Here is a 113,525-nt window from a genome sequence, read left to right as displayed (position 1 = left end):
GCTTCGGCAACTTGCGGCCAGTTCGCTGGGCCGAATCATCTTGGCGTACTCATGCGTTCCCCGTGGCAGCATGTTCAGCACATATTCAGCCCCTACGATGGCCAGCATGAAAGCCTTGGCATTGCGGTGGATGGTGGAGAAAAACACCCAGCCTCCCGGTTTCACGAGCTCTGAGCATGCCCTCACCACCGATCCTGGATCAGGTACGTGCTCGAGCATTTCCATGCATGTGACGACATCGAAGCTGGCAGGTTGCTCCTTGGCCAAGGCTTCCACGCTGATTTCCCGGTACTGGATATTGGTGGTCTGAGCTTCCAGCGCATGCAATTGCGCCACACGCAGGGCCTTGGAGGCCAGATCGATGCCCGTCACCTCTGCGCCCTTGCGGGCCATGGAGTCGGCCAGGATGCCGCCGCCACAGCCGACATCCAGAACGCGCTTGCCCGACAGGTCGCACTGCCCCTGGATCCAGTCAAGCCGCAAAGGATTGATCTGGTGCAAGGGACGGAATTCACTTTCAGGGTCCCACCAGCGATGGGCCAATTCGGAAAACTTGGCCAGTTCGGCCGGATCTGCATTGACGGTTTCACTCATGCCAGAGATTGTCCATGAAGGAAGGAAAATGGAGGATAAAACCCCCAGACGCAAAAAAGCCCCGTTGCCGGGGCTTTTTTGTGAAGCAATCCGAGGATTACTTGGAAGCGCGGGTACCGACCACTTCGATTTCCACGCGACGGTTCTTCGCACGGCCTTCGGCGGTCTTGTTGTCGGCGACGGGTTGCTTTTCGCCCTTGCCTTCGGTGTAGACGCGGTTCTTTTCGATGCCCTTGGACACCAGATAAGCCTTCACGGCTTCGGAACGGCGAACCGACAGCTTCTGGTTGTATGCATCAGAGCCCACGGAGTCGGTGTGACCCACGGCAATGATCACTTCCAGGTTGATGTCCTTGACCTTGGAAACCAGATCATCCAGCTTGGCCTTGCCTTCTGGCTTCAGCACCGACTTGTCGAAGTCGAAGAATGCGTCAGCGGCATAGGTCACCTTGGTAGCGACAGCAGGAGCTGGAGCTGGTGCGGGTGCTGGAGCGGCAGCGGGTGCTGGGGCGGCGGCTGGAGCAGCAGCGGCAGCTGGAGCGGGGGCGACGATCGCGCCATCGCAGCCAGGAGCAGCAGTGGCAGGCGTCCAGTTGGCATTGCGCCAGCAGTATTCGTTGGTGCCGTTCTTCCAGACCAGTTGGCCAGAAGCATCTCTCCAGTTGTCAACGGTTTGTGCGCCAGCGGCGGTTGCGAGCGCTGCAGAGGCAAACAACATCGCCACTTTGTTCAGTTTCTTCATGGTTCTCCTCTTGGGGAAAAAGCCGCAGCCGCGCTGCGAATCAGGACGCTTGGGGTGACCACCACCCGAAGCGTTCAAACGATTGTGCCATACGTAACAGGGCAAAAGCGGTGGAGGCTACCCAGGGCCCGTAGGACAAAACCGGAATTGCTTCGATATGTTGCGTGGTCGCTACACGGTCTTACCTCTAAAATGGTTCTCCTTCGCCGCCACCGCCGTCCCCAATGACCCAGTTTGCCAAAGAAACCCTGCCGATCAGCCTCGAAGAAGAGATGCGGCGCAGTTACCTCGATTACGCGATGAGCGTGATCGTGGGCCGGGCCCTGCCCGATGCGCGCGATGGGCTGAAGCCTGTACACCGCCGCGTACTTTTTGCGATGCACGAGCTCAACAACGACTGGAACCGGCCCTATAAAAAGTCGGCCCGTATCGTGGGAGACGTGATCGGCAAATACCACCCGCATGGTGATTCCGCCGTTTACGACACCATCGTGCGGATGGCGCAGGATTTTTCGCTGCGCCACATGCTGGTGGATGGCCAGGGCAATTTCGGGTCCGTGGACGGCGATAACGCTGCGGCAATGCGGTATACCGAAATCCGGCTGGCCAAGATCGCCCATGAAATGCTGGGCGACATCGACAAGGAAACCGTCGATTTCGGGCCCAATTACGACGGCAGCGAAAAGGAGCCGCTGGTATTGCCCAGCAAACTCCCCAATCTGCTGGTCAATGGCTCGGCCGGTATTGCCGTGGGCATGGCCACGAATATTCCGCCCCACAACCTCAACGAGGTGGTGGATGCCTGCCTGCACATGCTGCGCAACCCGGACGTGTCCATCGACGAGTTGATGGAGATCATTCCGGCGCCCGACTTCCCCACCGCCGGCATCATCTACGGCATCAATGGCGTGAAGGACGGCTACCGCACAGGGCGCGGGCGCGTGATCATGCGCGCCAAATGCCACTTCGAAGACATCGATCGCGGGCAGCGCCAGGCGATCATCGTGGACGAGCTGCCCTACCAGGTCAACAAGAAGACGCTACAGGAGCGCATGGCCGAGCTGGTGCACGAGAAGAAGATCGAGGGCATCAGCCACATCCAGGACGAATCCGACAAGTCGGGCATGCGCCTGGTGATCGAGCTCAAGCGCGGCGAAGTGCCCGAGGTGGTGCTCAACAACCTGTACAAGCAGACGCAGCTGCAGGACACCTTCGGCATGAACATGGTGGCGCTGATCGACGGCCAGCCCCGCCTGTGCAACCTGCGCGACCTGATCAGCGTCTTTCTGCAGCACCGCCGCGAGGTGGTCACCCGCCGCACGGTGTTCGAGCTGCGCAAGGCGCGCGACCGCGGCCACGTGCTCGAAGGCCTGGCCGTGGCCCTGGCCAACATCGACGACTTCATCGCCATCATCCGCAACGCGCCCACGCCGCCCGTGGCCAAGGCCGAGCTGATGGCCCGCCCCTGGGACAGCAAGCTGGTGCGCGAGATGCTCACCCGCACGCGCGCCGATGGCGGCGTGATCAACGCCGACGACTACCGCCCGGACGGCCTGGAGAAGGAATTCGGCATGGGCCAGGACGGCCTGTACCGCCTGTCGGAAACGCAGGCCCAGGAAATCCTGCAGATGCGCCTGCAGCGCCTCACGGGCCTGGAGCAGGACAAGATCGTGGCCGAGTACAAGGAAGTCATGGCGGTCATCGAAGACCTGCTGGACATCCTGGCCAAGCCCGAGCGCGTATCGGTCATCATCGGCGACGAACTCACTTCCATCAAGCAGGAATTCGGCCAGCACAAGCTGGGCGCACGCCGCAGCATCGTCGAATACAGCGCGCAGGACCTCTCCACCGAGGACCTGATCACCCCCACCGACATGGTGGTCACGCTCAGCCACACCGGCTATATCAAGAGCCAGCCCCTGTCCGAATACCGCGCCCAGAAGCGTGGCGGGCGCGGCAAGCAGGCCACGGCGACCAAGGAAGACGACTGGATCGACCAGCTCTTCATCGCCAACACGCACGACTACATCCTGTGCTTCTCCAACCGCGGCCGCCTGTACTGGCTCAAGGTCTGGGAAGTGCCGGCAGGCTCGCGCGGCTCGCGCGGCCGCCCCATCGTCAACATGTTCCCCCTGCAGGACGGAGAGAAGATCAACGTCGTGCTGCCGCTCACGGGCGACATGCGCACCTTCCCGGCGGACCGCTATGTCTTCATGGGCACCAGCATGGGCACCGTCAAGAAAACGGCGCTGGATGAATTCAGCAACCCGCGCAAGGGCGGCATCATCGCCGTGAACCTGGACGACGGCGACTATCTGATCGGCGCCGCCCTTACCGACGGCCAGCACGACGTGATGCTGTTCAGCGACGGCGGCAAGGCCGTGCGCTTCGACGAGAACGACGTGCGCCCCCTGGGCCGCCAGGCGCGCGGCGTGCGCGGCATGATGCTGGAAGACGGCCAGAGCGTGATCGCCATGCTGGTGGCCGAGGATGAGACGCAGAGCGTGCTCACCGCCACCGAAAACGGCTACGGCAAGCGCACCAGCATCACCGAATACACGCGCCACGGCCGGGGCACCAAGGGGATGATCGCCATCCAGCAGAGCGAGCGCAACGGCAAGGTCGTGGCCGCCACGCTGGTGCATGCCGACGACGAGATCATGCTGATCACCGACAAGGGCGTGCTGGTGCGCACCCGCGTCTCCGAGATCCGGGAACTGGGCCGCGCCACGCAGGGCGTGACGCTGATCGCTCTGGACGAAGGGTCCAAGCTCAGCGGCCTGCAGCGCATTGTCGAAAACGATGCCAACGTCGCAGATGCCGAGGCCGACGGCGAAGGCCATCCGGACAGCGCAGCCCCCACGGCCCCCGACACCCCGGAAACACCCGACGCCTGACCTCCCGGTGGATGCGGGGTCTGCGGGCCCCCTCCAGGAATGCTATTGAAAGTGAAGCTGCCAGCGCTTACGCCATAAGCGCCAGCAGCCTTTTTGACCAAGAAACATGATGCGCCCCTACAACTTCTCGGCCGGCCCGGCCGCCATACCCACCGAAGTCCTGGAGCAGGCCGCCGCCGAAATGCTGGACTGGCACGGCAGCGGCATGGGCGTGATGGAGATGAGCCATCGCGGCAAGGAGTTCCTGTCCATCTACGAACAGGCGGAAGCCGACCTGCGCGGGCTGCTGGCCGTGCCGGCGAACTTCAAGATCCTGTTCATGCAGGGCGGCGGCCTCGCCGAGAACGCCATCGTCCCGCTCAATCTCTCGCGCGCTGGCGTGGTCGATTTCGTGGTGACTGGCAGCTGGAGCCAGAAGTCGCAAAAGGAGGCGCGCAAGTACGCCAGTGAAGTCAACCTCGTCGCCAATGCCGAAGACACCGGGTTCACCACCCTGCCTGACCCTTCGACCTGGACGGTCAGCCGGGGGGCCAGCTACCTGCACCTCTGCAGCAACGAAACCATCAATGGCATCGAATTCCACCAGTTGCCCGACCTCAAGGCACTGGGCAGCGATGCCCCGCTGGTCATCGATTTCTCGTCGCACGTTGCCTCGCGCCCGGTGGACTGGTCGCGCGTCGGCCTGGCATTCGGCGGCGCGCAGAAGAACCTGGGGCCCGCCGGCCTCACGCTGGTCGTGGTGCGCGAAGACCTGCTCGGCCACGCCCTGCCCGCCTGCCCGAGCGCCTTCGACTACAAGACCGTGGCCGACAACCAGTCGATGTACAACACGCCACCGACCTGGGGCATCTACATCGCAGGCCTGACCTTCCAGTGGCTCAAGCGCCAGACCGAAGGCAGCCTGACCGGCGTGGCCGCCATGGAGCAGCGCAACATCGCCAAGGCCGACCTCCTCTACAGCGCCATCGACAGCTCGCAGTTGTATGTGAACAAGGTCGCCGCCAACTGCCGCTCGCGCATGAACATCCCGTTCTTCCTGCGCGACGAAAGCCGCAACGACGCCTTCCTGGCCGGGGCCAAGGAACGCGGCCTGCTGCAACTCAAGGGCCACAAGTCCGTGGGCGGCATGCGCGCCAGCGTCTACAACGCCATGCCATTGGCCGGCGTGCAGGCGCTGGTGGACTACATGCGAGAATTTGAACAAAAACACGCCTGAGAAGGCGCAAAACGAACCCGGCATGCCCGTACGCCCCACGAAAGCGCCCTCGGACACACCGGATTCCTTTGCACCTTCTGAACGCCGGTGGCACACCGGTTGACGAGCAGCCCCGCACAGACATCCCCATTCATGAACACTCCGCAAGCCTCACCCGACCTCGCCAGCCTGCGCGTGCAGATCGACTCCATCGACCAGCAACTGCTCACGCTGCTGAACCAGCGGGCGCTGGTGGCCGAGCAGGTGGGGGAAGTCAAGAAGCGCGAAGGCACGCCCTTCTTCCGCCCCGACCGCGTGGCGCAGGTCATCGAGAAGATCCAGACCGCCAACCCCGGCCCGCTCAAGGGCCCGCACGTGGCCGCCATCTGGCGCGAGATCATGTCGGCCTGCCTGGCGCTCGAATCGCCCCAGCGCGTGGCCGTGCTGGGCCCCGAAGGCACGTTCTGCGAGCAGGCGGCCATTGAATTCTTCGGCGGCGCGGCCGACCTGATGTACTGCGCCAACTTCGACGAGGTGTTCCACGCCACCGCGGCTGGCAGCGCCCAGTACGGCGTGGTGGGCGTGGAGAACTCCACCGAGGGCGTGGTGACCCGCTCGCTCGACCTGTTCCTGCACACCCCCACCCATGTGGTGGGCGAAGTGAGCCTGCTGGTGCGCCACAACCTGCTGCGCACCACGAACTCGCTCGATGGCATCGAGGTGGTGCTGGCGCATCCGCAGGCGCTGGCCCAATGCCAGGCCTGGCTGACCAAGCACCTGCCCCATGCCGAGCGCCGCCCCGTGTCGAGCAATGCCGAGGGCGCCCGGCTGGCCACCACCAACCCGGCCTGGGCCGGCCTGTCGAGCGAACGCGCGGCCCAGCAGTTCGGGCTGCACATCGTGGCCCACGCCATCCAGGACGACGCCTACAACCGCACGCGCTTTGCCATCATCTGCCTGCCGCACACCCTGCAGACGCCACCGCCCTCGGGCAAGGACTGCACCAGCCTGGTGGTCTCGGTGCCCAACCAGCCCGGCGCGGTGCACGACCTGCTGGTGCCGCTCAAGACCCATGGCGTGTCCATGACGCGCTTCGAGTCCCGCCCTGCCCGCACCGGCCAGTGGGAGTACTACTTCTACATCGACCTCGACGGCCATCCCGCCCAGCCCCATGTGGCACGGGCCCTGGAAGAACTGCGCAGCCTGTGCGCGTTCTACAAGGTCCTGGGCACTTACCCCGTGTCGTCCTGAGGAGCCACCGCCATGTTCGAACAATTGGGACTGATCGGCTGCGGACTCATGGGCGGCTCATTCGCCCTGGCCATGAAGAAGGCCGGCCTCGTCAAGCGCGTGGTGGGCTACAGCAAGTCGCCCTCCACCACCGACCGCGCACGCCAGCTGGGCGTGATCGATGTGGAGGCGCCCTCGGCCCTGCTCGCGGTGGCCGGCGCCGACATCGTGCTGCTGGCCGTGCCCGTGGCCGCCACCGAGGCCACGCTCAAGGCCATCAAACACCTCGTCACGCCCCAGATGCTGATCATGGACGTGGGCTCGACCAAGGCCGATGTGGTCCAGGCCGCACGCCGCGCCCTGCGCGACCAGGTGGGATCGTTCGTGCCGGCGCACCCGATCACGGGGCGCGAAGTGTCGGGCGTGGAACACGCCGAGGCCGACCTCTACAGTGGCCGCCAGGTCATCCTCACGCCCATCGAGCGCACGCTCACCGTACAGCTGCAAAGGGCCGACGACATCTGGACCGCGCTGGGTTGCCGCGTGACCAGCATGTCGCCCGAGTCGCATGACGCGGCCTTTGCCGCGGTCAGCCACCTGCCCCACGTGCTGGCCTTTGCGATGATGAACAGCATCACGGGCCAGTCGACCGGCGACGAATTCCTGTCGCTGGCGGGCCCGGGGTTCCGGGACTTCACCCGCATAGCGGCCAGCGATCCGAAGGTCTGGCGCGACATCCTGCTGTCCAACCGGGAAGAGCTGATCGCCCAGTCCAAGCTCTTCCAGCAGGCGCTGCACACCATCGAGCAGGCCATGGAAAAAGGTGACGCCCAGGCGCTGGAAGACATGCTGACGCTGGCCAGCGAGACCCGCGCGCACTGGCGCATGGGCGCGAAGAGAAAATAACCCCCCTGAGTCGCCTGCGGCGCCTTCCCCCAAGGGGGACGCCACCCGTGGCCTGGCAACGCCAGTTCCACGGTGGCACTGGCCTAGGACACGCCGGTGCACAGGCCATTGGCCTAACCGACAAAACACACCGATGTACAGCACCGCATTCCTCGACCTGCCTCCCCTGCAAACCGCGGCGGGCGAAGTCCACCTGCCCGGTTCCAAGAGCATCTCCAACCGGGTGCTGCTGCTGGCGGCTCTCAGCAACGGCACCACCACCGTGCACGACCTGCTGGCATCCGACGACACCCGCGTGATGCTCGACGCGCTGCGCCAGATCGGCTGCACCGTCGACGAGAACGGCAGCACCGTGCACATCACAGGCCTGGGCGGGCGGGTGCCCCAATCGCCCGCCAAGCTCTTCATGGGCAATGCCGGCACCGCCATGCGGCCCCTGACGGCTGCGCTGGCACTGCTGGGTGGCGAATTCGAGCTGTCCGGCGTCCCGCGCATGCACGAACGCCCCATCGGCGACCTGGTGGACGCGCTGCGCCAACTGGGCTGCCAGATCGACTACCTGGGCAATGACGGCTACCCGCCGCTGCGCATCGCCCATGCCAACGGCGTGCCTGCCCTGGCGCTGGCGGCGCCCATCCGCGTGCGCGGCGATGTGTCGAGCCAGTTCCTCACCGCCCTGCTCATGGCGTTGCCGCTAGCCGCCGGCGCGCAGGCCATCGTGATCGAGGTCATGGGCGAACTGATCTCCAGGCCCTACATCGCCATCACGCTGCAGCTGCTGGCGCGGTTCGGCATCGTGGTCGAACACCGGGACTGGCAGCGTTTCACCATCCCCGCCGGCAGCCGCTACCAGTCGCCGGGCAGCATCCACGTAGAGGCCGACGCCTCTTCTGCTAGCTATTTCATAGCACTTGGCGCAATCGCAGCAAGCGCCAATGGCCAAAAAAGCATCAAGATCCAGGGCGTGGGGCTGGATTCCATCCAGGGTGACATCCGCTTCGTGGAAGCCGCGCGCGCCATGGGCGCGGTGGTCACGGGCGGCCCCAACTGGCTGGAGATCCAGCGCGGCGCGTGGCCGCTCACGGCCATCGACCTGGACTGCAACCACATCCCCGATGCCGCCATGACGCTGGCCGTGATGGCGCTGTATGCCGAAGGCACCACCACCCTGCGCAACATCGCCAGCTGGCGCGTGAAGGAAACCGACCGCATCGCGGCGATGGCCACCGAGCTGCGCAAGCTCGGCGCCACAGTGGAAGAAGGTGCGGACTTCATCCGCGTCACGCCGCCGGCGCAGGTGCAGGCGTGGAAGGCCGCCAGCATCCACACCTATGACGATCACCGCGTGGCCATGTGCTTTTCACTGGCCGCCTTCAACCCGGCAAGCCTGCCCGTGCGCATCGAAGACCCCAAGTGCGTGGCCAAGACCTTCCCGGACTATTTCGAAGCCCTGTTCTCGGTCACGCAGGCAGCCACGGACCACATCCCGGTGATCTGCATCGACGGTCCCACCGCCTCGGGCAAGGGCACGGTGGCCGCTGCCGTCGCGCAGCGCCTGGGCTACCGCTTCCTGGACTCGGGGGCGATGTACCGCATCACGGCCCTGGCCGCCCTGCGTGCCGGCCTGGCCATCCAGCCGGAGGACGAGCCCCGCATTGCCGCCATGGCCCAGACGCTGCCCGTGCGCTTCGAGGGCGGCCGGGTGTGGCTGGGCAGCGACGACGTGACCGAAGCCATCCGCACCGAAGAGGCCGGCATGAACGCCTCCCGCGTCTCCGCCCTGCCCGCCGTGCGCGCGGCCCTGGTGGACCTGCAGCACAGCTTCCGGCGCCTGCCGGGCCTGGTGGCGGACGGCCGCGACATGGGCACTGTGATCTTCCCGGACGCCCCGCTCAAGGTGTATCTGACGGCCAGCGCCGCCTGCCGCGCCGAGCGCCGTTATAAACAGTTGATTTCAAAGGGTTTTTCAGCTAATATCGAAGACCTTCGCGCGGATCTGGAGGCACGCGACGCCCGGGACAGTTCCCGCAGCGTCGCACCCCTCAAGCCCGCGCAGGACGCTCTGGTCCTGGACAACTCCAACTTGACGATTGATGAAGCCGTCGAGCAGGTGTTGGCCTGGTGGCAGGAGCGTCAGCCCTTCGCAGCCTCTGCGCAGGGCTGACGGCGCGGGGCCCTGGCTAAAATCCGGGTCCCTCAGGCAAAGCCGAAAGGCCTTGCAACAGGCCCACGCAGCCCCTCTCGCGCGCCAGCGCACAGGCTGTGTGGATCGTTAACCTAACCCGCGGTTCTACCGCAAAAAACCACCGCAAGCAGCTATAAAAACAGTAGCAATGGTGCTACTGGAATCCTGTTTGTGGCAAGGAAACACATGTCCGAATCTTTTGCCGCCCTTTTTGAAGAATCCCTGCAGCGTACGGAAATGCGCCCAGGCGAAGTGATCACCGCTGAAGTCGTGCGCGTCGAGCACAACTTCGTCGTGGTCAACGCCGGCCTCAAGTCCGAAGCCTACGTGCCGCTGGAAGAGTTCAAGAACGACAAGGGCGAAGTCGAAGTCCAAGTGGGTGACTTCGTGTCGGTGGCCATTGGCTCCATCGAAAACGGCTACGGCGACACCATTCTGTCGCGCGACACCGCCAAGCGTCTGGCTTCCTGGATGAGCCTGGAAAAGGCCCTGGAATCCGGCGAATTCGTCACCGGCACCACGTCCGGCAAGGTCAAGGGCGGCCTGACTGTCCTGGTCAACGGCATCCGCGCGTTCCTGCCCGGTTCGCTGATCGATACGCGTCCGATCAAGGATCTGACGCCGTACGAAAACAAGACCATGGAATTCAAGGTCATCAAGCTCGACCGCAAGCGCAACAACGTGGTGCTGAGCCGCCGCGCCGTGGTGGAAGCCTCCATGGGCGAAGAGCGCGCCAAGCTGATGGAAACCCTGAAGGAAGGCTCCATCGTTCAAGGCGTGGTCAAGAACATCACCGAATACGGTGCGTTCGTGGACCTGGGCGGCATCGACGGCCTGCTGCACATCACCGACATGGCATGGCGCCGCGTGCGTCACCCATCGGAAGTGGTGACGGCTGGCCAGGAAATCACGGCCAAGATCCTGAAGTTCGACACCGAGAAGAACCGTGTCTCGCTGGGTCTGAAGCAAATGGGCGACGACCCATGGATGGGCGTGAACCGCCGCTACCCCCAAGGCACGCGCCTGTTCGGCAAGATCACGAACATCGCCGACTACGGCGCATTCGTGGAACTCGAACCCGGCATCGAAGGCCTGGTGCACGTCTCCGAAATGGACTGGACCAACAAGAACATCGCTCCCGCCAAGCTGGTTTCGCTGGGCGACGAAGTCGAAGTCATGGTCCTGGAAATCGACGAAGACAAGCGCCGCATCAGCCTGGGCATGAAGCAGTGCAAGGCCAACCCATGGCAGGAATTCGCACAGGACACCAAGCGCGGCGACCGCGTCAAGGGTCCGATCAAGTCGATCACCGACTTCGGCGTGTTCGTGGGCCTGGCTGCCGGCATCGACGGCCTGGTGCACCTGTCCGACCTCTCGTGGAACGAACCCGGCGAAGCCGCTGTTCGCAACTACAAGAAGGGCCAGGAAGTGGAAGCCATCGTGCTGGCCGTGGACGTGGACCGCGAGCGCATCTCGCTGGGCATCAAGCAACTCGACGGCGACCCATTCACGACCTTCGTGACCGTGAACGACAAGGGCCAGACGGTGACCGGCAAGGTCAAGACCGTGGACGCCCGTGGCGCTGAAATCGACCTCGGCGAAGACATCGTGGGCTACCTGCGCGCTTCGGAAATCTCCCGCGACCGCGTGGAAGATGCCCGCAACGTGCTCAAGGAAGGCGACGAAGTCACCGCTGTGGTGGTCAACGTGGATCGCAAGACCCGCAACATCCAGCTGTCGATCAAGCAGAAGGACATGGCCGACGAACAAGGCGCCATGGCCAACCTGAGCCAGCAATCGAGCCGCGAAAGCGCCGGCACGACCAGCCTGGGCGCCCTGCTGCGCGCCAAGCTGGACAACTCGGAAAAGTAAAGCGCTGACCCGTTAAACGGTCAGACAGCGGGCGCCTCGGCGCCCGCTCTTTTTTCAGCCAAGACTGCCTATGTCCCAAGATTCCATGACCCGCTCAGACCTCGTCGAAGAACTGGCCGCCCGTTTCGGCCAGCTGACACACCGCGATGCCGAATACGCCGTCAAGACCATTCTGGACGCCGTGGGCGAGGCCCTGGTGCGTGGGCACCGCATCGAGATCCGGGGCTTTGGCAGCTTCTCGGTGAACCACCGCCCTCCCCGCATGGGCCGCAATCCGCGCAGCGGCGAGGCCGTGGCCATCCCCGAAAAGCGCGTACCCCATTTCAAGCCCGGCAAGGCCCTGCGCGAAGCCGTGGACAAGCGCACCGCCGAAATGGAAGAAAACTCCGGCACGGCAAGCAACACATCCATTCAAAAATGATAGCTAGCAGCGCTTGATGAGCAAGCGCCAAAGGCCTTTTTGATCTGGATACCAGCCCTCCGGGAGCCCCGCCGCCCCGCATGCGCAAGCTCTTAGAATCGCCCCACCACTGGGGAGACCGATGAAATACCTCCTGTGGCTGCTCAAGGCAGCCATTTTTTTTACGCTGTTTGCCTTCGCGCTGAACAACCAGCAGGACGCCACCGTGCACTTCTTCTTTGGCACCCAATGGCGCGCACCCCTGGTGCTGGTGGTGCTGACCGCCTTCTCGGCAGGCCTGGCCGTCGGGGTGCTGGGCATGGTGCCGCGCTGGTGGAGGCACCGCGCCGCCGCGCGCCGCGCCCATGCCGCCGTGGCGTCCCCCGCGCCGGCATCGGCCCCCGCCGCCGCGGCCAGCACGGCCCCCCCTGCCCCGCCACCACCGCCCGACCTGCCCTCCGCCCATGGAATTTGACCTGACCTGGATTCTGCTGGGCCTGCCCGTGGCCTTCGTGCTGGGCTGGCTGGCATCGCGCTTCGACCTGCGCCAGCTGCGCGCCGAGAACCGCCGCGCGCCCAAGGCCTACTTCAAGGGCCTGAACTTCCTGCTCAACGAGCAGCAGGACCAGGCCATCGACGCCTTCATCGAGGCGGTGCAGAACGACCCCGACACCTCGGAGCTGCACTTTGCGCTGGGCAACCTGTTCCGCCGCCGGGGCGAATACGACCGTGCCGTGCGCGTGCACGAGCACCTGCTCTCGCGCGGCGACCTCTCCCGCACCGACCGCGAGCGTGCCCAGCACGCGCTGGCGCTCGACTTCCTCAAGGCCGGCCTGCTCGACCGCGCGGAAGAAGCCCTGCACCGCCTGGAGGGGACGCCCTTCGAGGCCCAGGCCCGCCTGGCGCTGCTGGCCATCTATGAACGTTCGCGCGACTGGCCCCATGCCGCCACCATCGCCCGCAAGATGCACGACGCCGATCAGGGCGACTTCAGCACCCGCCAGGCCCACTACCTGTGCGAGCAGGCCCTGGCGCTGAGCACCCAGGGGGACCTGCCCGGTGCCCAGGCCCTGCTGGAGCAGGCCGTGGCCGCCGCCCCGGAGGCCGCCCGCGCGCGCATCGAGCTGGCGCGCCTGCAGCGCCTCATGGGCCAGCCCGCCGCCGTGCTGGCCACCCTGAAAACACTGGGCGAGCGCAACCCCGCCGCCTTGCCCCTGGCCGCCGCGCTGCTCGCCGAAGCCGCCACCGCCACGGGGCGCACACCGGAAGCGCAGGCGCTGCTGCAGGCGCACTACGCGCAGGCACCGTCCCTGGACGTGCTCGAAAGCATCGTGGCCATGGAAGCCGCCGACGACGCCACGCGCGGCACGGCACGGCAGCGCTATGTGCAGCACCTGGACAAGGAACGCTCGCTCGTGGCCGCCGCCAAATGGCTGGCCGCCGAGAAGCTGGAGCACGAGGAGTTCCACCCCCAGATCCAGCGTGCGCTGGAGCATGCCGTCAAGCCGCTCACCCGCTACCGCTGCGCGGCCTGCGGGTTCGAGGCACGCCAGCATTTCTGGCAGTGCCCCGGCTGCCAGACCTGGGACAGCTATCCGGCGCGCCGCGTCGAGGAACTCTGAAAGCCGCCGGGCCAGGCCGCGCCACCCCCACCAGGAGACCATTCGCCATGCTGAAGAAACTGCTTGCCCTTTTCGCCGCGCTGTGTGCCGCCGCGGCATTCGCCGCCGTGGACGTGAACACCGCCACCGAGGCTGAACTCGACGGCATCAAGGGCATCGGTCCCGGCCTGTCAGGCCGGATCCTGGAAGAGCGCAGGAACGCGCCTTTCAAGGACTGGGGCGACTTCATCGGCCGTGTCGGCGGCGTGGGACCCAAGAGCGCGGTGAATTTCTCCAGGGAAGGCCTGACGGTCGGCGGCAAGAAATACAGCGCCGCAGCGGCCGCCAGGGCCGAAGCGAAAAACCACCACGGCAGCAGGAAACAAGCCGTGGACCGCAAGCCCCACGGGGGCACGGGGAACGATGCGGCGCCTCCTGCCGCCACGGCGCCAGGGCACGCTGCCGCCGCCAGCGCTAGCAAAAGCTAAGCACGCTCTTCAGGCTTCAGGCCCGCCTCGGCGGGCTTGTCTTTTTGTGCCCACCGGCTGCACAACGGCAAGGCCCGGGCAGGGGCTTTGGAGCGAACCCCTAAAATTGTTCGCGCATGCCCCTGATCACCCTCATTCTCCTTCCCTTCATCGGCAGCCTTCTGGCGGCCGTGCTGCCCGCCAATGCGCGCAACACCGAGTCCACGCTGGCGGGGCTGATCGCCGTGTTCTGCACCGTGCAGGTCGCGCTGTGTTTTCCCGAGATCGCCGACGGCGGCGTATTGCGGCAGGAGATCGAGTGGCTGCCCGCGCTGGGCCTGAACCTGGTCATCCGCATGGACGGTTTCGCGTGGATGTTCTGCATGCTGGTGCTGGGCGTGGGCAGCCTGGTGGTGCTGTATGCGCGCTACTACATGTCGGCGGCCGACCCGGTGCCGCGCTTTTTTGCGTTCTTCCTGGCGTTCATGGGTGCGATGGCGGGCGTGGTGCTGTCGGGCAACATCATCCAGATCGCGTTCTTCTGGGAGCTGACCAGCCTGTTCTCCTTCCTGCTGATCGGCTACTGGCACCACCGCAAGGATGCGCGGCGTGGGGCACGCATGGCGCTCACGGTCACGGGCACGGGCGGCCTGTGCATGCTGGCCGGCATGCTGGTGTTGGGCCACATCGTGGGCAGCTACGACCTCGACCACGTGCTGGCCGCCGGCGCACTGATCAAGGCGCACCCGCTGTACCTGACCGCGCTGGTGCTGATCCTGCTGGGTGCGCTGACCAAGAGCGCGCAGTTCCCGTTCCACTTCTGGCTGCCCCACGCCATGGCCGCGCCCACGCCTGTGTCGGCGTACCTGCACTCGGCCACCATGGTCAAGGCGGGCGTGTTCTTGCTGGCGCGGATGTGGCCCGCGCTCGCGGGCACCGAGGCATGGTTCTGGCTGGTGGGGGGGGCGGGCCTTTGCACGCTGCTGGTGGGTGGCTACGCGGCCATGTTCCAGAACGACCTCAAGGGCCTGCTGGCCTATTCGACCATCTCGCACCTCGGGCTCATCACCCTGCTGCTCGGCCTGAACAGCCCGCTGGCCGCCGTGGCCGCCGTGTTCCACATCATGAACCACGCCACCTTCAAGGCTTCGCTGTTCATGGCCGTGGGCATCGTGGACCATGAAAGTGGCACGCGCGACATCCGCCGCCTGTCGGGCCTGCGCACGATGATGCCCATCACCGCCACGCTGGCCATGGTGGCCAGCGCGGCGATGGCCGGCGTGCCGCTGCTCAACGGCTTCCTGTCCAAGGAGATGTTCTTTGCCGAAACGGTGTACGTGAACACCACGCCGATGCTGGAATGGCTGCTGCCCGTGGCCGCCACCGTGGCGGGCATGTTCAGCGTGGCGTATTCGCTGCGCTTCACGGTGGATGTGTTCTGGGGCCCGCCCGCCACCGACCTGCCGCGCCCACCCCACGAGCCGCCGCACTGGATGCGGGTGCCGGTGGAACTGCTCGTGCTGGCCTGCCTGGTGGTGGGCACGCTGCCTGCCTGGTCCGTGGGCGCCTACCTGGCCGCGGCCGCGCGGCCGGTGGTGGGGGGCGAGCTGCCCACCTACAGCCTGGCGGTCTGGCACGGGTTCAACACACCGTTCGTGATGAGCCTGGTGGCCCTGGGCGGGGGCATCGCGCTGTATGCCCTGCTGCGCTGGCAGCGCGAAAAAGGCGTGCTGGATGCGCCGCCGGTCATGCACCACATCAGCGGCCAGCGGCTGTTCGAAGGCACCCTGGCGGCCGTCACCCAGTGGGGCCGCCATGGCCGCCGGATGCTGGGCACCGGGCGGCTGCAGTGGCAGATGCTGTGGCTGGTGAGTGCCGCGCTGGTGGCCTGCGTGCTGCCCCTGTGGGCTCGTGGCCTGCCCATTGGCGACCGGGCGCAGCTGCCGCTGTCTCCGGCCTTCGCGCTGCTGTGGCTGCTGGGCGGGCTGTGCGCCATGGCGGCGGCCTGGCAGGCCAAGTACCACCGGCTGGCGGCACTCACGCTGCTGGGTGGCGCGGGGCTGTGCGTGTGCCTGACCTTCCTCTGGTTTTCAGCCCCCGACCTGGCGCTCACGCAGATCGTGGTGGAGGTCGTGACGACCATCCTCATCCTGCTGGGCCTGCGCTGGCTGCCGCGCCGCGACGAAGCCCTGCGCAAGCCCACGCTGGCCGAAGAGCGCCGCACCCAGCTGCGCCGCTACCGCGACATGGCGCTGGCGCTGACCACGGGTGCGGGCATGGCCCTGCTGTCGTTCGCGATGATGAGCCGGCCCTTCCCCGACAGCACCTCCACCTTCTTCCTGGAGCGCGCGCTCAGCGAAGGCGGGGGCACCAATGTCGTCAACGTGATGCTGGTGGACTTCCGGGGCTTCGACACCTTTGGCGAGATCGTGGTGCTGGGCATCGTGGCCCTGACGGTGTATGCGCTGCTGCGGCGCTTTCGGCCCGCGCGCGAGGTGATGGACCTGCCGCCCCAGCAGCGCGCGCTGCCCGCCGATGTTGACACCGACCTGTCCAACCCGCGCCAGACCGCCGACACCGCCGTGGGCTACCTCATGGTGCCCGCCGTGCTGGTGCGGCTGATGCTGCCGTTCGCGACCCTCGTGTCCATGTACCTGTTCATGCGCGGGCACAACGAGCCCGGCGGCGGTTTCGTGGCGGGGCTGGTGTTCTCGGTGGCGCTGCTGCTGCAGTACATCGTCTCGGGCACCTCGTGGGTCGAAGCCCACCTGCCCCTGTACCCGCGCCGCTGGATCGGCGTGGGCCTGCTGGCCGCGCTGGCCACCGGCCTGGGGGCCTGGGCCTGGGGCTACCCCTTCCTGACCAGCCACACGGCCCACCTGCACCTGCCCTGGGTGGGCGAGGTGCACGTGGCCAGCGCGCTGTTCTTCGACATCGGCGTGTTCACGCTGGTGGTGGGCTCGACCATGCTCATCCTCACCGGCATCGCCCACCAGTCGGTGCGCAGCCACCGCTACAACAACGCACGCACGGCCGATGAGGTTCAGGCCGCCGCGGCGACACAGGGAGAAGGCCCATGGAACTGATTCTGGCCCTGGCCATCGGCGTGCTCACCGGCTCGGGCGTGTGGCTGCTGCTGCGCCCCCGCACCTTCCAGATCATCATGGGCCTGTCGCTGCTGTCGTACGCCGTCAACCTCTTCATCTTCAGCATGGGCCGCCTGGGCCTGGCCATCGACAAGGAGCCCGTGCTGCAGCCCGGCCTGCCCCAGGACCTGGCCCACTACGCCGACCCCATGCCCCAGGCGCTCACGCTCACGGCCATCGTGATCGGCTTCGCCATGACCGCCCTCTTCCTCGTGGTGCTGCTGGCATCGCGCGGCATGGCGGGCACCGACCATGTGGACGGCACCAAGGGCAAAGACGTGCAGGAAATGCCATGATGAAGAACACCCCCCTGAGCGGCTTCGCCGCTTCCCCCCGCTCTCGCAGCGCTGTGCGCTGCGGGCAGGGGGACGCAGCCCTCGCGGCGGGGCGGCCCTGGCTCGGCTGCCCTGGCCTGAGGCGCGCCCTTTTCATGCGCAGCGCCATGGAGTCCTGACATGACATCCGTGCACCTCCTACTGGAGCGGCTGATGCCACACCTGATCCTCGCGCCCATCGCGCTGCCCCTGCTCACGGCCGGGCTCATGCTGCTGCTGCGCGAGGAGCGCCAGCGCACCAAGGTCACGCTCAACATCGCCTCGACCTTCCTGGGCCTGGTGGTGGCCGTGCTGCTGCTCGTGCAGGCCAAGGACCCCGCCCTTCACAACAGCCTGGCGGTGTACCTGCCGGGCAACTGGCCGGCGCCGTTCGGCATCGTGCTCGGCATCGACCGGCTCTCCGCCATGATGCTGGTGCTCGCCAGCACCGTGGCGCTGGCCACCGTGCTGTTCTCGGCGGCGCGCTGGCACCGCGCGGGGGTGCACTTCCACCCGCTGTTCCAGTTCCAGCTCATGGGGCTGGCGGGCGCGTTCCTCACGGCCGACCTGTTCAACCTGTTCGTGTTCTTCGAGATCATGCTGGCCGCGTCCTACGGCCTGCTGCTGCACGGCTCGGGCCGCCCGCGCGTGTCGGCGGGGCTGCACTACATCGCCATCAACCTGGCGGCCTCGTCGCTGTTCCTGATCGGCGTGTCCATGCTCTACGGCATCACCGGCACCCTGAACATGGCCGACCTGGCGCAAAACATCGCCGCCGTCGCGCCAGCGGACCGCGGCCTGCTGCACGCCGCTGCGGCGGTCCTCGCGGTGGCCTTTCTCATCAAGGCGGCGGTATGGCCCCTCAACTTCTGGCTGGTACCCGCCTACAGCGCGGCCACGGCCCCCGTGGGGGCGCTGTTCGCGCTGATGACCAAGGTGGGCGTGTACAGCCTGCTGCGGCTGTGGACACTGCTGTTTGGCGCCGAGGCCGGCGAATCGGCCCAGTTCGGCGGCCAGTGGCTCATCGGCGGCGGCATGCTCACGATGGCCTTCGGCGCCATCGGCATGCTGGGCTCGCAGCGCCTGGGGCACCTGGCGGGCTTCAGCGCCATCCTGTCGTCGGGCACGCTGCTGGCGGCGGTCGGCTTCGGGCAGAACCTGCTCACGGCCGGGCTGCTGTACTACCTGCTCAGCTCCACGCTGGCCGTGAGCGCGCTGTTCCTGCTGGCCGACCTGATCGACCGCTGGCGCAACGACGGCTCCAACCTCGCCCCCTACGAGCAGACCGACGACGCCCCGTTCCTGTCCGCCGACCTGGTGCCCACCGAAGGCATGAACCTCGACGACCAGGAGGAGGCACTCATCGGCCAGGTCATCCCTGCGGCGGCGGCGTTCCTGGGGCTGGCGTTCATGGCCTGCACGCTGATCATCGCGGGCCTGCCGCCCCTGCCGGGATTCGTGGGCAAGTTCGCCATGGTCCACGCGCTCTTCAATCCGCTGGGCCTGGGGGCATCCCACGGATTCCAACTGGGCGCCGCGGGCTGGATGCTGGTGGCGCTGCTGGTGGGGTCGGGCCTGCTCGCGCTGCTGGCGCTCACGCGCGCGGGCATCCGCCATTTCTGGGCGGCGCACGACCGCACATCCCCCAAGCTGCTGGTGCTGGAAGGCCTGCCCATCGCCCTGCTGCTGCTGGCCAGCGCGGCCCTGGTATGGCAGGCGGGGGCCGTGATGCGCTACACCCAGGCCACGGCCGACGCGCTGCATGCCCCGTCCACCTATGTGCGCGCCGTGATGACCGCCGCGCCGGTGCCCAACCCGCCCCACGCGGATGCGCCCGCACCCCAAGGAACCACGCCCCCATGAAGCCCCGCAACACCCCCGTACAGCGGCCCTTCAAGCGCCTGGTGCCCGCCCCCGTGCTCTCGCTGGCGCTGCTGGCGCTGTGGCTGCTGCTCAACCGCAGCCTGAGCGCGGGCCACATCGTGCTGGGCACGGTGCTCGCGCTGGCCATCCCGCTGCTCACGGCCGGGCTGCGCCCGTTGCCCGTGCGCATCCGCAAACCCGGTGCCGTGCTGCGCCTGGCATTCACGGTGGTGGCGGACACCACCCGCTCCAACCTGGCCGTGGCGCGCCTGCTGCTCGCGCCGGGCCGCCGGCGGCACCCCTCGGGCTTCGTGCACATTCCGCTGGACGTGCGCGACCCCAATGCCCTGGCCGTGCTGGCCACGATCGTCTGCATCACCCCCGGCACCGCCTGGGCCGAACTCTCGCTGGACCGCAGCATGCTGCTGCTGCACGTGCTGGAGCTGGACGACGCCGAAGCGATGGCCGCCAGCGTCAAGCAGCGCTACGAACGCCCCTTGATGGAGATCTTTGAATGACACCGATCCTGGATTGGGCCCTGCCCATCGCCCTGTTCATGCTGGCCCTGGCCATGGGCTGCGCGCTGATCCGCCTGCTCAAGGGCCCTTCCGCGCAGGACCGCGTGCTGGCGCTCGACTGCATGTACCTCAGCGGCATGCTGGTGATGCTGGTGCTGGGCCTGCTGTACGGCAGCAAGAACTATTTCGAGGCCGCCCTGCTGCTGGCGCTGTTCAGTTTTGTCGGCTCCATGGCCATGGCCAAGTTTTTGCTGCGTGGCGAGGTGATCGAATGACCGAAGCCGCCACCATCGCCGTTCTTCCGCTGTGGCTCGAAATCATCGTGGCCGTGCTGGTGCTGTCGGGTGCGGGGCTGGCGCTGCTGGGCTCCACCGGCCTGCTGCGCCTGCCCACGTTCTTCGAGCGTGTGCATGCGCCCGCCATCATCGCCACGCTGGGCTGCTGGCTGATCATGCATGGCACGGTGCTGTACTTCTCGGTGGCCGACCGCAGCCTGGCGCTGCATGCGCTGTTGATCGCCGTGTTCGTGGCGATCACGGTGCCGATCATGTCGATCTTCTTGATGCGCGCGGCGTTGTTCCGCGCGCGGCAGATGGGGCTGAATGTGCCGCCGAGCCTGAGCCAACCCAGGGCAGCACAGGAAACCGAAGACTCCTGAATTAATAGCTGCCAGCGCTTGATGGACAAGCGCCAGCGGCCATTTTCACCCCTATTTTTGGCCTGAAGATCCGAATCCGCCGCCGCCCGGCGTGTGGATTTCAAACACGTCGCCCGGTTGCATCTCGGCCTGGCCGATGTGGTCCAGCAGCTCCACCCGGCCATCGCTGCGCACCACCTTGTTGATGCCCACGGCACCCGGCTGGCCGCCCGCCATGCCAAATGCGCCATGGTGGCGGCCGTTCGACAGGATGCTGGCCGTCATGGGCTCCAGGAAACGCACGCGGCGAATGCCACCGTCACCGCCCTTCCACTGCCCGGCGCCGCCCGAGCCCTTGCGGATCTCGTAGCCCTCCAGCCGCACGGGGAAGCGGAACTCCAGCACCTCGGGGTCCGTCAGGCGCGAGTTGGTCATGTGGCACTGCACGACGCTGGTGCCTGCAAAACCACCCGCCAGTTGCCCGTTGGCATCCCACACGCCCCCCGCGCCGCTGCCGCCCGAGATCGTCTCGTAATACTGGTAGCGCGTGCTGCCAAAGGTGAAGTTGTTCATGGTGCACTGCCCCGCCGCCATCAGGCCCAGCGCGCCATACAGTGCGTTGGTGATGCAGGTGGAAGTCTCCACATTGCCCGCCACCACCGAGGCCGGCGGGTTGGGGTTGAGCATGCTGCCGGGCGGGATGATGACATTGAGCGGCTTCAGGCACCCCGCGTTGAGCGGAATGTCGTCATCCACCAGCGTGCGGAACACATACAACACCGCCGCCATGCACACCGCCGTGGGTGCATTGAAGTTGTTCGTCTGCTGCGCGCTGGTGCCGGTGAAGTCGATGGTGGCGCTGCGGTTCTTCGCGTCCACCTTCACGGCCACGCTGATCTGCGCGCCGTTGTCCAGGGGCAGCGTGAACGCACCATCCTTCAGGCGCGTGATGACACGGCGCACCGATTCCTCGGCGTTGTCCTGCACGTGGCGCATGTAGGCCAACACCACATCCAGGCCGAACTCGCCGACCATGCGGCGCAGCTCCTGCTGGCCCTTTTCGTTGGCCGCGATCTGCGCGCGCAAATCGGCCATGTTCTGCTGCGGGTTGCGGCTGGGGTATTCGCCGCTTTCGAGCAGAGCGACCATCTCCGCCTCGCGCAGCACGCCGCGCTCGACCAGCTTCACGTTGTTGATCTGCACGCCCTCTTCCTCGATGCGCGTGGAGAACGGCGGCATGGAGCCGGGGGTGGTGCCGCCCACATCGGCGTGGTGGCCCCGGCTGCCCACGTAGAACGTGGGCGCGGCCTCGTCGGCAAGGTAGACCGGCGTGATGACGGTGATGTCTGGCAAGTGCGTGCCACCGTGGTACGGGTCGTTGAGCACATACACATCACCCGGCTGCATCTTGCCCGCGTTCTCGCGGATCACCGTCTTGATGCTCTCACCCATCGAGCCCAGATGCACCGGCATGTGCGGCGCGTTGGCGATCAGGTTGCCCGCCGTGTCGAACAGCGCGCAACTGAAGTCCAGCCGCTCCTTGATGTTCACCGAATACGCCGTGTTCTGCAGCTGCAGCCCCATCTGCTCGGCGATGTTCATGAACAGGTTGTTGAACACTTCGAGCAGCACCGGGTCCACCGTGGTGCCCACCGCATGCTGCACGGCACGGGCCACGCGGCGGTCGAGCAGCAGATGGTCCAGCTCGGTCAGCCGGGCCTCCCAGCCGGGTTCGACGATGGTGGTGGCGTTTTTCTCGGCAATGATGGCCGGGCCGGGGATCACGTCGCCAGGGCGCAAGTCTTCGCGCACCACGAGCGCGGCGTCATGCCACGCGGCCACGCCGTCGATGCCGCCGGTGTACATGCGCACGGTGCTGCGGCGCGGCACGTCGCGCGCGGGCTGCAGCGTGTGGCGCGGCTCCACGGGCGCGTCGCCGGGCAGCACGGCCTCCACCGACACGGCCTCCACCACCAGGCCCTTGCCCTGCATGAGGAACGCAAAGCGCTGGCGGTAGGCGTTCTCGAACGCGGCGGTGATTTCGGCCAGCGAGCCCAACGGGACGATGAGCGCGGAGTCGCTGCCCTCGTAGCGCACGTGCACGCGGCGGTGCACCACGGCTGTGCCTGCACCCGCCTGCTGGCGCTCCAGCTCGGTGCGCGCGGTGGTGGCCAGTTGTTCCAGCGTGGCCTCAATGCCTGCCAGCGCCTCGGGCGCGAGCTTGGCCTCCACCGCCTGCTCGCGGATCACGTTCTGGTCCGCCAGGCCCATGCCGTAGGCACTGAGCACGCCCGCCAGCGGGTGCACGAACACCCGCGTCATGCCCAGGGCATCGGCCACCAGGCAGGCGTGCTGGCCGCCCGCGCCGCCAAAGCATTGCAGCGTGTAGCGCGTCACGTCGTAGCCGCGCGCCACGCTGATCTTCTTGATCGCGTTGGCCATCTGCTGCACGGCGATCTGGATGAAGCCGTGGGCGACATCCTCGGCCTTGCGCCCGGCCTGCGTGGCAAGGCCATCAAATTTCTGCACCACGGCATCGCCATCCAGCGCCTCGTTGGCGCCGTGGCCAAACACCTTCGGGAAATGCGCGGGCTGGATCTTGCCCACCATCACATTGGCGTCGGTGACGGCCAGCGGGCCGCCCCGGCGGTAGCTGGCGGGGCCGGGGTTGGCGCCCGCGCTCTGGGGGCCCACGCGAAAGCGCGCGCCGTCGAACCCCAGGATGGAACCGCCACCGGCGGCCACGGTGTGAATGCTCATCATCGGGGCGCGCATGCGCACGCCGGCCACCTGGGTCTCGAACTCGCGCTCGAACTCCCCCGCGTAGTGGCTCACGTCGGTGGAGGTGCCGCCCATGTCGAAGCCGATCACCTTGGCGTGCCCCGCCAGCCCGGCGGTGCGCGCCATGCCCACGATGCCGCCCGCGGGGCCACTCAGGATCGCGTCCTTGCCCTGGAACACCTGCGCATCGGTCAGCCCGCCCGACGATTGCATGAAGAACAGCTTGACGCCCGGCATCTCGCTGGCGACCTGCTCCACATAGCGGCGCAGGATGGGCGAGAGGTAGGCGTCCACCACGGTGGTGTCGCCCCGGCTCACGAACTTCATCATGGGGCTGGTGGCGTGCGAGGCGCTCACCTGCGTGAAGCCCACCTCGCGCGCGATGCGCGCGGCGGCCTCTTCGTGCGCGGTGTAGCGGTAGCCGTGCATGAACACGACGGCTGCGCTGCGCAGGCCCGCGTCATAGGCGGCCCACAGGCGTTCCTTGAGGTGCGCCTCATCCAGCGGCTCGATCACCTCGCCGCGCGCGCCCACGCGCTCCTGGGCCTCGACCACGCGCTCGTACAGCAGCTCGGGCAGCACGATGCGCCGGTCGAACAAACGCGGACGGTTCTGGTACGCGATGCGCAGCGCATCCTTGAAGCCCTTGGTGGTGATGAGCAGCGTGGGCTCGCCCTTGCGCTCCAGCAGCGCGTTGGTGGCCACCGTGGTACCCATCTTCACGCACTCCACCAGTGCGGGTGTCACCGGCTCGCCAGGTGCAAGGCCCAGCAGGTGGCGGATGCCCGCCACGGCGGCGTCCTTGTACTGCTCGGGGTTCTCGGACAGCAGCTTGTGCGTGACCAGGCTGCCGTCGGGCCGCTTGCCCACCACGTCGGTGAAGGTGCCCCCCCGGTCGATCCAGAACTGCCAGCGGGACATGTGGGAAGGTTGGTTGGACATCTTTTGCTATGTTATTGATAGCTTTTTGCGCTTGTACACCAAGCGCAGGAGCATTGTTGGATTGAAATACCGTGCGTGCCGCGGGTCACAGGGAGGCGGCCGAGCGCGCCGCCTGGTCGTACATGCCGGAAAGCACACGCAGCAACCGGGCCAGCTCGCCAATGTCGCGGTTGAGCGAATCGTCCGCCTGCAGCGCATCGATCAGGCAGCTCTCGCGGATCTCGCGGTAGCGCTGCACGTAGGCGCGGCCGGATTCGGTGGCGGCATAGGTCACTTCCTTGCCATTCTTCTGTGATGCGACGACCCCCAGGTTCTGCAGCTTCTTGAGCGCGTAGTTCACCAGGTGCGTGTCTTCCACGTTCATGATGAAGCAGATGTCGGCCAGGCGTTTGTCGCGCGCGCGGTGCGTCACGTGGTGCAGCACCACCACATCCAGCGGGGTCAGGTCCTTCAGGCCGGCAGCCGACATGCAATGCACCACCCAGCGGTGAAAGGCATTGCCCGCGACGATGAGCCCGAACTCGAACTCGCTCATCTCCGCGCTCTGCGCCGACACCAGGTGCGCGGACGACACGATCGGACCGGAATCGCCCTTGGCCTTGGCCCCTGGTTTCATGAACACCGCCTCCACAACAGTCGAATCTGGCACGGGATATGCATAGGCCATTGTAGGCAACTCGACAATGATTTGTTGGCAATTTGTCAGCGTTTAGGCAAAACACCTATGCCACGGCCGATTGCTTTCTATACAGTGGCTTACCCCCACGATCCACCTTGCGGAGCACTCCATGAAGCGTCGAATCTTCTCCACCACTGCCCTGGGAATGGCCCTGGCACTGGGCATGTCTGCCACCTCGGCCCAGGCCCAGGCCAAATGGGACCTTGCGGCCGCCTACCCGGTGAGCAACTTCCACACGGAGAACCTGATGCAGTTCGCCAAGGACGTGGACACCGCCACCGCCGGCAAGCTCAAGATCACCGTGCATGCCAACGCCTCGCTGTTCAAGGCCAACGAAATCAAGCGCGCCGTGCAGGGCGGCCAGGCGCCGGCGGGCGAAATCCTGCTGGGCAACTTCGAGAACGAAAACCCGCTGTACGGCGTGGACGGCATTCCCTTCCTGGCCACCTCGTATGCCGACTCCAAGCGCCTGTACGACGCGCAGAAGGCCTCGCTGGACAAGCTGCTGGGCACGCAGGGCATGAAGCTGCTGTATGCCGTGGCCTGGCCGCCACAAGGCATCTACTCCAAGAAGGAACTGGCCTCGGTGGCCGACCTGCGCGGCATCAAGTGGCGCGCCTACAGCCCCGCCACCGCCAAGATCGCCGAGCTGATCGGCGCGCAGCCCGTGACCATCCAGGCGGCGGAACTCTCGCAGGCCCTGGCCACGGGCGTGGTGGAAGCCACCATGACCTCCGGCTCCACGGGCTACGACAGCAAGATCTATGAAAGCATCAAGCTCTTTCACGACACCCAGGCCTGGCTGCCCAAGAACGCGGTCATCGTGAACAAGAAGGCCTTCGACGCGCTCGACAAGCCCAGCCAGGACGCCCTGCTCAAGGCCTCGGCCGAGGCCGAGACTCGCGGCTGGAAGGTCAGCGCCGAAAAGACCGAGTGGTACAAGAAGGCCCTCGCTGAAAAGGGCATGAAGATCGTCACCCCCGCGCCCAAGCTCATGGCCGACATGCGCCAGGTGGGCGAGATCATGCTGGCCGACTGGCTCAAGAAAGCCGGCCCGGAAGGCGAAGCGATCATCGCGGCCTACCGCAAGGGTGGCCCGGCCACGGCCGCTGCGGCCAAGAAGTAAGCCGTGACCATGCTGCGCCGCTGGCTCGACCGCATCTACCTCGCCGCCGGCGCACTGGGCGCGGCATTCATCGCGCTCATCTGCGTGCTCATGATCGCGCAGAGCATCATGCGCGAGCTGGGCCTGCGCACCGGTGCCATCAACGACATCGTGGCCTGGTTCTGCGCGGCTGCCGCGTTCCTGGCCATGGCGCATGCCTTCAAGCACGGCGACTTCGTGCGCGTGACGCTGCTGCTGGAAAAGCTGTCCCCGCGCCGCTGCCGCCAGCTCGAGGTGGTGTCGCTGGCCATCGGGTCCGTGGCCGTGGGCTACCTCATGTGGGCGGCCTGCAGCTACACCTACGAGAGCTGGGAGTTCAACGACATCTCCCAGGGCCTCCTGCCCATGCCGCTGTGGATTCCGCAGCTGAGCTTCGCGCTCGGCTCCATCCTGCTGTGGGTGGCCGTGGTCGATGAATTCATCATCGTGCTGCGCGGCGGCGTGCCGACCTTCGTGCGCGCCGTCGAAGAGCGCCATGCCAAGGGCGACTTTTCTTCTGATATCTAGAGAAGCCCCCCTGAGGCGCTGCGCGCCTTCCCCCGATGGGGATGCCACTGGTGGCCCGGCGAAGCCGGCTCCACGGTGGCACTGGCGTTTGGCAGCGCCGGTTTTTGCGGTGCGCTGGAAGCGCATTGCGGTGTGAGTACCGATAACAACAGGCTGCATCGGGCATAGCGCTCATCGGCCCAGAAAGTTCGATATGGATATCTTGATGGTGGGTGGCGTATTGCTGCTGCTCATGCTGGTGCTCCTGTCCGGCGGTGTGTGGATCGCCATGACCCTGGCGATCTGCGGCTGGGTCGGGCAGGCGTTCTTCACCTCCACGCAGCCGGCCAAGAATTTGTTCTCGGCGTTCTGGGAGAGCAACGCGAGCTGGGAGCTGGCGGCGCTGCCGCTGTTCATCTGGATGGGCGAGATCCTGTTTCGCACCAAGCTCTCCGAGGAGATGTTCGAGGGACTGCGCCCCTGGCTCAACCGCGTGCCCGGCCGGCTGATGCACACCACCATCCTGGGCTGCGGCATCTTCGGCTCGGTCTCGGGCTCGTCGGCGGCCACCTGCGCCACCATCAGCAAGGTGGCGCTGCCCGAGCTCATGAAGCGCGGCTACGACGAGAAGCTGGCGCTGGGCGCGCTGGCCACGGCCGGCACGCTGGGCATCCTGATCCCGCCCTCCATCACCATGGTGGTGTACGCCGTGGCCGCCGATGCCTCCATCATCCGCATCTTCCTGGCGGGCTTCCTGCCGGGCATCCTCCTGATGCTGCTGTTCTCGGGCTACATCGGCTGGTGGAGCCTGCGCAACCCCGACAAGGTGCCCGCCGCCGACCCGCCCTCCTCCCTGCGCGAGAAGATCCGCAAGTCGGGCAACCTGATCCCCGTGGGCGTGCTCATCGTGTTCATCGTGGCGGTGCTCGTCACGGGCTACGCCACCGCCACCGAGTGCGCGGCCTACGGCGTGGTGGGATCGCTGGGCCTGGCGCTGTGGAGCCGCTCGCTCACCTGGCAGAACTTCAAGGAAGGCCTGATGGGCACCACGCGCACCAGCTGCATGATCATGTTCATCCTGGCCGGCGCCGCCTTCCTCACCAAGACCATGGCCTTCACCGGCATTCCGCGCGAGCTGGCCCAATGGGTCAACGCCATGCACCTGTCGCCGTTCGCGCTCATCAGCGTGCTGGTGGTGGTCTACCTGGTGCTGGGCACCGCGCTCGACGGCATCAGCATGATCGTGCTCACCAGCGCCGTGGTGCTGCCCATGATCCAGCAGGCCGGCTTCGACCTGATCTGGTTCGGCATCTTCATCGTGCTGCTGGTGGAGATCGCCGAGGTCACGCCGCCCGTCGGTTTCAACCTCTTCGTGCTGCAGAACATGACCGGCAAGGACAGCAACACCATCGCGCGCGCCGCCATTCCTTTCTTCCTGTGCCTGGTGGTGTGCATCGCACTCATCACGATCTTCCCGCAGATCGTGACCATCCTTCCCGACCTGGTCATGGGCGTGGAGAAGTAGCCGCCCTCAGCCGGTCCACGCCGCCGCGCCCGGAAGGCTGCGGCGAGGCCGGCCCCGCCGCGGGGCGCAGGCCGTGAACGGCCGGCGTGGGCCACAATAGCGCCCGCATCCAATTTACGGGGAGTGATCGCACCATGCTCGCAGTCATGGCTATCTGCATCGGCGCCAGTCTGGGCGCGCTGGCGCGCTGGCGGCTGGGCATGTGGCTGAACACCGTGGGAGCGCTCATGCCCTGGGGCACGCTGGCCGCGAACCTCGTTGGGGGCTATCTGGTAGGCGTGTGCGTGGCCGTGTTCCAGGCCCTGCCCCAGCTGGACCCGGTGTGGCGGCTGGCCCTCGTCACAGGCTTTCTCGGCGGCCTCACCACGTTCTCCAGCTTTTCGGCCGAGGTCGTGGGCATGCTGCAGCAGCAGCGCTACCTGCTCGCGCTGGGCACCACCTCCGTGCACCTGCTCGGTTCGCTCACGCTGACCGTGCTGGGCATCCAAACTGCTACTCTTTTGCTAGCAGGGCGCGCCTGATCGTGCGTGATAATCGGGCACAACGGCCGCCAACCACCCCCCATTCAACCCACTGCCGACCCGCGCTCGCGCACCGGCCGGCCGCGTTTTCCTGATCTGCCATGGATGCCAACACCCAACTGAATGAACGCCGCCTGGCCGATGCCTGGGCGGAGCTGCAAAGCCACGCCGCCAACGGCAATCCGCTGCACGCCGACGCCTACCGGCTCGCGTTTGCAGACCCCGAATTCCTGTTCCGCCGCGAAACGCGCGGCATCCGCTTCCAGCTGGAGATGCTCAAGCCCGACCTCGGCCAGATCGAGCAGGGCATCGAGAACACCATCGTGGTCTACGGCAGCGCCCGTTTCGTCGCGCCCGACGAGGCCGCGTCCCAGCTGGCCGAAGCCGAGGCCAGCGGCGACGAAGTGCGCCTGCAGCGCGCGCACCAGGCCGTGCGCAACGCCCGCTACTACGACCTGGCCCGCCAGTTCGCTCGCATCGTCGCGGAACACAGCGAGCTGCAGCCGCCCGCCGACCGCATCTACATCTGCACCGGTGGCGGCCCCGGCATCATGGAGGCCGCCAACCGCGGCGCGCATGACGTGGGCGCGCTCAACGTGGGGCTGAACATAGCCCTGCCCCATGAGCAAAGCGGCAACCGCTTCATCTCGCCGACCCTGAGCTTCAAGTTCCACTACTTCGCGCTGCGCAAGATGCATTTCATGATGCGCGCCAAGGCCCTGGTGGCCTTCCCGGGCGGCTTCGGCACGCTGGACGAGCTGTTCGAGGTGCTCACGCTGGTGCAGACGAAAAAGGCCAAGCCCGTGCCCATCGTGCTGTTCGGCACGGACTACTGGAAGCGCCTGATCAACTTCGAGGTGCTGGTCGAACAGGGCACGATCTCGGCACAGGATCTGGGCCTGTTCCACTACACCGACGACCCGCAGGAAGCCTGGGGCCTGATCAAGTCGTTCTACCAGCTGTAGATCCGCGCTGCGTCGCGGCACGGTACGGCACCACCTGCCGGCGGCCGCGTGCGGGGGCGTGGCCTCCCGCCACGCTACTGCGGCCCGTGCGCTTTCTCCGGCTTCTCCCCGCCGATGCGCCACGCCAGCCGGGCGCCACCCAGCCCCGTCGCGCCCACGGCCCAGAACAGGCCGCTGACCCCGATCACCGCGCCGGCCGACCCGAACAGCAGCGGCATCAGCACGCTCGATGCATTGATGGCCATCAGCCGCAGGCCCAGCGCCTCGCCCTGGCGGTGCGATGGCGTGATCTGGTGCAGCAGGCTCATCACCATGGGCTGCCCGGTGCCCAGCGCAAAACCCAGCAGCACCGAGCACACCCCCATGGCGAATGCGCTGTCCAGCAGCGGATAGGCCCCGAACAGCACCGCCGTCACCAGCATGGCCCCCGCCATCACGCCGCGCTCGCGCAGGCGCTCGGCGACAAAGGGCATGAGCACGCGGATCACCGTGGCGGCGATCGCAAACGCGCCGAAGATGGTGCCGATCACCGCGGCCGACAGCCCACGCTCGTGCCCCAGCAGCGGCACCGCAAAAGCGTGCACGTCCCAGCATGAGGAGATCAGCCAGTTCACGATCAGCAGGCGGCGAAACGGCGGGTCGTTCAGCAGGTCCCACGCCCGCTGGGGCGGGCCGCCCGTGGCGGCGGCGACGCTGGGCAGTTCCTGCGTGCCGCGCACACACAACCAGCTGAGCAGCGGCAGCAGCGCAAGCAGCACGAAGGCCGCGCGGTAGCCCTCCAGGCTGCCCGCCGCGCCACCCGCGTGGTCGATGGCCAGGCCCGCGCAAAAAGGCCCGATGAAGTTGGACACCGCCGGGCCGATGGACAGCCAGCTGAACACCTGCTTGAGTTCGGTGGCGTCATGGACCGCGCGGCCGGCGTGGCGCTGCACCGCTATGGTGGCCAGGCCCGCCGCCGCACCGGTCATCAGCGCGGAGACACACAGCACGGGAAAGGTCGGAAACACCACCGCCAGCCCCGCGCCCACGCAGGCCACGGCCACCGAATAGCCCACGGGGCGCTTGAGGCCGCGGCGGTCCGCGTACCGGCCCGCGGGCAGGGCAAGGAACACCTGGGTGAGCGCGAACAGCGCCACCAGCAGCCCCACCGCCGCCGCGCTGTACCCTTCGCGCAGCGCCAGCAGCGGCGCGGCCAGGCGCATGCCGGCCATGCTGGCATGCACGCAGACCTGCCCTGCGATCAGACGGGCCAGTGCCCGGTTCACAGCGGGTCGTCCTCCGCGTCCAGTCCGGGCAGCGCCGCCGTGCCACCGCCCACGGGCAGCGGCAGGGTGGCGCCGGGGGGCGCCGGCAGGTCCTGCACATCACGCAGCTTGCGCTGGATGGCGCGGGTGCGCACCCCCACCTCGTCGAAACGCTTGGCCGCCGCGTCGATGGACTTCTTGGTGGCCTCCACCACGTCGCCAAACTTGGCGAATTCGGTCTTGACCATGCCCAGCAGGCTCCACACCTCGGACGAGCGTTTCTCGATGGCCAGTGTCTTGAAGCCCATCTGCAGGCTGTTGAGCATGGCGGCCAGGTTGGCGGGGCCGGTGATCATCACGCGGCAGTCGTTCTGGATGGCCTCGACCAGGCCGGGGCGGCGTATCACCTCGGCGAACAGGCCTTCGGTGGGCAGGTACAGCACGGCGAAGTCCGTGGTGTGCGGCGGCGAGACGTACTTGGCGAAGATCTTCTTGGCTTCGAGCTTGATCGAGGCCTCGAACGCGTTGCCGGCCGAGGCGATCAGCCCCTTGTCGGCCGCGTCCTGCGCGTCCATGAGCCGCTGGTACTGCTCCACGGGGTACTTGGAGTCGATGGGCAGCCACACCGGATGCTCGTCGCTCTTGCCCGGCAGGCGGATGGCGAACTCCACCAGCTCATCGCTGCCCGGCACGGTCTTGACGTTGCGCGCGAACTGGTCGGGCGTGAGCACGTTGTCGATGATGGCGCCCAGCTGCATTTCGCCCCAGGTGCCGCGCGACTTCACGTTGGTCATCACACGCTTCAAGTCCCCCACGCTGCCCGCCAGGGTCTGCATTTCGCCCAGGCCCTTGTGCACCTGTTCGAGCCGGTCGCTCACCAGCTTGAAGGATTCGCCCAGGCGCTGCTCCAGCGTGGCGTGGAGTTTTTCGTCCACCGTGCGGCGCATCTCCTCGAGCTTGGTGGAGTTGTCGGCCTGGATCGCGGCCAGCCGCTCGTTGAGCGCGTTGCGCAGCTGCTCCGCGTTTTGCTGGCTGCCCTGCACCAGCCCCGTGAGCTGCTGCGAGACCGCATCCTGCAGCACCGAGAACTGGTTCCTGATCTGGAAGCCATTGGCTTCCAGCTGGTCCTTGAGCGCGCTGGACATCGTGCCCAGCTGGGTCTGGATGTCGCCCTTGAGCGAATCGAGCGTGAGGCGCGTGGCCGCCTGCAGGGCCTCGAAGCGCTCCTGGATGCGCTTTTCGAACAGCGCGGCGCTTTCGCCCATCGCCTCGCGCGACTTGACGCTTTCGGCCGCCAGCGCGGCCGTGGTGGCCGTGAGTTCGGTGCGAAAGCCCACCAGGGTGGCCGACAGCTCGGTGCGCGCGGTGGCGGCATCGGCCTGGCCCTGCGCCAGATGGGCCAGCAGGGCCTTGCTGCTTTCTTCCAGCCGCCCGGCCACGGCATTCTGCAAGGCATCGAAACGCTGGGCCAGGGCCGCATCCTGCGCGGCCTGGCGCTGCTCCAGCCGCCCTTCGAACACGCCGAACGCCGCCAGCAGTTCAGCGCGGCCGTTGCGGGACTCGGCCACGGCCTGGGCCAGGCGCTCATCCACCGCGTGGCGCAGGGTCTCCAGCGTGGCCTGCGTGGTGTGCGTGAAGCCGCGCAGCTGCTGGCCCATGCCGTCCAGCGCGCCATCGTTCTTGGCCACGGCAATCTGCGTGGCCTGGGCGGTGTGTTCCAGCGCCTGCAGGCGGGCCAGCCACTCGGGCGGCAGATCGACGCGGGGGCGGCGAAGCATGAGCAGCACCAGCAAAACCAGCACGAGAGCCAGCGCGGCCAGCAGGATGAGGGTATCGGTAGTCAAGGCAGGAATACTATGTTTTTGATAGCTGCTTGCGAATATGAATAAAGCGCCAGCGGCCCTTTTTGCTTAAATTCTCGATGTCACTGCCGGCCACGCGGGCCGGGCACCGGCTGGTTCACCGGCGTGAGCGGCCCACGCCCCCCCAGGAAGGCGATCAGGTTGTCGGCCGCCAGGTTGGCCATGGCACGGCGCGTGGGCACGGTGGCGCTGGCAATGTGGGGCGTGAGCACCACGTTGGGCACGGTGAGCAGATCGGGGTGCACGCCGGGCTCGCCCTCGAACACATCGAGGCCCGCTGCCGCGATGCGGCCTTCCCGCAGCGCCGCGGCCAGCGCGGCATCGTCCACGATGCCGCCGCGCGCAATGTTGATGAGCGTGGCCGTGGGCTTCATGAGCGACAGCTCGGCGGCGCCGATGGTGTGGTGCGAGGCAGGCGTGTAAGGCACCACCAGCACCACATGGTCCGCGGTGCGCAGCAGATCTTCCTTGCCCAGGTAGCTGGCCTTGCATTCGGCCTCCAGCGCGGGCGGCAGGCGCGAGCGGTTGTGGTAGACCACCTTCATGCCAAAGCCGTGCGCGCCACGCCGGGCGATGCCCTGCCCGATGCGCCCCATGCCGATGATGCCCAGCGTGCTGCCGTGGATGTCGCTGCCGGCGAACATGTCGTAGCTCCACTTGGTCCACCGGCCGGCGCGCAGGTAATGCTCGCTCTCGGTCATGCGCCGGGCCGTGGCCATCAGCAGCGCGAAGCCGAAGTCGGCGGTGGTTTCGGTCAGCACGTCGGGCGTGTTGGTGCCCTGCACGCCGGCCGCCGTCATGGCGTCCACGTCGAAGTTGTTGTAGCCCACGGCCATGTTGGCCGCGATCCTCAGGCGCGGCGCGGCGGCCAGCAGGGCCGCGTCGATGCGCTGGCTGCCGGTGGTCAGCACGCCATCCTTGTCGGCCAGGCGCGCGGCCAGCTCGGCCGGGGTCCAGATCACGTCGTCCGGGTTGGCCTCGACCTCGAAGTGCGCGCGCAGGCGCCCCACGATGTCGGGGAAGATGGCGCGGGCGACCAGGATGCGGGGTTTGCTCATGAATCTTTAGTCTCCAATGTATCGATACGGTTGCCGTGCCTTGCAACTGGCGCGGCCCGCACCAGCGGCCACCGTGCAAGGGCCGCCCCGCTGCACTCTGGTGGCATCCCCCTTCCCATCACGCAGCGATGAGAGAAGGGGGAAGCGGCGCAGCCGCGCAGGGGGATGGTCACTACCGGAACCAGATGAAGGTCATGACAATGAACAGCGGCACCAGAATGCCGCCCGACCACAGCATGTAGCCGAAGAAGCTGGGCATCTTCACGCCCCGGTCTTCCGCGATGGCCTTGACCATGAGGTTGGGGGCATTGCCGATGTAGGTGTTGGCGCCCATGAACACGGCACCCGCGGAAATGGCGGCCAGGGTGGGTGCCAGCGTGGTCATCAGCACCGCCGCGTCGCCACCCGCCGTGTTGAAGAACACAAGGTAGGTGGGCGCATTGTCGAGGAACGAACTCAGCAGGCCGGTGGCCCAGAAATACATGGCCGGGTCGGGCGCGCCGTCCGGCCGGGTCACCGCCGAGATGATGGCGCCGAACGGTCCCTGGTTCCCCGCCTTGAGCATGGCGATGACCGGAATGATCGTGAGGAAGATGCCCGCGAACAGCTTGGCCACCTCCTGCATCGGCGCCCAGCCGAACTGGTTGTCGGCATGCACCTGCCGGGGGGTGAGCCACAGCGATGCGAGCGTCACCAGCACGAGCCCCGCATCGCGCACGATGCCCGGCAGCCCCACCAGGGTGCCCGCGACGTCGAACGCCACGCTCGACTTCCAGAAGCCGCTGAGCAGCACCAGCGCGACGACCGCGCCCAGCAAGGCGAAGTTGATCTTCCCGTCGAAGCCGATGGAGCGGCTGTCGGGCGTCGGGTCGGCGGGCAGCACCTCCTCGCGGCGTCGGCAGTACCAGGTGTCCAGCAGGAAGAATATCGCCAGCAGCGCACCGACCAGGAACAATGTTTCCGGAAAGATGTGGCCCACCGTCCAGAAGAAATCGACGCCCTTGAGAAAACCGAGGAACAGTGGCGGATCGCCCAGCGGGGTGAGCGAGCCCCCCGCGTTGGACACGATGAAGATGAAGAACACCACCACGTGCGCCACGTGCCGGCGGTTGTCGTTGGCGCGGATCAGCGGACGGATCAGCAGCATCGAGGCCCCCGTCGTGCCCATGAAGCTGGCCAGCAGCGCCCCGATCGCAAGCAGGGCGGTGTTGAGCCCCGGGCTGCCATGCAGGTTGCCGCGGATGTAGATGCCCCCCGCCACGGTGAACAGCGCCGTGAGCAGCACCACGAACGGGATGTACTCGGCCAGCAGCGCATGCACCAGGCTGGCCCCGGCCACGCCAGGGCCGAAGGCGATGGCGAACGGCAGCAGAAACGCCAGGCCCCACGCGGCCGCGACCTTGCCGAAATGGTGGTGCCAGAAAATGGGTGCCAGCAGCGGCATGAGCGCGATCGACAGCAGGATGCCCGCGAAGGGCACGCCCCACAGCACCGACAGGGTGCTGCCGTCCACATCCGCGGCCACGGCCAGGCCCGGCAACACGAGCAGGGTGATCAAGAGGCCCAGCGCGCGGGGCGCCGGCATCCGGGTGGCGCGGGCCATCATGCCACCGCGGGGATGTCGAACACCTGGCGCAGGTAGGCCAGGTATTTCTCGTCGTCGCACATGCCCTTGCCCGGCGTGTCGGACAGCTTGGCCACCGGCTGGTCGTTGCAGCGCGTCATCTTGATGACCACCTGCAAAGGCTCGTGTGCGGGCGGGCTGCCCAGGTCGTTGGTCAGGTTGGTGCCGATGCCGAACGCCAGCTGGCAGCGCCCCCGGAACTGCTGGTACAGCTCGATGGTGCGCGGAATGGTGAGCGCATCGCTGAAGATCAGCGTCTTGGTCAGGGGGTCCACCCGGTTCTTGCGGTAGTGGTCCAGGAGGCGCTCGCCCCAGGCGAACGGGTCGCCGCTGTCATGCCGCGCGCCGTCAAAGAGCTTGCAGAAGTACAGGTCGAAATCACGCAGGAAGGCACTCATGCCGTATACGTCGGACAGCGCGATGCCCAGGTCGCCGCGGTATTCCTTGGCCCACATCTCGAAGCCGAACACCTGGCTGTCGCGCAGGCGCGGCCCCAGGGCCTGGCAGGCCTGCAGGTATTCGTGCGCCATGGTTCCCAGCGGCGTCACGCCCAGCTTCATGGCATACAGCACGTTGCTGGTGCCCGCGAACTGGCCGGGGCCCGCGGGTGCGCCGGGGCGGCGGTCGCCCGTGCCCAGGCGGGCCACCAGCACCCGCAGCACCTCTTCGTGCCAGGCGCGGGAAAACCGCCGGCGCGTGCCGTAGTCGGCGATCTTGAGGTCCGACAGGCCCTCGCCCTGCAGCAGCGCGATCTTGGCATCCAGGCGCTTGCGGCCTTCCAGGAAGTCGGGCACCTTTTGCGTGTTGCGAAAGTAAACCTCGTTGACGATGGCCAGCACCGGGATCTCGAAGAGGATGGTGTGCAGCCAGGGCCCGCGGATGGAAATGTCGATCTCGCCGTTGTGCTGTGGCGTGACGGTGATGTACTTCTCGTTGAGCTTGAAGAGGCCCAGGAAGTCCACGAAGTCGCTCTTGATGAAGCGCATGGAACGCAGGTAGGCCAGTTCGGCATCCTGGAACTGCAGGCAACACAGCGAGCGGATCTCGTCGCGGATCTCATTGACGAACGGCGCCAGCTGCACGCCAGGGTTGCGGCACTTGAAGCGGTATTCGACCTGAGCCCCCGGAAACTGGTGCAGCACCACCTGCATCATGGTGAACTTGTACAGGTCGGTGTCGAGCAGGCTGGTGATGATCATGGACAGGGCAGGCCTCAGACCGCGGGCTGGTCAGCAAAGCCTCAAAGTGTAGGCCATCGGGGCATCCCGCACCGTGCAGGGACTCTGCCCCCGCGCCACGGGCATGCGACGCCATGCGCTGGGGAAAAAGGCCCTTCGCGCCCTTGGGAGAAGCGCGAGAAGCTAACGGATCAATAGCAGGCCCGCCAGTGCTCAGCCGGCCACCACCAGCTCTTGCAGGACCTTGCGCAGGGCCTCTGGCACCGGCACGGGCCGGCGGGTCTCGCGGTCCACATACACATGGATGAAATGGCCGGCCGCAGCGGTCAGCGGCTCGCCCTGGGCAAACAGGCCCACCTCATACCGCACGCTGGAGCCACCCAGCCGTGCCACCCGGATGCCGGCCTCGATCGTCTGCGGGAAGGCCAGTGGCGCGAAGTAGTTGCACTGGGTTTCAATGACCAGGCCTATGGTCTCGCCCGCATGGATATCGAGCACGCCTTGGTCGATCAGGTGGGCATTCACCGCCGTGTCGAACCAGCTGTAGTACACGACGTTGTTCACATGGCCGTACACGTCGTTGTCCGCCCAGCGCGTGGTGATGGGGCGAAAGGCCCGGTAGGCGCTGCGCGGCTGCGGGGACGGGCGGGCGGCCGGCGCGGACGCAGCGGCAGGGGTGGTGCTGGCGGCAGAAGTCATGGCCGCACATTCTGCCAGCGCTGGTGGTAGTGCCAGGCCACGCGCCAGGTGTTCAGCTGCGCCAGCACCGTGTCTTCCAGATTGCGGCCATAGCCCCCCGCCATCGCGAAAGCCAGGGGGATGCGGCGCTGCCACGCCCAGTCGAACACGCGCCGGTCGCGCGCCTCCAGGCCATCGTGGGTCACGGCCAGCCGCCCCAGGCGGTCTCCTTCGTGCGGATCGGCACCGGCCAGATAGAAAACGAGCTGGGGCGCGAACCGCTGCTCCAGGGTCTCGAGCGCCTGCTCCAGAGCCTGCAGGTAGTCGGGGTCGGCGCAGCCGTCGGGCAGTTCGACATCCAGGTCGCCGGGCTCCTTGCGGAACGGAAAATTGCGCGCCCCGTGCAGTGACAGCGTGAACACGCTGTGGTCGCCCCGGAAGATGTGCGCAGTGCCGTTGCCCTGGTGCACGTCGAGGTCGATCACCGCCACCCGCAGCGGGCGGGCCACGCGCCCCACGCCCTCCGTGCGCGCCCATTCCACCTGCATGAGCCGCGCGGCCACCGCCACGTCATTGAACACGCAGAAGCCGCTGCCCTTGTCCGCATACGCATGGTGCGTGCCCCCTGCGAGGTTGCCCGCAATGCCCTCGCGCAGCGCCACGCGGGCGGCGGCCACCGTCGCGCCCACGGACCGCCGTGCGCGCTCGGCCATGGCCTCGCTCCAGGGGAAGCCGATCTCGCGCTGGGCGGGAGGTGCCAGCGTGCCGTCGGCAATCGCATCGACGTACTCCGGCGTGTGGGCCAGCGCGAGCTCGCTGTCCGACGCGGGCATGGCCACCTGCAGCGACACGCCGGGCAGGTGCTGCGTGATGCGGTCGCGCAGCAGCCGGTACTTGGCCATCGGGAACCGGTGGCCCTCGGGAAGCGGCAGCACGAAATGGTCTGCGTAATAGGCATGCATGACGCGATTGTGGCAAGCGGCGGATTTCTGGGGCGCCGTCCCTAATTTGCTGCAGCGCAACAAAAACCCCTTGCAATACCACGCCAAGTGCCTAAAATTCATCCCATGCTGCACTGCAACATGACTCACTAGGTCAGGGCCAGCGCAGATGTCCGCGAACCACCTTGGCCCCCGGGCCCCATTTTTTAGGAGATATGACATGACGCTGACCGCTGAACAAATCCTGGCCTCGCACAAAGCCAACATCGAAACCCTGTTCGGTCTGACCACCAAGGCCTTCGAAGGCGTGGAAAAGCTGGTCGAACTGAACGTGACCGCTTCGCGCGCTGCCCTGTCGGAAGCCGCCAACCACACCCAGGCCGTCCTGGGCGTGAAGGACGCGCAAGAGCTGCTGGCCCTGCAAGCCGGCCTGTTCCAGCCACTGGCTGAGAAGACTGCCGCCTACAGCCGCCACCTGTACGACATCGCTTCGGGCACCGGCGCTGAATTCGGCAAGGCTTTCGAGAGCCAGGCCACCGACGCGCAAAAGGCATTCACCAACCTGGTGGACAGCGCCGCCAAAAACGCTCCCGCCGGTTCCGAAACCGCCGTGGCCGTGATGAAGAGCGCCGTCTCTGCCGCCAACAACGCTTTTGAATCGGTGCAGAAGGCCGTCAAGCAAGCGTCCGACGTGGCCGAAGCCAACTTCAACGCCGTGGCCAGCACCGCTGCCAACGCCGCCAAGACCGCTGCACCCCGCAAGCGCTAATGAGCCATCTGCGGTCTGGAGTGCAACCTCTAGGCCGCGTTCAGGGAATACCCTGATAATTCAACCACGCGCTGCGGAAGCCCTCCACAGCGCACCAGTTGTCTCCTTGGATCCTCTCGAAACCCCCGTTTCAGGGATCCTTTTAAAGCCCGGTTCATGACCGGGCTTTTTTTTGCCCGTGTCCTGGCAACACCCTTCCGGCTCTTGCGCTGAGTCAGGAATTCCCTCTGAATTCCTTGGCGCGCCCCAGACATTTATTAAGAATAATTCGCGTTTGTTTTATCATCGCCAGAGTTACAACCTTGAAAGACGCATCCATGTCGAAGACTGTGAAAGCCTTGTTGAGCGCGTGCACGCTGGCCGTTGCCGCCGGCGCCGTTTCCGCCCAGGACCAGGTGGTGAATCTCTACTCGGCCCGCCACTACTCCACCGACGAAGCGCTGTACAGCGGATTCACCAAGGCCACGGGCATCAAGATCAACCGCGTGGATGCGGACGACGCCGGCATCCTGGCACGCCTGAAGGCCGAAGGCACGGCATCGCCGGCGGACGTGATCCTGCTGGTGGATGCCGCCCGCCTCTACAAGGGGGAAGTCGACGGCCTGTTCCAGCCCATCCAGTCCAAGGTGCTCAGCGACGCCATTCCCGCCAATCTGCGCAGCGCGCCAGCGGCAGACGGGGGCATTTCCTGGTTCGGACTGTCCACGCGCGCACGCGTGATCGTCTACAGCAAGATCAAGGTGCAGAAGTCGGACGTCGACACCTATGAGGAGCTCGGCGACCCCAAGAACAAGGGCAAGCTGTGCATCCGCTCCGGCTCGCATCCCTACAACCTGAGCCTCTTCGGCGCCGTGACCGAACATCTGGGCGAACAGAAGGCGGAGGCCTGGCTCAAGGGCATGGTGGCCAACCTGGCGCGCCCTCCCAAGGGCGGGGACACCGACCAGATCAAGGCCGTGGCCGCGGGCGAATGCGATATCGCCGTCACCAACAGCTACTACCTCGCGCGCATGATGCGCTCGACCAAGCCCGAGGACGTGGCCGTGGTCAACAAGGTCGGCGTGGTGTTCCCCAACCAGGATTCCTGGGGCACGCACCTGAACATTGCCGGCGGCGCGGTGGCCAAGCACGCCAAGAACCAGGCCAACGCCATCAAGTTCCTCGAGTACCTGGTCAGCCCTGAAGCGCAGAACTACTTTGCCAACGGCAACAACGAATGGCCCGCCGCCAAGGGCGTCAGCATCGACAACCCCGCTCTCAAGGCCATGACCGGCGGTGCGCCCTTCAAGAGCGAGACCATTCCGATCAGCGCGGTGGGCGCCAACACGACCAAGGTGCAGCAGATGCTGGACCGCGTGGGCTTCCAGTAACCCGCCCGTGCGGCCCCGCGGCGCGGGGTTTGCGCCAGGCCCGGCCTCGCCGGGCTTTTTTTCGCCTGTCGGAAACCAGGCGGATGCGCCATAATTGACGTTTACGTTAACGTCACTCACTGGAGACAGAACATGGACATCAAAGGCAAGGTTTTCATCGTGACCGGCGGCGCGTCCGGCCTGGGCGAAGGCACGGCGCGCATGCTGGCCGCCCAGGGCGGCAAGGTGGTCATTGCCGACATGCAGGCGGAAAAAGGCGAGGCCGTGGCCAAGGACATTGGCGGTGCCTTCGTGAAGTGCGATGTGAGCAGCGAGGCCGACGGCCAGGCCGTGGTGGCGAAGGCCGTTTCGATGGGCAAGCTGATGGGCCTGGTGAATTGCGCGGGCATCGCACCCGCGGAAAAGACGGTCGGCAAGAACGGTGCGCACGCGCTGGCCGTCTTCAGCAAGACCGTCACCGTGAACCTGATCGGCAGCTTCAACATGATCCGCCTGGCCGCCGAGGCGATGTGCAAGAACGACCCCGAGCCCACGGGCGAGCGCGGCGCGCTGATCTCCACCGCCAGCGTGGCCGCCTACGACGGCCAGATCGGCCAGGCAGCCTATTCGGCCTCCAAGGGCGGCGTGGTTGGCATGACCCTGCCCATCGCGCGCGACCTGGCCCGCAACGGCATCCGCAACATGACGATTGCGCCCGGCATCTTCGGCACGCCCATGCTCTTTGGCATGCCCCAGGAGGTGCAGGATGCGCTCGCGGCCGGAGTGCCCTTCCCCAGCCGCCTGGGAACGCCGCAGGACTATGCCAAGCTCGTGCAGCACATTTTCGAGAACGACATGCTCAACGGCGAAGTGATCCGCCTGGACGGCGCGATCCGGCTCGCCCCCCGCTGATGCTATTCAATTTATAGCATCCAGCGCTTATTGCGAAAGCGCTGGAGCCATTTTTCCCCATGACTCCTGAGCCCTGGACTTGTCCGGGGCTTTTTCATGGAAGAACCAGGGCGGAGGCCGGGCGCTTCCCCCAGGCGTCACGGGGCGCGGCGGTGCGTCCGCCAGCCTAGGCCGCGTGCCGCTGCGGCGCCGGGCGCGGCGGCTGCGCGGCGGGCAGCACCGAATCCCCTGCACCCAGCGGCCGCTGCATCAAAACGGTGTCCAGCCAGCGGCCTTTCTTGAAGCCCACGGAGCGCAGTGCGCCAATGCGCTCGAACCCCATGCGGGCATGCAATGCCATCGAGCCGGCGTTGTCATCGCCCTGCCCCACCACCGCGAGCATCTGGCGCCACGGCCCCGCCTCGCAATGCCGGATGAGTTCGCCCAGCAGCGCAGCCCCGAGGCCTCTCCCTGAAAGATCGGGCGCCACGTACACCGAGTCCTCCACCGTGTGGCGGTAGGCCACCCGGGCCCGGTACGGCGCGGCGTAGGCAAACCCGGCCACCATGCCGTCCAGTTCCGCCACCAGATAGGGCAGGCCGGCAGCCACCACGGCAGCGCGCCGTGCGCGCAGTTCATCAACCGTCGGCGGTATTTCCTCGAAAGAAGCCAGCCCGTGCAGCACGTGGTGGGCGTACAGCGCCTGGATGGCGGACAGGTCGTTCTCGCTGGCGCCGCGCACCACGGGTGCGGCGCGCCCGGCGGCGGCGGCACGAGTCCGGTTCGGTGGCGCTGGCAGGGTGGATTTCAAGATGGGCAGGGGAATGGTCGTCGAGGTGTGCATGACCGACAGTGTGGCCAGCTTTCAGGCATAAAAGAAGCTTTCTCAAGTTATGCAAAGTATGAGAAATTCTTTGCCATGGAACGCATCAATCTCGACCAGCTTCACGGCTTTGCCACCGCCCTTGAACTCGGCAGCTTCTCTGCCGCGGCGCAGCGCCTGGACCTCACCCAACCGGCCGTGAGCCTGCAGGTGCGCCAGCTCGAAAAGCGCCTGGGCACGCCTTTGATCGAGCGCGTCGGCCGGGTGCTGCGCCCCACGGCGGCGGGTGCCGAGTTGCTGGCCCATGTGGGCCGCATCGATGCGGTGGTGGCCGAGGCCCTGGAGGCCGTCTCCCGCCATGCCGACAATGCCACCGGTCGCGTACGCCTGGGCACCGGCGCGACGGCCTGCATCTACCTGCTGCCACCGGTGCTGCGGTCGCTGCGGCAGTGCTTTCCCGGCCTCGACATCACCGTGCGCACCGGCAACACGGCCGACATTGTCCAGGCGGTGGAGGACAACACGCTGGACCTGGGACTGGTCACGCTGCCCGCCAGCGGGCGCATGCTGGAGGTGTCACCCCTGCTGGACGACCCGTTCGTCGCGATCGCCCCGCGAGGCACCGCGCTGCCGGCGCGGATTGGCGCCAAGGAACTGGCGCGGCATCCCGTGCTGCTGTACGAGCCCGGCGGCCACACCCGCCGGATCGCCGATGCCTGGTTCGCCCGGGCGGGGGTGGCACTGCAGCCGGCCATGTCGCTGGGCAGCGTGGAGGCGATCAAGGAGCTGGTCGCGGCCGGCCTGGGCTGCGCCGTGCTGCCGGGCATGGCCGTGCGGGACGGGCACCAGGGCAGCCTCGAAGTACGGCCGCTGTCGCCACCCCTGCGCCGCACATTGGCTGTCGTCATGCGCCGGGACAAGCGCCTGCACCGGGGCCTGCGCGAAACCGTGGCGGCCCTGCAGTCACTGGGATGAGGGAAGAGCAGGAGCCCGCCGCCATGCCGTCAATGCAGAGGTCGGCGGCGGTGATTCCCTGCCGCCGGAGCACAAGACCGATATCCGCCATGAAACCCACAAAACAACTGGAAATGGACAAAGAAAAACGGACTGCAGCAATCAGTACTGCAGTCCGTTAATTTTGGCCATGGCACAACCAGCGACGGGCTGTGCCATGTGAATCTGGCGGAGTGGACGGGACTCGAACCCGCGACCCCCGGCGTGACAGGCCGGTATTCTAACCAACTGAACTACCACTCCTGGCAGGCAGCTTTTCGCTTGCATCTCTCAATACAAGCCAAGCGCTACAACTTGGCGACCCTACGGGGATTCGAACCCCGGTACTCACCGTGAAAGGGTGATGTCCTAGGCCTCTAGACGATAGGGTCAAAACCTTGGAACTAACCGATAACAAGCCTTGGTGGAGGTAAACGGGATCGAACCGATGACCTCTTGCATGCCATGCAAGCGCTCTCCCAGCTGAGCTATACCCCCACGATTCTCTGGATGACACCAAAGAAAAACCCTTGCATATCAAAGACCTGCAAGGGTTTTTGACTGGCGGAGTGGACGGGACTCGAACCCGCGACCCCCGGCGTGACAGGCCGGTATTCTAACCAACTGAACTACCACTCCTGGCAGGCAGCTTTCGCTTGCATTTCATCAACACAAGCCAAGCGCTACAACTTGGCGACCCTACGGGGATTCGAACCCCGGTACTCACCGTGAAAGGGTGATGTCCTAGGCCTCTAGACGATAGGGTCAAAACCTTGGAACTAACCGACAACAAACTTTGGTGGAGGTAAACGGGATCGAACCGATGACCTCTTGCATGCCATGCAAGCGCTCTCCCAGCTGAGCTATACCCCCACTGAATGACTCGAAACACACTGTGTTTGTTGTCATCATCTGAGCCTTGAATTATAGACAGATTTTTAGCGGTTTCGCAAACGCGCTACAACTTTTTCACGTCCGACCAATTCCAGCACGGCATCGACCGACGGAGTGTGGGCCGTGCCCACGGTCAGAACCCGCGCAGGCATGGCCAGTTGCGGCATTTTCAGTCCCTGGCTGGCAAGCACCTGCTTGAATGCAGCGCTGATGGAAGCCTTGTCCCATTCGCAGGCGGCCAGCGCATCGGCCAGCGCATCGAGCGCCGGGGCAATGGCTTCGGTGACGTGCTGTGCGCGCTCGGCATCCACCGGGGTCACGTCACCGTAAAACACCTGGGCCCAGTTGGCGAGCGCCACCGTCGTGTCGCACCGGTCCTTGAACAGCGCGCAGATCCGCGCGAGCCGGCCGTCGGCCAGTGCCTGGGCCGCAATACCGCGCTGCTGCAACTGCGGCGCCACCAGGGCGGCCAGCGCATCGTCGGCCATGGCCTTCAGGTGCTGGGCGTTCACCCAGCGCAGCTTGGCCTCGTCGAACTGGGCTGCGCTGCGGCCCAGGTGGTCCAGGTTGAACCATTCCAGGAACTGCGCGCGGCTGAATATCTCGTCGTCGCCGTGGCTCCAGCCCAGGCGCGCCAGGTAGTTGACCATGGCGTCGGGCAGGTAGCCCTCATCGCGGTACTGCGTGACGGGCTTGGCGCCATTGCGCTTGCTCATCTTCTCGCCCTGCTCGTTCAGCACGGTGGGCAGGTGGGCATACACCGGCGGTTCCTTGCCCAGGGCGCGGAAGATGTTGATCTGGCGCGGCGTGTTGTTCACATGGTCGTCGCCACGGATCACGTGGGTGATCTCCATGTCGATATCGTCCACCACGACGCAGAAGTTATAGGTAGGCGTGCCGTCGGGGCGCGCAATCACCAGGTCGTCGAGCTCGTCGTTGCTGATCTCGATGCGGCCCTTGACCTTGTCGTCCCATGCCACCACGCCGCCTTGCGGGTTCTTGAAGCGCAGCACGGGCTGGACGCCTTGCGGCACGGGCGGCAGGGTCTTGCCGGCCTCGGGGCGCCAGGTGCCGTCATACCGGGGTTTTTCCTTGGCGGCCATCTGCTTCTCGCGCAAGGCATCCAGCTCGGCCACGCTCATGTAGCAGGAGTACACATGGCCCGCCGCCTGCAGGTCGGCCAGCACCGCCTTGTAGCGGTCCATGCGCTGCATCTGATAGAACGGCCCCTCGTCGTGGTCCAGGCCCAGCCAGCGCATGCCCTCGATGATCACATCCACGGCGGCCTGGCTGGAACGCTCGAGGTCGGTGTCTTCAATGCGCAGGATGAAATCCCCGCCCGTCGCCCGCGCGAAGGCCCAGGGATAAAGGGCCGAACGGATGTTGCCCAGGTGGATGAAGCCCGTCGGTGACGGGGCGAAGCGGGTGCGCACGCGGCCCGTGCTGGAAGCAATGGTGGATGTTTCAGTCATGTCAATAAGTTCTGGCCCCTCTCGGGGCCAGTTTCAAGATTCAGTCCGTCCGAAGGCAGGGGCGCCAGGCCGCGCCCCTGCCCCGGTACCCGGCAATTCAGGGCAGGGCACAAGGCGCCCTCCCCCCGTCACGCCTCCTGCGCGTTCGGAAGCGCCAGGCGGGAAGTATCCTCCTCGCCCTCTTCCATGCCCACGCGCCCCTCGTTCAGGCGGGCGATGTCGGCGGCGGTGATATCCCCCGTGACGTACACGCCGTCAAAGCACGATGCATCAAACCCCACGATGGACGCATTGAGCGAGCCCACGGCCTTCTTCATGCCATCCACATCCTGGTAGATCAGCGCATCGCAGCCGATGGCCTGGCGGATCTCTTCGACCGTGCGGCCGTGTGCCACGAGCTCGCTGCTGGTGGGCATGTCGATGCCGTACACGTTCGGGTAGCGCACCGGCGGGGCGGCGCTGGCCAGGTACACCTTGCGGGCGCCAGCGTCGCGCGCCATCTGCACGATTTCGCGGCTGGTGGTGCCGCGCACGATGGAATCATCCACCAGCAGCACATTGCGGCCCTTGAACTCGCTGGCGATCACATTGAGCTTCTGGCGCACGGACTTCTTGCGCACGCCCTGCCCCGGCATGATGAAGGTGCGGCCGACGTAGCGGTTCTTGACGAAACCTTCACGGTAGGGGATACCCAAAAGGTGCGCCAGCTGTGTGGCGCTCGGACGGCTCGACTCGGGGATCGGGATGATCACGTCGATCTCATTGGGCGGCACGGTGGACACCACGCGCTTGGCCAGCGCTTCGCCGAGGTTCAGGCGGGCCTGGTAGACCGAAATCCCGTCGAGCACCGAATCGGGACGCGCGAGGTACACGAACTCGAAGATGCACGGATTGAGCTGCGGGTTTTCCGCGCACTGGCTGGCATGCACCTTGCCATCGAGCGTGATGAAGATCGCCTCGCCAGGATCGATGTTGCGCTCGAACACATGCGAGGTGCCCTCCAGCGCCACCGACTCGCTGCCCACCATCACGGTGCCATCCTGGCTGCGCCCCATGGCCAGCGGGCGGATGCCATGCGGGTCACGAAAGGCCAGCAGGCCATGGCCGGCGATCAGCGCGATCACGGCGTAGGAGCCCTTGATGCGCTTGTGCACGGCTCGCACCGCCGTGAAGACGTCCTCGGGCTGCAGCGGCACGCCGCGGGTCGACCGCTCCAGCTCATGCGCGAACACGTTCAGCAGGACCTCGGAGTCGCTTTCGGTGTTCGTGTGCCGGTGGTCGGTCAGGAACAGTTCGGTGCGCAGCTCGCGGGCATTGGTCAGGTTGCCGTTGTGCACCAGCACGATGCCAAAGGGGGCGTTGACGTAGAACGGCTGGGCTTCTTCCTCGCTGTAGGCGTTGCCTGCGGTCGGATAGCGCACCTGGCCCAGGCCCACATTGCCCGGCAGCGCCCGCATGTTGCGGGTGCGAAACACATCGCGCACCATGCCCTTGGCCTTGTGCATGAAGAATTTGCGGCCCTGCTGGGTCACGATGCCCGCTGCGTCCTGGCCGCGGTGCTGCAGGAGCAGCAATGCGTCATAGATCAGCTGATTGACGGGCGCTGGACTGACGACGCCGACGATTCCACACATAGTTGTATTCCATCCGTTTGCGGGAACAGCCCCGCGGCAACCTCGCAGCAACAGCCTCTGGCCACTGCCGCATCGATATCAAGAAGGCAGATGCCTTCCAAATTCTTCCGGCAACGCCGGTTTCAAGCCCTTGAGCACTTCGGCCAGCAACGGTGCCCCCTGCGACTCCTGCCACCACGGCGCTTCTCGCAGGGGCGTGAGTCCGGCCACCACGGCCACCGCCAGCAGCAGCATCGCCCCCCGCAGCACCCCGAAAACGGCCCCCAGCGTGCGGTCCGCCGGACGCAGGCCGATGGAGTCCACCAGCTTCTTGATCAGCCAGGTCACGAACCCGCAGGCAAATACCGACGCGACAAACACCACCACGAAACCCGCCGCATAGCGCAGCGAGCCCGCCGATTCGCCCATGGGCAGCACCGCCGCCATGTCCTCGGCAAACCACTGCGCCACGAAGAACGACACCACCCACCCCAGCAGGGACAGCACCTCGAACACCAGACCGCGCCAGGCGCCAATCAGCATCGATGCCAGCAGCACCACCACGAAAATCCAGTCCAGGGCAGCCACGGATACGCTCAGCCTGCGCGCGCCTTACAGCGACAGCACGGACGCGGACAGATCAAGAGCCTTGATCCGGGCTGCCGCCTTGTCGGCTTCGGCACGGTCGGCGAACGGCCCCACGCGAACCCGCGTGCGTTTTCCGTCCTTGGTATCCACCACCTGGGTATAGGTTTTCATGCCGGCGCGCTCCACCTTGGTGCGCGCTTCCCGGGCCTTGTCCGCGTCCGCGAAGGCACCGACCTGCACGATGAACCGGTTTTCATCGGCCTTGGCGGCAGCACCCACGGATTCCGCCGGACGGCCTTCCAGCAAGGCACGGGCGCGCGCAGCGTCGTCCGGACGCGGTGCTGCGGGCTTGTGTTCAGGCACGGGTTTGGGCTCAGGCCTGGGTTCGGGCTTTGCTTCCGGCTTGGCAGGCGTGACCGCCGCGGCCGGCCTGGATGCCGCGGGGCGCGACCCCTGCACCAGTTCCTCGCCCTCCGTCAGGCCATTGCCGGCCACGTTGCCACGTGCGGGGGGGGCCGGACGCTGGGCAGGCGCCTCCGCAGTCGTGGGTGTCGCAGGCCTGGGCGCTGGCGCTTCGGCCACGGGCCCGGGCACCACCAGGGGAGCGACCTTGTTGCGGTCCGGAATTTCGATGGGAATGTCCACCGGAATCGGGCGGGGCTGCGTGTCGAACAGCATCGGAAATCCGATCACCCCGATCAGCACCAGGACGGCCGCGCCGATCAGCCGGTGGCGGGCACGCCGGCGCATCACTTCGATGCTCTCGGCCTGCGGGGTGCGCGGACGCTTGGACGGCTTTTCGGCCTGAGGTTGCTCACCGTGACCGGGCCACCGAAACTTGAAAAATGCCATGGAGTAACGACTCGTGCGGACCTTATGCGCCCAGATGTTTGGCGTGCAGGCGAGGTGTTCCATTGATCAGCACACCGCCCACCGTGTAAAACGAGCCAAAGACCACGATTCTATCAGCGGGGTCCGCCGCGGCGACTGCCGCCTGCAGGGCATCCATGGGGTCCGGGTGCAAGGTCGAGGTGACGTCGCGGCGCCCGCCCGCCACCATCTGCACGGCATTCCATTTCTGCTGCAGCACGGCGGCCGTCTCGGCCCGGGGCGTGGGCAGATTGGTGAAGTACCAGCGGTCGATCAGCGGCCCTACCTTGGCCAGCATGGGGGCCAGGTCCTTGTCGGCCATGGCCCCGAAGACCGCGTGGGTCGTGGGAAAGAAGCCCATGGCGTCCAGATTGGCCGTGAGCGCGGCCACGGAGTGCGGGTTGTGCGCCACGTCCAGCACCAGCGTGGGCTGGCCAGGCACGATCTGGAACCGTCCCGGCAACTCCACCATGGCCAGGCCATTGCGCACCGCCTGGGCCGTCACCGGCAGGCGTTCGCGCAGGGCTTCCAGCGCGGCCAGCACGCCCGAGGCATTGATCAGCTGGTTCGCGCCACGCAGCGATGGATAGGCCAGCCCCGCGTAGCGGCGACCCCGGCCGGCCCAGTTCCACTGCAGCTTGTCGCCCGAGAAATTGAAATCCTTGCCGAACCGCCACAGATCAGCCCCGATTTCGAGGGCGTGGTCGGCGATGCTCTGCGGCGCCATGGGGTCGCTCACGATCACCGGGCGCCCCGTGCGCATGATGCCGGCCTTTTCCCGGCCGATGCTCTCGCGGTCCGGCCCGAGGAACTCGGTGTGGTCGATGTCGATGCTGGTGATGACGGCGCAATCGGCATCAATGATGTTGGTGGCATCCAGCCGCCCCCCGAGGCCCACTTCAAGGATGGCCACATCCAGCCGGGAATGGCTCATCAGGCGCAGGATGGCCAGCGTGGTGAATTCGAAGTAAGTAAGGGAGACTTCATCGCCATTTTGGGTCCTGGCGCTTTCCACAGCTTCGAAATGCGCTATCAGGTCCGAAGCAGGAATGATCTCGCCATGCACACGGCACCGTTCCTCGAAATGCACGAGGTGGGGCGATGTGTACACCCCGGTGCGGTAGCCCGCCTGCAGGGCCACGGCTTCCAGCATGGCGCAGGTGGAGCCTTTTCCATTGGTGCCCGCCACGGTGACCACGGGGCAGTCGAACCGCAAGGCCATCCGGCGCGCCACTTCACGGACGCGGTCCAGGCCCATCTCGATATTGCGGGGGTGAAGCTGTTCGCAGTGGCGAAGCCAGCCTTCCAGGGTGTGGATTTTGGTATGCATACAGGGCGGGATTGTCGCCCAGGCCGCAATTGGCGGATGATGCGCGGCATGACAACCTCACACATCACCGTCTACGGCATTCCCAACTGCGACACCGTCAAGAAATCCCGCGCCTGGTTCACGGAACAGGGGCTGGACTACGCGTTCCATGATTTCAAGAAACAGGGCGTTCCCGCCGCCCGCCTCCCCGGCTGGATGTTGGCCGTCGGCTGGGAGAAGCTGGTCAATCGCCAGGGAACCACCTGGCGCAAGCTGGACTCGAACGTCCAGGCAGCCGTGCAAGGCGAAGACAGCGCCAGTGCCCTGATGCAGGCCCAGCCCAGCGTGATCAAGCGCCCGGTGGTCGAGTGGCAGCAGGGCGGCAAGACCCACATCTCGGTGGGTTTTGCCCCCGATCTGTGGCAAACCTGGATGGAACGGCCTGCGGCCGCGTGAATCAAGCGCACAGACCGGGGAAATTGCACAAATCTTTACGCAGATTTACGGCGACCAGGCCCTGGATTGACCTTGCCGGCCTAAACTTTTCCACAGTCTGGTGCGTTATGTACCGACCCGAAAGGAGTTTCTCCATGAAAAAGATCGTCATTTTTTCCGCCATGGCGGCCATCGCCACCATGGCCAGCGCGCAGGAGCAGGGCCGCGTGCTCTCCGCCACCCCCGTCGTGCAGCAGGTCGCCACGCCGCAGCAGGTGTGCGGCAATGAAACGGTGTACAGCGGCAACCGCACCAGCGGCGCTGGCGCCGTGATGGGCGCCATTGCCGGTGGCGCCGCCGGCAATGCCATCGGCAAAGGCAGCGGCCGTGCCGCCGCCACCGCCATCGGCGTGCTGGGCGGTGCCGTGCTGGGCAACCAGATCGAAGGCGGACAGCCCCAGTACCAGAACGTGCAGCGTTGCACCACCGAGACGTACTACGAAAATCGCACGGTCGGCTACGACGTGGTCTATGAGTACGCCGGGCGCCAGTACACCACCCGCACCCAGACGGATCCGGGCCGCTGGATTCCCTTGAGCGTGCAGCCCGCGGGCCAGACCTACTCCACGCAGCCCGACCCGTACGCTTCGCAAGGCGTGTACAGCCAGCCTGGCGTGGTGACCTCCACCTATCCCGCGCAACCGGTGTACCAGCAGCCCACCTATGTGACGCCGCCCGTCACCGTGATCGAATACGGCTACGACAGCCGCCCGTACTACCCGCACCACCGCAATCCCTACTGGCGCTGAGCCCCTGGCGCCAGCCATCGCAAAGAGCCCTTCGGGGCTCTTTTGCTTGGGCGATCTGCGGGCGGGGGGGTTTTTAGTGGGGCCCCGCCGGCCAGGCCGCCGCCCCCCTGCCCTAAAATCGCGGGTTTCCTCCAACCTTATCCAGCGCACCCATGACCACCGAAAAAATCGACGGCGTGTCCGTCACCACCCAGGCCAATGTGTACTTTGACGGCAAGTGCGTGAGCCACGGCATCACCTTCCCCGATGGCACGAAGAAGTCGGTGGGCGTGGTGCTGCCCGCGACACTCACTTTCAACACCGGCGCGCCGGAAATCATGGAATGCGTGGCGGGCTCGTGCGAGTACAAGCTGGCGGGCACCGACAACTGGGTGAAGTCCTCCGCTGGCGAGAAGTTCAGCGTGCCAGGCAACTCCAAGTTCGACATCCGCGTGACCGAGGCCTACCACTACATCTGCCATTTCGGCTGAACCGGCATTTCCATCGACAAGAACAACGGACGACCGCACATGGCCACCATTCTCCAAAACCTGCCCCTGGGGCAAAAAGTCGGCATCGCCTTCTCGGGCGGCCTGGACACCAGCGCAGCCCTGCACTGGATGAAGCTCAAGGGCGCCGTGCCCTACGCCTACACCGCCAACCTGGGCCAGCCCGACGAACCCGACTACGACGCCATCCCCCGCAAGGCGATGGAGTACGGCGCCGAGAAGGCCCGCCTGGTCGACTGCCGCACGCAGCTGGCCCACGAAGGCATCGCCGCGCTGCAGGCCGGCGCCTTCCACATCTCCACCGGTGGCCTGACCTACTTCAACACCACGCCGCTGGGCCGTGCCGTGACCGGCACCATGCTCGTGGCGGCGATGAAGGAAGACGACGTCAACATCTGGGGCGATGGCTCGACCTTCAAGGGCAACGACATCGAGCGCTTCTACCGCTACGGCCTGCTCACCAACCCCTCGCTCAAGATCTACAAGCCCTGGCTGGACCAGCTGTTCATCGACGAGCTGGGCGGCCGCGCCGAGATGTCGGCGTTCATGACCCAGGCCGGATTCGGCTACAAGATGAGCGCCGAGAAGGCCTACAGCACCGACAGCAACATGCTGGGCGCCACGCACGAGGCCAAGGACCTGGAGTTCCTGTCCAGCGGCATCCGCATCGTGAACCCCATCATGGGCGTCGCGTTCTGGAAGGACGAAGTGACCGTCAAAGCCGAGGAAGTCTCGGTGCGCTTTGAAGAAGGCCAGCCCGTGGCCCTCAACGGCGTGGAGTTCAACGACCCGGTGGAACTGATCCTCGAAGCCAACCGCATCGGCGGGCGCCACGGCCTGGGCATGAGCGACCAGATCGAGAACCGCATCATCGAAGCCAAGAGCCGCGGCATCTACGAGGCCCCGGGCCTGGCGCTGCTGCACATCGCCTACGAGCGCCTTGTGACCGGCATCCACAACGAAGACACCATCGAGCAGTACCGCATGAACGGCCTGAAGCTGGGCCGCCTGCTGTACCAGGGCCGCTGGTTCGACCCGCAGGCCATCATGCTGCGCGAGACCGCCCAGCGCTGGGTGGCGCGCGCCGTGACCGGCACCGTGACGCTGGAGCTGCGCCGTGGCAACGACTACTCGCTGCTCAACACCGAATCGCCCAACCTGACCTACGCACCCGAGCGCCTGTCGATGGAAAAGGTGGAAGACGCGCCGTTCAGCCCGCTGGACCGCATCGGCCAGCTGACCATGCGCAACCTGGACATCTCGGACACCCGCGACAAGCTGGGCGTGTACTCGCGCGCCGGCCTGCTGTCGCTGGGTGGCAATGCGGCACTGGCGCAGCTGGAAAACGACCGCAAGTGATGATGCTGGCAAGGGCGCGGGCGGCCGGGAACGCGCCCGCCCCCAGTACCCTGCCTAACAGGCACAAAAACATGCCCTGCCGCTGGACAGGCAAGCGCGATAAGCTATCAAATAAATAGCAAAGCCACCGATCAGGTGGCTTTTTTTTATGCGGCTCCGGCTGCCGGTGTTCTGGCGGACTCCGGGTGCCTGTGCAGAAGGCTATACCACCACGGGCTCGGGCTCCAGCCTGATGCCGAAGCGCTCGTACACGCTGGTCTGGATGGCCTTGGCCAGGGTCATCACCTCGCCGCCGGTCACGCTGTCGGCACCCCGCCCCCGGTTGACCAGCACGAGGGCCTGCTTTTCATACACGCCGGCCTTGCCGATGGACTTGCCCTTCCAGCCGCAGGCATCGATCAGCCAGCCCGCGGCCAGCTTGATGCTGCCGTCGGGCATGGGGTAGTGCACGATGCGCGGCTCGCGCGCGATGATGTCGGCGCACTGGTCCGGCGACACCGTGGGGTTCTTGAAGAAACTGCCCGCATTGCCCACCACGGCCGGATCGGGCAGCTTGGCGCGGCGGATGTCGCAGACCCAGCCGAAGATCTGCCGCGCCGTGGGATGCTCCACGCCCTCTTCCATGCGGCGGCGCTCCAGGTCGAGGTAGCCCAGCACCGGCTTCCAGGGCTTGGGCAGGCGAAAGCGCACATGGGTGATCACCGCCCGGCCCTCCAGGCCCATGCCGCGCGGCAACCCACCCGCATCCAGTGCCTCCGACGGCGCATGCTTGAACACCGAATCCCGGTAGCCAAAGCCGCACTGGGCGGCATCCAGCGTGAACGTCCGGCCCGTGGCCAGGTCCATCGCGTCCAGCGACTCGAAGCGGTCCTGCAGTTCCACGCCATACGCGCCGATGTTCTGCACGGGCGCAGCCCCCACGGTGCCCGGGATCAGCGCCAGATTCTCCAGGCCCGCGTAGCCCTGCTCCAGCGTCCAGGCCACGCAGTCGTGCCAGACCTCGCCCGCGCCCGCCTCCACGATCCAGGCCTTGGGCGTGTCCTCCACCAGGCGCAGGCCCTTGATCTCCATCTTGAGCACGACGGGTTTCACATCGCCCGTCAGGATGATGTTGCTGCCACCGCCCAGGACGAATTTGGGCGCCGCGGCCAGATCGGAATCGTTCAGCACGGCCAGCACATCGGCCGCCGAGCGCACGCGCACCAGGGTTTGGGCACGCGCAGCGATGCCAAAGGTGTTCCAGGGCTGCAAAGGGGCGTTTTTCTCGACTACCATTGGCCCGATTGTCGCACCGGGCCCTTCCGGCCCCCTGCGAATTGCACCGTTTCCCCTGAGATTGAGAGCCACCATGCCATCTTTTGACACCGTCTGCGAAGCCAACCTCGTCGAAGTGAAAAACGCGGTCGAGAACACCGCCAAGGAAATCGCCACCCGCTTCGACTTCAAGGGCACTTCGGCCAGCATCGAGATCAAGGACAAGGACATCACGCTGATCGGCGACGCCGACTTCCAGCTCACCCAGATCGAGGACGTGCTGCGCAACAAGCTCACCAAGCGCAACGTCGATGTGCGCTTTCTCGACCTGGGCGATGTCCAGAAAATGGGTGGCGACAAGGTCAAGCAGGTCATCAAGGTGCGCAACGGCATCGAGAGCGAGCTGGCCAAGAAGATCCAGAAGCTGCTCAAGGAGAGCAAGCTCAAGGTGCAGGGCGCCATCCAGGAAGACAAGGTGCGCGTGACCGGCGCCAAGCGCGACGACCTGCAGGCGGCCATGGCGCTCATCCGCAAGGACGTGACCGACGTGCCCCTGTCCTTCGACAACTTCCGCGACTGAGATGGAGCACCCCCTGAGTCGCTTCGCGCCTTCCCCCTCCAGGGGGACGACGCCCTCGCTGCGGGGCGGCCCTGGCTTGGCGTCCCTCACCTGGGCCGCGCCAGTTCCGAGGTACGGGGGAGGCGCACAGCGCCATCGACGAATGACGATCCACTCCTTTGCCCTGGCCGCGCTGGTTGCTCTGTGCTTGGCCCCGTCCTGGGCCCATGCGCAGGCGGTGGCGCTGGCGGGCATGCTGGGCAGCAAGGCCTTGCTGGTGGTGGATGCCAACCCACCCAAGGCGGTGGGTGCTGGGGATGAGTACCAGGGCGTCAAGGTCATTACCGTCACCAAAGAAGAAGCCACCATCGAAGTCAATGGCACGCGCCGCACCCTGCGGCTGGGCGAGGCCCCCGTGAGCGTGGGCAGCCGGGGAGGCAGCGGCAAGCGCATTGTGCTGATGGCCGACAGCCGCGGGCATTTCGTCAACAGCGGCACGATCAACGGCCGCGTGATGCAGTACATGGTCGACACGGGCGCCTCCACCGTGGCCATCGGGCGGCCCGACGCGGAACGGATGGGCTTGAACTACCAGAGCGGCCAGCCCGTGCGCATGAGCACCGCGAACGGAGTGGCGCAAGGGTGGCGCATGAAGCTCGACTCGGTGCGCATCGGCGACGTCGAGGTGTTCGGGGTCGAAGCCGTCATCACCTCGCAGGCCATGCCCTACGTGCTGCTGGGCAACAGCTTCCTGACCGAGTTCCAGATGACCCGCATCAACGACCAGATGGTGCTGGAAAAGCGCAACTGAGCCCCCGACGCGCACCGCCATGTCCGTCCACCATCACGCCGGCCACCACCACCACGCCGAAGGCGAATACGAGGACCTGCTGAGCCTGTGGGCGGACCTGGAGTCCGCGCTGTCGGTGCTGCTGTCCCGCCCGCTGCAGGTGCAGGACTTCGCCGCCAAGGTGCGCCAGTTCGATGGCTGGCTGCAAGACCTGGTGGCGCACGATATCGACGCCGCCCTGTACCTGATGTTCCAGCTGGCCTCCACGTCCACCGTGGGCTACAGCGCCTCCCACGCCCTGGTGTGCGGCACGCTATGCCACATCATGGCGCATGAACTGGAGCTGCCCGCGCGCGAGCGCGACAGCCTGGTGCGCGCGGCCTTGACCATGAACATCGGCATGACCGCCCTGCAGGACGAACTGGCCGAGCAGCGCGAGCGCCCCACCACGGCCCAGCAGGAGGCCATCAAGAGCCACCCGCTGGAAAGCCAGGCGCTGCTGGAGCGCCTGTTCATCAATGACGCGCTCTGGCTGGACGTGGTCGGGCAGCACCACGCCAGCATTGCCGACCGTGTGCCGCTGGCCCAGCAAGAGCCCGAAGACCGCCTCACCCGCGTCCTGAGCACCATTGACCGCTACGCGGCCATGATCAGCCCGCGCAAGTCGCGCGCAGGCCGCAGCGCGACCGATTCGGTGCGCGCCCTCGTGGGCCAGGAAGTGGACCAGCGCGATGAAGTGAGCTACACCCTGGTGCGCTCCATCGGGCTGTGCCCGCCAGGCACCTTCGTGAAGCTCGACAACGGCGAGACGGCCATCGTGCTGCGCCGCAGCGAAAAGGCCAACCACCCTTTGGTGGCAAGCCTGCTGGACCGCAGCGGCCACCACCACGCCCAGCCCAGCCTGTACCAGACAGCCAGCGGAAAACCCCGCATCCAGTCCGCGCTGGCCCGCTCCGCCGTGGGGCTGGAGCTCAACCACCGCACCATGGTGCGCCTGGGACTGTATGCGGCACAGCACAGCGCGGGGCTGCGGGGACTCATCACCGGGCCAGGGTCCCTCTGACTCCGATGAAAAACCGGGTGGGGCCATGCAAAAAAAAGGCGGCTCCCGGCCGCCTTGGTGCCCGGCAGCGGCCAGCGCCGCCCGGCCTCAGCGCTTGCCGGGTGCCGCCTCGGCTCCCGGCTTGGCCTTCTTGCTGCCCAGGCGCGACTCCTTGCCTTCGATGAGCCGCTGGATGTTCTCCTTGTGGCGCCATGCCAGCAGCACGCCCATCACGACGATGGACGCGGCAATCGTGCCTTCGGCGTACCACACCACGCCATCCACCAGCAGGTAGTACACCGGAGCGAATGCCGCGGCCACCAGCGAGGCAAGCGACGAATACCGGAAGAAGAAGGCGATGATGAGCCAGGTGACGGCCGTGGCCAGCCCCAGCCAGACGCTGATGCCCAGCAGCACGCCCAGCGCCGTGGCCACGCCCTTGCCGCCCTGGAAGCGGAAGAAAACCGGCCACAGGTGGCCCAGGAAGGCGGCCAGACCCACCATGGCCACGGTGCCGTCCTCCAGCCCGTAGGGGCGGCCGAACCACATCACCAGCGCCACGGGCAGCCAGCCCTTCAGGGCGTCGAGCAGCAGCGTCACGATGGCCGCGGCCTTGCTGCCCGACCGCAGCACATTGGTCGCCCCCGGATTCTTGCTGCCATAGGTGCGCGGGTCGCTCAGTCCCATCACGCGCGTCACGATGACGGCGAAAGAGAGCGAGCCCAGCAGGTAGGCGGCCACGGCGGCGAGAACGGGATAGACGGCGGTCAAAGCAACTCCTCGGTAATCGGATGGTTCAGCCCTTGGAGGCTGTTCAATGGCTATTCATGGGCTGTTTTTCCCGGCGGCCTATTCTGCCAGCGCGCAATGCACGGGCTTCGCCCCCAGCAGTTGCACACACACCTGCGGGTCCAACTGCACCAGAAAGCCCCTGCGCCCGCCGTTGATGGCGATGCGGGGCAAGGCGAGGATGGTCTCCTCGATGTACACCGGCATGGCGCGCCGTGTGCCGAACGGCGAAGTGCCACCCACCAGATAGCCACTGTGGCGGTTGGCCACCTCGGGGGCACAGGGCTCCACCGACTTGGCGCCGATCTGGCGTGCGAGGTTCTTGGTGGAGACCTTGCGGTTGCCGTGCATCAGCACCAGCAGCGGCTTGGCATCCTGGTCCTGCATGACCAGCGTCTTGACCACGGTGAAGGGGTCGAGCCCCAGCACCTCGGCGCTGTGCAATGCGCCTCCGTGCTCCAGATAGTCATAGGGGTGCTCGGTGAAAGCCACCTTGTTGGCCTTGAGCAACTGGGTGGCTTGGGTCTCGGAAACGTGTTCTTTCTTGGCCATGGTGCGGTGTGCGTAGGAAGCGAATGGTATCCAGTTGTGAACGCCCCTCGGCGGTCAGGGTGCGGCGGGCCGCATGGCCACCGCGGTCCTGCGCCGCCCCACCTTGCGCTTGCCGTACTGCTCGATGGCCGCCACCAGCGCCTGCGTGAACTGCTGCACCAGGGCCGACGGGACCCGCCCCTCGGCCGCCAGCACCTGCAGGCGCCGCTGCTGCAGCTGTGTTTCATCGAACGGCCTGGCCGCCAGCAGCCCGGCCTCCACCCAGCGCGCGGCCGTCAGATAGCTGGCCAGGGCCACGTCCTGGCCGCTGAGCAGCGGCAGCAGCGCCGAGGAAAAATTGCTCTCCACGGCAGGCACGTAGCGCAGGCCCTGCACCGCGCAGCTCAGGTCAAACAGCTGCCGCCCGGTGATGCTGCTGGCCCCCAGCAACAGCGGGTAGCGCACCACATCGGCCACCGACACGCTGCGCTGGCGCGCGAGCGGGTGCTGCGCCGGCATGATGGCGTAGATCGGTGCAATGGCCGAGTGCAGCAGCTGCAGCCCCTTCTCGGGAGCGACGCTGTATTTCAGCGCCAGGTCGACCTCGCCGCGCAGCGCCAGGGCCGACACCTCGTGCGGCACGGCCACCTGCAACTGCAGCTGCACCTGCGGGTGCGCCTGCCGGAAGGCCGACATCACCAGGGGCATGAAGGTGGCGGCGAAGCCCTCGGTGCAGGCCACGCGCACGCGCACCGCGCCTTGGGCCGACAGCCCCCGCAACTGCGCCATGAGCTCCACGGACTGCACGTCATGGGCGTTGGCATGCGCCAGCAGGCGGGTGCCCGCCTCGGTCAAGGCCATGCCGCGCGCCTGGCGCTCGAACAGCACCACCCCCAGGCTGTCCTCCAGCTTGCCAAGCTGGCGGCTCACGGCGGACGCGGCCACATGCAGACGCTGCGCCGCCTGGTTGACGGAGCCGGTGCGCGCCACTTCCAGAAAGTAGCGCAGGGGCAGGCTGAGCAGTGAAACGGGCATGGTGGGGCAATGAACAAAAAGAGAATGGTCAATTGCCAAATCTCTATCCATGGCAATGGTAAACCGGCGCCCATCTTGCATGGTTTAAGGCTCCAATTCACCCATGGCCGTGTGCCACAGCGGTGCCGCCTTCAAGGTGGCACCGCCTGCGCCACGGGCCCCACCTTCCGGAGTCCGCATGAAACGCCTTGTTCAAGCCTCTTTGCTGTCCGCCGCCCTGTCCTGCGCCGCCAGCCTCTCCCATGCCCAGGCGGCGGCGCCCGCCGATGCGTGGCCCCAGCGCCCGGTGCGCATGGTCGTGCCCTTTCCGCCCGGCGGCGGCACGGATGCCGTGGCCCGCGCACTGGGCCAGAAGCTGTCGGTGCGCCTGGGCAAGCCCGTGGTCATCGACAACAAGCCAGGGGCCTCCACCATCATCGGGACCGAGGCCGTGGTGCGGGCAGACCCCGACGGCTACACGCTGCTGGTGTCTGGCTCCACCAGCTACACGGTGAACCCGGCCCTGCGCAGCAAGCTGCCCTACGACCCCGCCAGGGATCTGGTGCCCGTGGCCACCGTGGCCCGCGCGCCCCTGGTGCTGGTGGTCAGCGCCACCGCGCCCTACAAGGACCTGAACGCGCTGATCGCCGCAGCCAAGGCCGCGCCCAAGGGCATTCACTACGCCACGTTCGGTTCCGGCTCGGGCCCGCACCTGGCGGGGGCGCTGCTGGAGCAGGCCGCGGGCATCAAGCTGCAGGACGTGCCCTACCGGGGCAGCAGCCAGTCGCTGATGGCCCTCATCGGCGGGGAAATCCAGCTCGGCATCGACACCGTGGCCGCCGCCGCGCCGCAGGTGAAGGCCGGCAAGCTGCGCGCGCTGGCGATTGCGGGCAAATCGCGCTCGAGCATGCTGCCCGGCGTGCCCACGGTGGAAGAACTGAAGCTGCCCGATGCGGTGTTCGACGCCTGGTATGCCATTGCCGCACCCGCCAGGACACCGGCGGCCATCATCAGGAAGCTGGTGGCTGACGTGGAGGCCGTGACCCGCGACAGCGGCATGCAGGAGCAGATGCGCGCCCAGGGCATGGAACCCGTGCACCTGGGGCCCGCGGCCACGCGCGCCGTGATCGACGACGAGATCGGCCGCTACCGTGCGCTGGCCCACCGCGCGCAGATCGTGGTGGAGTGAAGCTGACACAAGGAGAACACGATGAACCGAGAGCAACTGATCCAGAACGTCCAGCGCTACTTCGACGACGGCCGCTTTGCCGGCGACCTGCGCCGCCGCGTGGCCTGGCGCACCGAGAGCGACACCGGCAAGGTGCCGCCTGAACTGCGCACCTACCTCACCGACGAAATGGTGCCGTGGCTTGCGCCCCTGGGCTTCGAATGCCAGGTGCTGGACAATCCCTCGCCCCTGGGCGGGCCCTTCCTCATCGCCCGGCGCGTGGAAGACCCGGCCCTGCCGACCGTGCTGACCTACGGGCACGGCGACGTGGTCAATGGCCAGGAGAGCAACTGGCGCGAAGGCCTCTCGCCCTGGGAACTGACCATCGAGGGCGAGCGCTGGTATGGCCGTGGCACCGCCGACAACAAGGGCCAGCACACGGTGAGCCTGGCGGCCCTGGCCCACGCCATCGAGGCGCGCGGCGGCCGGCTGGGCTACAACGTGACCTTGATCATGGAGATGGGCGAAGAGGCCGGCTCGCCCGGCCTGGGCGCGTTCTGCGAGCAGCACAGCGACGCGCTGAAGGCCGACCTGTTCGTCGCCAGCGACGGCCCGCGCGTGAATGCGGGCCACCCCACCCTCTTCCTGGGCTCGCGCGGCGCGATCAACTTCTCGCTCACCGTGCGCAGCCGCGACAAGGCCTATCACTCGGGCAACTGGGGTGGCGTGCTGGCCAATCCGGCCACCGTGCTCACGCACGCGCTGGCCACGCTCGTCGATGCCAAAGGCCGCATCCTCGTCAAGGGCCTGCTGCCGCCCGCGGTGCCCGGCAAGCTGCGCACCGCCCTCAAGGATGTGGTGATCGGCGCAGGCGCCGACGACCCCGCGCTCACGCCCGGCTGGGGCGAGCCGGGCCTCACGCCGGCCGAGCAGTTGGTGGGCTGGAACACGCTCGAAGTGCTGGCCCTGGGCGCGGGCTCTCCCCAGCGCCCGGTCAATGCCATTCCGTCCGGTGCGGTGGCGCACTGCCAGCTGCGCTTCGTGGTGGGCACCGACTGGCGCAACGTCGAGCGCACGCTGCGCGAACACCTGGACGCCCGTGGCTTCACCGACGTGGCCATCGGCATGGGCATGGTGTGCGGCGCCACGCGGCTGGACCTGCACAACCCCTGGGTGGACTGGACGCTGGCATCGCTGCAGGCCAGCGCGGGCCAGCGCGCCACGCTGCTGCCCAACCTGGCGGGCTCGCTGCCCAACGACATCTTCGCCGACCAGCTGGGCCTGCCCACGTTGTGGGTGCCGCATTCGTACCCGGCCTGTGCCCAGCACGCGCCCAACGAGCATCTGCTGGCCTCCGTGGCGCGCGAAGGGCTGGCGGTGATGGCGGGCTTGTTCTGGGACCTGGGCGAGGCCCAAGGCGTGCCGTGGAAAGCCGGCGCGCTGAGCACACCAGAAGCCCCGGCGACGGCGTGAGCTACTGGCCGCGACCCATTGCGCGTGGCCTGAAAAACTGGCGCGGCCCCAGGCGAGAGACACCAGGCAAGGGCCGCCCCGCAGCGAGGGTGTCGTCCCCCTTCAAGGGGGAAGGCGCCGCAGGCGACTCAGGGGGAGCCCTTACAGTGCCGGGTCGCGCACTTCCCAGCGGATCGCGTCGATCGCCTGCAGCACCTCGGGCGGCAGCTGGGTGCCCCAGGCGTTCAGGTCTTCGTCGAGCTGCGCCACCGACGTGACGCCGATGATCGTGCTGGCCACCTGCCACTTGGTGTAGCAGAACGCCAGCGCCATCTGGGTGGGCGTGAGGCCGTTGTCGCGGGCCAGCTGGTTGTATCGGCGCGCGGCGGCCAGCGCCTCGGGGCGACCCCAGCGCTGCTTGCGCACGGATTCGTACGTGGCGATGCGCGCACCCTGCGGGGCACCCGGGCCGGTGAGGCCGCTGCCGTCGTACTTGCCCGTCAGCAGGCCAAAGCCCAGGGGCGAATACGCCAGCAGCCCGACATTCAAGCGATGGCAGGTTTCATCCAGGCCGTTTTCCCAGGTCCGGTTGATCAGGCAATACGGGTTCTGCACCGTGGCCACGCGCGGCAGGCCGTGCTGCTCGGCCAGGCGCACGAACTCGTGCACGCCATAGGGTGTTTCGTTCGACAGGCCGATGTGGCGCACCTTGCCGGCCTTGACCAGGCCCGCCAGCGCGTCGAGCTGCTCGCGGATGGGGTTCTGCGACGTTTCCTTGGCCGGGTCGTAGTACAGGTTGCCAAAGGCAGGCACGTGGCGCTCGGGCCAGTGGATCTGATAGAGATCGATCACGTCGGTCTGCAGGCGGCGCAGGCTGCCCTCGCACGACGCCACGATGTCGGCGGCGGCCATGCCCTTGCCTTCGCGCACCCAGGGCATCCCGCGCGAAGGACCCGCCACCTTGGTGGCCACCACCAGCTTCTGGCGCGCGCCGGGGTTCCGGGCAAACCAGTTGCCGATGATGGTTTCGGTGGCGCCAAAGGTCTCGGCCCTGGCGGGCACCGAGTACATCTCGGCCGTGTCGATGAAGTTCACGCCACGGTCGAGCGAGCGCGCCAGGATGGCGTGCGAATCGGCTTCACCCACCTGCTCGCCAAAGGTCATGGTGCCCAGACAGATGGGAGTGACCTGCAGATCGCTGGTGCCGAGTTGGATTTTTTGCATGGGAAGAAGGAGTACGGGCAAACGAAGGACTGCGCAGAATAATGGATTTCGCCGTGCTCTGCAGGCCGCCTCGCCATGCCCGAAGGCCCCTGCCCCGCCATCCCGCGCGAGCTGGCTGCCGCCCTTGCCGGCGGGGCGATCGAGGGCTCCGACCACAACACGCCCATCGGCAAGGACCGTCCGGGTCCACCCGCAAGTCCACCGCATCGCCGCTGAGCCACCAGCCGCGCAGGCGACACCGAGGGCGGCAAGCATCCGGCCGCCCCATTACCATCCGGGGGCACCCGCAGGCCCTGGGCTTTGCGGGACTTTCCTGCCGCCCCACTTCGCGCCGCCGCCCATGTACACCCCGCTCAAGCCCTCCCGCAGCAGCACGCTGCCCCTGCGCCACCTGAACTACCACGTCCGCCACTGGGGCCCCGAGGACAGCGCGCTGCCCACCCTCGTCCTGCTGCACGGCTGGATGGACGTGAGCGCGTCCTACCAGTTCACGGTGGACGCGCTGCGGCAGGAGCGCCGCATCATCGCGCCCGACTGGCGCGGCTTCGGCCTGACCTCCGCCGCCCAGGCCGACCACTACTTCTTTGCCGACTACCTGGCCGACCTGGACCTGCTGCTGGACCACTGTGCACCCGGCGAAGCCATCGACCTCGTGGGCCACAGCATGGGCGGCAACATCGCCATGATGTACGCGGGCGTGCGGCCCGAGCGCATCCGCCGCCTCGTCAACCTGGAGGGCTTCGGCATGCCCGCCTCGCGGCCCGAGCAGGCGCCCAGGCGCTATGCGCAGTGGATCGACGAGCTCAAGCAGCTGCGCAGCGGCGAACTGGCCCTCAAGACCTACGACAGCCAGGACGGCGTGGCCCGCCGCCTCATGAAGACCAACCCGCGCCTGTCCGAAGACAAGGCCCGGTGGCTGGCCGGCCACTGGGCCCGGCCCAACGCGCAGGGCCAATGGGAAATCCTGGGCGACCCGGCCCACAAGATCACCAGCGCGCAGCTCTACCGGCTGGACGAGGCGCTCGCGCTGTACGGCCGCATCTCCGCGCCCGTGCTGGCCGTGGAGGCCAGCGACGACAGCCTGGGCCAGTGGTGGAAAGGCAAGTACAGCCTGGAGGAATACCACCAGCGCCTGACCCATGTGCGCGATGTGCGCACCGCCGTCGTGCAGGACGCCGGGCACATGCTGCACCACGACCAGCCCGGGCAGGTGGCACAGCTCATCGAGCAGTTTCTCGCCCCCTCCTGAGCAGCCTTCAAGCAAAAATGGCCTCCAGCGCTTATCCATCAAGCGCTGGCAGCTATCATTTTTGAAAGACCCGGCATCCGATGGCGCCACCACGGGCCAAGGCGGCCCGGGCGGGCGGCCCGCCTGGGGGCTTTGCCGGGGCGCGGTGCCGTCCCATGAGAAAATCGCTGGTTATTCCACAGAACACACAGGACAAGAATCATGGACGCAGAACGCATCAACCTCATCGGCACCACCCTCGGCGACCTGGCCCTGCGCACGCAAGAGTTACGGAGGTATCTTTGACTTCGATGCCAAATTCGAACGCCTGCGCACGGTAAACGCGTCGCTGGAAGACCCTTCGGTCTGGAATGATCCCAAGAAGGCCCAGGAGCTGGGCAAGGAACAGAAGTCGCTGAACTCCGTCGTGCTCACGCTCGACAAGCTCACGCGCGAGCTGGCAGACAACACCGAGCTCTATGAAATGAGCAAGGAAGAAGGCGACGAACCCGGCCTCCTGACCATCGAGGCCGAGACGGCCAAGCTGCGCCCGCTCATCGAAGAGCTGGAGTTCCGCCGCATGTTCAGCAACGAGGCCGACCCGCTCAACTGCTTTGTGGACATCCAGGCCGGCGCCGGCGGCACCGAGGCCTGCGACTGGGCCAGCATGCTGCTGCGCCAGTACCTCAAGTACGCCGAGCGCAAGGGCTTCAAGACCACCGTCGAGGAAGAAACCCCGGGCGACGTGGCGGGCATCAAGAGCGCCACGATCAAGGTCGAGGGCGAATACGCCTACGGCCTGCTGCGCACCGAAACCGGCGTGCACCGACTGGTGCGCAAGAGCCCGTTCGACTCGTCGGGCGGCCGCCACACCAGCTTCGCCAGCCTGTTCGTCTACCCCGAGATCGATGACTCGATCCAGATCGACATCAATCCGGCCGACGTGCGCACCGACACCTACCGCGCCTCCGGCGCGGGTGGGCAGCACATCAACAAGACCGACTCGGCCGTGCGCCTCACGCACATCCCCACCGGGATCGTGGTGCAGTGCCAGGACGGCCGCAGCCAGCACGGCAACCGCGACATCGCGTGGCAGCGACTGCGCTCGCGCCTGTACGACCACGAGATGCGCAAGCGCCAGGAAGAACAGCAAAAGCTCGAGGACACCAAGACCGACGTGGGCTGGGGCCACCAGATCCGCAGCTACGTGCTGGACAACAGCCGCATCAAGGACCTGCGCACCAACGTCGAGATCTCGGCCACGCAGAAGGTGCTGGACGGCGATCTGGACGCGTTCATCGAAGCCAGCCTGAAGCAGGGCGTGTGATGCACGCCGAGGCCATCATCTTCGACATGGACGGCACCATGATCGACTCCATGCCCTGGCACGCCAAGGCCTGGGTCGAATTCACCCGGCGCCGCGGCATGGACATCGACGTGCCCGATCTCATGGCGCGCACCACGGGCCGCAACGGCACCGAGTGCATCCGCGAGTTGCTGGGCCGCGATGTGCCGCAGGATGAGGCCGACGCGCTCACCCGCGAGAAGGAAGACATCTACCGCGCGCTGTTCGGGCCCCGCTTCACCGAAGTGGCGGGCTTTCGCCGCTTTGCCGCGCAGCTCGGCGAACGCGGCCTGAAAGTGGCCGTGGGCACCGCCGGCGATATCCACAACGTGCAGTTCGCGATGACACGCCTGGGCCTGGAGCCCGCGCCCCTGGCCATCGTGCGCGGCGACGAAGGCCTGCCCGGCAAACCCCAGCCCGCGATCTTCCTGGAGGCGGCGCGCCGCATCGGCGCCAGCCCCGCACACTGCATCGTCTTCGAGGATGCGCCTTTCGGCATCGAAGCCGCGCGCCGCGCGGGCATGCGCGCCGTGGCGATCTGCAGCACGCACAGCGCGCAGGAACTGGCCGGACCCCACGTGCTGGCCGCCGTGCGCGACTACACCGAACTCATGAACACCGACTTTCTGGAGAGCCTCCATGTTGCAACTGCATAAAGCCGACGGAAGCGGAGAAGGCGCCGGCCCGGCCGTCGCCATCCGCCGCGAGGACTACACCGCGCCTGCCTACTGGATCGACAGCGTCGAGCTCACGTTCGACCTGGACCCCGCCAAGACCCGCGTGCTCAACCGCATGCTGCTGCGCCGCAACCCCGAGGTGGCCGAGCAGCCGCTCAAGCTCGACGGCGAGGACCTGAACCTGGCGCGCGTGCTGGTCAACGGCCAGGGCACCTCGTTCAAGATGGAGGGCTCGCGCCTGGTGCTGGAGAACCTGCCCACGGGCACGGACGCCTTCGCGCTCGAGATCTTCACCACCTGCTGCCCCGCCAAGAACACGCACCTGATGGGCCTGTACGTGAGCCAGGGCACGTTCTTCACGCAGTGCGAGGCCGAGGGCTTTCGCCGCATCACCTACTTCCTGGACCGCCCGGACGTGATGGCCAGCTACACCGTCACCCTGCGCGCCGACAAGGCCCAGTACCCGGTGCTGCTGTCCAACGGCAACCTGGTGGACAGCGGCGACCTGGAGGACGGCCGCCACTTCGCCAAGTGGGTGGACCCGCACAAGAAGCCCTGCTACCTGTTCGCCCTGGTGGCGGGCAAGCTGGTGGCCCGCGAGCAGAAGATCAAGAGCCGTTCGGGCACCGAGCACCTGCTGCAGGTGTACGTGCGCCCCGGCGACCTGGGCAAGACCGAACACGCCATGAATTCGCTGATGTACAGCGTGGCCTGGGACGAAGCCCGCTTCGGCCTGCCGCTGGACCTGGAGCGCTTCATGATCGTCGCCACCAGCGACTTCAACATGGGCGCCATGGAGAACAAGGGCCTGAACATCTTCAACACGAAGTACGTTCTGGCCAGCGAGGCCACGGCCACCGACACCGACTTCGCCAACATCGAAAGCGTGGTGGGCCACGAATACTTCCACAACTGGACCGGCAACCGCGTGACCTGCCGCGACTGGTTCCAGCTGAGCCTGAAGGAAGGCCTGACCGTCTTTCGCGACCAGGAATTCAGCCAGGACCTGGCGGGCAGCCCCTCGGCCCGCGCCGTCAAGCGCATCGAGGACGTGCGCGTGCTGCGCACCGCCCAGTTCCCCGAGGACGCGGGCCCCATGGCCCACCCGGTGCGCCCCGACAGCTACGTCGAGATCAACAACTTCTACACCGTCACCATCTACGAAAAGGGTGCCGAGGTGGTGCGCATGATGCACACCTTGGTGGGCCGCGACGGCTTCGCCAGGGGCATGAAGCTGTACTTCGAGCGCCACGACGGCCAGGCCGTGACCTGCGACGACTTCGCCCAGGCCATCGCCGATGCCAACCCCGCGAGCGACCTGGCACGCCTGCTGCCCCAGTTCAAGCGCTGGTACAGCCAGGCAGGCACGCCGCGCGTGCGGGCCACGGGCCGCTACGACGCCGCCACGCGCTGCTATGCGCTCACGCTGTCGCAAAGCTGCGCCCCCACGCCCGGCCAGCCCGCCAAGGAACCCTTCGTCATCCCCGTGGAGCTGGGCCTGCTCGGCGACAGCGGCGCCCCCCTGCCCCTTCACTTGGCGGGCGAAGGCGCCGCGCAGGCAGCCTCGCGCGTGGTGGTGCTGACCGAAGCCTCGCAGACGCTGACCTTCACGGACCTGGACAGCGAACCCGTGCCCTCGCTGCTGCGCAACTTCAGCGCGCCCGTGGTGCTGGACATCGACTACACCGATGCCCAGCTGCTCACCTTGCTGGCGCACGATGCCGACGCCTTCAACCGCTGGGAAGCGGGCCAGCGCCTGGCACTGCGCATTGCTATCAATGCAATAGCTGACAGCGCACAACAGACAAGCGCTGGGGGCCATTTTGATCACCAGATCCTGCCGGCCGCGTTTGTGGAAGCGATGCGCGCGGTGCTGCGCAACCCCCTGCTGGATGCAGCCTTCAAGGAACTCGTGCTCACCCTGCCGTCCGAGACCTACATCGCCGAGCAGCTCGATGTGGTGGACCCGCAGCGCATCCACGCCGTGCGCGAAGCCATGCGCGAACAGCTGGCCCTGTCGCTGCAGGCGGACTGGGAGTCGGCCTGGGAGCAGAACCAGGACACCGGCGGCTACAGCCCCGATCCTGTCTCTTCGGGCCGCCGCGCGCTCAGCGGGCTGGCGCTGCACATGCTGTGCATCGCCGCCCAGAAGACGGGCGATGTGGTCTGGCCCGGCAAGGCCTACCAGCGCTTCAAGGTGGCCAGCAACATGACGGACCGCTTCAACGCACTGACCGCCCTGGTGGCCAGCGGCAGTGAACTGGCGGCCCTTGCCCTGGCACGCTTCCATGCGCTGTTCAAGGACGAACCCCTGGTCATCGACAAGTGGTTCGCGCTGCAGGCCGGCGCGCCGGACCGTGGCGGCAACGTGCTGCCCGCCGTGCGCCAGCTCATGCAGCACCCTGACTTCAGCCTGAAGAACCCGAACCGCGCGCGCAGCGTGATCTTCAGCTACTGCAGCGCCAACCCCGGCGCCTTCCACCGCGCAGACGCGGCGGGCTACGTGTTCTGGAGCGACCGCGTGATCGAGCTGGACGCCATCAATCCCCAGGTGGCCGCACGCCTGGCCCGGGCCCTGGACCGCTGGAAGAAGCTCGCAGACCCCTGGCGCACCTCCGCGCGCGAAGCCATCGCCCGTGTTGCCGCCAGGCCCGCGCTCTCCAACGACGTGCGCGAGGTCGTGACCCGTGCACTCGCCGAATAAACCACGACCAAGAAAGGACTGACATGGCAAAAAGCATCAGCCTGACCCGCTACCTCGTTGAACAGCAACGTGTGGACGGCCTCATCCCCTCGCAACTGCGCCTGCTGCTGGAAGTGGTGGCCCGCGCCTGCAAGAGCATCAGCCACGCCGTGAACAAGGGCGCGCTGGGCGGCGTGCTGGGCACGGCCAGCAGCGAAAACGTGCAGGGCGAGATCCAGAAGAAACTCGACATCATCGCCAACGAGGTGCTGATCGAAGCCAACGAATGGGGCGGCCACCTGGCGGCCATGGCCTCGGAGGAAATGGACGGCATCTACCTGGTGCCCAACCGCTATCCGCAAGGCGAATACCTGCTGCTGTTCGATCCTCTCGATGGCTCCAGCAACATCGATGTGAACGTGAGCATCGGCACCATCTTCAGCGTGCTGAAAAAGCCCGATGGCGACCGTGGCGTGGAGGAAGGCGACTTCCTGCAACCCGGCACCCAGCAGGTGGCCGCGGGCTACTGCATCTACGGCCCGCAGACCACGCTGGTGCTCACCGTGGGCGACGGCGTGGCCATGTTCACGCTCGACCGCGAACAGGGCTCCTTCGTGCTGACCGAAGAAAACGTGCGCATTCCCGAGGACACCAAGGAATTCGCCATCAACATGAGCAACATGCGCCACTGGGACGAGCCCGTGAAGCGCTACATCGACGAATGCCTGCAGGGCAAGGACGGCCCGCGCGGCAAGGACTTCAACATGCGCTGGATCGCCAGCATGGTGGCGGATGTGCACCGCATCCTCACCCGCGGGGGCGTCTTCATGTACCCCTGGGACAAGCGCGAACCCAACAAACCCGGCAAGCTGCGCCTGATGTACGAGGCCAACCCCATGGGCTGGCTGGTGGAGCAGGCCGGCGGCGCCGCCACCAACGGCAAGCAGCGCATCCTGGACATCCAGCCCACCCAGCTGCACGAGCGCGTCAGCGTGATCCTGGGATCAAAAAATGAGGTGGAGCGCGTGACAGCCTACCATTCCACGCTATAATTTGAGGCTTACGCCGGTGTAGCTCAGTCGGTAGAGCAGCTCATTCGTAATGAGAAGGTCGGGTGTTCGATTCATCTCTCCGGCACCAAGTCAGCAAATAAAGCCCCGCTATTGGATAAATGGCGGGGCTTTATTTTTTGCGCATGCCGGGAGGGCCTGCTGCCCGGCAGCACCGCCCTTTCTGGCCGCTCAGCGCCCAAAAACACGCAACCCGGCCAGCAAGAGCACGGCCAGCGCCAGCACCAGCGTGGCGGTCTGCCAGAAAACGACCGGATTGCGCTCCACCAGCGGTGCCGCCCTGCGGCGCTGGAACCGCAGCCCTGGGGACTGCAGGTCGTGGATGAACTCCGACACCGCCTCCTGGCGCCTGGCCGGATCGGGGTGCAAAGCCTTCTGCAGCACGGCATCCAGCCAATCCGGCAGGTCGGCCCGCAAATGGCGGATCGGCACGTACCGCAGCCGTTTCACGTCACCCGCCGAGCGGATGCGCACCACCTGCAGGCCATACGGCAGCTGCCCGGACAGCATCTGGTAGGTGAGCACCGCCAGCGAGAACAGGTCGGAACGCGCGCTGCCCCCCATGCCCGCAAAATACTCCGGCGCGGTGTACTGCAAGGTGCCGGCAATGGATGAGCCCATGTCCAGGCCGTGCGCTTCCTCGGCCAGGCCAGCGACCAGCGTGGAGCCGAAGTCGATGATCCGGGCGGTTCCCGTGCGGTCAATCATCACGTTCTCCGGCCGCAGGTCCTGGTGCAGCATTTCCTTGCCATGGAAGGCCTGCAGTCCCTTCGCCACTTGCGCCACCAGGCTGCGCACCGCGTCGAGATCCGGGCGGGGATGGTCGATCATCCACTGCGCCAGGGTCTGGCCCTCCACGAATTCCATGGCCACGTAGACATGCTGGCGCGGCCGGTCGCTGGTGTGTGGCCGGAGCACATGGGGGCTATGAATACGCCGCGCCACCCACTCTTCCAGCAGGAAGCTGTTGAGATAGCCGGCGTCATCGCGCAACGCCGTCGATGGAGTCTTCAGCACCACCTGCTGCCCCGTCGCGCCGTCCACCGCGAGGTGCACGTGGCTGCGCGCGCTCGCGTGCAGTTCGCGCACCACGGTGTAGCCTTCGAAACGCATCCTGGGCGACAGCGGCGGCGCGAACGCGAGGCCTTCGCGCAGCGCATGCAGGCGGTGGGCTTCAGGATCGGGCAGCGCATCGATGCGCAGGATCTGCACGGTCATGTCGTCGTCGGCGCCGCGGGCCTGCGCACCCTCCACGATATCTTGCGCGGCCTGATCGAAGTCCCCGGGAAACCGTGCCAGAGCCGCATGCACTGCGGCTGCATCGAAATGCGTGTACGCACCGTCGGTGGCCAGCACGTAGAGGGCCCCCACATCGGCCGGCAGGCAGCAATAGTCGATCTCGACATGGGCACTCGTGCCAAGCGCGCGGCCCAGGAACGACTCGGCCGACGACAGGTGGACACGGTGGTCCTGCGTCAGCTGCTCGAGCGACTGCCCGTGAAGGCGATAGATGCGCGCATCCCCCACATGCAGCACATGGACATCGCGGCCTTTCAGGATCAGCGCGCTGAAGGTGGTCACATAGCCGCGGTCCTTGTCGAAACGCGCGTGGCTGCGCATGGTCTGCGCATGCAGCCACGCATTGGTGGCACTCAGAACGCGCTGGGCCGAGCGGCGCACCGACCAGGCGTCGGAGGTGGCGTAGTAGTCGTCCAGGAAACTGCGCACCGAGGCCGCGCTGGCCTCCTGGCTGACCGTGCTGGACCCTATGCCATCGGCCAGGGCGACGACGATCCCCTTGGAGCCGCGCAGCGGCTCGCCGGGCAACATGGCACCATGGAAGTCCTGGTTGACGCCCTTGCGCCCCGCCCGCGAGTGCTGGCCCAGCGTGACGCGCAGCCCGCCCGGATCCGTGCCGTGGCCCATCAGCGGTCCATGGCGCTGCACGCCACCGCCAGCCCATGCAACCGGCGCGGCCCACCCGCCAGCCGCCGCGCGGGGGTCGCCCCGCCGCGCTGGCGGCGTCCCCATGCCCGCAGCGCGCAGCGGCGAGGTCGCTCAGGGAGAAGCTCAGGCATGGTGGCGCTTGGGCGCGGTCTTGTAGTGCGTGGAATACAGCGTGGCACCGACGAAGGTCAGGCCTCCGACCAGATTGCCGAGCACCGTGGGAAGCTCGTTCCAGATCAGATAGTCCATCAGCGTGAACTTGCCGCCCAGCATCAGGCCGGTGGGAAACAGGAACATGTTGACGATGGAATGCTCGAAACCCATGTAGAAGAAGATCATGACCGGCATCCACATGCCGATGGCCTTGCCCGAGACCGTGGTGGACATCATCGCGGCGACCACGCCGGTGGAGACCATCCAGTTGCACATCACGGCACGCACGAACAGCGTGAGCATGCCGGCAGCGCCATGGGCGGCATAGCCCACCGTGCGGCCCTCGCCGATGTGGCCGAGCTTCTCGCCGACGGCATTGGGCGCCTCGCTGAAGCCGAAGGTGAAGATGATGGCCATGAACACCGCCACCGTCAGTGCGCCCGCGAAGTTGCCCACGAACACCAGGCCCCAGTTGCGCAGCACGCCTGCCCAGGTGGCACCTGGGCGCTTGTCGAACACCGCCAGCGGTGCGAGCGTGAACACGCCCGTCAGCAGGTCGAAACCCATCAGGTACAGCATGATGAAGCCCACGGGGAACAGCATGGCGCCGACCAGCGGGTTGCCGGTGTTGACCGTGACGGTCACGGCAAACGCGGCCGCCAGCGCCAGGATGGCGCCGGCCATGTAGGAGCGGATCAGCGTGTCGCGGGTGGACATCAGGAGCTTGGATTCACCGGAGTCGACCATCTTGGTCACGAACTCGGCAGGGGCAAGGTAGGCCATTGAATTTCCTTTGGGACGGGAGACTATTGACAGCGTCCCGGACGGCGGGCCGGCGGAACGCGCAAGGAGGAAAAAAGAAAACGGCGTCCGCTGCGCCGCCCTCCAGTCATCTGGAGGAGACGCAAGGGACGCCGTTATCCTTGGATGCGCGATTCCTTTGCCCGCGGAAGACCACGGACGGTGGGTTGGCAAGCCGCCTTTAGCCGACAACCACTTCTCTCCATGCAAGTTCCATACCCCTGATGGAATGGTGCATCGGAGCGTGGCCCGTCCCTCTCTGGCGCATGCGCGGCGACCATCGCAAGAAATGAGCCTCCACTCGGTGCGGCACCGGCACCACAGTGGGTCACCAGTGCCTGCCCGCCCCGTTGCGGGGCACCGCGACGCTATCTATGAGGACTTGGCGCCTGACAGCGCAGACTGCGCAAAGGCGAGATCGGGCAGGGACAGCGTGGCCTCCGCCACCTCGAGCAGCCGGCGGTTCTGGTCCATCGAGGTTTTCTGCAACACGCGGAAGGCGACTTCCTCGTTCATGCCCAGGCGGGCCATCAGCACCCCCTTGGCGCGCTCGATCACCTTGCGTTCGTTCAGCGTGCGGCGCGCCGCCTCCAGCTCGGCCTCCATGCTGGCCATGCGCGCCGACTGGGCCTGCAGCAGTTCCAGCAGCGAAGCCGATTCGGCCCCGTGCGTGCCGGCCGCCGCCTCCGGCACGGACGTGGGTGCAATCGCGATGTCGAAGAACCGGTCCACCGCGTGCGTGCGCTGCGGCGGGTTGTCGCGCAGGCCGCGCAGCAGGCCCCTGGAGTCCTGCAGGTCCTGCTGCGCTTCGAGGATGCGAGCCTCGCAGTCCTCGCGCAGACGCTGGACCAGTTCGACCTGCAGTTGCCACAGCGCGTTGATGCGCTCCGTGCACACGTCGAACCAGGCGTCGCTCAGGTTGCTGTCCAGGGCGGCGCCGGGGCGCACCACGCACAGCGTGCGCCGCAGCCGCTCCAGTTGGGCCATGCCGGGGGCAAGCTGCTGCTGCTCCCAGCGTCCACGCAGGGCCGGATCGGCAAACTCGGAAAACACGCGCAAGCTGCGCTCCTGCGCGTCGATGAGGTGCAGCACCCGCTGCTGGTGCGCGTCGCTGCCCTGGCCAGAGGCATAGAGCAGCGCGCCCATGGCGCGCTCCTGGCCCGCCTCTTCCTGCGCCTGCACCAGGTGCAGCAAAGCCACCAGCTGGCGCGATACGCTGGGCAGCCCCGCCGCATCGGCCACATGGAAGACCAGCTCGATCAGACCCGCGATCAGGTGGCTGAACGCAGCGATCGAGTCGTGTGCGGTCATCGCCTGCTTGTAAATCTGGCTGCGCAGCGCGGGCAGAGAATCAAGCCCCAGGAGGGCCCACGCCATGAGCGACAAGGCCTTGGCCGTCGCGCCCTGTTCGGGTTCCACATGCTGGGCAAATTCCTGGCGCAGTCGCGCCTCCAGTGGCAGCACCTCCTGGATGATCCGGCTGCGCATGTCGGCAAAACGCTGGGCATTGGACGCCAGGTAGGCGCCCGATGCGCCGCGCTCGCGCTGCAGACCTTCTATCAGCTGGCCGATCGTGTCCACCAGAACGGCCCGGCTTGCGAGGTGGCGCACCGCGTCGATCTCCAGCTGGCGCGAGCGCAGCACAAGGGTCGAAACGGTCAGGGACGCGGCCTGGTCGGGCATGCGGGAACTCCAGAAAATCAATACGAGGGAATGCTAACCCCAGAACCTGCCGCGCACCCGCCAAGCCTCCAGGGGCCTGCGCGGAACGCGGTGCAATGCACTTCCGCACAACCCGGCCCGAAGAGTTGCCGGGACACGGCCTCAAGAGACCTCAAGGGCAGGCCCTCAGGCCATTGCAATGCTGACGCGCCCACCCTCGGCGCGCACGCCGTGCGCCCGCACCGAATGCTCGGGCGCCTCCAGGCATTCGCCCGTGCGCAGGTCGAAATGGTTCTTGTACAGCGGCGAGGCGACGACGACGCGCTCGCCCAGGTTGCCGATCAGCCCGCGCGAGAGCACGCTGGCGCCCGACTTCGGGTCCACGTTGTCGATGGCGAAGAACTGGTCGCTGCCGGTGCGGAACACCGCCACATGGCGGTTGGCCACCAGGGCGCAGACGCCGGTGCTGGGCAGGATGTCGTCGACCGCGCAGATGTCGGTCCAGGCAAGGGGGTCGGTACTGTTCATGGGAAGTGCGCTCATGGGAGTTCTCCGTTATTGATTCATTGCGCTACAGGTTGCCCGCAGCGCGCGCAACTGGCGCAGCCGACACCAGTGCCCCACGCAAGGGCCGCCCCGCCGCGAAGGCGGCGTATCCAGCGCATGCGCTGGGGGCGTCCCCCTCCCGGACTCGCACAGCGCGTCGAGAGAAGGGTGAAGGCGCGAAGCGACTCAGGGGGTGCTTCATGTCAGGCGGCCTGGCGGATGGGGATGACGTTGGCGCCGCGCTCCTCCGCGCGGGCCGGGCGGATCTGGCCGCGCTCCTCGACGAAGAGCACGTTCTCGTCGGCCTTGTCGCTGTTCACGAACGAGCGGAAGCGCTTGCGCGTCTCGGGGTCGGTCACGGCGGTCTTCCATTCGCACTGGTAGGTATCGACCACGTTCTGCATCTGCGATTCGAGCTCGGCGCACAGACCCAGGCTGTCCTTTTGCAGCACGTCCTTGAGGTAGTCGAGGCCACCTTCGAGGTTCTCGCGCCAGGTGCTGGTGCGCTGCAGCCGGTCGGCCGTGCGCACGTAGAACATCAGCACCCGGTCGATCATGCGCACTAGGTCTTCCTTGGACAGGTCGGACGCGAACAGCTCGGCATGGCGCGGCTTCATGCCGCCGTTGCCGCAGATGTAGAGGTTCCAGCCCTTTTCGGTGGCGATGATGCCGATGTCCTTGCCCTGCGCCTCGGCGCATTCGCGCGTGCAGCCCGAGACGCCGAACTTGATCTTGTGCGGAGCACGCAGGCCCTTGTAGCGGTTCTCCAGCTCCACGGCCAGGCCCACGCTGTCGCCCACGCCATAGCGGCACCAGGTCGAGCCCACGCAGCTTTTGACCGTGCGCAGGGACTTGCCGTAGGCATGGCCGGACTCGAACCCGGCGGTGATCAGCTCCTCCCAGATCAACGGCAACTGCTCCAGCCGCGCACCGAACATGTCCACCCGCGCACCGCCGGTGACCTTGGTGTACAGGCCGTACTTTTTGGCCACCTGGCCCACGGCGATCAGGCCGTCGGGCGTGACCTCGCCACCGGGCATGCGCGGCACCACCGAGTAGGTGCCGTCCTTCTGGATGTTGCCCAGGTAGTAGTCATTGCTGTCCTGCAGGCCGGCCAGCTCCTTCTTGAGCACGAACTCGTTCCAGCACGAGGCGAACACGCTGGCCGCCACCGGCTTGCAGATGTCGCAGCCCATGCCCTTGCCGTGCTGGGCCAGCAGCTCGCCGAAGCTCCTGATGTTGCCCACGCGCACCAGGTGGTAGATCTCCTGGCGCGAGTACGCGAAGTGCTCGCAGATGTGGTTGTTCACGGCCATGCCACGGCGCGCCATCTCGGCCTTCATGACCTGGGTGACCAGGGGCACGCAGCCGCCGCAGGTGGCGCCGGCCTTGGTGCAGGCCTTCATCTCGGCGATGGTGCAGGCGCCATTGCCCACGGCTTCGCAAATGCCGGCCTTGGTGACGTTGTTGCACGAGCAGATCTGTGCCGTGTCGGGCAGGGTACCCACGCCCAGGCCGGGTTTGGCCTTGCCATCGCTGGACGGGAAGATCAGGAACTCGGGGTCCTCGGGCAGCGTGATGCCGTTCAGGGCCATCTGCAGCAGCGTGCCGTATTCGGTGGCGTCGCCAATCAGCACGGCGCCCAGCAGTTGCTTGCCGTCTTCGCTGATGACGATCTTCTTGTAGACCTGGCGGCGCTCGTCCACATACTGGCAGGTGCGGCTGTGGGGCGTTTTCGCATGGGCGTCGCCGATGCTGGCCACGTCCACGCCCATGAGCTTGAGCTTGGTGCTCATGTCGGCGCCGACGAAGGCGGCGTCGGTCTCGCCTGCGATGTGGCGGGCGGCCACACGGGCCATGTCGTAGCCGGGGGCTACCAGGCCGAAGGTCTGCTCGTTCCACGACGCGCATTCGCCGATGGCGTAGACGTCGTGGTCGCTGGTACGGCAGGCGCTGTCGATGGCCACGCCACCGCGCGGGCCGATGGCCAGCAGGCTCTGGCGGGCCAGTTCGTCGCGCGGGCGGATGCCGGCGGAGAAGACGATCATGTCGGTCTCCAGCCAGGTGCCGTCGGCAAACACCATGCGGTGGCGCGCACGGGCACCATCGGTGATCTCCTGGGTGTTGCGGCCGGTGTGCACCTGCACGCCCAGCTCCTCGATCTTGGCGCGCAGCACGCGGCCGCCGCCCTCGTCCACCTGCACGGCCATGAGGCGCGGGGCGAACTCGACCACATGGGTTTCCAGGCCCATGTCGCGCAGCGCCTTGGCGCATTCCAGACCCAGCAGACCACCGCCCACAACCACGCCGGTCTTGGATTTGGCGCCCGAGGCCTGCATGGCCTCCAGGTCTTCGATGGTGCGGTAGACGAAGCAGTGGTCGCGGTCGCGCCCCGGCACCTGGGGCACGAAGGGGTTGGAGCCAGTGGCCAGCACCAGCTTGTCATAGTGCAGCACCTCGCCGTCGACCGTGGTCACGGTGCGAATGCGGCGGTCCACCGATGCGGCCCGCGCCGCTAGGCGCAGGGTGAAGCCGGTGCGCTCGAAGAAGCCGGGCTCGACCAGGGAGAGTTGCTCGGCCGTGGTGCCGCTGAAGAAGGCGGAGAGGTGCACCCGGTCGTAGGCGGGGCGTGGCTCCTCGCACAGCACGGTGACCTCGACGCCGGTCATGCCGGTCTCGGCCAGGCTTTCGAGGAACTTGTGGCCGACCATGCCGTGGCCAATGAGAACGATTTTCATGCTAGTGATCCTGCAATGGACCGGGCCGCCCGGAGGGCAAGTGCAGGGATGCTGTGCATCGGCAGCCCCGAGGGAGGCAACCAGTGCACCTCACCCTCCGCAACGGCACGGGTGTGGATTGGAACGACCCCACGAGAGGCTCATAGCCTCGCTCGTCCGGGGGTTCCGCCATCATTAGCGGAGGGTGTTGGTCGGTCCGACGGCAGCTTCACCGGCAGACATGCAACGGTAGATCGCAATATCCATGCCGCCCTTTCAGCCCCTGCGGCCACATAGCGCTCGCCAGGAGCGGGCAAGCGGGTTGGCATCAGCGACCCGGCCGGCACGGAGTCGCATCAATGCGGTGCAAACCATCACCAAATCAGGGCATCGCCTCAGGTTGGGACAAATTGCCGCAGGCAGACCGCGTCGGAATGCCCCAGGGACAGCCAGGAGTTCTGGTACCTGGAACGCGTGCCGTGTGCTGGTTTGTTGCCATTCTTTCTTTTTCAAACGTGCCCGCCTCATGCAGACTGAGACGATGCAGTCCGGCCGGTCAGGACACCTGTTCAGTGCTCCTGAAAGGATGGCCAGCCAGGGCAGGAATCCCAGAGCTTTTTTCCTATATGAGGACTACCAACATGAGCGTGGAACGCAGAGGCAGCGCGGACAGGCGCAGCGGAAAAGACCGCCGGCAAGTGGAAAAAGGGCCGCCCACCAACTATGAACGCAGGCGCACGGTCGAAGCGCGGCAACCCGAGCTGACGGAACTGCACCTGAGCGAAGAAGAACTCAAGGCACTGGGATTCGCGCAGGACCAGCCAGCACCCAAAAAACCAACCTGATCGCTGCGACCTGGCAGCAGCCACGTTTTCAATGCTGTTTCGTGCGCGGCAGGGTATCCGTCGCAAGCACCGCCCAGGCAGGCGGCCGGACTCGCCCGCCCTCTCCTCTTGCACCGCCCGTTGGCACGTCACGCCGCGGCGAGCGCGAGCCGCAGAATCAGTTTTGCATCGCCTTGTTTTTTATTCGCCGTGCAGCGTGAGCAGGCGGTGCGCGACCATGTCCAGCGCGGGCCGCGTGTTTCCCTGCTTGTCCGTCCAGACTCTTGGCGTGATGCTTCCCGCCAGCGCCACAGAGTCTCCATCGCGCAGGGCGTGCATGGAGGCGCAGACCCCTGCCTCAAATGCAATCACGTTGACGAACAGCGTCTCGCCATCCGCCGTGCTTGCTCGCACCTTGGAGACGGTAAAAGGCTTCCCGGCCTTGTCAGTACGCCGCTCGGCCTCGCCATACAGCCTGCCGGCCACCAGTCCATCGATCATGAGAGTCCTTTGCGGGGCGAGCCGCTACTTTGGTTTTGGCGGGGGCAACCGCAACACGGGCTGACCACATGTCAGCACTACCTCGACAGGGAGCCTGCTGATCAGCGGGGGCTCGGTATCGCCACCATGCCTGCACAGCACGCAGCAGCAAGCCGCCTTTCATTTCACCCCAGGCCGTGTTGCATGTTTTTCCGCGACCAAGCAAAAAAGCCCAGAACCTTTCGGTTCTGGGCTTTTGCTAACAATGGTCGGCGTGGCGGGATTCGAACTCGCGACCCCTTGCACCCCATGCAAGTGCGCTACCAGGCTGCGCTACACGCCGACAAGACTTAGATTATATGCAGAAAAAAGGTCAACCCAGAGAAAGTAGCGCCCGAATTTCAAATAATTCTTTGCGCACCGCATTGGAGTCCAGCGTGATGCCCATCGCATCGATGGAAAGATCGCGTGCGCTGTCCACCAGCATGCTGGGCATCTCGGAATCAAACCCGTTCATCGCGCCATCGGCCCCGGCCTCATCGCGGGCGGGATGCGCAAGCTCCTGCAGGCGATTGCGCGCGCCACTGATGGTGAATCCCTGGTCATAGAGCAGATCCCGGATGCGGCGGATCATGAGCACTTCATGATGCTGGTAGTAGCGCCGGTTGCCACGCCGCTTCATGGGGCGCAGTTGAGTGAACTCCTGCTCCCAGTAACGCAATACATGGGGCTTGACGCCACAAAGCTCCGCGACCTCACCAATCGTGAAGTAGCGCTTGGCGGGGATCGAAGGAAGGGGGGTGCCCATGGGTGGTGGATTCAAACCGGTCAGCCAGCTAGCGTACTGCAGACGCGCACGGACCGCCAGTCATCGGCAACATTCTGGTCACAAAAACGGCACAAATTCACGATCCGGCAGCCGTCTGGATCTGTTCCTTGAGTTTGCTGCTGGCGTGAAACGTCACCACGCGGCGTGCCTTGATCGGAATGGCCTCGCCCGTGCGCGGGTTGCGCCCGGGCCGTGGTGCCTTGGTGCGAATCTGGAAGTTGCCGAAACCCGACAACTTCACATCCTTGCCCTCCACCAGGCTCTGCGAGATCAGGTCGAAGAATGCGTCGATCATGTCCTTGGACTCGCGCTTGTTCAAGCCAATCTGGTCAAACAGCAGATCGGCCAGTTGTGCCTTGGTCAGCGCTGGCGTTTCCAGGCTTTCGACGGCGAATTCGATCATGGCGTCAGCTCCCTTGAACATCATCAGACACGCAGCCGTGCGCCCATGCGCTGGGCCAATTGCCCCACCACCGCTTGAACAGCGGCATCAATCTCGGCCTCGGTGAGCGTCGCCTCGTCGCTGCCCAGAGTCAGGCGCACCGCCAGGCTCTTCTCCCCAGGAGCCAGGCCACCGGCGGGTGCCTCTTCGCCCGCACGCAGCGCCTTGGGCCGGTAAACGTCGAACAGCACGGCCGAACGCAGCATTGCGCCGGGCACCGCTTGCTGGACCGCCGCCATGACCTCGGCATGGGTGACCCGCTCAGCGACCACCACCGCCAGATCACGTTCGACGGACTGGTGCTTGGCCACGGACTTGAATTGGGGCACTGCACGCTGCAATACGGCATCCAGTTCGAGTTCAAACATCACCGGCGCTTGCGGGAGCTCCCACGATTGGCGCCACTGCGGGTGCAGCTCGCCCACGAAACCCACGGCCCGCCCGTTGAGGAGCACCCGCGCGCAACGGCCGGGGTGCATCGCAGGATGGACGGCCGGCTCGAACGTGGCTTGCAGCGGCGCCAGCAAGGCCTCGAGATCGCCCTTCACATCGAAGAAGTCGATCGACTGCTCCTTGCGGCCCCACTGGAGCGCATCGTTGGGTCCATAAGCCAGACCGGCCACGCGCATGGGCTGGTGAAAGCCTTCCACCGTGGTGTCGGTGTTGGCCACGCTGGCATCCCGCAGGAACACACGGCCCAGCTCGAACACGCGCACGCGCTCGGCGCGGCGATCCAGGTTGAACTTGAGCACCTGCAGCAGAGAGCCCAGCAGGCTCGAGCGCATCACGCTCATCTGGCTGGCGATGGGGTTGAGCAGCTTGATGGGCTGCGCGTTGGCCGCCAGCTCCCGCTCCCAGCGCTCTTCCACGAAGCTGAAGTTGATGGTTTCCTGGTAGCCCAGGCCCGCCAGCGTACGGCGCACGGCGAACGGGCTGCGCGTGGCCTCGGCCGGCAGCTTGGGGGTGATGGGGGCCAGCGGCGGCGTCGTGGGCAGGTTGTTGTAACCCACCATGCGCGCAACCTCTTCGATCAAGTCTTCTTCGATGGTGATGTCGAAGCGGTAGGCCGGTGGCGCCACGGTGAGGGTGCCCTCGCCTTCCGCGAACGGCAGGCCCAGGCGCCTGAACACGTCGGCGCACTGCACCTGCGTGAGCGGCATGCCGATGACCTTGGCCGCGCGCGCCACGCGCAGCGTGACGGGCTGGGGCACGGGCAGGTTCACGCGCTGGTCGTCCATCGGGCCGCAGGCCGTCTCGGGCGTGCCGCAGATGTCGATCACCAGCTGGGTGATGCGCTCAATGTGCTCCACCGTCAGCGCAGGGTCCACGCCGCGCTCGAAGCGGTGGCCCGCATCGGTCGAGAAGTTGTAGCGGCGCGAACGCCCGGCCACTGCCTTGGGCCACCAGAAGGCAGCCTCGATGTAGATGTGCTTGGTGTCGTCCGAGACGGCGGTGGCGTCCCCGCCCATGATGCCGGCGAGCGACTCGACCTGCTGGCTGTCGGCGATCACGCCGACCTTTTCGTCGACGGTGATGGTGTTGCCGTTGAGCAGCTTGAGCGACTCGCCCGCCTTGCCCCAGCGCACATCCAGCCCGCCATGGATCTTGTCCAGGTCGAAGATGTGCGAGGGACGGCCCAGCTCGAACATCACGTAGTTGGAGATGTCCACCAGCGGCGACACGCCGCGCTGGCCGCAGCGCGCCAGGCGGTCGAGCATCCACTGCGGCGTGGTGGCGCGGGTGTTCACGTTGCGCACCACGCGGCCGCTGAAACGGCCGCACAGGTCAGGGGCACTGATCTTCACGGCCAGGGTGTCCGGGACTTTGGAGGCCACTGCCGGGAAGGCCGGCTGCGAGAGGGACACGCCGGTCAGCGCGGAGACTTCGCGGGCGATGCCGTACACGCTCAGGCAGTGCGCCAGGTTGGGCGTGAGCTTGAGCGTGAACAACGTGTCGTCCAGGTTCAGGTGCTCGCGGATGTCCTGGCCCACGGGCGCGGAGGCATCCAGTTCGAGCAGGCCGCCGTGGTCTTCCGACAGCTTGAGCTCGCGCGCCGAGCACAGCATGCCCTGGCTTTCCACACCGCGCAGCTTGCCGACCTTGATCAGGAAGGGCTTGCCGTCGTCGCCCGGCGGCAGCTCGGCGCCCACCAGGGCGCAGGGCACCTTGATGCCCACGCGCGCATTGGGTGCGCCGCACACGATGTTGAGCAGGGCGCCCTGCCCTACGTCCACCTGGCACACGCGCAGGCGGTCGGCATCGGGATGCTGCACGGCTTCCTTGATCTCGCCCACAACGATCTTCGCGAACGGCGGCGCCACGGGGCGCAGCTCCTCCACCTCCAGGCCGGCCATGGTCAGCGTCTCGGCCAGCTCGGCGGTCGAAAGGGGTGGGTTGCAGAACTCACGCAACCAGGATTCAGGGAATTGCATAGTCGAACTCTTGTACGGGGTCGTATACGGAAATTACCCTGCGCGGTCTCTCGGGACACATGCGCCAGGGTGAAAACGGCTGGGCGGACCGCCGGGCTGCCCGAATGGCAGCCGTCCGGCCCTGCTGGTTACTGGAACTGCGACAGAAAACGGATGTCGCCGTCAAAAAACAGGCGCAGGTCGTTCACGCCATAGCGCAGCATGGTCAGGCGGTCGGGGCCCATGCCGAAGGCAAAGCCGATGTATTTTTCGGGGTCCAGACCCATGTTGCGCACCACGTTCGGGTGCACCTGGCCGGAGCCGGCCACTTCCAGCCAGCGGCCGGCGAGCGGGCCGGTCTGGAACTGGATGTCGATCTCGGCGCTGGGCTCCGTGAAAGGAAAGAAGCTCGGGCGAAAGCGCAGCACCAGGTCGTCGCTTTCAAAGAAGGTGCGGCAAAACGCGGTGAAGATGACCTTCAAGTCCTTGAAGCTCACGTTCTCACCAATCCACAGGCCTTCGCACTGGTGGAACATGGGCGAGTGCGTGGCGTCGCTGTCCACACGGTAAGTGCGGCCCGGCGCGATCACGCGGATCTCGGGCATGGGCTGGCCGGCGTCGAGCAGCGCGCGGTGCTTCTTCACATGCTGCACCGCGTGGCGGATCTGCATGGGGCTGGTGTGGGTGCGCAGCAGGTTGGGCGCCTCGGGGGTGCCGCCTTCCACGTAGAAAGTGTCGTGCATGGAACGCGCGGGGTGGTCTTCCGGCGTGTTCAGTGCGGTGAAGTTGAACCAGTCGGTCTCGATCTCGGGGCCCTGGGCCACATCGAAACCCATGGAGCCGAAGATGCCCTCAATACGCTCGAGCGTGAGCGACACGGGGTGCAGGCCGCCCTGCCCGCGCTGGCGCCCTGGCAGGCTCACGTCCAGGGCCTCTGCCTTGAGCTGGACCTGCAGTTCCGCATCGGCCAATGCCTGGCGGCGCGCGGTGAGCGCGGCCTCGATGGCCTGCTTGGCGACGTTGATGGCGGCGCCGCGGGACTTCTTCTCATCCACCGACAGCTGCGCCATGCCCTTCATGAGCTCGGTCACGCGACCCGACTTGCCCAGGAACTGCGCCTTGGCGTTTTCCAGATCAGCAGGGGTGGCGCTTTGGGCAAACAGTTGCGTCGCGCTCTCGACCAGGGAATCCAACTCGTTCATATCGACTCTTGAAAATGAACAAGGGCTAGCGCCTTTTCAAGCCCTAGCCCTTGCTGTTATTGCGCAAGCAGCTATCAAAAAGATAGCCACCCATCGTGAACTCAAGCAGCCAGCTTAGCCTTGACTTGCTCCACGATGCTGCCAAAGGCAGCCTTGTCGTGCACTGCGAGGTCGGCCAGCATCTTGCGGTCGATCTCGATGGATGCCTTCTTCAGGCCGTTGGCGAACTGGCTGTAGGTCAGGCCCAGTTCACGGGCAGCGGCGTTGATACGGGCGATCCACAGCTGGCGGAACACGCGCTTCTTGGTGCGGCGGTCACGGTAGGCATATTGCCCAGCCTTCATTACCGCCTGTTTGGCGATGCGGAAGACGTTACCGCGGCGACCACGGAAGCCCTTGGCGAGGGCGAGAACTTTCTTGTGACGGGCACGGGCCGTTACACCACGTTTGACGCGAGGCATGTGAGTACTCCTTGTTCGTCGTTATTAAAGGCCAGCACCGGGCAGCATTTGTGCGATAGAGCCCATGTTGGTCTCATGCACAGCAACTGCACCACGCAGGTGGCGCTTGTTCTTGGTGGTCTTCTTGGTCAAGATGTGACGCTTGAAGGCTTGACCGCGCTTGACGGTGCCACCGGGACGAACGCGGAAACGTTTTTTCGCGCTGCTCTTGGTCTTCATTTTGGGCATGTGAATGCTCCTTTTCGTTGTGCTCGTGAGGCGTTTGCAAACCGATCTGCAAACTTGTTGGCCCCGAGCCACTTTTTCAGCCGGTATTCACCGGCTGTGCGGCAGTGCCTTCGCACTGCCTATCGCCGGATAGTGTCCCTTGCGGGCCACCCCTGGCAAATCTCTGTCTCTTCTGCGCGGGCCGCTCAGGCCGCACTGCCCGAAGGCGTGCTTTCAGCGGCTGCCGGCTTGGCTGCAGCAGGCTTCTTCTTGCCCGGCGCGATCATCATGATCATCTGGCGGCCTTCCAGCTTGGGAAACTGCTCGATGATGATGGAATCGGCCAGCTCATCGCGAATGCGGTTGAGCAGCGCCAGACCCAGTTCCTGGTGGGTGATTTCACGGCCGCGGAAACGCAGCGTGATCTTGCACTTGTCACCATCGGCCAGGAAGCGGCGGATGTTGCGCATCTTGATGTTGTAGTCGCCATCGTCCGTGCCCGGACGGAATTTGACTTCCTTGATCTCGATCACCGTCTGCTTGGCCTTCGCCTCCGCAGCGCGCTTTTGCTCCTGGTACTTGAACTTGCCGTAGTCCATCAGGCGGCACACCGGTGGGTTCGCTGTGGCAGCGATTTCCACCAGATCCACATCCAGCTCGCCTGCCATGCGCAGGGCTTCCATGAGGCTGACCACGCCCAAAGGCTCATTCTCTGGCCCGGACAGACGGACTTCCGGGGCCATGATTTCACGGTTCAGGCGGTGCTTGCGCTCTTCACGGTGGCGACGATCACGAAATTCAGTAGCGATGGCTATCTTCCTTCAATCAAAATACTACAAAAAATGTAGCTACAACCGCACAGCTGGCATGCGACAAAGCACGTTTTGAATCAAACTCAGGCTTTGGTGGCGATGTCCTGGGCGATCAGCTCAGCGAACGCTTCGATGGACATCACTCCGAGGTCACGATTGCCCCGGCCGCGTACTGCAACGGCGCCTGCGGCCTTTTCCTTGTCGCCCGCGACGAGGATGTATGGCAGCTTTTGCAACGAATGCTCACGTATTTTATACGTAATCTTCTCATTGCGCAGATCGACCGCCACCCTAAGGTCTTGATTCGGCAGCGCTTTTTGCAGCTTTGCAGCAATTTCGCGACAATAATCGGCCTGCGCATCGGTGATGTTGAGCACCGAAACCTGCACGGGCGCAAGCCACACCGGGAATGCGCCCGCATAGTGCTCGATCAGCATTCCGATGAAGCGCTCCATGCTGCCCACCGTGGCGCGGTGCAGCATCAACGGGCGCTTGCGGCTGCCGTCTTCGGCCACGTATTCCGCATCCAGGCGCTCGGGCAGGTTGGGGTCGATCTGCATCGTGCCGCACTGCCATTGCCGGCCCAGCGCGTCCTTGAGCGTGTACTCGATCTTGGGCCCATAGAACGCGCCCTCGCCTTCGGCGATCTCGAACTCGCAGCCCGAATGGCGCAGGCCATCCATCAGTGCCTTCTCGGCGCGGTCCCACGATTCATCGGTACCGATGCGCGCCTCGGGCCGTGTGGCCACCTTGTAGATGATGTCGGTGAAGCCGAAGTCCTTGTAGACCTTCTGCACCAGCGCCGTGTAGTTGGCGCACTCTTCCAGCACCTGTTCTTCGGTGCAGAAGATGTGGCCGTCGTCCTGCGTGAAGCCGCGCACGCGCATGATGCCGTGCAGGCCGCCCGTGGGCTCGTTGCGGTGGCAGGCACCGAACTCACCGTAGCGCAGCGGCAGGTCGCGGTAGCTCTTGATGCCCTGCTTGTAGATCAGGATGTGGCCGGGGCAGTTCATCGGCTTGAGCGCGTACTCGCGCTTTTCCGATTCGGTGGTGAACATGTTGTCGCGGTACTTGTCCCAGTGGCCCGTTTTCTCCCACAGGCTCTTGTCCAGGATCTGCGGTCCCTTGACCTCCTGGTAGCCGTTGTTGCGGTACACGCGGCGCATGTACTGCTCCACCTCCTGCCACAGCGCCCAGCCCTTGGGGTGCCAGAACACGGTGCCGGGCGAATGCTCGTCCATGTGGAACAGATCCAGCTCGCGGCCCAGCTTGCGGTGGTCGCGCTTCTCGGCCTCTTCCAGCATCGTGAGGTATTGCTGCAGCTCTTCCTTGGAGGTCCAGGCCGTGCCATAGATGCGCTGCAGCATCTCGTTGCGGTGGTCGCCGCGCCAGTAGGCGCCTGCCACCTTCATGAGCTTGAAGAACTTGAGCTTGCCCGTGCTGGGCACGTGGGGGCCACGGCACAGGTCTTCGAAATTGCCTTCGCGGTACAGGCTCACATCTTCATTGCTGGGGATGCTGGCAATGATCTCGGCCTTGTAGTGCTCACCCAGGCCCTTGAAGTAGGCCACGGCTTCGTCGCGCGGCAGCACGCGCCGCACCACGGGCTCGTCCTTGGCGGCCAGCTCGGCCATGCGCTTTTCGATGGCCACCAGGTCTTCAGGCGTGAAAGGACGCTTGTACGAGAAGTCGTAGAAGAAGCCGTTTTCAATCACCGGGCCGATGGTCACCTGCGCCTCGGGGAACAATTCCTTGACGGCATAGGCCAGCAAGTGGGCCGTGGAGTGGCGGATGACTTCCAGCCCATCGGCATCCTTGGCCGTCACGATCGCCAGCGGGCTGTCGGCCGTGATCTGGTAGCTGGTGTCCACCACCTTGTCGCCAATCTTGCCGGCCAGGGCGGCTTTGGCCAGGCCCGAACCAATGGATGCGGCCACTTCGGCCACCGTGACCGGACCCGGGAATTCGCGCTGCGAGCCGTCGGGAAGCGTGATGTGAATCATGGGATAACTCTTTCTTTTCGATCAGTGCAATGGGTGCGGGCACGCGCCAGGCCCAAAAACAAAAAAGCGCGGAACGGGTCCGCGCTTTCTGGAGGAGGTGTGCAATCTCGTGCAGGCGCGAACAGCCAGCCTCAACGGCCGGTCAACATCTCCGATGTAGTTCGCGGTGTCATAACCAGATTGCCTTTCTCGCTCTTGTGCAGTGAATTTGCCTTCATTTTACCCCTGCCGCCCTGGATCCTCCATTTGTGCCGGCGTTTACCCGGGGTTCAATGGTTTTTGCGCCACACAGTTGCGTTGCAAACACACGCCACCGCGCTCGCGAACACCGCGTGATGCCTGGCGGCTCGCCAAAATGTGAGACAGTAATGCGCGCGAGCGCAGGCAGCATTCGAAACGACAGCGATACCACGCCCAGATGCCTGGCGAAGATGCCCCGTGTGTATTGGCGCGTGACTTGACTTGCCTGCAAGGGCCGCCAGTGCTCTTGCCAGGACACGACCGCGCGCTCAGCCCGTGCAACGCACGCCCGCCCTGCAGACCAGCCGCCACGGGCCCATTGGCTTATGAGAACGTTTATGCACCCAGAGATTTCCGTCGTCATCCCGGTCTACTGCGAAGAAAAGGGAATCCACGTCACGCTGCACGAAGTGGATAGATTCCTCAGCGCGACAGCATCTTCCTGGGAAATCGTGGTGGTGGATGACGGGTCTCGCGATGACACCTGGGGCCAGCTCAGCGCCATCTCCCAGAAAATTCCGCAGTTGAGGGCGCTGAAGCTGAGCCGCAACTTTGGAAAGGAGGCCGCGGTCTCCGCGGGAATGGAAGCCGCCAGGGGCAAGGCGGTTGTCATCATGGATGGAGACATGCAGCACCCCCCTTCCCTGCTGCCCCAGATGATCGAAACATGGCGCAGCGGCACGGTCGACATCGTGGAAGCCGTCAAATCGAACAGGGGCGACGAAACCCGTCTGTCTGCGGCACGCGCCAAGCTCTTCTACTTCATATTGAGGGTGTTCTCGGGCCACGACCTCAAGGGTGCCTCAGACTACAAACTGCTGGACCGGCGAGTTGTCGACGCCTATCTCACCATGAAGGAGCGCAACGTTTTCTTCAGGGGCATGGTGAGCTGGATGGGCTTCCGCTCGATCCAGATTCCCTTCGAAGTGGAACCGCGGGTCGCTGGAGACTCCGGCTGGTCCGTCTTCGGATTGATCCGCCTTGCGGCCGTGGCAGTCACCAGTTTTAGCTCCTTCCCCCTGCACCTGATCACGATTTTCGGCGCGGTATTTCTGTGTTTCTCTGTGCTCCTGGGCATGCACACCGTTTACATGAAATTGAGTGGAATGGCGGTTGACGGATTCACCACGGTCATACTGCTGCTGCTGATCATCGGCAGTTTTCTGATGATGGGCCTGGGAATCATTGGCGAATACCTGGCACGCATCTATGACGAAGTGAAGTACCGCCCGCGATACATCGTTTCCACGGAACTGCCCAAGGACGGGCCTTGACCCGATACGCACCGGTGCCGCCAGGGCGGCGCCACCGTGCCTGGCACGGGAACACCATCCATGGCATGCCAGCAGACGGCCGGTGAAAGCAAACCTTTGTGGCAACAGCCCTTCAGCCACCGCCTGCCGCAAGCCCACACCTCACAATTACGGATACCCGCCACTGCCATGCCAAAGCTATCAAAGCTCCTTCGCTACGGCGTCGTGGGCGTTATCGGGGCGGTGTCGCACATGTCCACGCTCTTCCTCCTGGTGGAATTCGATTTCGCGGGCCCTGTCGTCGCCACCACCGCCGGGTTTCTGGTGGCGCTGCTGATCTCCTACGCAATGAACAGGATATGGACGTTCGGCTTCACCGGAAGCTATTGGGCATCGCTCGTCAAGTACTGCATCGTCTCGGTGATCGGACTGGGCCTGAATATCCTCATCATCAAGCTGTTCACGGACTATTTGGGCCTGTGGTACGGATGGGGAGCCTTCTTCGCCGTGGGCGCCGTCGCACTCAACAATTTTGTTCTGAACAACGCCTGGACCTTCACCCAGAAAGCCCCGTCCCGTTGATGCCACACGGCAGATAGCTGTCTGCCAAGAACATCCACATGGAAACAGAAGACATGCCGACAGCACCCCCTCCATCTGCCGACAGATCGCCGAGTCATTGGATTGCACTGCTCTTCATTGCGCTGCTGGGCGCGATCCAGATCTATTTTTACGACATCACGTTCCACGGCCCGGATCAGATCAGGGACATGGAAATTGCACGGAAGCTGATCCACAACGGCGAATGGCCCTTGCATGGCCCTCCACTTTTTGGAGAACGCCTGAGCCTGCCCCCCGGGTTTTACTATCTGCTCGCGGCACCCCTGCTGATCCGGGACAGCGAAGTTTCCGTATTCATCGCCTTCGGCATCCTCTTCGCGTTGTCGGTGTGGTACCTGTGGAGGAACATCAGCGCCTGTTTCGGCCCACGGTGTGCGCTTGCCTACGCCGTGCTGGCATTCCCGGTCTTTTCATCGCTGTATACCCACAGCGCCTGGAATCCAGCCCTGGTCATGACACTCAGCAACGTGGTTCTGGGTCTGTTCATCCAGCTCGTGCAACATCGCCGCCACGACTGGCTGGCACTTCCCCTCATTGCATTCCTGCTGGTGCAGATCCATCCCTCTGCCGCACCGCTGCTCGTGGGTTTTGCAGCCTACGTGCTGCTGAACCCTCGTGTGCTCTCAAGCCCCAAGACGATCACCACCGTGCTCGTCATCATCGGCATGACGGCGTTGTGGGCCGTCAAGTCAGGCATCGTGGAAAAACTCCAATCCACAGCACCCCATCCAGCCGCAGCGCAACCCACCCAGGGGTGGCTCACCAATCTCCTGGATGTCGGCAAGTGGCACGACGTCCTCCTGATGCCCTACAGCACCATCGCGGCGATAGAGCCTGCCATAGCACCCTTGAAAATCCTCACCGGAATCCTGCTCGCGGTGATGCTGGCCGGACTCCTGCTGAGCATCGCCGCCTGCCGCACGGACCGCACCATTCGCTGGATATGGGCCACCACGGTGCTCTGGTTCGCGGTGTCCATGGCGTTCCTGAGCCAGGGAGCCTTCTGGCACCTGGACGTCATACATCCCTGGCTTGCCTTGCTGGCTGCTTTCGGGCTGGCACGCGCAAGCGACAGGCTGCGGCTCTCCAGCCTGCGCTTTCACGGCCTGGCTGTCGCAGCCTTCGTGCTGGTCCTTTCGGCGCACGTACTTTTCTATGGGCAGCTTGAAAAACGCGGAAAGTACGACCTCCTGGTGGCCCCCTTGTTCTTCCCGAAGCTGGAAGAGGCGGGCTTCAAGATCCCGGGATATACATACAGATACCTGAACGACCTGCGCACAGCCCTGGCCGACCGGGGCATATGCCAGGCCGACATTGCAGGCCTGAGCTCCATGCTGGTGCGCGATGCCACGAACAGGACATTCCAGTTGCCTTCCTGCGCCCCGGCAACCCCGCAGTCTCAGGACTATTTCATCCACTCCCGGCAGGATGCGGCGAGGTTTGATTTCACGAAGGGGCTGGAGATCGTCGATTCCGTCGGCGAGACGGATATCCATGCAGTAAGACCGCTGGGCATCAAGATCAACGGCATCGCCACGCACAGTGTCACATCGGACAGCAAGCTCGACTACATGACGTACTTGCCGGCACGGCTTGAAGGCGGGCTGACTATCGCACTTGCGCACCAACCGGAAATCACCCTGCGCGTGGCGTTGCGCTGCGGCAGGGACTATCCGATGCAGGAGCCAGAAAGCTGGGTGCTCCAAGGCGCCAGCATCAAGAAGCCGCTGGTATCCGCTCACCACAGGTACCTGGGGTCCAACTACTACGATCTGGAGTGGACCCTTGCCTTGCCTCCCGGCGCATCGGACGCCACCGTCTCGTCGTCGCTGGGCACCATTGATTGCGATGTGTCGGCCATCGCCCGCGCGCCCACCGCGCAAGCTGCGCCGTGACAGCGGTAGTGCCCAGCTTCACCCCGTAGAGCGGGCACCTCGCTGCGGGGCCCGCCAGCTTGCCATTCGAGGAGCGGTGGAAGCTGCGGCGAAACCCTATGAAAAAAGCCACCCCGCAGGGTGGCTTCTTGTCTTGCTGTCTCCCCATCCCCCTGTGCGGGGGACGCCGGATCAGTGGAACTGCTCTTCTTCGGTCGAACCCGTCAGGGCCTTCACGGAGGACGAGCCGCCCTGGATCACCGTGGTCACGTCGTCGAAGTAGCCTGCGCCCACTTCCTGCTGGTGCGACACGAAGGTGTAGCCCTTTTCGCGTGCTGCGAATTCTGGCTCTTGCACCATCTCGGTGTAGTGCTTCATGCCTTCGCCCTGGGCGTATGCATGGGCGAACTGGAAGGTGTTGAACCAGTTGATGTGGATGCCGGCCAGCGTGATGAACTGGTACTTGTAGCCCAGTGCCGACAGGTCTTCCTGGAACGAAGCGATCTGCTTGTCGTTGAGGTTCTTCTTCCAGTTGAACGATGGCGAGCAGTTGTACGACAGCAGCTTGCCGGGGCAGGCGGCGTGCACGGCCTGGGCGAATTCACGGGCGAAGCCGATGTCCGGCACGCCGGTTTCGCACCACACCAGGTCGGCGTAGGGGGCGTAGGCCACGCCACGGCTGATGGCTTGCTCCAGGCCGTTCTTGACGCGGTAGAAGCCTTCTTGCGTGCGCTCACCAGTCAGGAAAGGCTTGTCGTTGGCGTCGTGGTCGGACGTGATCAGGTTGGCGGCTTCGGCGTCGGTGCGGGCCAGCACGATGGTGGACACGCCCATCACGTCGGCCGCGAAGCGTGCGGAAATCAGCTTCTCGCAGGCTTCCTGCGTGGGCACCAGCACCTTGCCACCCATGTGGCCACACTTCTTCACGGCCGCCAGCTGGTCTTCGAAGTGAACGCCTGCGGCGCCCGACTGGATCATGTTCTTCATCAGTTCGAACGCATTCAGCACGCCGCCGAAACCGGCTTCCGCATCGGCCACGATGGGCAGGAAGTAGTCGATGAATTCCTTGTCGCCGGGGTTGATGCCACGGCCCCACTGGATTTCGTCGGCACGCTTGAAGGTGTTGTTGATGCGGCGGACCATGGTCGGCACCGAGTCATATGCGTACAGCGACTGGTCGGGGTACATCGTTTCGCTGGTGTTGCCGTCGGCGGCCACTTGCCAGCCCGACAGGTACACGGCTTCGAGGCCTGCCTTGGCCTGCTGCATGGCCTGGCCGGCGGAGATGGCGCCAAACGCGTTCACGTAGCCCTTCTTGGCCCCGCCGTTGATCTTGTCCCACAGCTTTTCGGCACCGCGCTTGGCCAGCGTGTGCTCGATGGGCAGCGAGCCGCGCAGGCGCACCACGTCAGCGGCGGAGTAGCCGCGCTTCACACCCTTCCAGCGGGGGTTGGTCGCCCAGTCTTTTTCCAGGGCGGCAATTTGCTGTTCGCGGCTCAGTTGTTCGTTGAGGGATTGGGGCATGAGATCACTCCAGGGGTTGGTTGAAAACGCCGGGCTGCTGCGTGCTGCCCTTGGGGACAACTTTAAGTCTTCTATAAGACCTGCGCAAGCTCTTATGTCTTATAGAAGAGATAAATTTTCTTCTTTAAAAACAACAGCTTACACACAACATTTCTCAATATAGAAATTGATTTCTCATATCGAGAAAAATTGCGGCAATGCAACATCTATCGTATTCCAAATTATGAAATCCAATTTCCGCATTGCAAAAGATTGATCAAGAATCGGCTGGCGGCTGCAGAGCCTGCAGCCAATCCCCCCCGGCGATGCGCTGGGCGGACTCCACATACCTCGGGTTGATCTCATAGACCAGGCAGGGAACGCTGCGTCCTTCGACCTCGACCACGATGTCGCGCTTGGCATATTCGTCGCTCGGATTGGCGCCCAGGTCCTCGATCTCGTCCAGAACGGATTCCAGGGCCGGCGCGATGGCATAGACCTCGCCGGTCACCCACCGCCCTCCACCCAGCGTCATGCCGGGATACCCCCCGAGGTGATAGAGGCTGCCCGCCACCCGGGCCATCCCGATGAACCTTGGCGCCGGCCGCAGGCGGTTGATGTCGTTGGTGCCGCCGCGCCGCAGCGTTCCATAGACAAAGACATGGCGTGCAGGGGGGGCGGGCACGGATTCGTCGGGCATGATGCGCACTCTTTTTCGTTGAACGATCACCAGTCTAGTGAACACCACGCCCAGCCGCCCCTTCGCCTACGTGTGCCTGGCCCTCAGCATGGCGCTGGTCGGCAGCTATGTGGCACTGTCCAAGCCCCTGGCGACGGCACTGCCCGTGTTCCTGCTCGCATGGCTGCGCTTTGGCATTGGCGGCTTGGCGATGCTGCACTGGCTCAGAAAGCCTGTGGAGGAACCCCCGCTCACACGGCAAACCCGGCGGCTGCTGTTTCTGCAATCGTTTCTGGGCAACTTCCTGTTCACCGTCTGCATGCTGTACGGCGTGAGCCTGACCAACGCCGTCTCGGCCGGCGTCACCCTGGCCGCGATACCCGCTGCGGTGGCCGTGATGGGCTGGGTCTTCCTGCGCGAGAAGGTCGCGCCGCGCACCTGGGCGGCCGTGGCCTGCGCAGTGGCCGGCATTGTCTTGTTTTCGCTATCAAAACAAGAGCATTCAGCGCACATTGCACAAGCGCCAGATGCCCAAAACATGCAAGATCTGGCATGGCTGGGCCCCTTGCTTCTGGTGGGTGCCGTGGTGTGCGAGGCCGCCTATACGGTGATCGGAAAGAAGCTCACGGGCAGCCTCGGGCCCAAACGCATCACCTCGCTCATCAACCTGTGGGGCTTCGTGCTGTCCACCCCCTTCGGCCTGTATGCGGCCTGGCAATTCGACTTTGCCGCCGTGGGCTGGGGCACGTGGACGCTGCTGGTGTTCTACGCGCTGGCCGCCTGCGTGTGGACGGTCTGGCTGTGGATGACCGGCCTCAAGGCCGTCCCGGCGGCGCAGGGGGGCGTTTTTTCGGTGATGCTGCCTGTCAGTGCGGCCCTCGTGGGCGTGCTGGTGCTCGGCGAATCGCTCACAGGCCTGCAATGGGCGGCATTTGCCATTGCCCTGGCCAGCGTGCTGATGGCCACCCTGCCCTCACGCGCTGCCTTGCGCGTGGGCCGGCGTGCCAGCTGAGGCGCGGCCCACGGCCTGCGGCCTCCCTCGTTCATGCAGCCAGGGGCCCCGCGCTGACCACGATGCCGTCTGCGTCGGCATACAGCCAGTCGCCCGGCCGCACCCAGACGCCCTGGATCTGCACCGCGACGTCGCGCTGCCCTTCGCCCCGCCGCTCGGTGGGCAGCGGCATCAGCGCCAATGCGCGGATGCCCACGGCGGCCGCATTGAGTTCGGCCAGATCGCGCACGCAGCCATCGACCACAAGGCCCGCCCAGCCATTGCGTGCCGCGGCGGCGGCCAGGTTGCCGCCCACCAGCGCCCGGCGCAGCGAGGCCCCTCCATCCACCACCAGCACGCGGCCCTCTCCGGGCGACTCCACCGCGGCCTTCACGTGGGTGTTGTCCTCGTGGCACTTGACGGTGCTGACCGCGCCCGCGAACGCAGCCACACCGCCAAAGCTCTGGAAGACCGGGGGCAGCACACGAAAGGCCCCGCCCATGTCCCCCTTGTGCACATCGCAGAAATCGCAGGTGCTGAATGTGTTGACAGGAAGTGCAGCGGTCATTTTCAAAGGCCTTTCAAACAGGAAAAGAAGGAAAGAGACGGGACGGGGCCTGCCGCCAGCGGTCCGTTTCCAGCTGCGGGCGGGCCACCGGCGCCGTGGTGCTTCCGGCATTGTCATACAGACCTCCCGGACGCCATCCAGGCCTGCGCCGCCATAGGGAAAACGCGTGCACACGCACCGCTTTGTCAAGGCAGGAGCGCCGCGCACGCGACTTATTGGCCCGCACGCGGCGCCACGGCTACAAATCGAGGCAAAAAAAGCCGTTTCTCCCTTGGAAACGCGTTTTTTTCCCAGTAGCATCAGCCTGCCAGTGGGACAGCCTAGTTTTCGCTGGTGAAAATTTACTTCCAACAAGGAAAACCCAACATGGCAACTGCAAAAAAAGCTCCGGCAAAAACAGCCCCCGCAGCCAAGACGGCTGCTGCCCCCGCCAAGAAGCGCACCCCCAACGCTGCCTTCATGAAGGCGCTCACGCCCAGCCCCGCGCTGGCCGCCGTGGTGGGCTCGGCACCGCTGCCGCGCACGGAGATCATCAGCAAGCTGTGGGTCTACATCAAGGCCAACAACCTGCAGGACGCCACCAACAAGCGCAACATCAATGCCGACGCCAAGCTCAAGGAATTGTTCGGCAAGCCCCAGGTGTCGATGTTTGAACTCGCCGGCCTCATTGGCAAGCACGTCAAGTAAGCGCTTCGCGCCCCCCGAAAAAGCCGGCTCTGCCGGCTTTTTTTCGTCCGTACCCAGGCAAAGTGTGGCGTGTAAACATCAATGCAAATGAGAATGACCCTCATTCGATGTAACATAAAGATGCACGAAGAAGCATGACTTTGTGACGTATTTCTCACAAGCGTCATTGCATCCGGCTCGTTTGCGGCGCACATCGGGCGCCGACCTGCACATCCCCCATCGACGGAGTCCATCTTGGCAAAATCACGCGCTCAGCGCCGCAGCACCGCGCTGCGTCACACCGCATCCCCTGTTTCCACCGCCACCGGCGCATCGTCCGACATGGCCCTGCTGCCCCTGGGCGCCCTGATGCTGGCCGCCTCCATGGGCGCCATGGCCCAGTCCGGCACACCGGAAGCCACCATGTCCACCGTGACGGTGCAGGAAGCGGCCGAAGTGCAAGGCAAGGACACCCTGCTGCTCAAGAAGACCACCGTCGGCAAGGGCAACCAGGACATCAAGGACATCCCCCAGTCCGTGACGGTGTTCACCGAAAAGCTCATGAACGACCGCAACCAGGACGACTTCCGCGAGGTGCTGCGCACCACGGCGGGCGTGACCTTCCAGTCGGGCGAAACGGGTGAAGAAGACGTGCGCATGCGCGGCTTCTCGCTGGGCCTGGCCGGTGACATCTATGTGGACGGCATGAAGGACGCTCCACTGATCGAGCGCGACACGTTCAACAACGACCGCATCGAAGTCCTCAAGGGCTCGGCCTCCATGCTGTTCGGCAAAGGCTCGACCGGCGGCATCGTCAACCAGGTCAACAAGTACCCGCTGCTGATCGACCAGCACGAAGCCAGCTACACCTTCGGCACCGGCCAGTTCCACCGCGCCACGGGCGACTTCAACTGGAAGACCGGCGAAAACGCGGCCTTCCGCCTGAACGCCATGGTGCAGGAGTACGACAACTACGGCGCCAAGCAGGACAAGCGCGGCATTGCGCCCACCTTCGCCTGGGGCATCGGCACGCGCGATGAATTCTCCATCGGCCTGTACTACCTCGAATCCAAGGGCCGTCCGCTGTACAACCACCCCTGGCGCGTGGTCGACGGCAAGATCAACACGCCGCTGGATGCCCGCAACTACTACGGCCTGGCCAGCGACCACAACGACACCTCATCGCAGTACGTGACGCTGGGCCACATCCACCGCTTCGACGACAACGGCGAGCTGACCACCCGCCTGCGCTACGGCAAGTACGAGCGCGACCTGCTGGCCAGCACCATCGGCTTTCAGAACGGCAGCATCACGCTGGGCCAGATCAATGGCAGCACCGTGCTGACCCGTGGCTCCAAGGGCCGCCTGGGCGAGAGCGAAGTGCTGCAGGTGCAAAGCGACTACAACAACACCTTCAACTGGGGCGGCCGCAAGCACGCGGTGCTGGCCGGCGTCGACTACTACGACGACGATGCCAAGCGCAACCAGAACTACGCCAACACCACGCCGCGCCCCAACACCACCGTGGGCTCGCCCAACGATGGCGCCTGGGTGGCCGACGGCCGCGCACCGGTGCAGTGGAACACCTTCACCTCGCGCAACCTGGGCCTGTACTTCCAGGACACGGTCGCGATCAACGACACCCTGAAGCTGGTGGGCGGCCTGCGCTACGACAACTTCAGGGCTTCCTACAAGAACGCCACCGGCGCGCTGAGCAACTCCCGCTCCGACAGCCTGGTCAGCCCCCGCGTGGGCCTGCTGTTCCAGCCCACCGAGCTGACCTCGTACTACGTGTCGTACGGCACCTCGTACAACACCTCGGGCGACACCTACCAGTTCGGCAACCCCGGCGCCGGCACGGCGCGCACGGCCAACACCGACCCTGAAAAGAGCCGCAACTTCGAGATCGGCAGCAAGTTCGAGCTGTTCGAGCGCCGTGCCCTGCTGGGTGTGGCCGCGTTCTACAGCCAGAAGTACAACGAGCGCAACACCGACCCCGACACCGCAGCCCAGCAAGAGCTGCTGTCCGGCAAGCGCCACGCCACCGGCATGGAATTCAACCTCGCCGGCCGCCTGACGCCCCAGTGGGAACTGTTCGCCAACCACACCTGGATCCCCTCGGCCAAGATCGACCACAGCAATGTGGTGGTGCCCGCCAACGGCGGTGGTGCCCAGGCGCAGGGCGACCGCCCAGGCCTCACGCCCAAGCACAGCGGCAGCGTGTGGACGACCTACGCCGTCACCTCCAAGGTGCGCGTGGGCGCGGGCGTGACCTACCGCGGCAAGCAAAACCCCGAAGGCTCGCGTGCCGTGTACGCCAGCGGCTTCGCGGTGATGGACGCCATGGTCGAATACGCGTTCGACGACAAGACCACGCTGAAGCTCAACGTCAACAACCTGTTCGACCGCACCTATGCGGACGGCCTGTACCGCGGCTTCTACACGCCGGGCACGGCGCGTTCCGTGCAGCTGTCGCTCAAGACGCGCTTCTGACGCGCATGCAATGCGCCTGTGGTGCGTTGCTGACGCACTGAAAGCGCCGATGTTTTGACGAAACGACACCGCCCCTTCATTGGGGCGGAGTCACAATCAGGCCCCATGTTCCTGCACATCCAAGACGTACTGACGGCCGAAGAGGTCGCCCTGTTCCGGCAAAAGCTCTGGGCGGCCGACACCCCCTGGGTGGATGGCGCCCGCAGCGCGGGCAGCCAGGCCGTGCACCAGAAGAACAACCTGCAACTCGCGCAGGGCAGCGAGCTGTCGGCCCAGCTGCAAGGCATCGTCAAGGCCGCGCTGGCCCGCAATGCGCTGTTCTTCTCGGCCGCCCTGCCCCGGCGCATCTACAACCCGCTGTTCAACAACTACGGCGACGGCGCCAACTTCTATGGCCGCCATGTGGACAGCGCCGTCATGCACTCCAAGGCAGACAGCTGCTGGGTGCGCAGCGATCTGTCGTGCACGCTGTTCCTGACCCCGCCGGACGAATACGACGGCGGCGAACTGGTCGCCACCGAAGCCTGGGGCGAAAAACGCATCAAGCTGCCGGCCGGCGACATGATCCTGTACCCCAGCAGCACCGTGCACCAGGTGTCGCCCGTCACCCGCGGCCACCGCATCAGCAGCTTCTTCTGGGTGGAAAGCATGGTGCGCGGGCTGGAGCAGCGCCAGCTCTTGTTCGACATGGACATGGCCCTGCTGCGGCTGCGCCAGAGCGTAGGTGAAACGGATCCTTCGGTCATCGCCCTGTCGGGCACGTACCACAACCTGCTGCGCATGTGGGCCGACGTGTGAGCGCCGCCCCTTTCGCTCCTTTATTGATAGCACCTTGCGCGCTCTGAACAAACGCCAGGTGCTTTTTTCATTGCCATGACCCACGTCCCCGCACGCCAACCGCTTCCTCCGGGCATCGTCAGCCTGGCCGACCACGAGCAGCAGGCCCGGCGGCACCTGGACGACAACGCCTGGGCCTACTTCAGTGGCGGCGCGGCCGATGAGATCAGCCTGCGCAGCAACCGCAGCGCATGGGACGCCCTGCCCCTGTGGCCCCGCGTGCTGCGTCCGCTGACGGGCGGGCACACCCGCGTCCAGCTGCTGGGCCGCACGCTGGCACACCCCATCCTGCTGGCACCCGTCGCCTTTCAGCGCCTGGCCCACGCCGACGGCGAGTTGGCGATGGCCTACGCGGCTGCGGCCCTGGGCGCGGGGGTGGTGCTGAGCACCCAGGCGAGCGTGTCGCTGGAGAGCATTGCCCAGGCCGTACTGCCCGACCCCGGCCGCGGTCCGCTGTGGTTTCAGCTGTACCTGCAGCCAGACCGTGGCTTGACCCGCGCACTGGCACAGCGCGCCGAGGCCGCAGGGTTCGAAGCCCTGGTGCTGACCGTGGACGCGCCCGCCAGCGGCGCACGCGACCGGGAGCGCCGCACAGGCTTTCGCCTGCCGCCCGGCATCGGCCCCGTCAATCTGGCCGGCATGCAGGCGCCGCCCACCCCACCCCTCGGCGCGGACCAGAGCGCGCTGTTCGACGGGCTGCTGCACCACGCCCCCACGTGGGACGACGTGGCGTGGCTGCAGTCCGTGACCCGGCTGCCCGTGCTGCTCAAAGGCGTGCTGCACCCGGCGGATGCGCGCCAGGCCGTGGCGGCCGGCGTTGCGGGCGTCATCGTGTCCAACCACGGCGGGCGCACGCTGGACACCGCCCCGGCCACGGCCACCGCCCTGCCGCGCGTGGTGCAGGCCGTGGGCGGCGCACTGCCGGTGCTGGTGGATGGCGGCATCCGGCGCGGCACCGACGTGCTCAAAGCGATGGCGCTGGGGGCATCCGCCGTGCTGGTGGGGCGCCCGGCCGTCTGGGGGCTGGCCAATGCGGGGGCCACCGGCGTCGCCCACGTGCTGCGCCTGCTGCGCGACGAGCTCGAGATCGCCATGGCGCTCACCGGCTGCGCCACGCTGGCAGACGCCACGCCAGCCTTGCTCACCGCAGACAGCCCCGGCTGAGGCGGCGGCTTTGCGCCGGTTTCTCCCTCATGGCAGAAATGGCTTATTGCAAATGCGATAGATTCTTATTTATAATGGCGACACCTTCAACAGCCAGCCACACTGCCTGCCGCCATGATCGTCTGTGTTTGCCGCCGGATTTCCGACCGTGAGATTGCCCGCCACGCACGTGCGGGCATGAGCTTTGACGAAATCCAGTTCGAGCTGGGCGTGGCCACCCAATGCGGATGCTGCGAAAGCTGTGCCCGCGACGTGGTGGCACAGTGCAGCGCATCGAATCCGGTGGCGGCCCTGCACAATGAGGCAGCGCCGCAAACGATCCAGCTTGCCAGCTCCATCCTGGAAAGCAAGTCATGGAACTCCTCTCAACGCTCGCTGGCAGCCTGATCCTCGTCGCAGGCTCGGCCTGGTGGATCTTTCGCAAATAATCAAGGTCTTTTAGGGCGCTAGCGCTTGATCCACAAGCGCTAGCTGCTATCATTTTTATGTCTCACCCAGATCGTTTTGCCACCCCCGGGGGGTTCAGCCGCAACACCGTGATCGTGGGCTCCGTCGTCGCACTGCATGTTGCGGGCCTCTGGGCCCTGCAGTCGGGCCTGCTGCGCCGCGCGGCCGAAGTCATCGTGCCGGCGGAATTGCTGACGGAATTCATCGCACCACCCGCGCCCCCCAAGGTCACGCCACCGCCTCCCGCGCCGCCACCCCCTCCCAAGCCGGCCCCGAAGGCCGCCCCGCGCCCCGCACCCATGCCGGTGGCCATCGCGGACCCCACGCCCGCCCCCAATGCCCCCACGGGCATCACCACCCCGCAGCCGCCGGCACCGCCCATCGAAGCGCCCATGGCCCCGCCCGCACCGGCGCCAGCCCCTCCAGCGCCCCCCGCGCCGCCCAAGATCGAACTGCCGTCCAGCGACGCTGCCTACCTGAACAACCCCAAACCCAGCTATCCGGCCATCAGCAAGCGCATGGGCGAGCAGGGAAAGGTGGTGCTGCGGGTACTGATCGGCACCGACGGCCTGCCCCAGAAGGTCGAAATCAACAAGTCCAGCGGCTTCGACCGGCTGGACCGACAGGCCCAGGAAGCCGTCATGCGCTGGCGCTTCGTGCCCGGCAAACGCAACGGCGTGCCCGAGACCATGTGGAACCTGGTCCCTGTCAACTTCGTTCTCGAATAACCAAATCACCGCTTTAGGGAGTTTTTCTCATGGAATCGCAATTCGGCATCGCCAACGTCTGGATCCAGGGTGACTTCGTCACCCGCGCCGTCGCCATCCTGCTGCTGGCCATGTCGCTGGCCTCGTGGATCGTCATCCTCATCAAGGCGCTGGACATCATCAAGTTCAAGAAGCACGCCCGCACCGCGCAGGACTTCTGGCACAGCGAGGACTTCGCCGCCGGCCTGACCAAGCTGGGCACGGACCCTACCAACCCCTTCCGCCACCTGGCGCTGGAAGGCCGTGAAGCCACCGCCCACCACCGCAACACCAAGGCCCACCTGCACGACACGCTGGACGTGAGCGACTGGGTCACCCGCTGCCTGCGCAACTGCATCGACGAGTTCACCTCGCGCCTGCAGTCGGGCCTGGCCATCCTGGCCTCGGTCGGCTCCACCGCCCCCTTCATCGGCCTGTTCGGCACCGTCTGGGGCATCTACCACGCGCTGCTGGCCATCGGCACCTCGGGCCAGTCCACCATCGACAAGGTGGCCGGCCCCATCGGCGAAGCGCTGATCATGACCGCCCTGGGCCTGGCCGTGGCCATCCCCGCCGTGCTGGGCTACAACGCCCTCGTGCGCGGCAACAAGTCCATCCTGGGCGGCCTCAACAGCTTCGCCCACGACCTGCACGCCTACTTCGTCACCGGCGCCCGCGTGAGCGCGGCGGGCGAACAGGGCAAGGTGCTGCCCATGAAGAAAGGCGGCTGAGCCATGGCTTTCGGAACGCAAGACGATGCCGATGACGTGATGAACGAGATCAACATGACGCCGCTGGTGGACGTCATGCTGGTGCTGCTCATCATCTTCATCATCACCGTGCCCGTCATGAAGCACTCGGTGAACGTGGACCTGCCACGCGCCACCAACCAGCCCGAGAACATCAAGCCCGAGACGGTGCGCCTGTCGGTATCGGCCGACGGCAAGTACTACTGGAACGAGTCGCAGGTCACGGAGGAAGAACTCTTCCCGCGCCTGCAGGTCGAGGCGGCCAAGGAGCCGCCGCCCGATCTGCACATCCGCGGCGACAAGGAAGTGCGCTACGAGCGCGTGGCCCAGGCCATGGCCGCCGCGCAACGCGCTGGCGTGCGCAAGATCGGTTTCGTGACCGACCCCGCGCCCTGACGACAGTCAATCAGTCAGCCAATCCGCCAGCGTCCTGCGCGCCAAAAACCCGCCCGGCCGGCCGCTGCACCATTGGCTGCAGAGGACGCGCCGGGTTTGTTCGTCTTTGGGTCGTTTTTCCTGCCCAGCCCGATGTCGGCGGGGGGATGTGAAATTCTTCCGTCCCCCAGTGACCCGCTCGGGCGCCGAGAACGCCCTGGCTTCCTTCATCCTCTGAAGCGGCTCGCCCGGCGGTGGAGAGGCGGGTCCCTGCAGAGACCCCACAGTGGTCTCTGCCAAGACTGACCCACAGCGGCGCCGCATCCGGGGTCAGTTCACACCTAGGCGGTTCCCGTCGGAGCGGGGTGACACCCGCCGCCCGAGACGTGACCGTTTCCGTTTCCCCCCGGCTGCTTGACCTACTTTCCCACTTGAGGCTGCGTAAATCGATGCCAAAACCGGCGGCGCACCATTCAAAATCAAATGCCTCACCCAGAAGAACAAAAAGAAACACTCCTGTCGCTTGACTTGTAATTGCGAATCGTTATCATTAGCAAAACGCACTGCAACGCACCAGGAACAACCTCATGCAAGCCACATTGACCGCCGCTTCGATCCTGCGCCCCGCCTCCGCCAGCAAGGGGGTTTCGCACGCCGACGGACTGGCCAGCCAACGCACCGAGCCCACCCCCCCTACCGCCGCCGTGGACAGCAGCTCCCTGCTGCAAGGCCAGAAGGCCGTGGCCATCAGCCACAACGGATCGGTGTACCGCCTGCAGGCAACCAAGCTGGGCAAGCTGATCCTGACCAAGTAGTCCCTGGCAGCGGCTCCAAGTTTCATCGTGGGGCGACTCCCGGGCTTGCTACAAGCTCGAAAGGGTCGTTTTTGCCAGCCAACGGGTTCGCCCGCGTAGCCAGGCTTTTTTTGCGGCCCCATCCCCGCCCCAGATTTCTCCATCACGCCATGAAAAAACCGGCCTCGCGGGCCGGTTTTTTCATTGGGAGGCACAGGACCTGAAAGCTCTTCAGCCCCCTGCCCCCTGCGGGCCCACGCCCTGGAATCCCGTCAAAGCCCCAGAGCGGCGATGCCGGCGCGCGCCACCTGCGCGTCCTCGGTGGACTTCACACCGCTCACCCCCACGGCGCCAAGGCACTGGCCGTCCTTGAGGATCGGCACGCCGCCTTCGAGCAGGCCGTCGATGGCGGGCGCGCTCAGGAAGGCCGTGCGGCCGCCGTTGACGATGTCCTCGTACACCTTGCTCTCGCGGCGCCCCAGGGCGGCCGTGCGGGCCTTGGACGGGGCGATGTGGGACGACACCGCGGCGGCGCCATCCAGGCGCTGCAGCCACAGCAGGTGGCCGCCATCGTCCACGATGGCGATGGTCACGGCCCACTGGTTCTTGAGCGCCTCGGCTTCGGCGGCAGCGGCAATGGCCTTCACGTCGGCCAGTTCGAGTTCATGCTTGGTTTTCATTGGTATACCCGCAAAGGAGAAGAATGCCGGGCCGCGAGAGTCCGCGCCGGCGGGGGAAAGACGGCAAGCATAGCGGCATACGCCCACCGCCTCACCCCCATGCAGGGTGAAAGAACCCTTACCAAAAGTAGGTGACCGGACGCGGATATTGGAAGGCCTCCAGCCGCCACCACCTAGAATTTGCACTGTCTGCGTCGTGCAGGCCAACAAGGAGAGACACAAGATGAATGACCAAGTCACCACCCTGGGGCACTCTGCGGGCTATGGCATCTCGCAGGAGGAGCGCCACAAGGTGCTTCGCAATACCTACTGGCTGCTCGCGCTGAGCATGATCCCCACGGTGCTGGGCGCGTGGGTCGGCGTCGCCACCGGCATCACCCAGTCGCTGCGCGGCGGCGTGGGCCTGATCGTGTTCCTGGGCGGCGCGTTCGCCTTCATGTTCGCGATCGAAAAGACCAAGCGTTCGGCAGCCGGCGTGCCCGTGCTGCTGGCCTTCACGTTCTTCATGGGCCTCATGCTCTCGCGCCTCATCGGCATGGTGCTGGGCTTCAAGAACGGCACCGACCTCATCATGACGGCCTTCGCCGGCACCGCGGGCGTGTTCTTCGTGATGGCCAGCCTGGCCAGCGTGATCAAGCGCGACCTCTCGGGCATGGGCAAGTGGCTGATGGTGGGCGCGCTGGTGCTCATGGTGGGCGCCGTCATCAACGTGTTTGTCGGCTCCTCGGTCGGCATGATGGCGATCTCGGTCGCTGCCATCGGCATCTTCAGCGCCTACATGCTGTATGACTTGAAGCAGATCCTGGACGGCGGCGAAACCAACTACATCAGCGCCACGCTGGCCCTGTACCTGGACATCTTCAACGTGTTCCAGAGCCTGCTCGCGCTGCTGGGCATCATGGGCGGCGAACGCGACTGACCCCGTGGCGCGCTCCCGGGCGCCACCTCAAGGCAAAAAGGCTCCTTCGGGAGCCTTTTTCTTGCGCTTCGCACCGCCAAGCCCTCAATAGCGCGGCCAGCGTGCCGATAATGCAAGCACATGTATCGCAAAACCCGCTCCACCGCACTGCGCATGCTGGCCCTGTGCAGCATCCTGCTGCTGGCCGCCTGCAACAAGATCCCTGGCCTGGGCCCGGATCCCAGGATCGTCCAGCGCGAGGAAGAAGCCAAGGCCATCGGCGGCGCCTGCCGCCACGCGCTGCGCGGGCTGGAAGACTGCTACACCCTGAACCCCAAGGCCGCCAAGGCCTCGGTGTTCGCCGGGTGGAAGGACATGGACGCCTACATGCGTGAAAACAAGCTGGAAGGCACGCCTTCGGTGCTCGGCAAGGTGGTCGAGAAACCCGAGCGCGCCGAACGGTCCGGCGATATCGAGACCGAGCCCCGCGACGCGGCTTCGAACCGCAACCGCAGCTAGGGCTAGCGGGCCGCTCTCCCCCCGTGCGCGGCCAGGCCGGCGCACACCGGCTGCGGCGGCCCTTTCTCCCCTCAGGCGCGGTCGAACACCGCCATGCTTTCCACGTGCGCCGTGTGCGGGAACATGTTCACCATGCCGGCCGCCGTGCAGCGGTAGCCCGCCAGATGCACCAGCAACCCGGCATCGCGGGCGAGCGTGGCGGGATTGCAGCTGACATAGACGATGCGTTTGGGCGGGGTCCAGCCTTCGGCCCCGGCGGGCAGCGGGCCCGCACCCTCGGCGCCGATGCGCGCCTGCTCGATGTCGGCGAGCGCCTTGGCCAGCGCGAACGCGCCTTCGCGGGGCGGATCGACCAGCCACTTGTCGGCCGCGCCGTCGGCCACCAGCATCTCCGGGGTCATCTCGAACAGGTTGCGCGCTACAAAATCAGTAGCTGCCAGCGCTTTATGGTCCTGCGCTGCAGCCTGATTCAATGCATAGTTCTCGCGCGAGCGGGCCACCAGGGCCTCGCTGCCCTCGATGCCCAGCACCTCGCGCGCCTGCGTGGCCAGCGGCAGCGTGAAGTTGCCCAGGCCGCAGAACCAGTCGATCACACGCTCGTGGGGCTGCACGTCCAGCAGGCGCAGCGCGCGGGAGACGAGTACGCGGTTGATGTGCGGGTTCACCTGCGTGAAGTCGGTCGGCTTGAACGGCATGGTGATGCCGAAATCCGGCAGCGCATAGGAAAGCTGCTCGCCGCCCTCCTCGAGCAGCTTCACCGTGTCCGGGCCCTTGGGCTGCAGCCACCATTGCACGCCGTGATCGGCGGCGAAGGCGCGCAGCCGGGCGATGTCGCCGGCGCTCAGCGGCTCCAGGTGGCGCAGCACCAGGGCCGTCACGCTGTCGCCGCAGGCCAGCTCGATCTGCGGGCAGGTGTCGCGCGCATCCATGTCGGCGATCAGGGCCCGCAGGGGCATCAGCATGGCGTCTACATGGGGCGGCAACACGGGGCACTGCTGCATGTCCGCCACGTAGCGGCTCTTGCGTTCATGAAAGCCGATCAGCACCTGGCCCTTCTTGATCACATGGCGCACCGACAGCCGCGCACGGTAGCGGTAACCCCAGGCGGGGCCTTCGATGGGGCGCAGCACGGTGCCGGCCTTGACCTTGCCCAGGTGCCACAGGTTGTCTTCCAGCACCCGCTGCTTGACGGCCACCTGGGCGCCCACGTGCAGGTGCTGCATCTTGCAGCCGCCGCAGGCTCCGGCATGCAGGCCAAAGTGCGGGCAGCCGGGGCGCACGCGCTGCGACGATTCGCGGTGGATCGCCGTCAGGCTGGCCTGCTCCCAGTTGTTCTTCTTGCGGTGGGTGTTGGCGGTGACCAGCTCGAACGGCAGGGCACCGTCGATGAAGATGACCTTGCCGTCGGGCTTGCGGGCGACGCCCTGGGCATCCAGGTCCATGGACTGGACCTGCAGCCAGCCCTCGGGCAGATCGCCGTGGGAATCCTGCGCGGTGGGTTCAAACGAGGGGGATAGTTCTTTCGGTTCGCTCATCCCCCGATTGTCTCAGGCCCGGGCCGGTGCCTGCCCGGGGATCGCCGCAGCCTGCCGGTTCGGTCAGGTCAGCCGCGGTCCGCGCGCGCGGGGCGGCCGCCGACGGATCCCATGGATCCCGTGGCGCCCTGCGCGGACGCCAGGGGCAGCTTGTTGACGGTGAGGTCGCAGTTGTAATTGTCCGGCGTGAACACCAGCGTGGCGCCCGGCGCCACCAGCGGCAGGGTCTGGTGGATCTGGTAGGACATGTCCACCGGCGGTTCGGGCGCACGGTACACGATGTCCTTGTCGGGGCCGTAGACCACGTAGCACGAAGCCGCGGCCGACTGGCTGAAAAGGGCGCCCAGCAGCGCGGCGGCAGCGGCAGTGGCGTATGGGAAGCGGGTCATGGTTCTTCTCCTCGATCTGGCATGTCTGCCTGGGATTATGGAGGCTTTGGCGTGCCGAGCCAATGCAGCCGTGGCTCCATGGCAGCGGCGCGCACCGCCGGGCCCCGCGCGCCCCTTCAACGCAGGTGCAGGTGGTTGGTGTGCTTGACCTCTTCCATCACCGCATAGGTGCGTGTCTCGCGCACGCCGGGCAGTTGCCACAGCACCGCGCCCGCGAACACGCGGTAGGCGTTCATGTCGGCCGAGCGCGTCTTGAGCAGGTAGTCGAACCCCCCTGCCACCATGTGGCACTCCATGATCTCGGGATGCACCTGCACCGCCGCCTTGAACTGGTCGAACACATTCGGCGTGGTGCGGTCGAGCAGCACCTCCACGAACACCAGCATGCCCGCCCCCAGCTTCAGCGGGTTGAGCCGCGCCTCGTAGCCCAGGATGAAGCCGTCGCGCGTGAGGCGCTGTACGCGCGCCAGCACCGCGGTGGGCGACAGCGCGACGGCGTCCGCCAGCTTGAGATTGGCAATGCGCCCATCTTCCTGCAGGATTGACAAAATCTTGCGGTCAATACGGTCCAGATCGGTTTCCATCGTCATTTTTGATAGTGATTTATTCTGACAGACCGCCTATTTTCGACCATTTATTCATCCACAGACCAAGGATCATCGCATCCAGCCGCCCCCGGCAGGCCCTGGGGGCCCAACCACCAATACCCTTGATACCCACCGAAAGACACGCCATGACGCAGCCCACCGGCGCCCTGCCCTCTTCCACCAGCCCCGCCGGCTTTGCCCCGCGCTCGCCCCTGGCCAGCCCGTTGCGCGCCGCCATCACCGCGGCCTACCGGCGCCCCGAGCCCGAGGCCCTGGCCCCGCTGCTGGCGCAGGCCCGTTTGCCGCAGGCGATGGCGCAAGCGGCCGGGCAGCTGGCGCTGCGCATTGCGGGCGCCCTGCGCAGCCGCAAGAGCGCCGGGGGCCGCGCGGGCATCGTGCAGGGATTGCTGCAGGAGTTCGCGCTGTCGTCGCAAGAAGGCGTGGCGCTGATGTGCCTGGCCGAGGCGCTCCTGCGCATCCCCGACAAGGCCACGCGCGATGCATTGATCCGCGACAAGATCAGCAACGGCCAGTGGGAACCCCACCTGGGCAAGAGCCCTTCGCTGTTTGTGAATGCGGCCACCTGGGGCCTGCTCATCACGGGCAAGCTGGTGGCCACGCACAGCGAAGGCAGCCTGGGCGCATCGCTCGGCCGCCTGATCAGCAAGGGCGGAGAGCCGCTCATCCGCAAGGGCGTGGACATGGCCATGCGCATGATGGGCGAGCAGTTCGTGACCGGCGAGACCATTGGCGAAGCCCTGGCCAACGCCCGCCAGATGGAAGGCGAGGGCTTCCGCTATTCCTACGACATGCTGGGCGAGGCCGCGCTGACCAGCGAGGACGCCCAGCGCTACTACGCGTCGTACGAGCAGGCCATCCACGCCATCGGCAAGGCATCCGCCGGGCGCGGCATCTATGAAGGCCCCGGCATCTCGATCAAGCTGTCGGCCCTGCACCCGCGCTACAGCCGCGCGCAGTTCGCCCGTGTGATGGACGAGCTGTACCCGCTGGTGCTGCGCCTGACCGAGCTCGCGCGCAGCTATGACATCGGCATCAACATCGATGCCGAGGAGGCCGACCGGCTGGAGCTGTCGCTGGACCTGCTCGAACGCCTGTGCCACGAGCCTTCGCTGGCCGGCTGGAACGGCATCGGCTTCGTGATCCAGGCCTACCAGAAGCGCTGCCCCTTCGTCATCGACTACGTGGTGGACCTGGCGCGCCGCACGCAGCGCCGACTGATGGTGCGCCTGGTCAAGGGTGCCTACTGGGACAGCGAGATCAAGCGCGCCCAGGTCGACGGGCTGGACGACTACCCCGTGTACACCCGCAAGGTGCACACCGACATCTCGTACATCGCCTGCGCAAGGAAATTGCTGGCCGCGCCCGAGGCCATCTACCCGCAGTTCGCCACGCACAACGCGGAAACACTCGCCACCATCTACCACCTGGCGGGCCACAACTACTATGCCGGCCAGTACGAATTCCAGTGCCTGCACGGCATGGGCGAGCCCCTGTACGAGCAGGTGGTGGGCGCCGTCACCGCCGGCAAGCTGGGTCGGCCCTGCCGCATCTACGCCCCCGTCGGCACGCACGAGACCCTGCTGGCGTACCTGGTGCGCCGACTGCTGGAAAACGGCGCCAACACCTCGTTCGTGAACCGCATCGCCGACGAGACCATCGCGCTGGAGGACCTGGTGAAGAGCCCCGTCGAGGTGGTGGACCAGCAGGCCGCCGCAGAAGGCGGCGCAGGCCTGCCCCACCCGCGCATCGCCACGCCACGCGGCCTGTACGGCCCGCACCGCGCCAACTCGCGCGGGCTCGACCTGTCGAACGAGAACACCCTCGCGCAACTGGACGCGATCCTGCAGGCCACCGCCAGCCAGGGCTGGACCGCCGGCCCCTTGCTCGGCGCCGACGCCGCGCCGGGCGCGCCGATGCCCGTGCGCAACCCCGCGGACCACCGCGACGTGGTGGGCCAGGTGCAGGAGGCCACGGCCGCCGACGTGGATGCGGCCCTGCAACACGCCCTGCGGGCGGCCCCCTTGTGGGCCGCGACGCCCCCGGCCGAGCGCGCCGCCACGCTCGACCGTGCCGCGGGCCTGCTGGAGGACCGCATGCAGCCCCTGCTGGGTCTGCTGATGCGCGAAGCAGGCAAGAGCTGCAGCAACGCGGTCGCCGAGGTGCGCGAGGCGGTGGACTTCCTGCGCTACTACGCCGCGCAGGTCGAATCCACCTTCGACAACACCACCCACCTTCCGCTGGGCCCCGTGGCCTGCATCAGCCCCTGGAACTTCCCGCTCGCCATCTTCATGGGCCAGGTGGCCGCAGCCCTGGCCGCCGGCAACCCCGTGCTGGCCAAGCCGGCCGAACAGACCCCGCTGATCGCCGCCGAGGCCGTGCGCGTTCTGTGGCAGGCGGGTGTGCCGCGCGGCGTGGTGCAGCTGCTGCCCGGCCAGGGCGAGACCGTGGGCGCCCGGCTGATCGGCGACCCGCGTGTGATGGGCGTCATGTTCACCGGTTCGACCGACGTGGCGCGCATCCTGCAACGCGCCATCGCAGGCCGCCTGGATGCCGCCGGCCGCCCCATCCCCCTGATCGCCGAGACGGGCGGGCAGAACGCGATGATCGTGGACTCGTCGGCGCTGGTGGAGCAGGTGGTGGCCGACGCGGTCTCCTCCGCGTTCGACAGCGCCGGCCAGCGCTGCTCGGCCCTGCGCGTGCTGTGCGTGCAGGAGGACGCCGCCGACCGCGTGGTGGAAATGCTCAAGGGCGCCATGGGTGAACTGCGCATGGGCAACCCGGGCGCGCTGCAGGTCGACGTGGGCCCGGTCATCGACGCCGAGGCCCAGGCAGGCATCACCGCGCACATCGATGCGCTCAAGGCCAGGGGCCATCGCGTGTTCCAGCAGTGCCGCTGCAGCGCCGATGAAACGGCCCAGGGCACCTTCGTGCCGCCCACGCTGATTGAACTCCACGGCATCCAGGAACTGCAGCGCGAGGTCTTTGGGCCCGTGCTGCACCTGGTGCGCTATGCCCGCAACGACCTGGACCAGTTGCTCGACCAGATCAACGCCACCGGCTACGGCCTCACGCAGGGCGTGCACACCCGCATCGACGAAACCATCGCCCGCGTGGTGAGCCGCGCCCATGCGGGCAACGTCTACGTGAACCGCAACATGGTGGGCGCCGTGGTGGGCGTGCAGCCGTTTGGTGGCGAGGGCCTGTCGGGCACGGGCCCGAAGGCGGGCGGGCCGCTGTACCTGCTGCGCCTGCTGTCGCGGCGCCCGGCCGATGCGCTGGCACGCACCTTCGCCGCGGCGGACCGCACGGCGCCACCCGACGTGGCAGCGCGCGAACCCTGGCTGGCGCCCCTGCACGCACTGGAGCAGTGGGCACACACGCAGGGCCGCCCCGCGCTGGAGGACACCTGCCGTGCGTTCGCCTCCGCCACCCAGAGCGGCACGGCGCGCACCCTGCCCGGCCCCACGGGTGAGCGCAACGTCTACACCCTGGCCCCCCGGCCCCGCGTGCTGTGCCTGGCCCAGGCCGAAGGCGACCTGCTCACGCAGACCGCGGCCGTGCTGGCCTCGGGCGGCAAGGCCCTGTGGCCTTCCACCCGGGCGGGCTTGCTTGTACAGCTTGCCCCGGCCGTCCAGGCCAGCATCGCGGTGGCGGATCAGGTGCTGGACGACGGCCGCATCGAACTGTCCGCCGTGCTGCACCATGGCGATGCGGCTTCGCTGCACGCAGTGTGCGAGGCGCTGGCCCGCCGTCCCGGCCCCATCGTGGGCGTGACCGCATTGCCCCCGGGCGCCACCGACGTGCCGCTGGAGCGCCTGCTGATCGAGCGCGCACTGAGCGTGAACACCGCTGCCGCGGGCGGCAACGCGAGCCTGATGACGATTGGCTGAGGTGGCCGTGCCCGCAGGATCTGAATAAAAACTGCCCCCACGGCTTATCCTTCAAGCGCTGTCAGCTACTTTTTTTTATAGCATTTGATTTGAACCGCCCCGCGGCGGCGGATCTTCGCCGGCCGGCGCGGGCTGCCGGCCCTGATCCGCCTGAAAAAAGGCCGGCTGGCCCAGGCCCCATCGCCCCAGCACCTGGTAGCTCAGGCAGCGGTCCAGCCGCAGCGAAAACGCCGGTGCGCAAACTTGCGCGGCGGCCGCACACGCCCACCAGACCTTGCGCGGGCTGAAATCGGCATCCCATCCGAGCGAGGCCAGCGTCACATGCAACCGCTCGGTGCGCACCCTGTGGCCCTCCTCCACCTGGCGGGCGGCCGTCTCCTGGTCGCACAGCCGGACAGCGCGGGCGGCCACGGCGCCATCCGCCAGCACGGCGAAAAAGAGGTGGTGGTCATGGCGCCGCGCGGCTGGAGACAAGGGCAGGTTCTCCATCCCCGGCAGCCACCGCAGGCCGTCAGACATCCCGTTGGCTCCTGAAAAAAGGTGGCGTCCCCACGGCATGCCGCTCCTTGCAGACAAGGGTGGCACCGGTACGGACTCGCCCACCGCAGCCCACTGGCCAAAAAGTACAGTTTTTACGCCTCTTACCGGAGGATTGCCAAGGACGAACTGGGAGACCATCGGAGCAAGGCCCAAAGAACCCTCGCCGGCCCCGTGCCACGCCATGGATCGCCCGCCCCACCGAAGGAGTCGCAAGATGTTCGATATTTCACAAGCCACCAACATGCTGACGTCCCTGGGCGTCTCCAGCACCCTGGCGGTCAAGGCGGCCGAACGCACAGCCCAAAAGCATGCGGACGCCGATCCCCTCACCTTCCTGAAAGAGTTGAAGACCACGCTGGAAGAACTGTCCGCGGAAGGCTCCCAGGGCAAGACGGCGGGTACGGCGGCGACACCCACCACCGTGTCGGAGACCCAGGCCTATCAATCAACCGCCGCCCTGTACAACAAGGACTCCGGGGCCACCACACAGGCCTCGGCCAAGGCCCCCTTCAGCAACCTGGAGGAATTCCGCGAGTGGGAAGACGGCCTGGGCGACACCTTCGCAGCAGACTATGAGCCACCAGACTATGTCAAGGTTCTTTCTCTATCACTTTCTGCGGGAGATGAGCGCACCGTCAGCCGCTACATGTTCTTCAAGAACCATCCCGAGTTTGCCGCTGACTACGAAGCCATCCGCAGCGGCAAGTTGTCCAAGTTCCCCACGGACGGTTCCACACTGGTGAAAAGCGACCTGTCGACGATGACCAAGGAGACGGCCACTTTCTACAAGAAGAACCCCGCCCAACTGCTTGCGGCAGAGGGCTTCAATATGGATCCAACGCTCGTCAAGATGCGCATGGACGGAAAGATTGACGCTCCAGAGGGCGTCCAAGTATCCGAATGGCTCATGGACAACAAATGGACCAAGGACGGGGTTGTTTCCCAGAACAATCGCGTGGTTCTTGCCCGATCCGACTACATCGGCCTGGATGGCAAGGGCGCCGGCACCTATCGTCTGGGCAAGTACGATACGGTGACGGGGAACATTATCGATACCGACGGGCGGGCCTACGATCCGCTCACCGGTGAAGTCCAGGCATAGAAACCCACGGACACCTTCCACCAACATTGAGCCACGCGGCGACATTTCCCGCATGCGGGCACCACGGACGCTTCTTTCAGCGCTGCATTGACAGCATGCCTCGATGTCCCGCGCATCCTGCAGGGCGACGCCCAATTCCGGCAAGGCGCTGGCGGGCCTGATC

101 protein-coding genes and 8 tRNA genes (1 of these 109 cut by a window edge) are annotated in these 113,525 nt (G+C 66.0%); 58 read left to right on the top strand and 51 right to left on the bottom strand.

Features of this window, described 5'->3' with window-relative positions; genetic code table 11:
- Both ubiG and ompA read right to left on the bottom strand, forming a co-directional pair.
- Positions 1-594: the 5' portion of a bifunctional 2-polyprenyl-6-hydroxyphenol methylase/3-demethylubiquinol 3-O-methyltransferase UbiG gene (ubiG, locus tag AC07OC_RS08775; protein ID WP_218297477.1), read on the bottom strand. Its footprint begins 117 nt before the window's first position; only the first 594 of its 711 coding nucleotides appear in the window; it begins with the start codon at positions 592-594; the stop codon falls past the left edge of the window.
- 97 nt (positions 595-691) lie between these two features.
- Positions 692-1,336 carry an outer membrane protein OmpA gene (gene ompA / locus AC07OC_RS08770; RefSeq protein ID WP_218297478.1) on the bottom strand — a complete coding sequence of 215 codons (645 nt, stop codon included), beginning with the start codon at positions 1,334-1,336 and terminating at the stop codon, positions 692-694.
- Positions 1,337-1,560: 224 nt separating this feature from the next.
- Between ompA and gyrA the strand changes: the two genes are divergently transcribed.
- The 16 genes from gyrA (at position 1,561) to mnhG (ending at position 20,588) form a co-directional block, all read left to right on the top strand.
- Complete coding sequence (gene gyrA, locus AC07OC_RS08765; protein WP_218338747.1) at positions 1,561-4,233, top strand: DNA gyrase subunit A; 2,673 nt, start codon at positions 1,561-1,563, stop codon at positions 4,231-4,233.
- A 106-nt stretch (positions 4,234-4,339) separates the two neighbouring features.
- Positions 4,340-5,449, top strand: a complete 1,110-nt coding sequence (serC, locus tag AC07OC_RS08760) for a 3-phosphoserine/phosphohydroxythreonine transaminase (RefSeq protein ID WP_218338748.1) — start codon at positions 4,340-4,342, stop codon at positions 5,447-5,449.
- A gap of 132 nt (positions 5,450-5,581) precedes the next feature.
- A complete protein-coding gene (gene pheA, locus AC07OC_RS08755; protein ID WP_218297481.1) occupies positions 5,582-6,679 on the top strand; it encodes a prephenate dehydratase in 1,098 nt (365 codons plus the stop codon).
- A 12-nt stretch (positions 6,680-6,691) separates the two neighbouring features.
- Complete coding sequence (locus AC07OC_RS08750; RefSeq protein ID WP_218297482.1) at positions 6,692-7,564, top strand: prephenate dehydrogenase; 873 nt, start codon at positions 6,692-6,694, stop codon at positions 7,562-7,564.
- 133 nt (positions 7,565-7,697) lie between these two features.
- The gene (locus AC07OC_RS08745; protein WP_218338749.1) at positions 7,698-9,728 is read left to right on the top strand and encodes a bifunctional 3-phosphoshikimate 1-carboxyvinyltransferase/cytidylate kinase; all 2,031 of its coding nucleotides are present in this window, start codon (positions 7,698-7,700) and stop codon (positions 9,726-9,728) included.
- 192 nt (positions 9,729-9,920) lie between these two features.
- Positions 9,921-11,621 carry a 30S ribosomal protein S1 gene (gene rpsA / locus AC07OC_RS08740; RefSeq protein WP_370627717.1) on the top strand — a complete coding sequence of 567 codons (1,701 nt, stop codon included), beginning with the start codon at positions 9,921-9,923 and terminating at the stop codon, positions 11,619-11,621.
- An 85-nt stretch (positions 11,622-11,706) separates the two neighbouring features.
- Entirely contained in the window at positions 11,707-12,042 is a 336-nt protein-coding gene (locus tag AC07OC_RS08735) for an integration host factor subunit beta (protein ID WP_255590831.1), read from the top strand.
- A 121-nt stretch (positions 12,043-12,163) separates the two neighbouring features.
- A complete protein-coding gene (locus AC07OC_RS08730; RefSeq protein WP_218297485.1) occupies positions 12,164-12,496 on the top strand; it encodes a LapA family protein in 333 nt (110 codons plus the stop codon).
- Positions 12,486-13,643 carry a lipopolysaccharide assembly protein LapB gene (gene lapB / locus AC07OC_RS08725; protein ID WP_218338750.1) on the top strand — a complete coding sequence of 386 codons (1,158 nt, stop codon included), beginning with the start codon at positions 12,486-12,488 and terminating at the stop codon, positions 13,641-13,643. Before AC07OC_RS08730 ends, lapB begins: the two co-directional genes overlap by 11 nt.
- 47 nt (positions 13,644-13,690) lie before the next feature.
- Positions 13,691-14,110 (top strand): ComEA family DNA-binding protein, encoded by a 420-nt coding sequence (locus AC07OC_RS08720; protein ID WP_218338751.1) that lies wholly within the window; start codon positions 13,691-13,693, stop codon positions 14,108-14,110.
- A gap of 116 nt (positions 14,111-14,226) precedes the next feature.
- Positions 14,227-17,175, top strand: a complete 2,949-nt coding sequence (locus AC07OC_RS08715; RefSeq protein ID WP_218338752.1) for a monovalent cation/H+ antiporter subunit A — start codon at positions 14,227-14,229, stop codon at positions 17,173-17,175.
- Positions 17,166-17,531, top strand: coding sequence for a Na+/H+ antiporter subunit C (locus tag AC07OC_RS08710; RefSeq protein WP_142146595.1), 366 nt, complete (start codon positions 17,166-17,168; stop codon positions 17,529-17,531). The genes AC07OC_RS08715 and AC07OC_RS08710 overlap by 10 nt, the downstream gene beginning before the upstream one ends.
- A gap of 159 nt (positions 17,532-17,690) precedes the next feature.
- Positions 17,691-19,412: a monovalent cation/H+ antiporter subunit D gene (locus AC07OC_RS08705; protein ID WP_255590832.1), complete on the top strand. Its 1,722-nt coding sequence runs from the start codon at positions 17,691-17,693 to the stop codon at positions 19,410-19,412.
- Positions 19,409-19,930 (top strand): Na+/H+ antiporter subunit E, encoded by a 522-nt coding sequence (locus AC07OC_RS08700; protein WP_218297489.1) that lies wholly within the window; start codon positions 19,409-19,411, stop codon positions 19,928-19,930. Before AC07OC_RS08705 ends, AC07OC_RS08700 begins: the two co-directional genes overlap by 4 nt.
- Entirely contained in the window at positions 19,927-20,205 is a 279-nt protein-coding gene (locus AC07OC_RS08695; RefSeq protein WP_055402533.1) for a K+/H+ antiporter subunit F, read from the top strand. The genes AC07OC_RS08700 and AC07OC_RS08695 overlap by 4 nt, the downstream gene beginning before the upstream one ends.
- A complete protein-coding gene (gene mnhG, locus AC07OC_RS08690; protein WP_218338753.1) occupies positions 20,202-20,588 on the top strand; it encodes a monovalent cation/H(+) antiporter subunit G in 387 nt (128 codons plus the stop codon). Before AC07OC_RS08695 ends, mnhG begins: the two co-directional genes overlap by 4 nt.
- 51 nt (positions 20,589-20,639) lie before the next feature.
- On the opposite strand, the gene AC07OC_RS08685 is transcribed toward mnhG, so the two are convergent.
- Positions 20,640-24,269, bottom strand: a complete 3,630-nt coding sequence (locus tag AC07OC_RS08685) for a hydantoinase B/oxoprolinase family protein (protein ID WP_494600830.1) — start codon at positions 24,267-24,269, stop codon at positions 20,640-20,642.
- 106 nt (positions 24,270-24,375) lie between these two features.
- Positions 24,376-24,906: a winged helix DNA-binding protein gene (locus AC07OC_RS08680; protein WP_218297492.1), complete on the bottom strand. Its 531-nt coding sequence runs from the start codon at positions 24,904-24,906 to the stop codon at positions 24,376-24,378.
- Between the two features lie 172 nt (positions 24,907-25,078).
- On the opposite strand from AC07OC_RS08680, the gene AC07OC_RS08675 reads away from it, so the two are divergent.
- The 5 genes from AC07OC_RS08675 to AC07OC_RS08655 all read left to right on the top strand — a co-directional run bounded on the left by AC07OC_RS08675 (position 25,079) and on the right by AC07OC_RS08655 (position 29,631).
- On the top strand, positions 25,079-26,095 hold the full coding sequence (locus AC07OC_RS08675) for a TRAP transporter substrate-binding protein (protein WP_218297493.1): 1,017 nt from the start codon (positions 25,079-25,081) through the stop codon (positions 26,093-26,095).
- A gap of 9 nt (positions 26,096-26,104) precedes the next feature.
- On the top strand, positions 26,105-26,641 hold the full coding sequence (locus tag AC07OC_RS08670; RefSeq protein ID WP_218297597.1) for a TRAP transporter small permease: 537 nt from the start codon (positions 26,105-26,107) through the stop codon (positions 26,639-26,641).
- A 193-nt stretch (positions 26,642-26,834) separates the two neighbouring features.
- Complete coding sequence (locus tag AC07OC_RS08665) at positions 26,835-28,145, top strand: TRAP transporter large permease (protein ID WP_218297494.1); 1,311 nt, start codon at positions 26,835-26,837, stop codon at positions 28,143-28,145.
- Between the two features lie 134 nt (positions 28,146-28,279).
- The gene (gene crcB / locus AC07OC_RS08660; RefSeq protein ID WP_218338755.1) at positions 28,280-28,666 is read left to right on the top strand and encodes a fluoride efflux transporter CrcB; all 387 of its coding nucleotides are present in this window, start codon (positions 28,280-28,282) and stop codon (positions 28,664-28,666) included.
- 101 nt (positions 28,667-28,767) lie between these two features.
- Positions 28,768-29,631: an LOG family protein gene (locus tag AC07OC_RS08655; protein ID WP_218297496.1), complete on the top strand. Its 864-nt coding sequence runs from the start codon at positions 28,768-28,770 to the stop codon at positions 29,629-29,631.
- A gap of 74 nt (positions 29,632-29,705) precedes the next feature.
- On the opposite strand, the gene AC07OC_RS08650 is transcribed toward AC07OC_RS08655, so the two are convergent.
- The 7 genes from AC07OC_RS08650 to AC07OC_RS08620 all read right to left on the bottom strand — a co-directional run bounded on the left by AC07OC_RS08650 (position 29,706) and on the right by AC07OC_RS08620 (position 38,237).
- Positions 29,706-30,896, bottom strand: coding sequence for an MFS transporter (locus AC07OC_RS08650; RefSeq protein ID WP_369642361.1), 1,191 nt, complete (start codon positions 30,894-30,896; stop codon positions 29,706-29,708).
- Entirely contained in the window at positions 30,893-32,719 is a 1,827-nt protein-coding gene (locus AC07OC_RS08645) for a DNA recombination protein RmuC (RefSeq protein ID WP_218297498.1), read from the bottom strand. The genes AC07OC_RS08650 and AC07OC_RS08645 overlap by 4 nt, the downstream gene beginning before the upstream one ends.
- An 80-nt stretch (positions 32,720-32,799) precedes the next feature.
- Positions 32,800-33,795: a 2-hydroxyacid dehydrogenase gene (locus tag AC07OC_RS08640; RefSeq protein ID WP_494600827.1), complete on the bottom strand. Its 996-nt coding sequence runs from the start codon at positions 33,793-33,795 to the stop codon at positions 32,800-32,802.
- Between the two features lie 172 nt (positions 33,796-33,967).
- Positions 33,968-35,380 carry a sodium:proton antiporter gene (locus AC07OC_RS08635; protein WP_218339082.1) on the bottom strand — a complete coding sequence of 471 codons (1,413 nt, stop codon included), beginning with the start codon at positions 35,378-35,380 and terminating at the stop codon, positions 33,968-33,970.
- A gap of 17 nt (positions 35,381-35,397) precedes the next feature.
- A complete protein-coding gene (pncB, locus tag AC07OC_RS08630) occupies positions 35,398-36,618 on the bottom strand; it encodes a nicotinate phosphoribosyltransferase (protein ID WP_218297501.1) in 1,221 nt (406 codons plus the stop codon).
- A 192-nt stretch (positions 36,619-36,810) separates the two neighbouring features.
- Positions 36,811-37,296, bottom strand: coding sequence for an acyl-CoA thioesterase (locus tag AC07OC_RS08625; protein ID WP_369642359.1), 486 nt, complete (start codon positions 37,294-37,296; stop codon positions 36,811-36,813).
- Complete coding sequence (locus tag AC07OC_RS08620; RefSeq protein WP_494600824.1) at positions 37,293-38,237, bottom strand: histone deacetylase family protein; 945 nt, start codon at positions 38,235-38,237, stop codon at positions 37,293-37,295. Before AC07OC_RS08620 ends, AC07OC_RS08625 begins: the two co-directional genes overlap by 4 nt.
- Positions 38,238-38,436: 199 nt before the next feature.
- Here AC07OC_RS08620 and AC07OC_RS08615 point away from each other — a divergent pair, with 199 nt between their 5' ends.
- The 3 genes from AC07OC_RS08615 to AC07OC_RS08605 all read left to right on the top strand — a co-directional run bounded on the left by AC07OC_RS08615 (position 38,437) and on the right by AC07OC_RS08605 (position 41,246).
- Positions 38,437-38,985, top strand: coding sequence for a phasin family protein (locus AC07OC_RS08615; RefSeq protein WP_094290910.1), 549 nt, complete (start codon positions 38,437-38,439; stop codon positions 38,983-38,985).
- 317 nt (positions 38,986-39,302) lie between these two features.
- Positions 39,303-40,355, top strand: coding sequence for an extracellular solute-binding protein (locus tag AC07OC_RS08610; protein WP_218338760.1), 1,053 nt, complete (start codon positions 39,303-39,305; stop codon positions 40,353-40,355).
- Positions 40,356-40,487: 132 nt separating this feature from the next.
- Positions 40,488-41,246 carry a 3-hydroxyacyl-CoA dehydrogenase gene (locus AC07OC_RS08605; protein WP_218297505.1) on the top strand — a complete coding sequence of 253 codons (759 nt, stop codon included), beginning with the start codon at positions 40,488-40,490 and terminating at the stop codon, positions 41,244-41,246.
- Between the two features lie 166 nt (positions 41,247-41,412).
- On the opposite strand, the gene AC07OC_RS08600 is transcribed toward AC07OC_RS08605, so the two are convergent.
- Positions 41,413-42,069, bottom strand: a complete 657-nt coding sequence (locus tag AC07OC_RS08600; protein ID WP_218338761.1) for a GNAT family N-acetyltransferase — start codon at positions 42,067-42,069, stop codon at positions 41,413-41,415.
- 75 nt (positions 42,070-42,144) lie between these two features.
- On the opposite strand from AC07OC_RS08600, the gene AC07OC_RS08595 reads away from it, so the two are divergent.
- Positions 42,145-43,023: a LysR family transcriptional regulator gene (locus tag AC07OC_RS08595; RefSeq protein WP_218338762.1), complete on the top strand. Its 879-nt coding sequence runs from the start codon at positions 42,145-42,147 to the stop codon at positions 43,021-43,023.
- Between the two features lie 205 nt (positions 43,024-43,228).
- Here the strand turns inward: AC07OC_RS08595 and AC07OC_RS08590 are convergent.
- From AC07OC_RS08590 to folC, 11 genes are all read right to left on the bottom strand, one after another.
- Positions 43,229-43,305 (bottom strand) — tRNA-Asp (locus AC07OC_RS08590).
- Between the two features lie 52 nt (positions 43,306-43,357).
- Positions 43,358-43,433 (bottom strand) — tRNA-Glu (locus AC07OC_RS08585).
- 30 nt (positions 43,434-43,463) lie between these two features.
- A tRNA-Ala gene (locus AC07OC_RS08580) sits at positions 43,464-43,539 on the bottom strand.
- 64 nt (positions 43,540-43,603) lie between these two features.
- A tRNA-Asp gene (locus AC07OC_RS08575) sits at positions 43,604-43,680 on the bottom strand.
- Between the two features lie 52 nt (positions 43,681-43,732).
- A tRNA-Glu gene (locus AC07OC_RS08570) sits at positions 43,733-43,808 on the bottom strand.
- Between the two features lie 30 nt (positions 43,809-43,838).
- A tRNA-Ala gene (locus AC07OC_RS08565) sits at positions 43,839-43,914 on the bottom strand.
- 65 nt (positions 43,915-43,979) lie between these two features.
- Positions 43,980-45,407, bottom strand: a complete 1,428-nt coding sequence (gene gltX / locus AC07OC_RS08560) for a glutamate--tRNA ligase (RefSeq protein WP_218338763.1) — start codon at positions 45,405-45,407, stop codon at positions 43,980-43,982.
- Between the two features lie 128 nt (positions 45,408-45,535).
- Positions 45,536-47,041, bottom strand: coding sequence for an amidophosphoribosyltransferase (gene purF / locus AC07OC_RS08555; protein ID WP_218338764.1), 1,506 nt, complete (start codon positions 47,039-47,041; stop codon positions 45,536-45,538).
- Positions 47,042-47,119: 78 nt separating this feature from the next.
- Positions 47,120-47,608: a CvpA family protein gene (locus AC07OC_RS08550; protein ID WP_218338765.1), complete on the bottom strand. Its 489-nt coding sequence runs from the start codon at positions 47,606-47,608 to the stop codon at positions 47,120-47,122.
- 24 nt (positions 47,609-47,632) lie between these two features.
- Positions 47,633-48,460 carry an SPOR domain-containing protein gene (locus AC07OC_RS08545; RefSeq protein ID WP_218338766.1) on the bottom strand — a complete coding sequence of 276 codons (828 nt, stop codon included), beginning with the start codon at positions 48,458-48,460 and terminating at the stop codon, positions 47,633-47,635.
- A gap of 22 nt (positions 48,461-48,482) precedes the next feature.
- Positions 48,483-49,808 (bottom strand): bifunctional tetrahydrofolate synthase/dihydrofolate synthase, encoded by a 1,326-nt coding sequence (gene folC, locus AC07OC_RS08540; RefSeq protein WP_218297512.1) that lies wholly within the window; start codon positions 49,806-49,808, stop codon positions 48,483-48,485.
- Between the two features lie 48 nt (positions 49,809-49,856).
- On the opposite strand from folC, the gene AC07OC_RS08535 reads away from it, so the two are divergent.
- The 4 genes from AC07OC_RS08535 (at position 49,857) to argG (ending at position 52,878) form a co-directional block, all read left to right on the top strand.
- Positions 49,857-50,243: an arsenate reductase gene (locus tag AC07OC_RS08535; RefSeq protein WP_218338767.1), complete on the top strand. Its 387-nt coding sequence runs from the start codon at positions 49,857-49,859 to the stop codon at positions 50,241-50,243.
- 134 nt (positions 50,244-50,377) lie between these two features.
- The gene (locus AC07OC_RS08530) at positions 50,378-51,031 is read left to right on the top strand and encodes a glycine zipper 2TM domain-containing protein (RefSeq protein ID WP_218297514.1); all 654 of its coding nucleotides are present in this window, start codon (positions 50,378-50,380) and stop codon (positions 51,029-51,031) included.
- Between the two features lie 152 nt (positions 51,032-51,183).
- On the top strand, positions 51,184-51,501 hold the full coding sequence (gene ppnP / locus AC07OC_RS08525) for a pyrimidine/purine nucleoside phosphorylase (RefSeq protein WP_218297515.1): 318 nt from the start codon (positions 51,184-51,186) through the stop codon (positions 51,499-51,501).
- A gap of 39 nt (positions 51,502-51,540) precedes the next feature.
- Entirely contained in the window at positions 51,541-52,878 is a 1,338-nt protein-coding gene (gene argG, locus AC07OC_RS08520) for an argininosuccinate synthase (protein ID WP_218297516.1), read from the top strand.
- A 201-nt stretch (positions 52,879-53,079) separates the two neighbouring features.
- Here argG and murB read toward each other — a convergent pair whose 3' ends face one another.
- Entirely contained in the window at positions 53,080-54,153 is a 1,074-nt protein-coding gene (gene murB, locus AC07OC_RS08515) for a UDP-N-acetylmuramate dehydrogenase (protein WP_218338768.1), read from the bottom strand.
- A gap of 73 nt (positions 54,154-54,226) precedes the next feature.
- Here murB and AC07OC_RS08510 point away from each other — a divergent pair, with 73 nt between their 5' ends.
- The 3 genes from AC07OC_RS08510 (at position 54,227) to AC07OC_RS08500 (ending at position 56,544) form a co-directional block, all read left to right on the top strand.
- On the top strand, positions 54,227-54,712 hold the full coding sequence (locus tag AC07OC_RS08510; protein ID WP_218297518.1) for a YajQ family cyclic di-GMP-binding protein: 486 nt from the start codon (positions 54,227-54,229) through the stop codon (positions 54,710-54,712).
- A gap of 142 nt (positions 54,713-54,854) precedes the next feature.
- Positions 54,855-55,502, top strand: coding sequence for a retropepsin-like aspartic protease family protein (locus AC07OC_RS08505; RefSeq protein ID WP_218297519.1), 648 nt, complete (start codon positions 54,855-54,857; stop codon positions 55,500-55,502).
- A gap of 19 nt (positions 55,503-55,521) precedes the next feature.
- The gene (locus AC07OC_RS08500) at positions 55,522-56,544 is read left to right on the top strand and encodes an HD-GYP domain-containing protein (RefSeq protein ID WP_218338769.1); all 1,023 of its coding nucleotides are present in this window, start codon (positions 55,522-55,524) and stop codon (positions 56,542-56,544) included.
- A gap of 87 nt (positions 56,545-56,631) precedes the next feature.
- Here the strand turns inward: AC07OC_RS08500 and plsY are convergent, their stop codons facing one another.
- The 3 genes from plsY to AC07OC_RS08485 form a co-directional block, all read right to left on the bottom strand.
- Positions 56,632-57,294, bottom strand: coding sequence for a glycerol-3-phosphate 1-O-acyltransferase PlsY (plsY, locus tag AC07OC_RS08495; protein WP_218297521.1), 663 nt, complete (start codon positions 57,292-57,294; stop codon positions 56,632-56,634).
- 78 nt (positions 57,295-57,372) lie between these two features.
- Positions 57,373-57,864 (bottom strand): aminoacyl-tRNA deacylase, encoded by a 492-nt coding sequence (locus AC07OC_RS08490; RefSeq protein WP_218338770.1) that lies wholly within the window; start codon positions 57,862-57,864, stop codon positions 57,373-57,375.
- A 54-nt stretch (positions 57,865-57,918) separates the two neighbouring features.
- Complete coding sequence (locus tag AC07OC_RS08485) at positions 57,919-58,878, bottom strand: LysR family transcriptional regulator (protein ID WP_492255220.1); 960 nt, start codon at positions 58,876-58,878, stop codon at positions 57,919-57,921.
- A gap of 178 nt (positions 58,879-59,056) precedes the next feature.
- On the opposite strand from AC07OC_RS08485, the gene AC07OC_RS08480 reads away from it, so the two are divergent.
- Positions 59,057-60,046 (top strand): Bug family tripartite tricarboxylate transporter substrate binding protein, encoded by a 990-nt coding sequence (locus AC07OC_RS08480; RefSeq protein WP_218338772.1) that lies wholly within the window; start codon positions 59,057-59,059, stop codon positions 60,044-60,046.
- Positions 60,047-60,067: 21 nt separating this feature from the next.
- Complete coding sequence (locus AC07OC_RS08475; protein WP_218297525.1) at positions 60,068-61,498, top strand: M20 family metallopeptidase; 1,431 nt, start codon at positions 60,068-60,070, stop codon at positions 61,496-61,498.
- A 141-nt stretch (positions 61,499-61,639) separates the two neighbouring features.
- On the opposite strand, the gene AC07OC_RS08470 is transcribed toward AC07OC_RS08475, so the two are convergent.
- The gene (locus tag AC07OC_RS08470; protein WP_218297526.1) at positions 61,640-62,701 is read right to left on the bottom strand and encodes an aldo/keto reductase; all 1,062 of its coding nucleotides are present in this window, start codon (positions 62,699-62,701) and stop codon (positions 61,640-61,642) included.
- 340 nt (positions 62,702-63,041) lie between these two features.
- On the opposite strand from AC07OC_RS08470, the gene AC07OC_RS08465 reads away from it, so the two are divergent.
- The 6 genes from AC07OC_RS08465 (at position 63,042) to AC07OC_RS08440 (ending at position 69,774) form a co-directional block, all read left to right on the top strand.
- Positions 63,042-63,950 (top strand): alpha/beta fold hydrolase, encoded by a 909-nt coding sequence (locus tag AC07OC_RS08465; protein WP_218338773.1) that lies wholly within the window; start codon positions 63,042-63,044, stop codon positions 63,948-63,950.
- A 201-nt stretch (positions 63,951-64,151) separates the two neighbouring features.
- Positions 64,152-65,256 (top strand): peptide chain release factor 2 gene (gene prfB / locus AC07OC_RS08460; protein ID WP_218297528.1). Its coding sequence is split into 2 segments (ribosomal slippage): positions 64,152-64,232 and positions 64,234-65,256, totalling 1,104 coding nucleotides; the frame shifts between segments, so codons are not numbered across the junction.
- A complete protein-coding gene (locus AC07OC_RS08455; protein WP_494600819.1) occupies positions 65,256-65,930 on the top strand; it encodes an HAD family hydrolase in 675 nt (224 codons plus the stop codon). The genes prfB and AC07OC_RS08455 overlap by 1 nt, the downstream gene beginning before the upstream one ends.
- Positions 65,914-68,655, top strand: coding sequence for an aminopeptidase N (gene pepN, locus AC07OC_RS08450; RefSeq protein ID WP_218338774.1), 2,742 nt, complete (start codon positions 65,914-65,916; stop codon positions 68,653-68,655). Before AC07OC_RS08455 ends, pepN begins: the two co-directional genes overlap by 17 nt.
- Positions 68,656-68,678: 23 nt before the next feature.
- The gene (locus tag AC07OC_RS08445; protein ID WP_218338775.1) at positions 68,679-69,686 is read left to right on the top strand and encodes a class 1 fructose-bisphosphatase; all 1,008 of its coding nucleotides are present in this window, start codon (positions 68,679-68,681) and stop codon (positions 69,684-69,686) included.
- A 12-nt stretch (positions 69,687-69,698) separates the two neighbouring features.
- A tRNA-Thr gene (locus tag AC07OC_RS08440) sits at positions 69,699-69,774 on the top strand.
- Between the two features lie 101 nt (positions 69,775-69,875).
- Here AC07OC_RS08440 and AC07OC_RS08435 read toward each other — a convergent pair.
- The 5 genes from AC07OC_RS08435 to nirB form a co-directional block, all read right to left on the bottom strand.
- Positions 69,876-71,630 carry a bifunctional protein-serine/threonine kinase/phosphatase gene (locus AC07OC_RS08435; protein WP_494600816.1) on the bottom strand — a complete coding sequence of 585 codons (1,755 nt, stop codon included), beginning with the start codon at positions 71,628-71,630 and terminating at the stop codon, positions 69,876-69,878.
- Positions 71,631-71,774: 144 nt separating this feature from the next.
- The gene (locus AC07OC_RS08430; protein ID WP_218338790.1) at positions 71,775-72,587 is read right to left on the bottom strand and encodes a formate/nitrite transporter family protein; all 813 of its coding nucleotides are present in this window, start codon (positions 72,585-72,587) and stop codon (positions 71,775-71,777) included.
- Positions 72,588-72,977: 390 nt separating this feature from the next.
- Positions 72,978-74,288, bottom strand: coding sequence for a nitrate regulatory protein (locus AC07OC_RS08425; protein ID WP_218338791.1), 1,311 nt, complete (start codon positions 74,286-74,288; stop codon positions 72,978-72,980).
- A 165-nt stretch (positions 74,289-74,453) separates the two neighbouring features.
- Positions 74,454-74,810 (bottom strand): nitrite reductase small subunit NirD, encoded by a 357-nt coding sequence (nirD, locus tag AC07OC_RS08420; RefSeq protein WP_255590835.1) that lies wholly within the window; start codon positions 74,808-74,810, stop codon positions 74,454-74,456.
- A 206-nt stretch (positions 74,811-75,016) separates the two neighbouring features.
- On the bottom strand, positions 75,017-77,551 hold the full coding sequence (gene nirB / locus AC07OC_RS08415; RefSeq protein ID WP_218338792.1) for a nitrite reductase large subunit NirB: 2,535 nt from the start codon (positions 77,549-77,551) through the stop codon (positions 75,017-75,019).
- A gap of 620 nt (positions 77,552-78,171) precedes the next feature.
- Between nirB and AC07OC_RS08410 the strand changes: the two genes are divergently transcribed.
- A complete protein-coding gene (locus AC07OC_RS08410) occupies positions 78,172-78,375 on the top strand; it encodes a hypothetical protein (protein WP_218338793.1) in 204 nt (67 codons plus the stop codon).
- Between the two features lie 180 nt (positions 78,376-78,555).
- Here AC07OC_RS08410 and AC07OC_RS08405 read toward each other — a convergent pair whose 3' ends face one another.
- From AC07OC_RS08405 to thrS, 10 genes are all read right to left on the bottom strand, one after another.
- Positions 78,556-78,855 (bottom strand): single-stranded DNA-binding protein, encoded by a 300-nt coding sequence (locus AC07OC_RS08405; protein WP_218297538.1) that lies wholly within the window; start codon positions 78,853-78,855, stop codon positions 78,556-78,558.
- Positions 78,856-79,100: 245 nt separating this feature from the next.
- Positions 79,101-79,177: transfer RNA gene (locus AC07OC_RS08400), tRNA-Pro, on the bottom strand.
- A 30-nt stretch (positions 79,178-79,207) separates the two neighbouring features.
- Positions 79,208-79,642: a MerR family transcriptional regulator gene (locus AC07OC_RS08395; RefSeq protein ID WP_218297539.1), complete on the bottom strand. Its 435-nt coding sequence runs from the start codon at positions 79,640-79,642 to the stop codon at positions 79,208-79,210.
- A gap of 97 nt (positions 79,643-79,739) precedes the next feature.
- A complete protein-coding gene (locus tag AC07OC_RS08390; protein WP_218297540.1) occupies positions 79,740-80,066 on the bottom strand; it encodes an integration host factor subunit alpha in 327 nt (108 codons plus the stop codon).
- A 23-nt stretch (positions 80,067-80,089) separates the two neighbouring features.
- Positions 80,090-82,537: a phenylalanine--tRNA ligase subunit beta gene (gene pheT, locus AC07OC_RS08385; protein ID WP_218338794.1), complete on the bottom strand. Its 2,448-nt coding sequence runs from the start codon at positions 82,535-82,537 to the stop codon at positions 80,090-80,092.
- Between the two features lie 128 nt (positions 82,538-82,665).
- Entirely contained in the window at positions 82,666-83,718 is a 1,053-nt protein-coding gene (gene pheS / locus AC07OC_RS08380; RefSeq protein WP_218297542.1) for a phenylalanine--tRNA ligase subunit alpha, read from the bottom strand.
- Between the two features lie 101 nt (positions 83,719-83,819).
- The gene (rplT, locus tag AC07OC_RS08375; RefSeq protein ID WP_005795139.1) at positions 83,820-84,179 is read right to left on the bottom strand and encodes a 50S ribosomal protein L20; all 360 of its coding nucleotides are present in this window, start codon (positions 84,177-84,179) and stop codon (positions 83,820-83,822) included.
- 24 nt (positions 84,180-84,203) lie between these two features.
- Complete coding sequence (gene rpmI, locus AC07OC_RS08370) at positions 84,204-84,407, bottom strand: 50S ribosomal protein L35 (protein WP_056645539.1); 204 nt, start codon at positions 84,405-84,407, stop codon at positions 84,204-84,206.
- Between the two features lie 185 nt (positions 84,408-84,592).
- Positions 84,593-85,201 carry a translation initiation factor IF-3 gene (infC, locus tag AC07OC_RS08365; RefSeq protein ID WP_370627732.1) on the bottom strand — a complete coding sequence of 203 codons (609 nt, stop codon included), beginning with the start codon at positions 85,199-85,201 and terminating at the stop codon, positions 84,593-84,595.
- 80 nt (positions 85,202-85,281) lie between these two features.
- Positions 85,282-87,201: a threonine--tRNA ligase gene (gene thrS / locus AC07OC_RS08360; RefSeq protein ID WP_218338795.1), complete on the bottom strand. Its 1,920-nt coding sequence runs from the start codon at positions 87,199-87,201 to the stop codon at positions 85,282-85,284.
- Between the two features lie 578 nt (positions 87,202-87,779).
- On the opposite strand from thrS, the gene AC07OC_RS08355 reads away from it, so the two are divergent.
- From AC07OC_RS08355 to AC07OC_RS08345, 3 genes are read left to right on the top strand one after another with little or no spacing between them, the layout of a single operon-like run.
- Positions 87,780-88,715 (top strand): glycosyltransferase family 2 protein, encoded by a 936-nt coding sequence (locus AC07OC_RS08355; protein WP_218297544.1) that lies wholly within the window; start codon positions 87,780-87,782, stop codon positions 88,713-88,715.
- 60 nt (positions 88,716-88,775) lie between these two features.
- Positions 88,776-89,276 (top strand): GtrA family protein, encoded by a 501-nt coding sequence (locus tag AC07OC_RS08350; protein ID WP_494600811.1) that lies wholly within the window; start codon positions 88,776-88,778, stop codon positions 89,274-89,276.
- Positions 89,277-89,314: 38 nt separating this feature from the next.
- Positions 89,315-91,210: an ArnT family glycosyltransferase gene (locus tag AC07OC_RS08345; RefSeq protein ID WP_494600809.1), complete on the top strand. Its 1,896-nt coding sequence runs from the start codon at positions 89,315-89,317 to the stop codon at positions 91,208-91,210.
- A 171-nt stretch (positions 91,211-91,381) separates the two neighbouring features.
- Here the strand turns inward: AC07OC_RS08345 and aceA are convergent, their stop codons facing one another.
- Together aceA and AC07OC_RS08335 are read right to left on the bottom strand one after the other, a co-directional pair.
- Positions 91,382-92,713, bottom strand: coding sequence for an isocitrate lyase (gene aceA, locus AC07OC_RS08340; protein ID WP_055402695.1), 1,332 nt, complete (start codon positions 92,711-92,713; stop codon positions 91,382-91,384).
- 256 nt (positions 92,714-92,969) lie between these two features.
- The gene (locus AC07OC_RS08335; protein ID WP_218338799.1) at positions 92,970-93,392 is read right to left on the bottom strand and encodes a gamma-glutamylcyclotransferase family protein; all 423 of its coding nucleotides are present in this window, start codon (positions 93,390-93,392) and stop codon (positions 92,970-92,972) included.
- Positions 93,393-93,480: 88 nt separating this feature from the next.
- Between AC07OC_RS08335 and AC07OC_RS08330 the strand changes: the two genes are divergently transcribed.
- Positions 93,481-94,383: a DMT family transporter gene (locus AC07OC_RS08330; protein ID WP_370627733.1), complete on the top strand. Its 903-nt coding sequence runs from the start codon at positions 93,481-93,483 to the stop codon at positions 94,381-94,383.
- A 31-nt stretch (positions 94,384-94,414) separates the two neighbouring features.
- On the opposite strand, the gene rraA is transcribed toward AC07OC_RS08330, so the two are convergent.
- Entirely contained in the window at positions 94,415-94,930 is a 516-nt protein-coding gene (rraA, locus tag AC07OC_RS08325) for a ribonuclease E activity regulator RraA (protein ID WP_218338801.1), read from the bottom strand.
- A gap of 366 nt (positions 94,931-95,296) precedes the next feature.
- Between rraA and AC07OC_RS08320 the strand changes: the two genes are divergently transcribed.
- The 9 genes from AC07OC_RS08320 to hemP all read left to right on the top strand — a co-directional run bounded on the left by AC07OC_RS08320 (position 95,297) and on the right by hemP (position 103,222).
- Entirely contained in the window at positions 95,297-95,617 is a 321-nt protein-coding gene (locus tag AC07OC_RS08320; protein ID WP_055402700.1) for an SWIB/MDM2 domain-containing protein, read from the top strand.
- Between the two features lie 321 nt (positions 95,618-95,938).
- Positions 95,939-98,089, top strand: coding sequence for a TonB-dependent receptor (locus AC07OC_RS08315; protein ID WP_255590906.1), 2,151 nt, complete (start codon positions 95,939-95,941; stop codon positions 98,087-98,089).
- A gap of 105 nt (positions 98,090-98,194) precedes the next feature.
- Positions 98,195-98,887 carry a Fe2+-dependent dioxygenase gene (locus tag AC07OC_RS08310; RefSeq protein WP_218338802.1) on the top strand — a complete coding sequence of 231 codons (693 nt, stop codon included), beginning with the start codon at positions 98,195-98,197 and terminating at the stop codon, positions 98,885-98,887.
- A gap of 75 nt (positions 98,888-98,962) precedes the next feature.
- Positions 98,963-100,090 (top strand): alpha-hydroxy acid oxidase, encoded by a 1,128-nt coding sequence (locus AC07OC_RS08305; protein ID WP_494597350.1) that lies wholly within the window; start codon positions 98,963-98,965, stop codon positions 100,088-100,090.
- 114 nt (positions 100,091-100,204) lie between these two features.
- Complete coding sequence (locus AC07OC_RS08300; RefSeq protein ID WP_218297553.1) at positions 100,205-100,477, top strand: (2Fe-2S)-binding protein; 273 nt, start codon at positions 100,205-100,207, stop codon at positions 100,475-100,477.
- Between the two features lie 98 nt (positions 100,478-100,575).
- Positions 100,576-101,265, top strand: a complete 690-nt coding sequence (locus AC07OC_RS08295; protein ID WP_218297554.1) for an energy transducer TonB — start codon at positions 100,576-100,578, stop codon at positions 101,263-101,265.
- Between the two features lie 29 nt (positions 101,266-101,294).
- Positions 101,295-102,014: a MotA/TolQ/ExbB proton channel family protein gene (locus AC07OC_RS08290; protein ID WP_218297555.1), complete on the top strand. Its 720-nt coding sequence runs from the start codon at positions 101,295-101,297 to the stop codon at positions 102,012-102,014.
- A 3-nt stretch (positions 102,015-102,017) separates the two neighbouring features.
- On the top strand, positions 102,018-102,428 hold the full coding sequence (locus AC07OC_RS08285) for an ExbD/TolR family protein (RefSeq protein ID WP_494600806.1): 411 nt from the start codon (positions 102,018-102,020) through the stop codon (positions 102,426-102,428).
- 566 nt (positions 102,429-102,994) lie between these two features.
- Positions 102,995-103,222 carry a hemin uptake protein HemP gene (gene hemP / locus AC07OC_RS08280; RefSeq protein ID WP_218338805.1) on the top strand — a complete coding sequence of 76 codons (228 nt, stop codon included), beginning with the start codon at positions 102,995-102,997 and terminating at the stop codon, positions 103,220-103,222.
- Positions 103,223-103,473: 251 nt separating this feature from the next.
- Here the strand turns inward: hemP and AC07OC_RS08275 are convergent, their stop codons facing one another.
- Positions 103,474-103,881, bottom strand: coding sequence for a GlcG/HbpS family heme-binding protein (locus AC07OC_RS08275; protein WP_218297558.1), 408 nt, complete (start codon positions 103,879-103,881; stop codon positions 103,474-103,476).
- Positions 103,882-104,104: 223 nt separating this feature from the next.
- On the opposite strand from AC07OC_RS08275, the gene AC07OC_RS08270 reads away from it, so the two are divergent.
- Both AC07OC_RS08270 and AC07OC_RS08265 read left to right on the top strand, forming a co-directional pair.
- Positions 104,105-104,800: a Bax inhibitor-1/YccA family protein gene (locus tag AC07OC_RS08270; RefSeq protein WP_010458089.1), complete on the top strand. Its 696-nt coding sequence runs from the start codon at positions 104,105-104,107 to the stop codon at positions 104,798-104,800.
- A gap of 120 nt (positions 104,801-104,920) precedes the next feature.
- Positions 104,921-105,298 carry a hypothetical protein gene (locus AC07OC_RS08265; RefSeq protein WP_218297559.1) on the top strand — a complete coding sequence of 126 codons (378 nt, stop codon included), beginning with the start codon at positions 104,921-104,923 and terminating at the stop codon, positions 105,296-105,298.
- Between the two features lie 71 nt (positions 105,299-105,369).
- Here AC07OC_RS08265 and rlmD read toward each other — a convergent pair whose 3' ends face one another.
- From rlmD to AC07OC_RS08250, 3 genes are all read right to left on the bottom strand, one after another.
- Positions 105,370-106,833: a 23S rRNA (uracil(1939)-C(5))-methyltransferase RlmD gene (gene rlmD, locus AC07OC_RS08260; protein WP_492807648.1), complete on the bottom strand. Its 1,464-nt coding sequence runs from the start codon at positions 106,831-106,833 to the stop codon at positions 105,370-105,372.
- A 68-nt stretch (positions 106,834-106,901) separates the two neighbouring features.
- Positions 106,902-107,222, bottom strand: a complete 321-nt coding sequence (locus AC07OC_RS08255; protein ID WP_218297561.1) for a hypothetical protein — start codon at positions 107,220-107,222, stop codon at positions 106,902-106,904.
- A gap of 116 nt (positions 107,223-107,338) precedes the next feature.
- Positions 107,339-107,812, bottom strand: coding sequence for an Lrp/AsnC ligand binding domain-containing protein (locus AC07OC_RS08250; protein WP_218297562.1), 474 nt, complete (start codon positions 107,810-107,812; stop codon positions 107,339-107,341).
- Between the two features lie 143 nt (positions 107,813-107,955).
- On the opposite strand from AC07OC_RS08250, the gene putA reads away from it, so the two are divergent.
- Positions 107,956-111,720: a trifunctional transcriptional regulator/proline dehydrogenase/L-glutamate gamma-semialdehyde dehydrogenase gene (putA, locus tag AC07OC_RS08245; RefSeq protein WP_494600803.1), complete on the top strand. Its 3,765-nt coding sequence runs from the start codon at positions 107,956-107,958 to the stop codon at positions 111,718-111,720.
- Positions 111,721-111,795: 75 nt separating this feature from the next.
- Here putA and AC07OC_RS08240 read toward each other — a convergent pair whose 3' ends face one another.
- Positions 111,796-112,239: a hypothetical protein gene (locus tag AC07OC_RS08240; RefSeq protein WP_494600800.1), complete on the bottom strand. Its 444-nt coding sequence runs from the start codon at positions 112,237-112,239 to the stop codon at positions 111,796-111,798.
- Positions 112,240-112,474: 235 nt separating this feature from the next.
- Between AC07OC_RS08240 and AC07OC_RS08235 the strand changes: the two genes are divergently transcribed.
- Positions 112,475-113,362, top strand: a complete 888-nt coding sequence (locus tag AC07OC_RS08235; protein ID WP_218338808.1) for a hypothetical protein — start codon at positions 112,475-112,477, stop codon at positions 113,360-113,362.
- Positions 113,363-113,525: the final 163 nt, after the last annotated feature.

This window comes from Acidovorax sp. GW821-FHT10E04 (assembly GCF_059415185.1).
The sequence above is the reverse complement of the archived record's forward strand: the minus strand, read 5'-3'. Positions and strand labels throughout refer to the sequence as shown.

Bases quoted from the DNA above. Each gene is read 5' to 3' on its own strand.
- ompA (WP_218297478.1), bottom strand. From the start codon at position 1,336: ATGAAGAAACTGAACAAAGTGGCGATGTTGTTTGCCTCTGCAGCGCTC.
- gyrA (WP_218338747.1), top strand. From the start codon at position 1,561: ATGACCCAGTTTGCCAAAGAAACCCTGCCGATCAGCCTCGAAGAAGAG.
- serC (WP_218338748.1), top strand. From the start codon at position 4,340: ATGATGCGCCCCTACAACTTCTCGGCCGGCCCGGCCGCCATACCCACC.
- pheA (WP_218297481.1), top strand. From the start codon at position 5,582: ATGAACACTCCGCAAGCCTCACCCGACCTCGCCAGCCTGCGCGTGCAG.
- AC07OC_RS08750 (WP_218297482.1), top strand. From the start codon at position 6,692: ATGTTCGAACAATTGGGACTGATCGGCTGCGGACTCATGGGCGGCTCA.
- AC07OC_RS08745 (WP_218338749.1), top strand. From the start codon at position 7,698: ATGTACAGCACCGCATTCCTCGACCTGCCTCCCCTGCAAACCGCGGCG.
- AC07OC_RS08735 (WP_255590831.1), top strand. From the start codon at position 11,707: ATGACCCGCTCAGACCTCGTCGAAGAACTGGCCGCCCGTTTCGGCCAG.
- AC07OC_RS08730 (WP_218297485.1), top strand. From the start codon at position 12,164: ATGAAATACCTCCTGTGGCTGCTCAAGGCAGCCATTTTTTTTACGCTG.
- lapB (WP_218338750.1), top strand. From the start codon at position 12,486: ATGGAATTTGACCTGACCTGGATTCTGCTGGGCCTGCCCGTGGCCTTC.
- AC07OC_RS08720 (WP_218338751.1), top strand. From the start codon at position 13,691: ATGCTGAAGAAACTGCTTGCCCTTTTCGCCGCGCTGTGTGCCGCCGCG.
- AC07OC_RS08715 (WP_218338752.1), top strand. From the start codon at position 14,227: ATGCCCCTGATCACCCTCATTCTCCTTCCCTTCATCGGCAGCCTTCTG.
- AC07OC_RS08710 (WP_142146595.1), top strand. From the start codon at position 17,166: ATGGAACTGATTCTGGCCCTGGCCATCGGCGTGCTCACCGGCTCGGGC.
- AC07OC_RS08705 (WP_255590832.1), top strand. From the start codon at position 17,691: ATGACATCCGTGCACCTCCTACTGGAGCGGCTGATGCCACACCTGATC.
- AC07OC_RS08700 (WP_218297489.1), top strand. From the start codon at position 19,409: ATGAAGCCCCGCAACACCCCCGTACAGCGGCCCTTCAAGCGCCTGGTG.
- AC07OC_RS08695 (WP_055402533.1), top strand. From the start codon at position 19,927: ATGACACCGATCCTGGATTGGGCCCTGCCCATCGCCCTGTTCATGCTG.
- mnhG (WP_218338753.1), top strand. From the start codon at position 20,202: ATGACCGAAGCCGCCACCATCGCCGTTCTTCCGCTGTGGCTCGAAATC.
- AC07OC_RS08685 (WP_494600830.1), bottom strand. From the start codon at position 24,269: ATGTCCCGCTGGCAGTTCTGGATCGACCGGGGGGGCACCTTCACCGAC.
- AC07OC_RS08680 (WP_218297492.1), bottom strand. From the start codon at position 24,906: ATGAAACCAGGGGCCAAGGCCAAGGGCGATTCCGGTCCGATCGTGTCG.
- AC07OC_RS08675 (WP_218297493.1), top strand. From the start codon at position 25,079: ATGAAGCGTCGAATCTTCTCCACCACTGCCCTGGGAATGGCCCTGGCA.
- AC07OC_RS08670 (WP_218297597.1), top strand. From the start codon at position 26,105: ATGCTGCGCCGCTGGCTCGACCGCATCTACCTCGCCGCCGGCGCACTG.
- AC07OC_RS08665 (WP_218297494.1), top strand. From the start codon at position 26,835: ATGGATATCTTGATGGTGGGTGGCGTATTGCTGCTGCTCATGCTGGTG.
- crcB (WP_218338755.1), top strand. From the start codon at position 28,280: ATGCTCGCAGTCATGGCTATCTGCATCGGCGCCAGTCTGGGCGCGCTG.
- AC07OC_RS08655 (WP_218297496.1), top strand. From the start codon at position 28,768: ATGGATGCCAACACCCAACTGAATGAACGCCGCCTGGCCGATGCCTGG.
- AC07OC_RS08640 (WP_494600827.1), bottom strand. From the start codon at position 33,795: ATGAGCAAACCCCGCATCCTGGTCGCCCGCGCCATCTTCCCCGACATC.
- AC07OC_RS08635 (WP_218339082.1), bottom strand. From the start codon at position 35,380: ATGCCGGCGCCCCGCGCGCTGGGCCTCTTGATCACCCTGCTCGTGTTG.
- pncB (WP_218297501.1), bottom strand. From the start codon at position 36,618: ATGATCATCACCAGCCTGCTCGACACCGACCTGTACAAGTTCACCATG.
- AC07OC_RS08625 (WP_369642359.1), bottom strand. From the start codon at position 37,296: ATGACTTCTGCCGCCAGCACCACCCCTGCCGCTGCGTCCGCGCCGGCC.
- AC07OC_RS08620 (WP_494600824.1), bottom strand. From the start codon at position 38,237: ATGCATGCCTATTACGCAGACCATTTCGTGCTGCCGCTTCCCGAGGGC.
- AC07OC_RS08615 (WP_094290910.1), top strand. From the start codon at position 38,437: ATGACGCTGACCGCTGAACAAATCCTGGCCTCGCACAAAGCCAACATC.
- AC07OC_RS08610 (WP_218338760.1), top strand. From the start codon at position 39,303: ATGTCGAAGACTGTGAAAGCCTTGTTGAGCGCGTGCACGCTGGCCGTT.
- AC07OC_RS08605 (WP_218297505.1), top strand. From the start codon at position 40,488: ATGGACATCAAAGGCAAGGTTTTCATCGTGACCGGCGGCGCGTCCGGC.
- AC07OC_RS08600 (WP_218338761.1), bottom strand. From the start codon at position 42,069: ATGCACACCTCGACGACCATTCCCCTGCCCATCTTGAAATCCACCCTG.
- AC07OC_RS08595 (WP_218338762.1), top strand. From the start codon at position 42,145: ATGGAACGCATCAATCTCGACCAGCTTCACGGCTTTGCCACCGCCCTT.
- gltX (WP_218338763.1), bottom strand. From the start codon at position 45,407: ATGACTGAAACATCCACCATTGCTTCCAGCACGGGCCGCGTGCGCACC.
- purF (WP_218338764.1), bottom strand. From the start codon at position 47,041: ATGTGTGGAATCGTCGGCGTCGTCAGTCCAGCGCCCGTCAATCAGCTG.
- AC07OC_RS08545 (WP_218338766.1), bottom strand. From the start codon at position 48,460: ATGGCATTTTTCAAGTTTCGGTGGCCCGGTCACGGTGAGCAACCTCAG.
- folC (WP_218297512.1), bottom strand. From the start codon at position 49,808: ATGCATACCAAAATCCACACCCTGGAAGGCTGGCTTCGCCACTGCGAA.
- AC07OC_RS08535 (WP_218338767.1), top strand. From the start codon at position 49,857: ATGACAACCTCACACATCACCGTCTACGGCATTCCCAACTGCGACACC.
- AC07OC_RS08530 (WP_218297514.1), top strand. From the start codon at position 50,378: ATGAAAAAGATCGTCATTTTTTCCGCCATGGCGGCCATCGCCACCATG.
- ppnP (WP_218297515.1), top strand. From the start codon at position 51,184: ATGACCACCGAAAAAATCGACGGCGTGTCCGTCACCACCCAGGCCAAT.
- argG (WP_218297516.1), top strand. From the start codon at position 51,541: ATGGCCACCATTCTCCAAAACCTGCCCCTGGGGCAAAAAGTCGGCATC.
- murB (WP_218338768.1), bottom strand. From the start codon at position 54,153: ATGGTAGTCGAGAAAAACGCCCCTTTGCAGCCCTGGAACACCTTTGGC.
- AC07OC_RS08510 (WP_218297518.1), top strand. From the start codon at position 54,227: ATGCCATCTTTTGACACCGTCTGCGAAGCCAACCTCGTCGAAGTGAAA.
- AC07OC_RS08505 (WP_218297519.1), top strand. From the start codon at position 54,855: ATGACGATCCACTCCTTTGCCCTGGCCGCGCTGGTTGCTCTGTGCTTG.
- AC07OC_RS08500 (WP_218338769.1), top strand. From the start codon at position 55,522: ATGTCCGTCCACCATCACGCCGGCCACCACCACCACGCCGAAGGCGAA.
- AC07OC_RS08490 (WP_218338770.1), bottom strand. From the start codon at position 57,864: ATGGCCAAGAAAGAACACGTTTCCGAGACCCAAGCCACCCAGTTGCTC.
- AC07OC_RS08485 (WP_492255220.1), bottom strand. From the start codon at position 58,878: ATGCCCGTTTCACTGCTCAGCCTGCCCCTGCGCTACTTTCTGGAAGTG.
- AC07OC_RS08480 (WP_218338772.1), top strand. From the start codon at position 59,057: ATGAAACGCCTTGTTCAAGCCTCTTTGCTGTCCGCCGCCCTGTCCTGC.
- AC07OC_RS08475 (WP_218297525.1), top strand. From the start codon at position 60,068: ATGAACCGAGAGCAACTGATCCAGAACGTCCAGCGCTACTTCGACGAC.
- AC07OC_RS08470 (WP_218297526.1), bottom strand. From the start codon at position 62,701: ATGCAAAAAATCCAACTCGGCACCAGCGATCTGCAGGTCACTCCCATC.
- AC07OC_RS08465 (WP_218338773.1), top strand. From the start codon at position 63,042: ATGTACACCCCGCTCAAGCCCTCCCGCAGCAGCACGCTGCCCCTGCGC.
- AC07OC_RS08455 (WP_494600819.1), top strand. From the start codon at position 65,256: ATGCACGCCGAGGCCATCATCTTCGACATGGACGGCACCATGATCGAC.
- pepN (WP_218338774.1), top strand. From the start codon at position 65,914: ATGTTGCAACTGCATAAAGCCGACGGAAGCGGAGAAGGCGCCGGCCCG.
- AC07OC_RS08445 (WP_218338775.1), top strand. From the start codon at position 68,679: ATGGCAAAAAGCATCAGCCTGACCCGCTACCTCGTTGAACAGCAACGT.
- AC07OC_RS08435 (WP_494600816.1), bottom strand. From the start codon at position 71,630: ATGGGCCACGGCACGGATCCGGGCGGGCTGCGCGTCACGCTGGGCCAG.
- AC07OC_RS08430 (WP_218338790.1), bottom strand. From the start codon at position 72,587: ATGGCCTACCTTGCCCCTGCCGAGTTCGTGACCAAGATGGTCGACTCC.
- AC07OC_RS08425 (WP_218338791.1), bottom strand. From the start codon at position 74,288: ATGCCCGACCAGGCCGCGTCCCTGACCGTTTCGACCCTTGTGCTGCGC.
- nirD (WP_255590835.1), bottom strand. From the start codon at position 74,810: ATGAGCGCACTTCCCATGAACAGTACCGACCCCCTTGCCTGGACCGAC.
- nirB (WP_218338792.1), bottom strand. From the start codon at position 77,551: ATGAAAATCGTTCTCATTGGCCACGGCATGGTCGGCCACAAGTTCCTC.
- AC07OC_RS08410 (WP_218338793.1), top strand. From the start codon at position 78,172: ATGAGCGTGGAACGCAGAGGCAGCGCGGACAGGCGCAGCGGAAAAGAC.
- AC07OC_RS08405 (WP_218297538.1), bottom strand. From the start codon at position 78,855: ATGATCGATGGACTGGTGGCCGGCAGGCTGTATGGCGAGGCCGAGCGG.
- AC07OC_RS08395 (WP_218297539.1), bottom strand. From the start codon at position 79,642: ATGGGCACCCCCCTTCCTTCGATCCCCGCCAAGCGCTACTTCACGATT.
- AC07OC_RS08390 (WP_218297540.1), bottom strand. From the start codon at position 80,066: ATGATCGAATTCGCCGTCGAAAGCCTGGAAACGCCAGCGCTGACCAAG.
- pheT (WP_218338794.1), bottom strand. From the start codon at position 82,537: ATGCAATTCCCTGAATCCTGGTTGCGTGAGTTCTGCAACCCACCCCTT.
- pheS (WP_218297542.1), bottom strand. From the start codon at position 83,718: ATGAACGAGTTGGATTCCCTGGTCGAGAGCGCGACGCAACTGTTTGCC.
- rplT (WP_005795139.1), bottom strand. From the start codon at position 84,179: ATGCCTCGCGTCAAACGTGGTGTAACGGCCCGTGCCCGTCACAAGAAA.
- rpmI (WP_056645539.1), bottom strand. From the start codon at position 84,407: ATGCCCAAAATGAAGACCAAGAGCAGCGCGAAAAAACGTTTCCGCGTT.
- thrS (WP_218338795.1), bottom strand. From the start codon at position 87,201: ATGATTCACATCACGCTTCCCGACGGCTCGCAGCGCGAATTCCCGGGT.
- AC07OC_RS08355 (WP_218297544.1), top strand. From the start codon at position 87,780: ATGCACCCAGAGATTTCCGTCGTCATCCCGGTCTACTGCGAAGAAAAG.
- AC07OC_RS08350 (WP_494600811.1), top strand. From the start codon at position 88,776: ATGGCATGCCAGCAGACGGCCGGTGAAAGCAAACCTTTGTGGCAACAG.
- AC07OC_RS08345 (WP_494600809.1), top strand. From the start codon at position 89,315: ATGGAAACAGAAGACATGCCGACAGCACCCCCTCCATCTGCCGACAGA.
- aceA (WP_055402695.1), bottom strand. From the start codon at position 92,713: ATGCCCCAATCCCTCAACGAACAACTGAGCCGCGAACAGCAAATTGCC.
- AC07OC_RS08335 (WP_218338799.1), bottom strand. From the start codon at position 93,392: ATGCCCGACGAATCCGTGCCCGCCCCCCCTGCACGCCATGTCTTTGTC.
- AC07OC_RS08330 (WP_370627733.1), top strand. From the start codon at position 93,481: ATGGCGCTGGTCGGCAGCTATGTGGCACTGTCCAAGCCCCTGGCGACG.
- rraA (WP_218338801.1), bottom strand. From the start codon at position 94,930: ATGACCGCTGCACTTCCTGTCAACACATTCAGCACCTGCGATTTCTGC.
- AC07OC_RS08320 (WP_055402700.1), top strand. From the start codon at position 95,297: ATGGCAACTGCAAAAAAAGCTCCGGCAAAAACAGCCCCCGCAGCCAAG.
- AC07OC_RS08315 (WP_255590906.1), top strand. From the start codon at position 95,939: ATGGCCCTGCTGCCCCTGGGCGCCCTGATGCTGGCCGCCTCCATGGGC.
- AC07OC_RS08310 (WP_218338802.1), top strand. From the start codon at position 98,195: ATGTTCCTGCACATCCAAGACGTACTGACGGCCGAAGAGGTCGCCCTG.
- AC07OC_RS08305 (WP_494597350.1), top strand. From the start codon at position 98,963: ATGACCCACGTCCCCGCACGCCAACCGCTTCCTCCGGGCATCGTCAGC.
- AC07OC_RS08300 (WP_218297553.1), top strand. From the start codon at position 100,205: ATGATCGTCTGTGTTTGCCGCCGGATTTCCGACCGTGAGATTGCCCGC.
- AC07OC_RS08295 (WP_218297554.1), top strand. From the start codon at position 100,576: ATGTCTCACCCAGATCGTTTTGCCACCCCCGGGGGGTTCAGCCGCAAC.
- AC07OC_RS08290 (WP_218297555.1), top strand. From the start codon at position 101,295: ATGGAATCGCAATTCGGCATCGCCAACGTCTGGATCCAGGGTGACTTC.
- AC07OC_RS08285 (WP_494600806.1), top strand. From the start codon at position 102,018: ATGGCTTTCGGAACGCAAGACGATGCCGATGACGTGATGAACGAGATC.
- hemP (WP_218338805.1), top strand. From the start codon at position 102,995: ATGCAAGCCACATTGACCGCCGCTTCGATCCTGCGCCCCGCCTCCGCC.
- AC07OC_RS08275 (WP_218297558.1), bottom strand. From the start codon at position 103,881: ATGAAAACCAAGCATGAACTCGAACTGGCCGACGTGAAGGCCATTGCC.
- AC07OC_RS08270 (WP_010458089.1), top strand. From the start codon at position 104,105: ATGAATGACCAAGTCACCACCCTGGGGCACTCTGCGGGCTATGGCATC.
- AC07OC_RS08265 (WP_218297559.1), top strand. From the start codon at position 104,921: ATGTATCGCAAAACCCGCTCCACCGCACTGCGCATGCTGGCCCTGTGC.
- rlmD (WP_492807648.1), bottom strand. From the start codon at position 106,833: ATGAGCGAACCGAAAGAACTATCCCCCTCGTTTGAACCCACCGCGCAG.
- AC07OC_RS08255 (WP_218297561.1), bottom strand. From the start codon at position 107,222: ATGACCCGCTTCCCATACGCCACTGCCGCTGCCGCCGCGCTGCTGGGC.
- AC07OC_RS08250 (WP_218297562.1), bottom strand. From the start codon at position 107,812: ATGACGATGGAAACCGATCTGGACCGTATTGACCGCAAGATTTTGTCA.
- putA (WP_494600803.1), top strand. From the start codon at position 107,956: ATGACGCAGCCCACCGGCGCCCTGCCCTCTTCCACCAGCCCCGCCGGC.
- AC07OC_RS08240 (WP_494600800.1), bottom strand. From the start codon at position 112,239: ATGTCTGACGGCCTGCGGTGGCTGCCGGGGATGGAGAACCTGCCCTTG.
- AC07OC_RS08235 (WP_218338808.1), top strand. From the start codon at position 112,475: ATGTTCGATATTTCACAAGCCACCAACATGCTGACGTCCCTGGGCGTC.